At 45.0% G+C, this 115,343-nt stretch carries 87 protein-coding genes, 3 tRNA genes and 1 pseudogene (2 of these 91 running past the window's edge); 66 read left to right on the top strand and 25 right to left on the bottom strand.

Going from position 1 to position 115,343, the window contains the following annotated elements:
- From K6V26_RS15925 to K6V26_RS15905, 5 genes are all read left to right on the top strand, one after another.
- Window positions 1-2,109: the 3' portion of a TonB-dependent receptor gene (locus K6V26_RS15925; RefSeq protein WP_224263268.1), read on the top strand. It extends 102 nt beyond the left edge of the window; 2,109 of the gene's 2,211 nt are visible here — the last part of the coding sequence; its start codon lies off the left edge, out of view; it ends in the stop codon at window positions 2,107-2,109.
- A 37-nt stretch (window positions 2,110-2,146) separates the two neighbouring features.
- Complete coding sequence (locus tag K6V26_RS15920) at window positions 2,147-2,479, top strand: cation transporter (protein WP_224263267.1); 333 nt, start codon at window positions 2,147-2,149, stop codon at window positions 2,477-2,479.
- A 187-nt stretch (window positions 2,480-2,666) separates the two neighbouring features.
- Complete coding sequence (locus tag K6V26_RS15915; RefSeq protein ID WP_007657421.1) at window positions 2,667-3,194, top strand: RNA polymerase sigma factor; 528 nt, start codon at window positions 2,667-2,669, stop codon at window positions 3,192-3,194.
- Between the two features lie 9 nt (window positions 3,195-3,203).
- Window positions 3,204-4,460, top strand: a complete 1,257-nt coding sequence (locus tag K6V26_RS15910; protein WP_224263266.1) for a porin family protein — start codon at window positions 3,204-3,206, stop codon at window positions 4,458-4,460.
- 41 nt (window positions 4,461-4,501) lie between these two features.
- Window positions 4,502-5,269 (top strand): BFO_2992 family lipoprotein, encoded by a 768-nt coding sequence (locus K6V26_RS15905; RefSeq protein WP_224263265.1) that lies wholly within the window; start codon window positions 4,502-4,504, stop codon window positions 5,267-5,269.
- 62 nt (window positions 5,270-5,331) lie between these two features.
- On the opposite strand, the gene K6V26_RS15900 is transcribed toward K6V26_RS15905, so the two are convergent.
- The 4 genes from K6V26_RS15900 to K6V26_RS15885 all read right to left on the bottom strand — a co-directional run bounded on the left by K6V26_RS15900 (window position 5,332) and on the right by K6V26_RS15885 (window position 8,311).
- Window positions 5,332-6,072: a hypothetical protein gene (locus K6V26_RS15900; protein WP_224263264.1), complete on the bottom strand. Its 741-nt coding sequence runs from the start codon at window positions 6,070-6,072 to the stop codon at window positions 5,332-5,334.
- Window positions 6,073-6,411: 339 nt separating this feature from the next.
- Window positions 6,412-7,071, bottom strand: a complete 660-nt coding sequence (locus K6V26_RS15895; RefSeq protein WP_224263263.1) for a suppressor of fused domain protein — start codon at window positions 7,069-7,071, stop codon at window positions 6,412-6,414.
- 55 nt (window positions 7,072-7,126) lie between these two features.
- Window positions 7,127-7,426, bottom strand: coding sequence for a thioredoxin (gene trxA, locus K6V26_RS15890; protein ID WP_046145158.1), 300 nt, complete (start codon window positions 7,424-7,426; stop codon window positions 7,127-7,129).
- A gap of 591 nt (window positions 7,427-8,017) precedes the next feature.
- Window positions 8,018-8,311: a hypothetical protein gene (locus K6V26_RS15885; protein ID WP_007657427.1), complete on the bottom strand. Its 294-nt coding sequence runs from the start codon at window positions 8,309-8,311 to the stop codon at window positions 8,018-8,020.
- A gap of 40 nt (window positions 8,312-8,351) precedes the next feature.
- Here K6V26_RS15885 and K6V26_RS15880 point away from each other — a divergent pair, with 40 nt between their 5' ends.
- The 23 genes from K6V26_RS15880 (at window position 8,352) to K6V26_RS15770 (ending at window position 36,938) form a co-directional block, all read left to right on the top strand.
- The gene (locus K6V26_RS15880; RefSeq protein WP_224263262.1) at window positions 8,352-9,104 is read left to right on the top strand and encodes a GNAT family N-acetyltransferase; all 753 of its coding nucleotides are present in this window, start codon (window positions 8,352-8,354) and stop codon (window positions 9,102-9,104) included.
- Between the two features lie 114 nt (window positions 9,105-9,218).
- Window positions 9,219-11,297, top strand: a complete 2,079-nt coding sequence (locus tag K6V26_RS15875; RefSeq protein ID WP_224263261.1) for a YncE family protein — start codon at window positions 9,219-9,221, stop codon at window positions 11,295-11,297.
- 27 nt (window positions 11,298-11,324) lie between these two features.
- Window positions 11,325-12,362 (top strand): NHL repeat-containing protein, encoded by a 1,038-nt coding sequence (locus K6V26_RS15870; protein ID WP_129698336.1) that lies wholly within the window; start codon window positions 11,325-11,327, stop codon window positions 12,360-12,362.
- Window positions 12,363-12,543: 181 nt separating this feature from the next.
- Window positions 12,544-12,617, top strand: a tRNA-Asp gene (locus K6V26_RS15865).
- A 37-nt stretch (window positions 12,618-12,654) separates the two neighbouring features.
- A tRNA-Asp gene (locus tag K6V26_RS15860) sits at window positions 12,655-12,731 on the top strand.
- 213 nt (window positions 12,732-12,944) lie between these two features.
- Window positions 12,945-13,535, top strand: coding sequence for an imidazole glycerol phosphate synthase subunit HisH (gene hisH, locus K6V26_RS15855; RefSeq protein WP_007657442.1), 591 nt, complete (start codon window positions 12,945-12,947; stop codon window positions 13,533-13,535).
- A 6-nt stretch (window positions 13,536-13,541) separates the two neighbouring features.
- Window positions 13,542-14,261 (top strand): 1-(5-phosphoribosyl)-5-[(5-phosphoribosylamino)methylideneamino]imidazole-4-carboxamide isomerase, encoded by a 720-nt coding sequence (gene hisA / locus K6V26_RS15850; protein WP_007657444.1) that lies wholly within the window; start codon window positions 13,542-13,544, stop codon window positions 14,259-14,261.
- Between the two features lie 20 nt (window positions 14,262-14,281).
- A complete protein-coding gene (gene hisF, locus K6V26_RS15845; RefSeq protein WP_010802324.1) occupies window positions 14,282-15,037 on the top strand; it encodes an imidazole glycerol phosphate synthase subunit HisF in 756 nt (251 codons plus the stop codon).
- A 13-nt stretch (window positions 15,038-15,050) separates the two neighbouring features.
- Complete coding sequence (hisIE, locus tag K6V26_RS15840) at window positions 15,051-15,647, top strand: bifunctional phosphoribosyl-AMP cyclohydrolase/phosphoribosyl-ATP diphosphatase HisIE (protein WP_007657448.1); 597 nt, start codon at window positions 15,051-15,053, stop codon at window positions 15,645-15,647.
- Between the two features lie 6 nt (window positions 15,648-15,653).
- Window positions 15,654-16,331, top strand: a complete 678-nt coding sequence (locus K6V26_RS15835; protein ID WP_007657449.1) for a cell division ATP-binding protein FtsE — start codon at window positions 15,654-15,656, stop codon at window positions 16,329-16,331.
- A gap of 66 nt (window positions 16,332-16,397) precedes the next feature.
- Window positions 16,398-17,714, top strand: a complete 1,317-nt coding sequence (locus K6V26_RS15830; RefSeq protein ID WP_007657450.1) for an aspartate kinase — start codon at window positions 16,398-16,400, stop codon at window positions 17,712-17,714.
- Window positions 17,715-17,775: 61 nt separating this feature from the next.
- Window positions 17,776-18,933 carry a diaminopimelate decarboxylase gene (gene lysA, locus K6V26_RS15825; RefSeq protein WP_007657451.1) on the top strand — a complete coding sequence of 386 codons (1,158 nt, stop codon included), beginning with the start codon at window positions 17,776-17,778 and terminating at the stop codon, window positions 18,931-18,933.
- A gap of 152 nt (window positions 18,934-19,085) precedes the next feature.
- Complete coding sequence (locus K6V26_RS15820; RefSeq protein WP_224263260.1) at window positions 19,086-19,850, top strand: hypothetical protein; 765 nt, start codon at window positions 19,086-19,088, stop codon at window positions 19,848-19,850.
- A gap of 58 nt (window positions 19,851-19,908) precedes the next feature.
- Entirely contained in the window at window positions 19,909-20,475 is a 567-nt protein-coding gene (locus K6V26_RS15815; RefSeq protein ID WP_007657454.1) for a YIP1 family protein, read from the top strand.
- A gap of 13 nt (window positions 20,476-20,488) precedes the next feature.
- Window positions 20,489-20,950, top strand: coding sequence for an SsrA-binding protein (smpB, locus tag K6V26_RS15810; RefSeq protein WP_007657455.1), 462 nt, complete (start codon window positions 20,489-20,491; stop codon window positions 20,948-20,950).
- Between the two features lie 45 nt (window positions 20,951-20,995).
- Complete coding sequence (gene metH / locus K6V26_RS15805; RefSeq protein WP_224263259.1) at window positions 20,996-24,688, top strand: methionine synthase; 3,693 nt, start codon at window positions 20,996-20,998, stop codon at window positions 24,686-24,688.
- Window positions 24,689-25,310: 622 nt separating this feature from the next.
- On the top strand, window positions 25,311-26,063 hold the full coding sequence (locus K6V26_RS15800; protein ID WP_007657457.1) for a DNA-binding domain-containing protein: 753 nt from the start codon (window positions 25,311-25,313) through the stop codon (window positions 26,061-26,063).
- Window positions 26,064-26,217: 154 nt separating this feature from the next.
- Entirely contained in the window at window positions 26,218-28,041 is a 1,824-nt protein-coding gene (locus K6V26_RS15795; RefSeq protein ID WP_224263258.1) for an Mfa1 family fimbria major subunit, read from the top strand.
- Between the two features lie 12 nt (window positions 28,042-28,053).
- On the top strand, window positions 28,054-29,070 hold the full coding sequence (locus tag K6V26_RS15790) for a FimB/Mfa2 family fimbrial subunit (protein WP_224263257.1): 1,017 nt from the start codon (window positions 28,054-28,056) through the stop codon (window positions 29,068-29,070).
- Window positions 29,071-29,073: 3 nt separating this feature from the next.
- On the top strand, window positions 29,074-30,237 hold the full coding sequence (locus tag K6V26_RS15785) for a fimbrial protein (protein ID WP_224263256.1): 1,164 nt from the start codon (window positions 29,074-29,076) through the stop codon (window positions 30,235-30,237).
- Window positions 30,238-30,244: 7 nt separating this feature from the next.
- A complete protein-coding gene (locus K6V26_RS15780) occupies window positions 30,245-31,453 on the top strand; it encodes a hypothetical protein (protein ID WP_224263255.1) in 1,209 nt (402 codons plus the stop codon).
- 21 nt (window positions 31,454-31,474) lie between these two features.
- Entirely contained in the window at window positions 31,475-34,783 is a 3,309-nt protein-coding gene (locus K6V26_RS15775; protein WP_224263254.1) for a hypothetical protein, read from the top strand.
- A 163-nt stretch (window positions 34,784-34,946) separates the two neighbouring features.
- A complete protein-coding gene (locus tag K6V26_RS15770; RefSeq protein ID WP_224263253.1) occupies window positions 34,947-36,938 on the top strand; it encodes a tetratricopeptide repeat-containing sensor histidine kinase in 1,992 nt (663 codons plus the stop codon).
- Here the strand turns inward: K6V26_RS15770 and K6V26_RS15765 are convergent.
- Window positions 36,931-37,338 carry a type II toxin-antitoxin system VapC family toxin gene (locus K6V26_RS15765; protein WP_010802334.1) on the bottom strand — a complete coding sequence of 136 codons (408 nt, stop codon included), beginning with the start codon at window positions 37,336-37,338 and terminating at the stop codon, window positions 36,931-36,933. The genes K6V26_RS15770 and K6V26_RS15765 overlap by 8 nt on opposite strands.
- Window positions 37,338-37,601 carry a hypothetical protein gene (locus K6V26_RS15760; RefSeq protein WP_007657482.1) on the bottom strand — a complete coding sequence of 88 codons (264 nt, stop codon included), beginning with the start codon at window positions 37,599-37,601 and terminating at the stop codon, window positions 37,338-37,340. The genes K6V26_RS15765 and K6V26_RS15760 overlap by 1 nt, the downstream gene beginning before the upstream one ends.
- 161 nt (window positions 37,602-37,762) lie before the next feature.
- Between K6V26_RS15760 and K6V26_RS15755 the strand changes: the two genes are divergently transcribed.
- The gene (locus K6V26_RS15755) at window positions 37,763-38,827 is read left to right on the top strand and encodes a DUF3810 domain-containing protein (RefSeq protein ID WP_224263252.1); all 1,065 of its coding nucleotides are present in this window, start codon (window positions 37,763-37,765) and stop codon (window positions 38,825-38,827) included.
- A 107-nt stretch (window positions 38,828-38,934) separates the two neighbouring features.
- A complete protein-coding gene (locus K6V26_RS15750; protein ID WP_224263251.1) occupies window positions 38,935-40,377 on the top strand; it encodes a TlpA disulfide reductase family protein in 1,443 nt (480 codons plus the stop codon).
- 33 nt (window positions 40,378-40,410) lie between these two features.
- Here K6V26_RS15750 and K6V26_RS15745 read toward each other — a convergent pair whose 3' ends face one another.
- A complete protein-coding gene (locus K6V26_RS15745) occupies window positions 40,411-41,001 on the bottom strand; it encodes an RNA polymerase sigma-70 factor (RefSeq protein WP_129698893.1) in 591 nt (196 codons plus the stop codon).
- 129 nt (window positions 41,002-41,130) lie between these two features.
- Between K6V26_RS15745 and K6V26_RS15740 the strand changes: the two genes are divergently transcribed.
- From K6V26_RS15740 to K6V26_RS15725, 4 genes are all read left to right on the top strand, one after another.
- Window positions 41,131-42,147 carry a FecR family protein gene (locus K6V26_RS15740; RefSeq protein WP_224263250.1) on the top strand — a complete coding sequence of 339 codons (1,017 nt, stop codon included), beginning with the start codon at window positions 41,131-41,133 and terminating at the stop codon, window positions 42,145-42,147.
- Window positions 42,148-42,380: 233 nt separating this feature from the next.
- Window positions 42,381-45,677 carry a TonB-dependent receptor gene (locus tag K6V26_RS15735; protein ID WP_224263249.1) on the top strand — a complete coding sequence of 1,099 codons (3,297 nt, stop codon included), beginning with the start codon at window positions 42,381-42,383 and terminating at the stop codon, window positions 45,675-45,677.
- A 14-nt stretch (window positions 45,678-45,691) separates the two neighbouring features.
- Window positions 45,692-47,383 carry a RagB/SusD family nutrient uptake outer membrane protein gene (locus tag K6V26_RS15730; RefSeq protein WP_195585243.1) on the top strand — a complete coding sequence of 564 codons (1,692 nt, stop codon included), beginning with the start codon at window positions 45,692-45,694 and terminating at the stop codon, window positions 47,381-47,383.
- Window positions 47,384-47,484: 101 nt separating this feature from the next.
- A complete protein-coding gene (locus K6V26_RS15725; protein WP_224263248.1) occupies window positions 47,485-48,927 on the top strand; it encodes a family 43 glycosylhydrolase in 1,443 nt (480 codons plus the stop codon).
- Between the two features lie 163 nt (window positions 48,928-49,090).
- Here K6V26_RS15725 and K6V26_RS15720 read toward each other — a convergent pair whose 3' ends face one another.
- Window positions 49,091-49,696 (bottom strand): HU family DNA-binding protein, encoded by a 606-nt coding sequence (locus K6V26_RS15720; RefSeq protein WP_224263247.1) that lies wholly within the window; start codon window positions 49,694-49,696, stop codon window positions 49,091-49,093.
- Between the two features lie 254 nt (window positions 49,697-49,950).
- Here K6V26_RS15720 and K6V26_RS15715 point away from each other — a divergent pair, with 254 nt between their 5' ends.
- The 3 genes from K6V26_RS15715 to K6V26_RS15705 all read left to right on the top strand — a co-directional run bounded on the left by K6V26_RS15715 (window position 49,951) and on the right by K6V26_RS15705 (window position 51,514).
- A complete protein-coding gene (locus K6V26_RS15715; RefSeq protein WP_224263246.1) occupies window positions 49,951-50,235 on the top strand; it encodes a BT4734/BF3469 family protein in 285 nt (94 codons plus the stop codon).
- An 8-nt stretch (window positions 50,236-50,243) separates the two neighbouring features.
- Complete coding sequence (locus tag K6V26_RS28740) at window positions 50,244-50,384, top strand: DUF3874 domain-containing protein (protein WP_081615940.1); 141 nt, start codon at window positions 50,244-50,246, stop codon at window positions 50,382-50,384.
- A gap of 236 nt (window positions 50,385-50,620) precedes the next feature.
- Window positions 50,621-51,514, top strand: a complete 894-nt coding sequence (locus tag K6V26_RS15705) for a HEPN domain-containing protein (RefSeq protein WP_010802343.1) — start codon at window positions 50,621-50,623, stop codon at window positions 51,512-51,514.
- Between the two features lie 211 nt (window positions 51,515-51,725).
- On the opposite strand, the gene K6V26_RS15700 is transcribed toward K6V26_RS15705, so the two are convergent.
- Window positions 51,726-51,884 carry a hypothetical protein gene (locus K6V26_RS15700; protein ID WP_007657504.1) on the bottom strand — a complete coding sequence of 53 codons (159 nt, stop codon included), beginning with the start codon at window positions 51,882-51,884 and terminating at the stop codon, window positions 51,726-51,728.
- Window positions 51,885-52,005: 121 nt separating this feature from the next.
- Window positions 52,006-52,299: a nucleotidyltransferase family protein gene (locus K6V26_RS15695; RefSeq protein WP_224263245.1), complete on the bottom strand. Its 294-nt coding sequence runs from the start codon at window positions 52,297-52,299 to the stop codon at window positions 52,006-52,008.
- Window positions 52,300-52,463: 164 nt separating this feature from the next.
- Between K6V26_RS15695 and ileS the strand changes: the two genes are divergently transcribed.
- The 5 genes from ileS (at window position 52,464) to K6V26_RS15670 (ending at window position 58,169) form a co-directional block, all read left to right on the top strand.
- Complete coding sequence (gene ileS / locus K6V26_RS15690; protein ID WP_048316473.1) at window positions 52,464-55,892, top strand: isoleucine--tRNA ligase; 3,429 nt, start codon at window positions 52,464-52,466, stop codon at window positions 55,890-55,892.
- A gap of 118 nt (window positions 55,893-56,010) precedes the next feature.
- Complete coding sequence (locus tag K6V26_RS15685) at window positions 56,011-56,391, top strand: TraR/DksA family transcriptional regulator (protein ID WP_007657507.1); 381 nt, start codon at window positions 56,011-56,013, stop codon at window positions 56,389-56,391.
- The gene (locus K6V26_RS15680; protein WP_007657509.1) at window positions 56,392-57,018 is read left to right on the top strand and encodes a lipoprotein signal peptidase; all 627 of its coding nucleotides are present in this window, start codon (window positions 56,392-56,394) and stop codon (window positions 57,016-57,018) included.
- Window positions 57,019-57,828: a DUF4296 domain-containing protein gene (locus K6V26_RS15675; RefSeq protein WP_007657511.1), complete on the top strand. Its 810-nt coding sequence runs from the start codon at window positions 57,019-57,021 to the stop codon at window positions 57,826-57,828. It abuts the gene before it with no gap.
- An 8-nt stretch (window positions 57,829-57,836) separates the two neighbouring features.
- Window positions 57,837-58,169 carry a hypothetical protein gene (locus tag K6V26_RS15670; RefSeq protein WP_082150433.1) on the top strand — a complete coding sequence of 111 codons (333 nt, stop codon included), beginning with the start codon at window positions 57,837-57,839 and terminating at the stop codon, window positions 58,167-58,169.
- Here K6V26_RS15670 and K6V26_RS15665 read toward each other — a convergent pair.
- A complete protein-coding gene (locus K6V26_RS15665) occupies window positions 58,092-58,859 on the bottom strand; it encodes a TrmH family RNA methyltransferase (protein ID WP_224263244.1) in 768 nt (255 codons plus the stop codon). The genes K6V26_RS15670 and K6V26_RS15665 overlap by 78 nt on opposite strands.
- A 332-nt stretch (window positions 58,860-59,191) precedes the next feature.
- Window positions 59,192-60,853 (bottom strand): IS1182 family transposase, encoded by a 1,662-nt coding sequence (locus K6V26_RS15660; protein ID WP_224263243.1) that lies wholly within the window; start codon window positions 60,851-60,853, stop codon window positions 59,192-59,194.
- A 279-nt stretch (window positions 60,854-61,132) separates the two neighbouring features.
- Here K6V26_RS15660 and K6V26_RS15655 point away from each other — a divergent pair, with 279 nt between their 5' ends.
- From K6V26_RS15655 to K6V26_RS15620, 8 genes are all read left to right on the top strand, one after another.
- On the top strand, window positions 61,133-61,726 hold the full coding sequence (locus K6V26_RS15655) for a DUF3575 domain-containing protein (RefSeq protein WP_046145131.1): 594 nt from the start codon (window positions 61,133-61,135) through the stop codon (window positions 61,724-61,726).
- 13 nt (window positions 61,727-61,739) lie between these two features.
- Window positions 61,740-63,170 carry a DUF3868 domain-containing protein gene (locus tag K6V26_RS15650; RefSeq protein WP_224263242.1) on the top strand — a complete coding sequence of 477 codons (1,431 nt, stop codon included), beginning with the start codon at window positions 61,740-61,742 and terminating at the stop codon, window positions 63,168-63,170.
- 23 nt (window positions 63,171-63,193) lie between these two features.
- Window positions 63,194-65,161 (top strand): Mfa1 family fimbria major subunit, encoded by a 1,968-nt coding sequence (locus K6V26_RS15645; RefSeq protein WP_224263241.1) that lies wholly within the window; start codon window positions 63,194-63,196, stop codon window positions 65,159-65,161.
- Between the two features lie 19 nt (window positions 65,162-65,180).
- Window positions 65,181-66,203, top strand: a complete 1,023-nt coding sequence (locus K6V26_RS15640; protein WP_224263240.1) for a FimB/Mfa2 family fimbrial subunit — start codon at window positions 65,181-65,183, stop codon at window positions 66,201-66,203.
- Window positions 66,200-67,564, top strand: a complete 1,365-nt coding sequence (locus K6V26_RS15635; protein WP_224263239.1) for a hypothetical protein — start codon at window positions 66,200-66,202, stop codon at window positions 67,562-67,564. Before K6V26_RS15640 ends, K6V26_RS15635 begins: the two co-directional genes overlap by 4 nt.
- A 160-nt stretch (window positions 67,565-67,724) precedes the next feature.
- On the top strand, window positions 67,725-73,430 hold the full coding sequence (locus K6V26_RS15630; RefSeq protein WP_224263238.1) for a T9SS type A sorting domain-containing protein: 5,706 nt from the start codon (window positions 67,725-67,727) through the stop codon (window positions 73,428-73,430).
- Window positions 73,431-73,599: 169 nt separating this feature from the next.
- Window positions 73,600-75,951, top strand: coding sequence for a translocation and assembly module lipoprotein TamL (tamL, locus tag K6V26_RS15625; RefSeq protein ID WP_224263237.1), 2,352 nt, complete (start codon window positions 73,600-73,602; stop codon window positions 75,949-75,951).
- 67 nt (window positions 75,952-76,018) lie between these two features.
- Window positions 76,019-76,092, top strand: a tRNA-Arg gene (locus tag K6V26_RS15620).
- A gap of 47 nt (window positions 76,093-76,139) precedes the next feature.
- Here K6V26_RS15620 and K6V26_RS15615 read toward each other — a convergent pair.
- The 10 genes and pseudogenes from K6V26_RS15615 to K6V26_RS15565 all read right to left on the bottom strand — a co-directional run bounded on the left by K6V26_RS15615 (window position 76,140) and on the right by K6V26_RS15565 (window position 88,559).
- Complete coding sequence (locus K6V26_RS15615; RefSeq protein ID WP_224263236.1) at window positions 76,140-77,021, bottom strand: beta-propeller domain-containing protein; 882 nt, start codon at window positions 77,019-77,021, stop codon at window positions 76,140-76,142.
- Window positions 77,022-77,034: 13 nt separating this feature from the next.
- The gene (locus K6V26_RS15610; RefSeq protein WP_317197490.1) at window positions 77,035-78,837 is read right to left on the bottom strand and encodes a c-type cytochrome; all 1,803 of its coding nucleotides are present in this window, start codon (window positions 78,835-78,837) and stop codon (window positions 77,035-77,037) included.
- A pseudogene (locus tag K6V26_RS15600) lies at window positions 78,837-81,326 on the bottom strand (HzsA-related protein). The gene K6V26_RS15610 and the pseudogene K6V26_RS15600 overlap by 1 nt, the downstream one beginning before the upstream one ends.
- A 157-nt stretch (window positions 81,327-81,483) precedes the next feature.
- Entirely contained in the window at window positions 81,484-82,179 is a 696-nt protein-coding gene (deoC, locus tag K6V26_RS15595; protein WP_224263232.1) for a deoxyribose-phosphate aldolase, read from the bottom strand.
- A 12-nt stretch (window positions 82,180-82,191) separates the two neighbouring features.
- Complete coding sequence (locus K6V26_RS15590) at window positions 82,192-83,226, bottom strand: zinc-dependent alcohol dehydrogenase (RefSeq protein ID WP_087880785.1); 1,035 nt, start codon at window positions 83,224-83,226, stop codon at window positions 82,192-82,194.
- A gap of 20 nt (window positions 83,227-83,246) precedes the next feature.
- Window positions 83,247-84,770: a xylulokinase gene (gene xylB, locus K6V26_RS15585; protein ID WP_010802357.1), complete on the bottom strand. Its 1,524-nt coding sequence runs from the start codon at window positions 84,768-84,770 to the stop codon at window positions 83,247-83,249.
- 16 nt (window positions 84,771-84,786) lie between these two features.
- On the bottom strand, window positions 84,787-85,266 hold the full coding sequence (locus K6V26_RS15580) for a Lin0368 family putative glycerol transporter subunit (RefSeq protein ID WP_007657547.1): 480 nt from the start codon (window positions 85,264-85,266) through the stop codon (window positions 84,787-84,789).
- Entirely contained in the window at window positions 85,263-85,646 is a 384-nt protein-coding gene (locus K6V26_RS15575; protein WP_007657549.1) for a Lin0368 family putative glycerol transporter subunit, read from the bottom strand. Before K6V26_RS15575 ends, K6V26_RS15580 begins: the two co-directional genes overlap by 4 nt.
- Window positions 85,647-85,667: 21 nt before the next feature.
- Complete coding sequence (locus K6V26_RS15570; protein WP_224263230.1) at window positions 85,668-86,717, bottom strand: SMP-30/gluconolactonase/LRE family protein; 1,050 nt, start codon at window positions 86,715-86,717, stop codon at window positions 85,668-85,670.
- A gap of 195 nt (window positions 86,718-86,912) precedes the next feature.
- The gene (locus tag K6V26_RS15565) at window positions 86,913-88,559 is read right to left on the bottom strand and encodes an alpha-L-rhamnosidase-related protein (RefSeq protein ID WP_224263229.1); all 1,647 of its coding nucleotides are present in this window, start codon (window positions 88,557-88,559) and stop codon (window positions 86,913-86,915) included.
- Between the two features lie 200 nt (window positions 88,560-88,759).
- On the opposite strand from K6V26_RS15565, the gene K6V26_RS15560 reads away from it, so the two are divergent.
- Window positions 88,760-89,317, top strand: a complete 558-nt coding sequence (locus K6V26_RS15560; RefSeq protein ID WP_224263228.1) for a glycosyl hydrolase — start codon at window positions 88,760-88,762, stop codon at window positions 89,315-89,317.
- Window positions 89,283-89,960, top strand: coding sequence for a hypothetical protein (locus K6V26_RS15555; protein WP_224263227.1), 678 nt, complete (start codon window positions 89,283-89,285; stop codon window positions 89,958-89,960). Before K6V26_RS15560 ends, K6V26_RS15555 begins: the two co-directional genes overlap by 35 nt.
- 242 nt (window positions 89,961-90,202) lie before the next feature.
- Here the strand turns inward: K6V26_RS15555 and K6V26_RS15550 are convergent, their stop codons facing one another.
- Window positions 90,203-90,433: an HU family DNA-binding protein gene (locus K6V26_RS15550; protein WP_229102479.1), complete on the bottom strand. Its 231-nt coding sequence runs from the start codon at window positions 90,431-90,433 to the stop codon at window positions 90,203-90,205.
- Window positions 90,434-91,226: 793 nt separating this feature from the next.
- On the opposite strand from K6V26_RS15550, the gene K6V26_RS15545 reads away from it, so the two are divergent.
- The 14 genes from K6V26_RS15545 to K6V26_RS15480 all read left to right on the top strand — a co-directional run bounded on the left by K6V26_RS15545 (window position 91,227) and on the right by K6V26_RS15480 (window position 111,846).
- Entirely contained in the window at window positions 91,227-92,711 is a 1,485-nt protein-coding gene (locus K6V26_RS15545) for a TolC family protein (protein WP_224263226.1), read from the top strand.
- A 43-nt stretch (window positions 92,712-92,754) separates the two neighbouring features.
- Window positions 92,755-94,134: a sigma-54-dependent transcriptional regulator gene (locus tag K6V26_RS15540; RefSeq protein ID WP_046145120.1), complete on the top strand. Its 1,380-nt coding sequence runs from the start codon at window positions 92,755-92,757 to the stop codon at window positions 94,132-94,134.
- Window positions 94,135-94,145: 11 nt separating this feature from the next.
- Window positions 94,146-95,447: a sensor histidine kinase gene (locus K6V26_RS15535; RefSeq protein ID WP_046145119.1), complete on the top strand. Its 1,302-nt coding sequence runs from the start codon at window positions 94,146-94,148 to the stop codon at window positions 95,445-95,447.
- A 132-nt stretch (window positions 95,448-95,579) separates the two neighbouring features.
- Window positions 95,580-96,749 carry a site-specific integrase gene (locus K6V26_RS15530; RefSeq protein WP_224263225.1) on the top strand — a complete coding sequence of 390 codons (1,170 nt, stop codon included), beginning with the start codon at window positions 95,580-95,582 and terminating at the stop codon, window positions 96,747-96,749.
- Window positions 96,750-97,332: 583 nt separating this feature from the next.
- Window positions 97,333-97,839, top strand: a complete 507-nt coding sequence (locus tag K6V26_RS15525; RefSeq protein ID WP_262905141.1) for a DUF3575 domain-containing protein — start codon at window positions 97,333-97,335, stop codon at window positions 97,837-97,839.
- 13 nt (window positions 97,840-97,852) lie between these two features.
- Window positions 97,853-99,463, top strand: coding sequence for a DUF3868 domain-containing protein (locus K6V26_RS15520; protein ID WP_224263223.1), 1,611 nt, complete (start codon window positions 97,853-97,855; stop codon window positions 99,461-99,463).
- Between the two features lie 37 nt (window positions 99,464-99,500).
- Window positions 99,501-100,415 carry a FimB/Mfa2 family fimbrial subunit gene (locus K6V26_RS15515; protein ID WP_224263222.1) on the top strand — a complete coding sequence of 305 codons (915 nt, stop codon included), beginning with the start codon at window positions 99,501-99,503 and terminating at the stop codon, window positions 100,413-100,415.
- Window positions 100,416-100,582: 167 nt separating this feature from the next.
- Window positions 100,583-101,431: a KilA-N domain-containing protein gene (locus tag K6V26_RS15510; RefSeq protein ID WP_010802370.1), complete on the top strand. Its 849-nt coding sequence runs from the start codon at window positions 100,583-100,585 to the stop codon at window positions 101,429-101,431.
- 159 nt (window positions 101,432-101,590) lie between these two features.
- Window positions 101,591-104,389, top strand: coding sequence for a hypothetical protein (locus tag K6V26_RS15505; protein WP_224263221.1), 2,799 nt, complete (start codon window positions 101,591-101,593; stop codon window positions 104,387-104,389).
- A 25-nt stretch (window positions 104,390-104,414) separates the two neighbouring features.
- Window positions 104,415-106,298 (top strand): hypothetical protein, encoded by a 1,884-nt coding sequence (locus K6V26_RS15500; RefSeq protein ID WP_224263220.1) that lies wholly within the window; start codon window positions 104,415-104,417, stop codon window positions 106,296-106,298.
- The gene (locus K6V26_RS15495; RefSeq protein ID WP_007659123.1) at window positions 106,298-106,621 is read left to right on the top strand and encodes an HU family DNA-binding protein; all 324 of its coding nucleotides are present in this window, start codon (window positions 106,298-106,300) and stop codon (window positions 106,619-106,621) included. Before K6V26_RS15500 ends, K6V26_RS15495 begins: the two co-directional genes overlap by 1 nt.
- Window positions 106,608-109,520: a fimbrial protein gene (locus tag K6V26_RS15490; RefSeq protein WP_224263219.1), complete on the top strand. Its 2,913-nt coding sequence runs from the start codon at window positions 106,608-106,610 to the stop codon at window positions 109,518-109,520. The genes K6V26_RS15495 and K6V26_RS15490 overlap by 14 nt, the downstream gene beginning before the upstream one ends.
- A 49-nt stretch (window positions 109,521-109,569) precedes the next feature.
- Window positions 109,570-110,343, top strand: a complete 774-nt coding sequence (locus K6V26_RS15485; RefSeq protein ID WP_007659121.1) for a DNA-binding domain-containing protein — start codon at window positions 109,570-109,572, stop codon at window positions 110,341-110,343.
- Window positions 110,344-110,529: 186 nt separating this feature from the next.
- Window positions 110,530-111,846, top strand: a complete 1,317-nt coding sequence (locus K6V26_RS15480; RefSeq protein WP_224265848.1) for an ATP-binding protein — start codon at window positions 110,530-110,532, stop codon at window positions 111,844-111,846.
- 16 nt (window positions 111,847-111,862) lie between these two features.
- Here K6V26_RS15480 and K6V26_RS15475 read toward each other — a convergent pair whose 3' ends face one another.
- Together K6V26_RS15475 and K6V26_RS15470 are read right to left on the bottom strand one after the other, a co-directional pair.
- Window positions 111,863-112,750, bottom strand: coding sequence for a beta-propeller domain-containing protein (locus K6V26_RS15475; protein ID WP_129698205.1), 888 nt, complete (start codon window positions 112,748-112,750; stop codon window positions 111,863-111,865).
- Window positions 112,747-115,343, bottom strand: the 3' portion of a protein-coding gene (locus K6V26_RS15470; protein WP_224265792.1) for an SUMF1/EgtB/PvdO family nonheme iron enzyme. The gene runs 730 nt beyond the window's last position; only the last 2,597 of its 3,327 coding nucleotides appear in the window; its start codon lies beyond the right edge, outside the window — the gene reads right to left on this strand; its stop codon occupies window positions 112,747-112,749. Before K6V26_RS15470 ends, K6V26_RS15475 begins: the two co-directional genes overlap by 4 nt.

Genomic DNA, 115,343 nt, shown 5'->3' with positions numbered 1-115,343 from the left:
ATCATCGGGGCGAATGTTTATTGGGAAGGGACCCAACAAGGCACGACTACCGATGTAGACGGCGCATTTGAACTGAAAACAAGAAAAAGTACAAACAAACTGGTTGTAAGTTATATCGGTTATGAAACGTTTGTCATGCCGGTAACGAATACTGATGAATCTCTTACTATAAAACTGAAAGGCGAAGTAACCCTGGAGGAAGTCGTGATCAGCGAGCGTAAAATAGGAACAATCGCTTCGCGTACCAGTGTGTTGCAAACTCAGAAGATCACCTATGATGAACTTTGCCGTGCTGCCTGTTGTAATCTGGCGGAAAGTTTTGAGACAAATCCTTCTGTGGATGTGTCTTATGCCGATGCAGCAACCGGAGCTCGCCAGATTAAGCTGTTGGGATTGGCCGGAACATATGTGCAGATGCTGACGGAAAACTATCCGAATTTCCGTGGAGCAGCTTCCTTATACGGCTTGGATTATGTTCCGGGTGCCTGGATGGAAAGTATCCAGGTCTCCAAAGGAACCTCTTCCGTAAAGAACGGATATGAGGCATTAGCCGGGCAGATCAATGTTGAATTTAAGAAACCGCCTACGGCTGATATTTTTTCTGTAAACCTGTTCGGTAGTGATGCCGGACGGTACGAAGGAAATGCGGATGCTTCCTGGCATATCAATGATAAGGTTTCGACCGGTTTACTGGTGCATTATTCGAATGATAAGAAACAGCATGACGGTAATGATGACGGTTTTCTGGATACACCTTTAAGAGAACAGGTCAACCTGATGAACCGCTGGTATCACAAACTGGATAATTATGTAGCCCAGTATGGAGTTCGTTATCTGCACGAAAGCCGTACGGGAGGGCAGGCCACCAAACATCATGATTTTACGGATCCGTATCGTGTGCAGTTGAATACGAACCGGGCGGAGTTATATACCAAACAGGCTTATATCATCGATAAGGAAAAGGTGGAGAGCGTAGCCTTGATCCTGTCCGGTTCTTATCATGAACAAAAGTCCATGTATGACCGTACTCCTTATAATGTATATCAGAACAATGTCTATGCGAGCCTGCTCTATGAAAAGGAATTTTCTCCGGCCCATAGCCTGAGTACCGGTTTGAGCATGAACTACGATGGTTTTAACGAGAACCTGTTGCAGAATGATGTGCGTAAAGTGTTCGACCGTACGGAAGTTGTTCCGGGTGCCTATGTACAATATACTTACAACCTGAATGATAAGCTTATACTATTAGGCGGCATCAGGGCAGATTACAGTTCTTTGTACGATTTCTTTGTTACGCCTCGCGTACATATTAAATATAATCCGTTCGACTGGTTTCATGTCCGTGCTTCTGTCGGTAAGGGGTTCCGTACGGCTAATATTCTTGCAGAAAACAATTTCCTGTTATCCAGTAGCCGTAAAATGAATATTGCGGATAATCTGGATCAGGAAGAAGCCTGGAACACTGGCGTTAATTTGTCATTCTACATTCCTCTGTTTGGAAAAGAACTGACGCTGACCGGCGAATGGTATTATACCAACTTCCTGAAGCAGGTAGTTGTCGATATGGATAGCGATGCCCATGCCGTCAGTTTTTATAACCTGGACGGTAAATCCTATTCAAACAGTTTCCAGGTGGAAGCGACTTATCCTTTCTTCCGTGGGTTTACACTGACTGCCGCCTACCGTTATACGGATGCTAAAACCGATTACCGGAATGCAGAGGGTGTGACACAGCGCTTGAAGAAACCGTTGGTAAGCGATTATAAAGCATTGGCAACCGCATCTTATCAAACCCCGCTGAAGAAATGGCAGTTCGATTTGACCGGACAGTTCAACGGAGGAGGCCGGATGCCGACACCGGATGCGACAAATCCGCTGTGGAAGCCTAATTTTAATGCTTATACAGTTGTGAATGCGCAAATTACAAAGTATTTTCGCAGATGGTCCGTCTATGTCGGCGCGGAGAACTTGTTTGACTATAAGCAATCTCATCCGATCATAGATGCGGAAAATCCGCGGGGAGACAATTTTGACGGTTCGATGGTCTGGGGACCGGTTCACGGACGGAAGATATATGCCGGCCTGCGTTTCAACATCAGCCGTGATTAAATAACAGAAAATATTTACCAATTAATACAGATACATTATGAAACAGTTAGTAGTAGCATTGATTTGTGCCGTTTTTACTCTTTCTACGGTTTATGCACAGGATGCAAAAAAGAAAAAAGACACCGTTACTTTCTTCGTTGAAGGGATGGAATGTGCCAATTGCCAGAAAAAAGTAGAAAAGAATATCTCATTCGAAAAAGGAGTGACCGATATGAAATGTGACCTGACTACCCGTACGGTAGTTGTCACTTACAAACCGGATAAAACCTCGAAAACCAAACTGGCATCAGCCTTTAAAAAGATCGGTATGGAGGCTGTGCCTGTAGACGATGGAGCCGGATGTCCTGTCAATCCTGCGAAAAAAAAGTAAGCAGTCTATATCCGTTAACACGGAAATTCGGTAGAACATCTTATCTTTGCAAAGCATACCTGTAGGGGGCGGATCTATGTGTCCGCCTCTTTTATGAAAAAAAGTTCGTAAAACATGCAGCGTTTTGCACGAGAATAACATCATAATATTTGTACGGCCTCGTAAGAGGTGAGAAGGCACACACTGAATGGATGAGACACAACTGATAAATGGTTGTAGGAAGGGAGACAGGCTGGCTCAGAAAGAGCTTTACGAGAGGTATTCCCGCAAAATGATGGGAGTTTGTCTGCGTTATGTGAACGACAGGGAGACTGCTCGTGATTTGCTGCAGGATGGATTCGTTAAAGTTTTTACCAGTATGGACTCCTATTCGGGAATTGGCTCATTCGAGGGGTGGATGCGAAAGATCTTTGTAAATTGTGCATTGGAATATTTGCGTAAATCAGATGTGCTGCGCGAATCGACTGATCTGGATAATACGGCGGAGCTGATCCAACCGGATGCTTCGGCTATCTCCAATATGTCGGCGGCTGAACTGATGCAGCTGGTACAGGAGTTACCTGCCGGTTTCCGTACGGTATTCAACCTGTTCGCAATTGAAGGGTATTCGCATAAGGAGATCAGCGACATGTTGAATATAACGGAGAGTACGTCACGTTCACAGTTTACGCGCGCCAAACAGATGTTACAAAAGAGGATTAACGCATTGTATTAAGAGGAAAGAATGGAAAAGGAAAGAGATACATTTGATGATTTGTTCCGCTCGAAATTGCAGGATTTTGAGGTGGATACAATGCCGGGGGACTGGGAGGCCATAGCCGATCGTTTGCCGGTAAAAGCGCCGGTACCTTTCCGCCGGACATTACGCTACTGGGCTGCGGCTGCCGTAGTTTCGCTGTTGATGATAACAAGTGGCGTTTATTTATTCAAGTCAGAGAAGGAAGCGACTCCTTTGGCTGAAAAGATCGAACAGGAAACAAAGAAAATAGAGACGGAACTGGCAAAAGAGACAGAAGCGTCTGTTACTCAGGTACAGCCTGTCGAGGAAAGAATTACTGCATCACCGGTGGCAGTTGTGCAACAGTCGGTTATGCAGGCAACATATAAGGCGACTGTAAAGGTTGCTGAAAATGAACCTGCCGTTATTTCTTCAGATGATGATATGGAGGAGAATGCAGAAGTTATAACACTGCCGGATAATACTGCTGTTGTTGAAACAGAAGAAGTTGCGCAGGATTATCCGGAAGTGGGTTCTGCTGATGATACCCGTTCGTTGATAGCGGATGCAGCTCCTGTCGGCAAGAAAAAGAAAGAAGTATCTCCACGCAGATGGGGATTTGGCATGGGAGGCGGAAGTGTGACTGCCGGAACAAGTAATTCGCTGAATACATATGCTTTGAAGAATACATCGCTTACGGATCAGGAGTTATTGTTTTTGAATTCTGCTAATTTTGAGAATTCAGCGCGAAAGACAAATGTAAAACATAAGACACCGGTTTCTTTGGGGATGTCAGTGAGTTATTCTTTAAATAACCGGTTTGCTTTAGTAACCGGTTTGAATTATTCCTTATTATCTTCTTCCTGGGAAACATCCGATGCCTACCACAATAAAACGAGTCAGAAACTTCATTTTATAGGTATTCCGTTGTCTTTGACATATAGAATAGCTGAATGGAAACGTTTCCAGGTCTATGCGGCAGCGGGAGTCATGACAGAAGTGAATGTGGCGGGTAAATTGGTGACAAAAAAATACATGCATAATGAATTATATGAAAAGGAAGCTGATCATATTCGTATGAAAGAATGGTTCTGGTCTGTGAATGCCCGTGCCGGTGTAAGCTATCCATTGTTTCGTTTTGTAAGTCTTTATGCAGAAGTAGGGGCTGATTATTATTTCGATAATGGCAGTTCGATCGAAACTGTCCGTTCTGAAAAACCATTTAATGTAAATCTGCAGGCCGGTTTCCGGTTTGGCTTTTAATAAGAAACAAATACTAATAACATAAAAATTAAAAACAGAAAATGAAGAAGCTAAAATCTTTAGGGGTGGTTGCCGCAGCAACTATTTTGTTGACCTCTTGTTTGGATGGTAATAATGAGAGTAGTTTAAACGGTTTTGGAGTTATAGACTATTCGGATGATTTTAGGACTGTGGCTTATATAGATGATTATACTCCTGTATATTCTCCTGTGTTCAAAGATTATCAACCGGGTGATTGTATTTATTTTACTAGTACTTACAGTTCTGATGATCCAGCGAATAATGGTTCGAATAAATATGCAACGGTTTCTAATGCTGTAGTCACAAATAAATTGGATAATAAAGGATATTTTTCAAGTAGTGTTGATACTGCAAATATAATGCCTAATGAGATAGCTGCTTTGGATGCAACTCTCATGTTCATGACTCCATATTCATTTACTCTTAAAAACTTTATGTTTTTGGGTTCAAGTCATGAAAAAGCAGCAGCAGATCAGGATAATCAATATATTTTACAATATAATCCAAGTCTAGAGCCTCAGACCGTAGATGGAAAACGTGTTTATGATTTCTTTTTGCGTGTTGTGAAGAATGCTGATGGTAAAGGTGTCGTAGGTAATAACGCTTTTTATTATGCGTTTAAAACAAATGGTCATTTTAAAACTTTACAGTCAAGAGAAACAGCAGCAGGAAATGAGACGTTGAATATCCGTATTAACTATATCAAAGAGTTTAATAAAGATACAACCGCTGCAACATGGGGTAAGTCTCAGATTTTCCAAACTCAGATACTGAAAGAGTCTAATTAATAAAATGAAAAGCGAACTAACTTCTTGTTCATTAGTTAGTTCGCTTTTGTTTATGTGTGACTTTAATTGGGTGGGAAATAATTATATACTTTTACGCTAAATTTAACACTGCTTATTCTATCATTCCAAGTTCCTTTTTGGCAAGGTATTATATTTAAGTCATATAAAACCTGTATATATCCTGATACTATTAGACAATTGCCTTTCCATGATGTTTGGTCATAGCATTCTAATACGGACTTTACCCCTGGTACATCAGAATTACAGTAAACCCCAATCGAAGATATTTTTTGAAAAAGGCTGTGATCAATGGTGAATTTTTGAGGAACTCTATTATATAAATTTACAGCATCTTGCATTATTCCTTGTAAGCCTATATTTTCATACATCTGTGCATATCCATCAAATTGATCATAGTAATTGGATTTTGTTTTTATAGTATCCATTTTATTTATAGAATCTAGCTCAACTTCTTCTAATGGATATTTGGCTTGAAATTTTTCTTTATTATCGAAATATTCAATTGTTCCATCTGGATGTATATAAGTTTGTACTTCTTTGTTTTTTTTAAATATACTATCGATTAATGAATTAAGCTCCTGATTTTCTATAACAAGAGAATCGCTTAATAATTTTCCTTGAGAATGGTAATCTTTTCCTTCATAAATAATATGAATAGAAAAAGATTTACTTTTTGTTTTCAATTCACTTTGACCATTTTCTTGGATTAGGTCACTTTGGCATGATACTAGATTTAAGAGTATCATTAATAAAAATGTGCTAGAAGAAATTAGATTTTTCATGACTTTGTTTTTTAGTTAATAAATATTACTGTAAAATTGCATATTTGATTTTATATAAAAGTGGATTTATGGTAGTATAATTGTGTTAATTGTGTATGAATTAATATTTATAATCGATAGGCTTTGATTCTTTTTAGGGTGAATTTATTTCAATTATTTGTAGAGTAAATCCATATTTATGATAATGTAATTTGCATAGAATCTGTATTGTTTTTTTAATCAGGGTTTTATGCTTGATTTAGAGTGGCTTTAAATCCATATTTGCGTTTTGCTTGTGTTTGGTTATTTTAAGTTAATGAAAAAGGTGCGTTTTAAAAAGTGGATTCACTGTCAAGATTACTATAAATAATTCTTTGTACGGAATAAATCTGTTACCAACATTAGATTATCCTTTCTCATTAACTCTATTAATACCGATGCTTTTGACGGATCGGCTTTTATTGTTTGTAATTCCTGTTCTGTGATACCAACCAGCTGCATAAAGTCCAGTTTTCCGTGGATTGTATTTACGCCGGGGACTTCTGTGTCATTTACAATCAGTAAGGCTGTGATGGCTGATTCGACATCCCAATTAATGGATTGTCCGTTACCTGCTATGAATTGCAGTGGCTCGAACCAGCGTTCCTGGGTAAAAGTGTAGCGAGCCAGGTTGCTCATCATGCTGATGGTCCATTGACATTCTTCACTCGTTTTGACCGGTAGTTTTATGGTCATCTCGTATCCCCATTTGCTAAATTCGTTTTCCTGTGCTTCTTCGTTGGCATATAATTCGCTCATGCCATAGGTAACAAGATGTTTGTAGCCGTTGGGGGAGGTGTAGATGCTGTATCCGTCAAGATACTCGTCACCACCCATCATCGCTCTGGAAATGATGTTGGTGCCGAAATGTTCCGGCTCTTGTCCGGGATAAAGTTTTTCGAAACATTCGTCGATAGCATCCCATCCGGGAGCCCAGTCTTCATGTTCCTCTGCATATTTTTTATATTCTTCTTTGTTCATAACCGTATGTGTTTGTTATGAACAAAGATAGAAAGAGTTTCCGGGAATAAAGATTTTAGTCAATAAACTTCTTGATTTGTTCCAGAAGGGCCCCTTTTTCCATTACTCCGGAAGTACGCCAGACTATTTCACCCTTTTTGAAAATGATTAAAGTCGGAACGGACTGGATCCGGTACAGGTTGGCGACAGCTTCGTTTTTATCGACATCGATTTTCAGAATACGTGCCTGGCCAACCAGTTCCTTGCCTAACGCTTCCACTGTCGGACTCATTACTTTACAGGGACCACACCAAGTGGCAAAGAAGTCAACCAAAACCGGTTTATCTCCATGTATGATATCTTTGAAAGTTTCCATATTGCTAGTATTTATGATTGCAACAAACAATTATTTATCTTCATTTATAACAGTTACTTTGTAGTGGTTGTTCATTAGCCAGTGTGGTAGAGCTATGACGAAAGACATCGGTAGGTAGAGAGTGTTTAATAGGTGAGTTTTATTAACTTTGTATGAATAAACTGCGTTATAGGCAAATGTCGGGTGAAAGTTTATACATTAGGTTTAATTCATTAAATGTACTATCATACTATCATTTTCTAGTGTATGATATTGTTTTCCAGTTGATTAATGTATGATAGTAGATGCTTTTAACTATCACTTATCTATCATTTAACTGTCATTTTAACAGGGTTTTAACTAACGGTTAGTCTTTTTTTGACTATAAAAGCTGTTCATTACTGCTGTATACGGTACCTTATCATTCGTCGGCCTACCAGCTTTTTATACCAAAACTATGATTTAACTTCACTCGGATAAAGACTTTTTGTTGCCAGGATGCCCGTCTCACCTGATTTTACACCCCCATCCTGACGATGCTTACACCCGGGTGTCGATGATATCAAGACCCGGGTGTCAAGCAATAGTTTTTACTATCTTGCTGAAAATTAGTTATATATTTACTGAAAATAGCAAACTGTCTTCCCTGCTTTTTAAGCAGGGTAAGCTGGTTACTCCCTCCAAGGTTTCATTATTGACATCTGTCACTTTACTGGAAACTTTGATTTCTGTTTGCTGTGCATATAAAGGATAAGCTAGTAATCCTAAAAGCAGTATCTGAATGATCTTTTTCGTCTTCATATTTTTGTCGTTTAATAATTTATCAGCAAAGCTATGGGGTGGGGAAGCGGGTTTCAAATAAGATTGACGAATTGCTTGTTTTTTGAGGTGAATTGCAGAATTCATATAAGTTCACTACATTTACACTATTGAAACGAAGATACACATGGATACTGATTTTATAAACATAACAACAGCAAATCTTGCCGATGAGCATTTATGCTGCATTATCCGCACTAAAAAGCTACATCCGGGTGTTGAGGCAAAGCGTCAATGGCTTTCTGACCGGCTGAATGAAGGTCATGTCTTTAGAAAGTTAAATGCGAAGGCAACGGTTTTTATCGAATATGCTCCTTTGGAAACAGCTTGGGTTCCCATAATCGGGGATAACTATTATTACCTCTATTGTTTATGGACTTTGGGCAGTTACAAAGGGAAGGGATATGGAAAATCATTGATGGAGTATTGTATTGCCGATGCCAAAGAAAAAGGTAAATCCGGTATTTGTATGCTCGGGGCAGAAAAACAAAAATCCTGGCTTTCCGACCAGTCATTTGCGAAAAAGTTTGGTTTTGAGGTGGTCGATACTACCGATAACGGATATGAATTGCTTGCACTTTCTTTTGACGGAACAATGCCGAAGTTTGCACAAAATGCCAAAAAGCTGGAAATAGAAAGCAAAGAGCTGACAATTTATTATGATATGCAGTGTCCTTATATCGATCAAAAAATTGGGATTGTTAAACAATATTGTGAAATGAATGATATCCCTCTATCATTGATTCAGGTGGATACATTACAAAAAGCGAAGGATTTGCCTTGTGTTTTCAATAACTGGGCTGTGTTTTATAAAGGAAAATTTGAAACGGTGAATTTAATACAAGACGTTACCCACCTGAAGAGAATACTTAAGAAATGAAAGTATAATTTTGACTTCCTTGCAATAAGAATACTGGTAAAACACATCGAAAATAATTAATTTTGCACCCTTTTTCGGAAGAGTATTATATTTAATTCTAAACAAAGACAGACGATGAAAAGATTATTTCCCGCTAGCCTGTTTGTGTTGGCTGGTATGCTTTTGCAGCTGGTTGGCTGTAAAGATGATGAAGTATCCCTACCCGATGAAGGTGGTTTTGTAATTGAAGAATTGCCCGTCAGGATGACGGAAGCTGCCTATAATGAGGATAATACGTATTATTTGTTGAACGATGAAGAATCGCCGGATATTTATTTCGATTCGAGCCAGCGCAGTTTCTATGTCACTCAGCCGTTGCAGATTCAATTGGACGACGATCATAATTTCCAACTCCGTTTTTATAGTCCCAGAGCGTTGAAAAACGTAACTATCTGGGCGACTATTGATGGATATGATGAAGAGTTCATGTTTATGTCGCTCGAAAAGGTGCTGCCGTTTCAGCAACTTCGGGTATGTATTCCGTTTGCCACTCAAGACTTGACGGCTTATACCCGTAGCGGAAAAAAGATCCGTATCATGGCAAACCCGTATCTGACGGGAGAAAACATTTCTTTCACGGTAGAGTCTGACGATCCTTATTGGGACAGGTTGCAATCTATTCGTTGCAAATGGCGCATCGCTTTTGGCAGATATAGTGATACTCAGGCTAGCTGGAAATATAAAATGAAGGCTTCGCATACACGTGAAGCTGTAGCTATTGCGCTGAACATGAGTTATATGTTCTCGTCGCAAAAGTTCGAGAAAGCATTGTATGAGTTTGGACCGTTGCATAGTAACAATGACAGGGTGGAGATCGACAAAAGCGCCCTGTTGACGAGAGTACTCAATCATGCTGGACTGGTTTTCGGATATACGACAGGAGTCATGGGGCTGGGGGGAGGAACTACCTTCGGTATGCATGAGGTGTGTTATTTGGAACATTATGCCGACGATAAAAGTATTACGGAGACTATCTTTCACGAATTTGCACACTGTCTCGGATATGGCCATGCCGGAAATATGACATACGAACAAACCGGACCAGGCTGGCCTACTTTGTGTAATAATGTATATGTGGATTTATCGCTGGAGAAAGAACTGCCGGTTTATTCTCGCCGTTTCTTACATACCCGCCGGAGTAAAAACAGGTATTTTGACGATATCTATGTAGCTTCTAAGTATATTATTGAAGATCCGGAACTGGATGCCCTCGATGGTGGGTTGTCACCGCTACGCGAAGAGAATACTTCTGAGGGAAACGATGGAGAACCTGTTACTTTCAAGTTGGATTATTCAGATGTGCCGGGAGCAACGGCAGCTACTTTCCGTCCGAAAGATGTGTTTGCATATGGTGATACGTTGTATGTCGTGAATGATGCCGATAATAACTATAGCCTGGAAGTATTCAGTATAGCGAACGGTGGTAAGAAGTATTTGGAAAGTATCAAGGAATGGACCTGGGAGGATGCCCAGGAAAAATTTGCAGGTCGACCGAATGGGGTTACACGTGCTAACGGAAAGATTTACGTTACTCATGAGGGTAGCCGAACGGAGATTTTTGATGCGACAGACCATCAGTTTATCACTTGTATCGGTACCGGTAGTTGGGGAACAGGGCCTTCGCAGACTGTTCATGCTTTTGATGTGCTATGTTATAAGGGACTGATTATGATTCATGATAAACGTTATATCGATATTGTGGAAGAACGAATTTTGGAACCGGGGAAAAAGGCTCCGCGTATCTATATCCGTTCCGAACATTTGGGTGAAACCGCCGGTACTTATGGTATGGCAGTAGATGAACAGAGCGGACTATTGTATTCTACTCATCCGTCCAAACGTATAGATATCTTTACCCCTGATGCTATCCGTGAAGGAGTAACATTTAAACGTGTCGATCAGCTGACGTATGCAAATATTCCTTATGCCTTGGATTTTTATGAAGGTCGGTTGTTTGTTAGTTCAAACGGCAAGGAGAAGTTTTGCGAAGTCGATCCGGTGACAGGCGAAATCTTGAAAGATTACACGGTTGTTGGAGATGTCACCTTGCAGGTTCCGGAAAAATTCTGTATTCGCCGTAATACCTTGTTTATGATAGACCGTACAAAGAGCGGAGCGTGTATCTATGCAATCCCTATGAATGAATTAAACTAAGTTGATCCCATAAAAATGAAAGTGAATATGAAAATGTATGTTTATATCTGGTTGGTATTGTTGGGTATACTGACCATTCGGTGCAGCAGTGATGATATAGGGAACCCGGAGGAGGATTCGCCCGAATATGATAGTTATTGGTATTATTCTTATGAGGCTGCACAGTTAGTTAATGCGGAAACTTTAGGAATGGAAGCCTTGGAGGACTTCTCGCCTTATACTGTAGCACATCTGGGAGATACTCTTTTTATTGCTAACATAGGAAAGGAAGGAAACAGTTTGTTGGTATTCAATACAAAGGAGGGGCGATTGCTGGATGTGGTGAAATCATGGCAATTCGACAATGAGGAAAAGAATTTCGGGAGTTCGATCGAAGCTATTGTTCCGGCAGGAAATCGATTATATGTTGCTGAGCGGCAGTCGCGCATTCATGTGTTCGAACTACCGGATCTGACTTATGTCACTTGCATTGGAAATGGACAATGGAGTGGTCCGGTATTTCAGGCACAAGCGCTTGCGGTGAAAGATGGCCTTATCTTTGCACGCGACAAGAACGGAAAGGTCAGTATTTATAAAGAGTCGGATGTTACTCAAGAAAATTATCAGAAGATAAACCGTCATTGGCAAGTTTCCGGAAATAACAGTCCGGGTAATAATGGTTTTGCTCCTCACTATATGCAGTTCAATGCAGAAGGGAATATTCTGCTTACAGATTATGAGGGAAAGAAAATACGTGTACTCGATCCGACATTGGTAAATGATGATTTGGTAAACGGAACTTCCATCGATATGGACGAACTGTCTCTTTCTCTCGAATTTAAACCTAAGACGTTTGCTTTGTGTAACGAACGTTGGTATGCAACCGGTGATAACGATGCTATCAATATATATGATAGCCAACAAGGTGAATGGGTGAAAAAAATAAAGACCATCAAAGGATACTCTTTTTTACTGCCTGTTCGTATTTATGCGCAGAACGATTCGGTGTTATGGGTTTCGGATACACATAAATCGATGCAGACATTGGTAAAAATGATTGTGCATAAAGGAGAGATACGCGAGTAAGTATCTAAGCGTGGCAAGCATGTGTTTAGTGGATATTTTCTTAAAAATATATGCTTTCTAATTTGTTGTCTATCAGGTATGGTTGAAATATTGGTGTATTTTTTTTGCTTAAAGTATTGCAGAATTAAAAATAATATCTACCTTTGCACCGCAATCGAGAGAGATTGATTATCCAAGAAGAGGTTCGGTAGTTCAGTTGGTTAGAATACATGCCTGTCACGCATGGGGTCGCGGGTTCGAGTCCCGTCCGGACCGCCTCTTTTGAATAATGTTTTGTCTTTTTATTTTATTTGGTTCGGTAGTTCAGTTGGTTAGAATACATGCCTGTCACGCATGGGGTCGCGGGTTCGAGTCCCGTCCGGACCGCCAAAAAAGTCTGTTAGTCGTTAGATTAGCAGACTTTTTTTATGTTTGGGCGTTTCGTGTGTTATGGCTTTTTTCATTTTCCAATTACCTATTTAGAAAACAGGTTTGTTACAAATCTATACTGTTTGGCAACTTTTCATAAACCATACGGTGATATGTTATGATAATTTGTTACTTTTGCAACTCAATATAAAAAAAGAAAACGGAGAAAGAAAAATGGACGTCGCCATTATTAAGTATAATGCCGGAAATATCTACTCAGTGAATTATGCACTGAAACGATTGGGCGTAAGTCCTGTGATAACAGCGGACCCGGAAGTATTAAGTAAAGCAGATAAAGTGATCTTCCCAGGTGTAGGGGAGGCACAAACGACAATGGCTCATCTGCAGGAACATAAACTGGATGCTGTTATTAAGGATCTGAAACAACCCGTATTGGGTATTTGTCTGGGTATGCAATTAATGTGTCGTCATTCTGAGGAAGGAGATGCAGAGTGCCTGGGGATTTTTGACACGGAAGTAAAGCGGTTCATTCCCCACCGTCATGAGGATAAGGTGCCCCATATGGGATGGAATACCATCACTCAGGTTAAAGACGGTTTATTTACCGCACAATTGGAGAATAAATTTGTTTACTTCGTACATAGTTATTATGTACCCGTAAATGAATATACGGCTGCTACCACTAATTATATATTACCGTTCAGTGCTTCGCTGCATAAGGATAACTTCTACGCAACGCAGTTCCATCCGGAGAAAAGTGGTTCGGTCGGTGAAGTAATTCTGAGGAACTTTCTAAAACTGTAAGAGAATATGATCGAGCTTATCCCTGCAATAGATTTGATAGATGGCAAATGTGTCCGCCTGACGCAAGGCGATTATGATACCAAGAAGGTGTACAACGAAGATCCGCTGGAAGTGGCGAAGATGTTCGAAGCGCATGGCATCCGTCGTTTGCATGTAGTGGATCTGGACGGTGCCCGTCAGGGACGGATCATCAATTACCGTGTGTTGGAAAGACTGGCAACACGGACCGCTTTGGTGATAGACTTCGGTGGCGGACTGAAGCAGGAAGACGACCTGGAGATCGCTTTTGAAAGCGGTGCGCAGATGGTGACCGGCGGAAGTATCGCAGTGAAGAACCCGGAAGTTTTTACTTCCTGGATTACCAAGTTCGGAAGCGAAAAGATTATATTAGGCGCTGATGCGAAAGATAAAAAGATCGCTATCAGCGGGTGGGAAGAAACTACTGATAAGGAACTGATCCCTTTCATCGAGGGGTATTACGACAAAGGAATCACAAAAGTGATCTGTACGGATATCAGCCGGGATGGAATGCTGCAGGGACCGGCTATCGGATTATATAAGGAAATACGGGAAGCATTACCTTTTATATATATCATAGCCAGCGGCGGCGTCAGTTCGATAGAAGATATAGAAAAACTGGCTGAGGCGGGAATACCGGCGGTAATTTTCGGCAAAGCCATCTACGAAGGAAAGATCGATTTGAAAGATCTGCTTCGTTTTACGTGAAACAAAGGAGAAATCAACGTATGCTAGCCAAGAGAATAGTGCCCTGTCTGGATATTAAAGATGGAAAAACAGTAAAAGGTATTAATTTTGTAAATTTCCGCGATGCAGGAGACCCTGTGGAGTTGGGAACTCAATATAGCCGGGAAGGAGCTGACGAACTCGTCTACCTGGACATAACCGCTTCGCATGAAGGACGTAAGACCTTCACCGAACTGGTCAAAAAAGTAGCTGCAAATATCAGCATCCCTTTTACTGTGGGCGGCGGTATTAACGAATTGAAAGATGTAGACCGTCTGTTGAGTGCCGGTGCCGATAAGGTATCCATCAACTCGGCGGCACTGCGCAACCCTTCGTTGATCGAAGAGATCGCGAAGAACTTCGGAAGCCAGGTCTGTGTCGTGGCTATCGATGCAAATTATGAGAATGGCGACTGGATCTGTTATCTGAACGGCGGACGTATCCCGACAGAGAAACATCTTTTCCAGTGGGCGGCCGAAGCTGAAAACCTGGGAGCCGGAGAGATCCTGTTTACCAGTATGACACACGATGGTGTGAAAGACGGCTATGCAAACGAGGCGTTGTCGACCCTGGCGGACAACCTGCATATCCCGGTCATTGCATCGGGTGGTGCCGGAAAGATGGAACATTTCCGTGATACATTCGCGGCAGGTAAGGCTGATGCGGCATTGGCTGCCAGCGTATTTCACTTCGGTGAAATCGGCATAGCCGACCTGAAGCAGTATCTGAACAGGGAAGGAATCAATGTAAGAATATAATTACAAGAATAAGATGAAATTAGATTTTGAAAAAATGGGCGGACTTATCCCGGCAATCGTTCAGGATAACAATACCAACAAAGTATTGATGCTGGGTTTTATGAATGAAGAAGCCTATGAAGAAACAAAGGAAACCGGTAAGGTGACCTTCTTTAGCCGTACAAAGAACCGTTTATGGATGAAAGGCGAAACCAGCGGCAACACCCTGCAGGTGGTTAGCATGATGGTGGATTGCGACAATGATACGATCCTGATCAAAGCCAATCCCGCCGGTCCGGTTTGCCATACAGGTGCTGATACCTGCTTCGGCGAAAAGAATGTGGAAGATATCATGTTCCTGAAATATTTGCAGGACTTTATCGAACAGCGCCGTCAGGAAATGCCGGAAGGCTCCTATACGACCTCCCTGTTTTTGAAAGGTGTGAACCGTATGGCCCAGAAAGTGGGAGAGGAAGCGGTTGAAACTGTGATCGAAGCGACCAACGGAACGGAAGACGGCTTTATCTACGAAGCATCCGACCTGATCTATCATCTGATCGTATTACTCACCAGCAAAGGACTTCGTCTGGAAGACCTGGCACGCGAATTAAAGAAAAGACATAAAGGATAAATTACTATGGAAGATACAACACTGCTCAGACTGGATGGCGTAGAAATCTGCCGCGATGAAAATGTCATTTTACACGATGCCTCTTTTACCTTGTGTAACGGGGAGTTTGTGTACGTCATTGGAAAAGTAGGCTCCGGAAAGAGCAGTCTGTTGAAATCCTTGTATTGCGAAATCCCCATCAGTCAAGGCGATGCCTGGCTGTTGGATTACAATCTCTGTAAGATGAAACGGAAAGATATCCCGTATCTTCGCCGTAAGCTGGGGATTGTGTTTCAGGATTTTCAGCTGCTTACCGACCGTTCGGTGATCAAAAACCTGGAGTTCGTCTTGCGGGCGACAGGCTGGAAGAAAAAGAGCGAGATTAAGGAGCGCATAGACGATGTGCTTCACCAGGTGGGTATGCATAATAAAGGGTACAAGATGCCGCACGAACTATCGGGTGGCGAGCAGCAACGTATCGTCATAGCAAGAGCACTCCTGAATGATCCTAAACTGATATTAGCCGATGAGCCGACCGGCAATCTGGACCCTGAAACAAGCGGCCAGATCGTACAGCTTCTGCACGACATCTGTGAGAAGGGTACGGCGGTGATAATGACTACACATAACTACACACTGGTGCATAATTATCCGGCCCGTATAGTTAAATGTGAGAATGCACGCCTGGGTGATGTCGGTGAATAATTTTTTATGTAACTTTGCACACGCAAAAGAAGCAAGGAACGAACAATTTAATTATAGGAAAAGAAAATGAAAATTTTAAAGTTTGGCGGTACTTCTGTGGGATCTGCACAGAGAATGAAAGATGTAGCAAAATTGATTTGCACGGGCGACCGTAACATTGTCGTATTGTCTGCCATGTCAGGTACAACCAACTCGTTGGTTGAAATATCCGACTACCTGTACAAGAAAAATCCGGATGGTGCAAATGAAATCATCAATAAGCTTGCACAGAAATATTACGGACATATCGAAGAACTGTACAGTACCGACGAATATAAGCAGAAAGCCAAAGAACTTGTAAAATCTCATTTCGATTATATCCGCACTTTTACTAAAGACCTGTTCACCCTGTTCGAAGAAAAGGTCGTGCTGGCACAAGGCGAGTTGATCTCTACCGGCATGATGAACCTGTATCTGAATGAAACAGGTGTGAAGTCTGTCCTGCTTCCGGCATTGGAATATATGCGGACGGACAAGAATGCAGAACCGGACCCTGTATATATCAAAGAGCGTCTGGTTAAACTGCTGAATGAACATAAGGATGCCGAGTTGTATATCACTCAGGGTTACATTTGCCGTAATGCTTACGGTGAAATTGATAACTTGCAGCGTGGTGGTAGCGACTATAGCGCTTCTTTGATCGGTGCAGCCCTCAATGCTGATGAAATCCAGATCTGGACAGATATCGACGGAATGCACAACAACGATCCGCGCATCGTAGATAAAACATCTCCTGTCCGTAACCTGCATTTCGAGGAAGCAGCTGAACTGGCTTACTTCGGTGCGAAGATCCTGCACCCGACTTGTATCCTGCCGGCCAAGTTGAACAATATACCGGTTCGCCTGCTGAATACTATGCAGCCGGATGCTCCGGGTACATTGATCTCCAACAACACCGAAAAAGGAAAGATCAAAGCCGTTGCAGCGAAAGACAATATCACTTCCATTAAGATAAAGAGCGGCCGTATGCTGCTGGCTACCGGTTTCCTGCGTAAGGTATTCGAAACTTTCGAAAACTACCAGACTCCGATCGACATGGTTACTACTTCTGAGGTAGGCGTATCGGTAACGATCGACAACCGCAAACATCTGGAAGAAATTGTAGACGACCTGAAGAAATACGGAACCGTTACCGTAGATGAAGATATGGTAATTGTTTGCGTAGTCGGTGACCTGGAATGGGATAACGTCGGTTTTGAAGCCCGCATCGTTCAGGCGATGAAAGATGTTCCGGTACGTATGATATCATATGGCGGTAGCAACTACAACGTTTCGCTTCTGGTGAAAGCCACTGATAAAGTGAAAGCGCTGCAAGCGTTAAGCGATCATTTATTTAACAACTAAATATATGAGGGCAGCCTTTTCCGGACTGCCCTTTTTTTTAATTTATATATAATAAAGTAATATGCTCAAAGGAACATTCCCGATAGATAAATTGAAGGCACTTCCTACGCCCTTCTATTATTATGATGTAAAGTTATTACAGGATACACTGGATATGGTGAAGAACGAAGCCGGCAAATACGGCTATCATGCACATTATGCCGTAAAGGCAAATGCCAATCCGCGAATCCTTTCTATCATAGCTGAAAACGGACTGGGTGCCGATTGTGTAAGCGGCGGTGAGGTTAAAGCGGCATTGGATGCAGGTTTTCCGGCAGATAAGATCGTTTTTGCCGGTGTGGGCAAAGCCGACTGGGAGATCAACCTGGGACTGGATAACGATATTTTTTGTTTCAATGTGGAATCGGCGGTAGAGTTGGAGATAATCGACGAACTGGCTGCCGCAAAGAATAAAGTAGCCTCGGTCGCTCTCCGTATCAACCCGGAAGTGGATGCCCATACACATGCCAAGATCACGACCGGTATGAAGGAGAACAAGTTCGGTATCAACCTGAGCCAGTTAGGACAGGTGCTGGATAACCTGGCGAATCTGAAAAATGTGAAACTGATCGGTATCCATTTCCATATCGGTTCGCAGATTACGGACATGTCGGCTTTCCGTAACCTGGTGATTCGTGTAAACGAAATACAGGAAGACCTGGAAGCACGTGGTATCCGGATCGAAAATGTGAATTTCGGAGGTGGCCTCGGTATCGATTATTATCACCCGAATCATTTGCCGATCCCGGCTTTCGATAATTACTTTGCCGTATTCAACAAATTGCTGAAAGTGCGTCCCGGCCAGCAGGTACATTTCGAACCGGGCCGCTCGGTAGTAGCCCAGTGCGGTACGCTGATCTCAAAGGTACTGTATGTAAAGGAAGGCGAGACAAAGAAATTCGCTATCCTGGATGCCGGTTTCACCGAACTGATCCGTCCGGCCATGTACGATGCTTATCACCGGATCGAGAATATCTCCAGTGATGAAGAGGTTGAATTGTATGATGTAGTTGGCCCTATCTGCGAATCATCCGACGTGTTCGGCAAAGATGTAGAATTGAATAAAGCACATCGCGGGGACCTGATCGCCTTGCGTTCGGCCGGTGCTTACGGCGAGGTGATGGCTTCCCAGTACAACTGCCGCCAGCTTCCGAAAGCCTACTATTCCGATACGATTTAATTGTTAATTAATTATATAGAGAAAGCCGGGTTTCTTTGTTTTTGCAAAGGTTCCCGGTTTTCTTGTTTGTTGTGTTTCCTTTTTTACTACCTTTGTACGATCCCGTCATGTGGGGTGTGGTTTAACTTGAATGTTCGTAAAGATAGAATGTGATGAAAAATAAAGAGTTATATAGCATATTCATAGTTTGCTTGTTGATGATGTCCTCTTGTCTGGGGGATACGAATACACGGATCACCGTAGGGGAGCAGGAAGCAGTGTATCAGACCCGTCCGACCCAGGGTTTCTTTGTTGAGGGCGGGCGTTTCCTTTATGGTACCAATTTAGGCGTAAGCGGGAATAATGGCGATTGTTTTCTGATAAAATATTCATTTGATTCGGCTACTCCTGAGTTACAGAATTCGGATAGTTTGTCTATCGAGTTGATAGAAAATCCTGTTCCTGTGGATTTGTGGCCTGTGGATAAAAACTGGACGGATACAACGGTCGTATTGAAAGACGAGATGCTGACGAAGGCTATCACTGGAAGGGACTTTTATATCAGAGGCCGGTTGTTTTTATGGAGTACCCATACGGTTGTGGAGAATCAGAAGGATAGTTTCATGATAAGCTATAATCCTGAAAACCTGTATACCCAGGAAGACGGCAAACGTATTTACAATTTATATCTGAGAGCGATAGCGAGAATTGAAGTCGGGGAAGGAGAGGAGCTGCCTAAAGGCCAGCAACTGAACCTGGTGAATGCCTTTAGTGTGGAAGAGTTCTATAATATGGTGAGTGCTTTGGAGGAAGAAAAAGGCAGTAACACATTTTCTATAGCGATCAATTATGCTTCTGCTTTTAATAAGGATACGACGGCCTGTATCTGGGACAGGACGGAACCGATAGAATATAAAATTAACAGCAGGACTGAATAAGGAAAAACAGATAAATAGAGGGGATAGGGAGAATACATTCAAATAGAAAAACAGAGAGATGTACAAGGAGATAATTAAATGGGTTATAGCCATCATATCCCAACCGGGGAAGGCCTGGGATATGCTGTCGAGGAAAGAAGAGAAGGGCGACGAGTTCTTGTCGCGCTTTATATATCCGTTAATCGGGCTGGTAACTGTGGCAGCTTTTCTGGGCGTATTGTTTACACGGAAGGAATTTGATGTCGAACTGGCGTTGAAGTCGTCGATCAAGACGCTGGTCGCTTCGTTCGGAGGTTTCTATCTCGGGGCGTATTTGCTGAATGAAGCCTGGCAGGGGTTGTTTAAAAGAGAGAAAGATATGAAACTTTGCCAGCGTTTTGTCGGTTATTCATCCTCCCTGATGTTTGCGTTGAACGTCGTACTGATGCTGTTGCCGGAGTTTTTCTTCCTACGCATCTTTATACTTTATACATTTTATATTGTATGGGAAGGTGCCGGTCCTTACATGCAGGTGGAAGAGAAAGAACGCCTGAAGTTTGCCGGTATAACGACCGTTATCATTTTGCTGACACCGGCGGTGATCGAGTTTGTTTTATTCATGCTGATGCCGGGGTTACGTTATTGACAGTTAGAAAAAGATGAAAGAAAAGATTAGTAATAATATACAGATAAAGAATAAGCGGGCAACCTTCGATTACGAATTGCTCGACACTTTTACTGCCGGGATTGTGCTGACAGGGACGGAGATCAAATCCATCCGCCTGGGAAAAGCCAGCCTGGTGGATACGTTCTGTATCATGGAGAAGGGCGAGTTGTGGGTAAAGAACATGTATATCGCCGAGTATTTCTATGGTACCTATAATAATCACGTCGCACGCCGCGACCGCAAACTGCTGCTTACCAAAAAGGAACTGCGCAAGATAGACAGTGCCGCCCGCAACAGTGGTTTTACCATTATCCCGACCCGTATGTTCATTAATGAAAAAGGGCTGGCGAAAGTGGTTGTCGCTATTGCCAAAGGTAAGAAGGAATACGATAAGCGCGATTCCATCAAAGCCCGTGACGATAAGCGGGAGATGGACAGGGCATTCAAACGGTAAGAGATATTCTTGCCGTTTCTCTTTTCATAAAGAAACAACATATCTATGACTAAAGAACAATTTATACGATCTCTGCAGGAGCGTATCCTGATACTGGATGGTGGTATGGGTACCATGATCCAGGGTTTCAAACTCAATGAACAGGATTATCGCGGCGACCGTTTTGCCGATTTCCCCGGACAACTGAAAGGGAACAACGACCTGTTGTGTATCACCCGTCCGGACGTGATCAAATCCATTCACCGGCAATACCTGGATGCCGGGGCCGATATTTTTGCCACCAACACATTCAATGCCAACGCGATCTCGATGGAAGATTACGCCATGCAGGAATATGTGCGCGAAATAAACCTGGCTGCCGGAAAGTTGGGACGCGAAGTGGCCGATGAGTTCATGGCGGAGCATCCCGGCAGGACTATTTTTGTTGCCGGCTCGATCGGTCCGACTAACAAGACCGCCTCCATGAGCCCAGATGTAAGCAACCCAGCTTACCGTGCCGTTACCTATAAAGATGTATATAAAGCATATAAGGAACAGGTGGAGGCCTTGATTGACGGTGGTGTCGATCTTATCCTTTTCGAGACGACCTTCGATACGCTGAATGTGAAAGCCGGACTCGAGGCAGCCGAAACAGTTTTGAAGGAAAAAGGCAAAGACCTGCCTATCATGTTGTCCCTGACGTTGTCGGCTCAGGGCGGACGCACGTTGTCCGGCCAGACGCTGGGTGCTTTCCTGGCATCGGTCCAGCATATCAACCTGGTCAGCATCGGCCTGAACTGCTCGTTCGGTGCGGCCGATATGAAGCCTTATCTGGCGGAACTGGCCAAACATGCCCCTTACTTTATCAGTGCCTATCCGAATGCCGGGTTGCCTAACAGTTTCGGTACATACGATGAGACACCCGAAAAGATGGCTGTCCATGTCAAACCGTTTATCGAAGAAGGGCTGGTAAATATTATCGGTGGCTGTTGCGGTACGACTCCGGCCCATATCGCCCAGTATCCGGCATTGGTAAAAGGAGCGATGCCGCATGTGCCGGCTTCGAAACCGGATTGCCTGTGGCTGTCGGGCCTCGAACTGCTGGAAGTAAAGAAAGAAAATAACTTTATCAATATCGGCGAACGTTGTAACGTGGCCGGCTCGCGCAAGTTCCTGCGTCTGATCAAAGAAGGAAACTATGAAGAGGCGCTGACTATTGCCCGCAAACAGGTGGAAGACGGTGCCCAGGTGATCGATATCAATATGGACGATGGAATGCTCGACGCGGTGAAGGAGATGACTACTTTCCTGAACCTGGTCGCTTCCGAGCCTGATATCGCCCGTGTCCCCGTCATGATCGATTCCTCCAAATGGGAAGTGATCGAAGAGGGACTGATGTGTGTGCAGGGAAAGAGTATTGTCAACTCGATCTCGTTGAAAGAAGGGGAGGAAGTCTTCCTGGCTCATGCCGCCCGTATCAAACAGTTGGGAGCTGCCGCCGTGGTGATGGCTTTCGATGAAAAAGGGCAGGCGGATACTTTCGAACGGAAAGCCGAAGTTTGCGGACGCGCTTACCGTCTCCTCCGGGAGAAAATAGATTTCGATCCGAATGGAATTATATTCGACCCGAATGTACTGGCAATCGCAACTGGGATGGAAGAACATAACGGATACGGACTCGATTTTATCCGTGCCGTCGAATGGATCAAACAGAACCTGCCGGGAGCGAAGGTGAGTGGCGGTATCAGTAACCTGTCGTTCTCATTCCGTGGAAATAATTATGTACGTGAGGCGATGCACTCCGTGTTCCTTTACCATGCTATCGGCAAGGGACTGGATATGGGGATCGTCAACCCGTCGTCTGCCGTACTGTATGAAGATATAGAACCTGAATTCCGCAATTTGCTGGAAGATGTGATCCTGTACCGTCGTCCCGAAGCGGCAGAGGAACTGATCACCTATGCCCAGAACCTGGTCGTTGAGAAACAGGGCGGAACGGAAGAAAAGCATGAAGCCTGGCGTGAACAACCGTTGAAGGAACGTCTTGAATATGCCCTGATAAAAGGTATCGGCGACCATCTGGAAGAAGACTTGCAGGAGGCGTTGAAGGAATATCCGCGTGCCGTGGATATTATCGACGGTCCGTTGATGAGCGGCATGAATAAGGTCGGCGAACTGTTCGGGGCCGGAAAGATGTTTCTGCCGCAAGTGGTGAAGACTGCCCGCACGATGAAAAAGGCAGTTGCTATCCTGCAACCGGCCATCGAGGCGCAGAAGTCCGCTTCCGGCTCGGCAAAAGCCGGAAAGGTGGTTTTTGCTACCGTAAAAGGCGATGTGCATGATATCGGAAAGAATATCGTTTCGATTGTCCTGGCCTGCAACAACTACGAAGTGATCGACCTGGGTGTGATGGTTCCTGCCGAAGTGATCGTGCAGACTGCCATGAAGGAGCAGCCCGACTTGGTTTGCCTGTCCGGCCTGATCACCCCTTCGCTGGAAGAGATGGTGCATGTGACGGATGAAATGCAGAAAGCCGGTCTGACCATACCTATTATGGTGGGCGGTGCGACAACCTCCAAATTGCATACGGCTATCAAGATCGCTCCTCATTACGACTATCCGGTGATCCATGTGCTCGATGCGTCGCAGAATCCGTTGATCGCAGCCAAGTTGTTGAATCCGGATACCCGTGATGCGTATATCGAAAACCTGAATAATGAATATGAAGCCTTGCGTGCTTCCATGGAAAAGAAAAAGGAAGTGCTGGTTTCATTGAGCGAAGCTCGTGCTAATCCTCAGCAGATAGATTGGAAGGGGTATACGCCGGTGGTTCCGAATCAGATGGGTATCCATGTATTGCCTTATATCCCGTTGGAGGAAATTATTCCGTATATACACTGGACATTCTTCTTTACCGCCTGGAAACTAAACGGCCGCTTTGCCGGTATCACCCAGATACACGGTTGCGACGCTTGTCGTGCTTCCTGGCTGGCCGATTTTCCGGAAGAGGACCGTGCCAAGGCTGCCGAAGCCATGCAACTGTATAAAGACGCCGCCAAACTGCTGGACCGCCTGGTGGAGATGAAGGCTGAATATTGCAAGGCCATTTACGGTTTCTTCCCGGCTAACAGCGATGGCGATACGATCCGGATGGGAGAGATCGCGATCCCGGTATTGCGTCAGCAGTCGAAAAAGGAGGAGGGCGTTTATAAATCGCTGGCCGATTATATCATGCCGGTGTCGGAAGGCCGTACCGATTATGCGGGGGCGTTTGTCGTAACGGCCGGTGTTGGTGCCGAAGACTTGAAGAATAAGCTGGAAGAAGAAGGGGACACCTACAATTCCATGTTGCTTCAGACATTGACGGACCGTCTGGCGGAAGCCCTGGCGGAATATCTCCATGAAAAAGTCCGCAAGGAATACTGGGGGTATGCTCCGGACGAAGCCTTGTCGATCCCTGACCTGTACAAAGTGAAATATCAGGGTATCCGTCCGGCAATCGGTTATCCTTCATTGCCCGACCAGTTGTTGAATTATACGCTGGACAACCTGCTCGATATGTCGCAGATCCATGTGAAACTGACGGAAAACGGCGCCATGTACCCGACAGCAACGGTAAGCGGTATCTATATCGCCCATCCCGACTCACAATACTTTATGATCGGCTCGATCGACGAAGAACAAATGAAAGAGTATGCTGGTCGTCGCAACCTGTCGGAAGCGGAGGCTAAAAAATTGTTGAATAAGAATATATCCTGAATAAAGAATAAAATTATTCCCATAATTATCTCTTAAACGAGGCTCGCCTCGTGCCGCAGGCTCTCTTTTGCCGTCAGTTTCAACCAACGGCAAAAGAGAGCCTGCGGCATTCGTGTTTTCCGATTGCTTTTTGTTATGTGGGTTTGAGTTTGAGTTTGTGATGGTTGGATATGGTGGCTTAATTAGAGGGGGGATACAAGAGTTTTTTATTCTATTATTTTATACAATAACCGATGTTTTGAAAGTGTTATTTTTTACAGTAAGATATTATGAAAATCATTACATTTTAAATGTGGTTTAATCCTTCTTTTATAACAGGTAGTAATTGCTTGTTATGCTATTTGGATAGTATGGTCTTTGATAAACAAGGTTTGTTTTTGGTGTTTTTAAGATGCTTCTATTTCTCTGAAGTTATTCTTTAAAAGAAATCTGTTATCTGTGAATTGGTCTTTTATGATTGTTTTATAATATATAAAAATTACAATAATATTTGGCGAGATAATAAAAAAGGCATAGATTTGTCGGCGTGTTGAAACGAACGTTTGGTCCGGTTATGATTTGACGGCAGACAACGCCCGTAAAATGCGTAGTGAAGAATTATTAATCTTAAAAAGCTAGTATTATGCAAAACAAATTAAGAGGATGGTTGACTGATAACAGTGTTACGTCAGACCCGAATGACCAGATTTTAGTGCTCGACCCTGCCGGAAATGTCGGCCTTACCGAAATTTATGCGGAAATGCGTTCGGAAGATACCGGACTTCGCGAAGAAACCCTCGTTCATGTAGTAACCCTTTTCCAACGCATGGTGGCTCGCTTCCTGATGAACGGCTACAATGTGAATACCGGCCTGTTCTATGCCGTGCCCCGTTTTACCGGAATAGTCGAAAAAGGGCTTTGGAATCCTCTGAAGAATGGTATTTATGTCTCTTTCATTCAGGATAAAGTCCTTCGTGAAGAGATTGCAAAAACCGAAGTCGTCATTAAAGGTGAAAAACCGGGCATGATGTATGTGCTTGAAACCGAAGACCGCAGCAATGGCCTGACCGACGGAAGCATGACACCGGGGCGAAATTTCGCTATTCGTGGTTCTTATCTTCGTGTGCTTGGCAACGATCCTTCTGTCGGCATCACTTTGCGCAATACGACGACCGACTCCATTACCAAAATTGAAAGCGATATGTTCGGGATTAACGATCCGTCCAAAATTATGTTTGTCGTTCCTGCCGACTTGGCAAACGGAAGCTACGAACTGACTATCACCACTCAATATATGAAAGGAAAAACCGGCGTACGTAAAACACCTAACTCCGTATCTATTCCTGTATTTGTCGGGCAACAGGGCGGAGGAGGCGACCGTCCGGAGATCGAGTAAGTACTATTTCCGGGTTTCCTGTCGGCGACGCCTCTGTCTTCCCACTGGCGACAGAGGCGTCGCCGTTGCGGAGACAGGACGGTCTCCGGTAGAGAGACCCTCCCTGGTCACCACACCGGTGACCTTTTTCCGTCATTATTAAACTAACTGATATATGAAAAAGAATTACTTCTATTGGGCAGCTTTGCTGGCACCGCTTTTGGTGGGCTGTACGAATGACGAAGTGAAAGATGATAAGGGTGACCCGCAACCCGAAAAAGATACCTATACCTCGGTCTGCATCAAGTTGCCGACGGTGAGTTCTGAAACAAAGGCAGAACTGGGTTACGATGCCGGAGAGAAAGGCGAATATAAAGTGTCTGACCTGACGCTTCTTTTCTTTCGTGCTCCTGAAGGACAGGAGGAAAGTGCTACTGCTGAAGATGATTTTGTATTATCGGAAGTCGTTTCTACCAAAGCAGAACTGAGTACGGGAACTGTTTTGCCCGGAACGATTTTACCGGATAATAGTGCAGATGGTGATGCCGGAGCTACTACTAAAACGTTAAGTACCGGCCCTATTCCAATCAGCAGTAATTCCGTACGTGTATTGGCTTTGCTCAATGTGGGACCTACCGAAGGAATAGCGAAGGAACTTCTGAAGCTGGGAAGTCCTTTTAGTACCATTAATAATGCGCTTCCTATTCCCGGAGGCGATCTGGAAGGGCTTTTAGGTACGGCCCATGACTGTTTTCTGATGACTTCCGCTCCCGTTTATAGCGATTCGGATATGAAGACCTTAACGAAATGTGTTACAAGTAGCAATGAAGTAACAGCAGGAAGTAAACCTACGACTATTAGTGTAGAAAGAGTAGTTGCCAAGGTGAGCCTGAAAGCTGGTGATAATTATATGGCGGATGCTGATACCGGTACAAAGTATTTTACAGTGGGAAACGATCTCAGCCATGCAGGCGATAAGATAACCATCCTGGGGTGGACGCTCGGTAATACCAATACGAAGGCTTTCCCTTTTCGCAAGGTTGAAACGAATTGGTCGACTATCAGTCCTTTATGGGAGAATGCGATTTGTCCTTCTAAAGTGAATCCTGCACGTATCTATTGGGCAGTCGATCCCAATTATGACCGGACTGTTGCCGAATCTCAATTCTCGACTCCAACATCTGTAAAGGATGATGCCGGTTGGACTGATGCCGCTGAATATTGCCTGGAAAATACCTGTGATTATAATTGGATGTATAAATCCCAGGTAACCCGTCTGATTGTCAAGGCTAAGTATATTCCGGATAAGACGAAGGTGACAACGGGAGGTAATAATACGATGGATGATGATGAAACCTGGTGGTCGTTCACTACAGTGGCTGAACATTATTCGGCAAAGAATATGTATCTGAAAATTATAAAGTGGGCACATGATAATTTGAATAAAGATAATGATATGCCGGATGCTCCAACTAATGGAGATGGCATTACAACTGATGATTCCAAGGAAACTTCGACAGGAATATTAACAGGTACTTCTTCTGATAATAAATGGAAGATCACTTTGAAGTCCGATGGTCATTTACATTATAAATTGGATAAAGTATCTTATCAAAAAACAGACGATTTTGGTACAACCGATCTTTCCGGAGCCTCCCTGGACGCTTTCCATTCCAGCATGGGAAGAATCCAGAAATACGACAAAGGCGTCTGTTACTACGAAATCTTTGTCCGTCATTTTACGGATGAGGAGGGTGGTTATGCACCGGCTGACGGTACTCCCTGGGTAAAAGAAGGCGAGTATGCACAGGTCCAACTCGGCCGTTACGGCGTGGTAAGAAATAACTGGTACACCGTAACCATCAACTCGATCAAAGAACCGGGCGAACCGACAATCCCCGACGATCCGGAGGAACCCGTCGATACCGAAACTGCCTATATCAATTGCAGTATCGAAATCTCTGCATGGGCGAAAAGAGACCATAGTATCGACTTGTAAAGTCCGGATTGTATGACTGAACCTGTTCGTATATGGCGATTGCTGGTAGCCTGGCTGGTATGCCTGCCGGTCTTTACCTCCTGCATCCATGACGATCTGGCGGGATGCCCGCAGGCCTACTCCGTTTGTTTTCGTTACGATTACAACATGGGGTTCACCGACCGGTTTGCCGGTGAGGTCGACAGCCTTTCCGTTTATGTCTTCGATGCCGGCGGGAAGTACCTCCGCACGTTCAGCGACGGAGGAGAAGCCTTGCGCAAACCCGGTTACCGTCTGCCTCTACCGCTCGCCCCCGGTAAATACCGGTTGGTCGCGTGGGCTGGATTGAAAGAGGGATGCTTCGAACCTTCCGGCATGCAAGCGGGTGTTTCCGTACCGGAAGACCTGGTGGTCACCCTGCGATGCGATGGCGACGGCGAAGTTCCCCGCGACAAACCCCTTTCCCCGCTTTGGCAGGCGATGCAGGAAACGGTCACCGTCCCTCAGCCGGGTACGGAACAGACCGATACGCTCCGACTTATCAAGGATACGAATATTCTGCGTGTCATCCTTCAACGGCGTGACGGAGCGATCCTACATGCAGCCGATTACGATTTTAGCATACTATGCCCGCATGGCAACGGACGGCTGGCTTACGACAATACGTTGCTCGACTGCCACCCCCTGGTTTACCGCCCTTACCTGCAAACGGAAGGGACGGACGGCGAGGGGTCCGGCGGTGCGGAGGCGGTTTCGAATGTGATAGCCGAACTGTCCCTCTCGCGCCTGATGGAAAACGATGCCATGCGGTTGCATATTACCAATGCTTCCGGTGATATGACCTTGGTCGATATTCCGCTGGTGGAGTACCTTCTGATGACCGGCAGGGAACAGGACGGCAGGATAAAGTCTGACCAGGAATACCTCGACCGGCAGGATTTCTATACCATCACCCTTTACCTGAAAGGTGAACCGGGCGAGGAACAATGGTTTGACGGGTTGATCATTATTAACGGCTGGGCTTTACGCCCCGGCTCTGTGGATTTATAAGAAATGAAAGGAATATCCCGACATATGATTGCTGTTTTGTTGCTGGCAGGGTTGGCGTATCTCCTGTCCGGCTGCTCCAATGAGGTGCTTATCGGGGAGAAAGGCGGGAAAGACGATTCCGACGATGGTAAGGTGATGTTGGCCATGACGGTACGTGCCACCCCGCTTTCAGTCTCCGGCGATACCGATGCCGGATCGGAAGAGGAAAGGGCGATCCGTTCGCTTTATGTCTTTGTCTTCAACATCGGTGCCAGCCAGTATTGCGAAGCGGAAAGGTTCAGTGTGTACGATATGGCAGAGGCAGGAGGAAAATATACCTTTAAGATGGAAGTCACTCCCGGCTATAAACGTTTTTATCTGGTCGCCAATCCCGGGATCGATTTACGGACAAATCTTGCCAGCTATACTCAAGCGGAACTGCAGGATTTGCGTACGATGGTGCTGAATGACCATCAGGATGGTTATAGTTATCAACACTTGGAGGATGGCTTGAAATCGGACCAGATCATGACTGCCCTCAAAGATGGGAAAGGAATACCTATGTCGGTGAGTGTGACAGGACGGATAAGCCTGAATAAAACCAAAGCTGGTTCTGAGGGAATTGCGCAGGGCAATTTGGTATTGGATGACGGGTCTGATATTTTCAGCCTTGTCCGCGCTGTTGCTAAAGTCCGCCTGATCTGCCGGGTGAAGAATGAACTCCCAAGTAATAATTTAAATCTGGATGTGTTTGAGATAAAACAGGCAAACAAACAATCCTTTCTGTTCTCCAAATATGTCGTGACGGATGGCAGGTGGACGATCGATTATCCTTCCATGACGGAAGCGGCTGTTTTAACGAGGACTGTCGGATATGTGTGTGGCAAACAAGAAAATTTTTTGGAAGACTGGAAGGAGTTTGATCGGGGAACGCATTATTTGTATGAGAACTATTTTGGCCCTACTTTGCCGGGCGATACGAAGGAAGGGTTGATCGATGAGACGAAGTATAGCCGGATACATGTCGTTTTGAGTGACGGACGCGATAAAACTTTTGCTTTGCCCTATTTAAAACGGAATGACTATCTGACGGTTCGGATCAATATGAGTGCTTCCGACATTATCTGCGATATAAAGCCGTGGGAAAAAGAAGACATTTATCCTGATTATACTGATACGACAAACTGAGGTGAATATGAAATATCAGATACTGCATAGAACAATTTTTTGGCTGGCTGCTTTATCGCTGGTCATCGGATGTACAAAGGAGTTACCCGTTGATGAAGAACTCCCTGACGAGGGTAAATTTACGCGAATTGTGCTCAGTCCTTCCAGCTTTGCGAAGGCTGGCGATCCACATGCTCCGACAACAGGGAATGAGGATGGTATAAAATCGCTCGATGTTTACGGAATCGTCCGGGGAAGTAATTCTATTGTTAATATATTCCATGCTCCGGGTGTCGATCCGCTGGGAACCGGGCAAGTTTGGGGGGAGATCAAAGGAGATACAGCTGTTATCATGAGTTCACTCTTTGAGAGTAATATGAGAGGAGATGAAATTAAATATGTGAATATATATGCCATTGCAAATATAAAGCAGTTAGAATCTGCCTATACTGGTATTTTTAGCTCTTTTGATAAGTATAATAGCCAGATAGCTACTGCGGTACAAAAATATTTGCGGAACCGTCAACCGATCGGCCAGAACGTTGAAGATATATTAAAGAACCTGGTCGTAAAAGTCAATGGCCTTTCGACAGCCCTCGACTATCCGGTTATGGCGCAGTCGATGAAAGTGGAAGGCGGCGTATCCTTTCTTCATATGCCGTTGGAACGGCTTTATAGTCGCATCGGTTTTTCCTTCCTGTTTACCGGCAATTCCGGTGACAAGATTAAAATCGACCGGATTACCATCGATAAGACAAGTAGCCAGAGTTATTTGTTTCTGGAAGAGAATGAGGCGGGCAAAACACCTTCGGAGTCTCTTGTATGGTCTGCCGACACCAATGGTCCGGGAGCGTTTAAAGATGCTGAAGGCGGAAGTTATACGAATGGGGAACAACCTATAGGAGGTGCCCTCGTCACCTTTTATGCAGAATCATCCAGTGTGGCCCCTCTCTATTTCCGTACCTGCCAGTATCTTTGTGACGATGAAACGGAGGCGCCTTCCATCACCCTCGACATTACCGTAACCGGTAATGGAAGTACAAAAGCACGTACACTGACCGCGCCCCTGTACAGCTCAGGGGGGATAGGAGGTAAAAAGCATTATGGTTTCCTGCGGAACCATTCCTATCAGGTAATTTCTACGATCAACACCAGTGCGCTTCAACTGGAAGACGTGACGGTTGAGATGCGCGATTGGAACGACCGTCCCTCGGTCGATATTCCCGAATTCAAATGAGTATTACGTAAATATCAGGCTATGAAATACAAAGATATCCCAGTTTGGTCGATTATACTTTCCTTCTTTTTCATCTTTGCCTCGTGCCGTGATGAGATGGCCGGTAAAAGTGGTGTCCTGGAAGTGGAAGAAGGGATTCCCGGCACGCTGACCCTGTCGGTCACTTCCGGCAATCCCGCCCTGCATGTGGTTACACGGGCTTCGGAAGAGGAAGAGAAACATATCTCATCGCTCTATGTCTTTATTCTGGATATGACTTCGACAGGTGGTCCGGCGACTCATCCGGTCCTGTCGAGAAAATGGTTTCCTGATACGCAGAGTTTCCCGCGTGATGTTTCCGGGAATATACAGGTCGGTATTCCTGCTGTCTCCTGCAACTCTGTTCGGATATTCGCCGTTGCCAATCTGAATACGGCTAACCAGTTGTCGAACAACAAAGAGATGTTGGAGGCTTTTCACAATGCAGCCAATGAAGCTGAACTGGAAAGTATAACGGCTCGGTTGGATGTGTTTAAGACGGCAACGGATGCGGAGCCGGAGAGTGGGAGGAGCTTGGCGCTGGTCGATCGGTTGCAGGGCAGTTTGCTTTCTGCCGGACATTACTCTTCTTCGCCGGATTATTCTCCTTATGCGATTGCAGAACAGTTTGTACTGGATAGTGATGTCGCAACAGGCCGCTTAATAATGAAGAAAACTACGGGTGAGACTGTAAATGGGGCCATCCGGCTTCATCATCTGGATGCCCGGTTTAATTTCGTTGTGAAACTGGCGGACAGATTGCCGTCGGGCGCTTATTTCAAACTGAAATCATGGAAGGTGAAAAACCTACATATGCGGTCGTTTGTGCATTGGCAGCAGGATAGCCCCTGTTCTTCGGGAACAGAAGAGTTAGGAGGAACTACCGATATGAATGGTAATTATATCGACGAAACCTCTTCCGATGGCAAAGTAACAAGTAGCTTTACCTTTTATACGTTTGAAAACCGGCATGCTCCGGCTGCCCCTTTCACGAGTGTCGATAAGGTGAAAACAGCGATGGAGGCCGAAGGATTGTCGTGGAACGAAGATTCCGGCTTTACTTCCGATCAAGCATATATGTTACGTGAAAAGAAAAATCCGGACGGCAATTTTAAATATGCACCCGGTAATGCCGCCTATGTCGTTTTGAAGGGTGAATATTACAATCCGGCGGAAAAGGTGCTGGGAGGTATTACGCAGCAATGTTCGGCAACTGTAACCTATCTCATCCATCTGGGATATATCGGGGAAGGGAATATGGAAAAATCAATGGCAGGCAGTTCTTCGGAACAGCGGGAGTTGGATAAACTGAACGACTACCGTATTTTGCGTAATTCGAATTATACTTATACGGTTACAGTCGGCGGAGTGGATAATATCCGGGTCGAGGCGGAGGCTGGTGGCGTTGAGAACCAACCCGCTGCCGAAGGGAATGTAGTCGATTCGGACTTCGATTTCCAGGCGGATGCACATTATGAACAGCGGCTGGTTAAGCTGAATCTCAAGAGTGTGGTTGCGCGAATGAACCAGACCGGTGCCGGTTATTCTTATACAGTGAATACTCCTTTTACTTCCGGTCCGGTATCGGTGACGCTTCAGGATGACGGAGGCAGCGACCGGTCGATCATGCTGGATGACGGATGGGTACATTTTGCTTATCTGGGAAACGATATTTACGGAGGACTGTCGGAGACGCTGCACCGGCGGATAGAGGAAACCGGCGGGTACGGCTTGCCTTATACTTATACGTATGACCTGGAGCCGGGGGAAAGCTCGGTCAGTAATCCGGTACAGCTATGGGGACCTGTCGCTCTATTGCAACACCTGAAGTCGTGGATTAATATCTATAACGCGGAGTTAGCAAAAGGGAAAAAGATCGAGGGGCGTGAGGAAGATCCTTATATCGTGCTCGACGGAGGTGCTTATTTTTACCTCTACCGCTATTTCACAGTCTATGTCGATGAATATTATTATATCCAGGACCCGGTGACCGGAACGACTTCGAATACATTTTGGATGAGATTCTGTAATGCAGCCGACCGTACGATGAGTGTTTTTCAGGGAATGGATACGAGTGCCGATGGTCACAGTAGCTACACCCGTTCGGGCATGAATATCCGGCAACGTTCCATCCAGACCTTATATTCGCCGGGACAAAGCGGGCAACAACTGACCTACAAGGCTTTCGGTATCGAACATACGGACGAGTATGGAGGAAACTATAACATAACGTCTGACGCGCCTATGCTTTCCGCTTCTTCCACCTCTGCCGACGGGCTCGATAATACCTGTCGAGGACTTTGGGATAACAAAGTTCTAGTGATTGAAGCCCTTGGTGAGTTTACCTGGAAAGGCGGGAACGGAATCTTTCCGGTGACCGATCGGACGTCCGATAGTGGTGCAGGGTGGCCTATGGCGCGAAGCAGTCGCTATGTCAATGTCGCTGCACTTTCACGCAACAGAGACAACAATCGCAATGGCCTGATCGACCTGGATGAGATTGTATGGTATGTGCCGGCTAAAGAACAGATGATGCACCTCTATGTTGGTACTTTCCTGATGGATGACCCGCTTTATCAGGCCCGTTTGCAGAAGGGGGATAATCTGTGTTATGCAACCAGCACTTTCGACGCATCGAAGGGACTGGCTATCCTGGTAGCCAATAAGGGAGCTGCGATCGACTGGATGAAAGACGGCTCATTCAGTGAGACGGACAGGAAGAATTGCTATATCCGGTGCGCTCGCAATCTGGGTACTCCGCCGGTGATGCAGGCACATGCACCTTATACCGGCACCGGCTATGCACATGAAGGTTTGGCGTTCGTCTCTCCGGCACCGGGTAGTACGGGTGTAAATTATATAATTACATATAATAAGCTAAGTACTACGGCACTGCGTTCGTATATCGGTGTCGGTTCATTGGGAAGTCATACACAGTTCCAGGCGGCCGCCCGTCCGTATCGTAGTTTTATCACGGCAAAACAATTACTTTACGGGGCAGGTAACTCTCCTGTCACTTGGAACGAGGCCCGTAACTTATGTTACAATTATTCGGAACAGACCGATCGCTCGGACAAAGGGACCTGGCGTTTGCCTAATTCCTGTGAGGCGATGGCTATGTTGTTTAAGTTTACGGATAATTTGTGGGATAAGACTGTCGGTCGGGTCATGTGGTCGTGTACCCGGTATAGTGGAAGCGCATTGTCTGTCGAGTATATTGGAGTGGAGTATGATAAGCAGGAGATAGTATGTGCGCCGGGAACGGATGTCGTAGGTTATGCCAGATGTGTGCGTGATAATAATGATGAATAAAGTCTATTATTTTGTATAATATCGGACAGTGTCTCGCAAAAACATCTATCTTTGGAAATCAATAGCTATAGGTGGGTTTATGAGGAAGAAATGCATATATGTAAGAGGGTTTTTTATTATCGTTAATCTGATCTTGTTGAGTGGATTTGATTACTGTTTGGGTATGAATAGTTTTGAAAATCAAAAGAAATCAGGTCAGGATAGTTTGTTGTCCGTTCTTCGGAATACAACGGATGTGAAAGTGAAACTAAAGTCATTGCTCGGGTTGTCTCGGCTGAACTGGGAAACGCCGGAAGAAGTCGGTTATCTGCAACAACTCATGGAAACGGCGGCTCCGGTCGATTCTATGAATCATTATTATTATGCCCTTTCCGGATTGGGACGTTATTATTGCAACCTGAATAAACTGGATAGCCTGCTATATTGGGGAGGGATATTCGATTCGGTAACGAAGGTTCGCAAGGAAACTCCTCATGAGGCGTTTGATTTCCTGAATTATTATTGTCGTTATTACCTGAATAATGAAGAATACGAGTTGGCGATGAATGAAGCCGTGCGTCTTCAGATGCTGTCGGATGAGACCGGTAATTTGCAAGGAACTATCTCGAGTAATGAATACTTGGGATTGATTTATATCATGATCGGTCGCGACCGGGATGCTGCGACCGCTCTTGAAAAAGGGATGAGCTTGCTGAAAGAGTCCGGGGGGCAACCTGATTATGAAATGCAACTGACGCCCTTCCTCTTGATTGCTTACCTGAGGCTTAATGAATTGGAGAAAATGAGGTCGCTCCTTGTTTATTATGAGTCTGTAATACATATGATGGAGAGTGAACAACCAGCTAAATGGATGAATTATCCGTTCCGGCAGAAGTATTGTTTCTTGTATTCCTATTATACGAACTTATATATTGCAGAAGATAAACCGAAAGAGGCGAAGAAGGCTATGCAACAGGCGTCTTCTTATGTGGACGATACGAACAGGAATGACCCTTTTCTGATCTCGGTATACAACCTGGCGATGGCCCGGTATTATTTTTATGTGAAAAAGTATCCCGAGGCGATCCGTGAAATAGATAAAGTATTGTCTGTCGATTATTCTACCGAACCTCTTAAATTGAAGGCTGAGATACTGAAAGCGGCCGGAAAGAAAGAGGAGGCGCTGGTCTTTTACGATCAACTGCTGACGTTTGTAGAACAGATAAATGTTAAGGCTTTCACCCGCCAGCTAAACCAGCTCCGTACACTGCATGATCTGAATGAACAGAAAATACAGGAGCAACGCCTGGTTTACCAGAAGGAACAGTTATCTCAAAAGCAAACCCAACTGACTGTCTCGCTTGTCTTTTTCGGTGTGCTGTTGTTGCTGTTCTCTTTTTTACTTCGTTACGTTTACCATGTCCGCAAACTGAAGGATGACTTGCAAAAGGAACGCGGGGTATTGATCGATACGACCGATAAACTGCGTATAGCCAAAGAACAGGCGGAGGAATCCAACCGGCTGAAGTCTGCGTTTGTCGCCAACATCAGCCATGAGATACGGACGCCGTTGAATGCGATCGTCGGCTTTTCCGGTTTGCTGGAAGATGCGGACGAGGAAGAAAGGAAAGAGTTTATCCGGATCATCAATAATAATTCGGACTTGTTGCTCGACCTGGTAAATGACGTTCTCGACCTATCGCGTCTGGAATCGGGGTCTTATAATCTGAACCTCAAAGAGTGCAATATTTATGCATGTTGTAAGGATGTTGAAAAGAGTGTGCAGCAGAAAATACAGCCGGGTGTAAACTTGACTCTGACCTGTTCGGAAAAGGATTTTGTCATGAAGACCGACATACTTCGTTTGCAGCAATTATTGCTGAACCTGTTGACCAATGCCGCCAAATTCACCGCTCAGGGAGAGATCAACCTCGATTATCAGGTCGACAAAGAGAAGATGCAAGTTATTTTCTCTGTCACGGACACCGGTTGCGGTGTACCTCCCGACAAACAGGAAAGCATCTTCAATCGTTTCGAAAAGGTGGATGAATTCAAGCAGGGAGCCGGTCTGGGCCTGCCTATTTGTCGTACGATCGCCGGACTTTTCGGTGGCACGCTAACTGTCGATCCTGCTTATACCGGCGGGGCACGGTTTATATTTGTGCATCCTATCTAACTGTCCAGTTTTCGATGAAAATTCCAGGCAGTCTTTCCAGATGTTTTATGTTGTCTGTAACCAGGATTAAGTTGTTATGAATAGCTGCACATCCTATTAAGATATCAAAATCATCAATTAATGTTCCTTTTCTTTTCAAATTAGCTTTGATATCCCCAAATAAAGGTAATGTTCCTGAAACGGAAATTACTTTGAAACGGTCTACTATAAAGGCAACATCTTTTAAACGTTCTTTTTTATTGTCACTGAATGATGCACCAAAATAGAGTTCTCCTAAAGTTATTTCAGATACATAACAATTTTCAGCTTTGGCTTTTAATATCGCCTCGCGAACACCATATTTGTTCTTAAGCATAGATATGCAGATATTGGTGTCTAACAGATAACCTTTAGTTTTCATTAAAATTCGTCTATTATTCGAGTTTGGTTACTGGTTCTGCTTTCTCTGATTTTCCGGACTTCATCTTCAACAGAAGTATCATCTTCCCAAGCTCCTGATAATGCACTGAAGAAATCGGAAGATTTGGATGAGGTTTTTTTTGAATATGTATGCGTGTCTTTTAAAGATTCAGACAATTTGCTGATTAAGTCTAATTTTATATCCGGACTTAATGGAGCCAACAGTTTCATATACCAATCTACGGGATTTAATGCCTGTTCCATAAAGTTTCTCCTTTCTTTTTTACAAAGATAGCTCGTTTGTTTTAAAGTGGCGGTATATTTAAGTTGTTTTTTGTTTTAAAGTGATGGTAAATGGGGAAATCAACTCGGTATAAATTCATAATCCGTTTGGAGAGTGAATAGGATTATCTATCTTTGTTTGCATGATGAATGTAAAGAATGTGATTCAAAATATACGTTTGCGCTGGGTGGTACTGGCGGTCTTGCTGGTATTTATCCGGACGACTATGTCTTTTCCTGTGATGGGAGAGTGGTATGCCCGTACGGTCTATCCGGTATTTTCGGCGGTGTTGTCCCGTTTTTCTTCTCTTTTCCCCTTTTCAATCGGTGATTGCTTTATTTACGGCAGTATTGCCGGACTGGTAATATACCTGGTTTATGCGATTGTGAAACGGCGTCCGTGGCTGAGAACCATCGGACGGATGGCGGAATTTTTGCTTTGGGTATATGTCTGGTTCTATATGGCCTGGGGAATGAATTATTTCAGGATGAATTTCTATGCCCGGGCGGAAGTCCCTTATGCAGCCTATTCGGAGGATAACTTCCGTTCGTTTCTGACCGACTATACGGAGGCGTTGAATGCGTCTTTTGTTCCTGTCGGGAAGATCGACGAGGCTATCGTGGCGAAGGAAGTAGAGAAAAGCTACCGGGAAATAGCAGGACGTTTCGGCTTGGTCCCGCCTGCAACTTACCTGCATCCGAAACCGATGTTGGTCCCGGCCCTGATGAGCGGTGTAGGCGTACTGGGATATATGGGGCCGTTCTTTACTGAATACAATCTGAATCCGGATCTGCTTCCGGTTCAGTATCCTTTCACCTATGCGCATGAAATGGCGCACGTACTGGGTATTTCCAATGAGGCGGAGGCAAACCTGTACGGCTTTCTGGTATGTTCACGTTCCGAAGTCCCGGAAATACGTTTCTCTGCTTATTTCGGTTTGCTGCCTTATGTGCTGGGTAATGCGTACCAGTTGTTGCCGGAAGAGGAGTTTAACCGTTGGAAAGAAACGATCTCTCCGGATGTGAAAGATGCCTACAACCGTAAAGTGGCTTACTGGCAAACGTTGTATAGCCCGACAATCGGTGATATACAGGATACGGTCTACAACTGGTTCTTGAAAGGAAACAACATTCCTTCCGGCCGTCAGAATTATTCGGAAGTGGTCGCTCTTTTAATGGCTCTGGATGCTTCCTCACGAGAAAAATGATCGCGTAACAAGCCAACAGAAATAAATACCTAACGGTAGATATGGATTAAAATAATTCTCTACTTTTGCATATATCAATTATGTAGCAAATATCTAAAACTAATAAGATGAAAAATCAAAGACTGGGATGTGTATTGGCTGGTATAGCTATCTTTGGGTTAACGGGTTGTTCGCCGGAATCGATAACCCTTGAAGGTAAAGTTTCGAATCTTTCCGGTAATACGATTGTTTATCGGCCGACAATGGATGGTATATACAATGCGACACAAAGGGATACCTTGTTTCTGCAAGCCGACAGTACGTATCGTATCACTCTTCTGTCTAAAGGAAATGAGAAGATATCTTTCTATATTTATGGGCAAAAATACCTGGGAACGGTTTATGCTGAACCGGGAAAGAATGTACTCGATATCGACGCATCCCTCGAAAATAACCTGAGTATTGAAAATACGTTGGTAAAAGAAAATGAAATAGTAAAAGAACTTTCCCGTTTACAGGAAGAAGTCTTTAATTTGAGAGCACGAAGAGGCGATGCTTTCCAGGTAGCAAAGGATACAGTAGCCTCTTCCGTCTATCAGAAACTGACGGATTATGCGTCGGGAATAGAGCAAAAGATTACAGGGGTGGATGATGTATTCAAAAAGAGGGCGATACAAGACGTTCGTATGCAGATGTTGCTGGCCTTTATGAACCAATATTTTGGCATTAACTATCAGGGTACGGAAGAAACAAAGAAAGAGTGGGAGGCCGTCTATCCGGAAATGTTGGCATATGCGGATATCAGTCAGCCGGAGAATGTCTTTTCCGAAGCATTTGCTGATGTGATATCCAATGTAGCCGGTATAGAACTTTACATGAAAACAAAACAGCAGCCTAAAGACCGGAATGAAGGTAAACAGAAACTTTTCGACTGGTATAAAAGCAACCTGAAAGGGCGTGTACAGGAAGTCGCCATGGCTAACGTGATCCTTGAAGACGCATCGAACGAGAGTTATTCAACGGGGATACCGGCTTTATACGAACAGTTTAAAGAATTACATCCGGGTAGCACGCTGACTCCGGCATTGGAAAAAGCGATACAGAAAAATATCGCATTCAACAATCAGGAGCTTCCCGAAGACATTCATATACTGAACACCGATAGTGTGCGTTCCTTTAAAGAGATAACCGACCGATATGCCGGCAAAGTTATTTTTATCGATATCTGGGCTACCTGGTGCGGTCCTTGTCGTGAGTCTTTTGCCCATGTGAAACCTTTGCAACAATATGCGAAAGAGAATGACATCGTATTGTTGTATGTTTCTATCGACCGTCCGACCGATGCCGCTTTGTGGAAGAAGATGGCCGGGTATTATAATCTGAAGGGTGACCACGTTATTATTAATGAGTTTTTCAAGATGGATATCTACAATACATTCGGAAATAACGGTGCCTTATACATACCTCATTGCGCTATTATCAATAAGAAGGGAGAGTTGCAATTCAAGAAAGCAGCCAGCCCGGAAGATATGGATAAACTGGCGGAACAGTTACGGGAAGCCGGTGAATGATTCTGAAATCTAACCTTACAATTCAGTAAGCCTTTAAGAAAGCAGGTTTTTGGGGAGTAATAAGAAGATGATCGGTAGATAATCTTTTAAACTGACCCGTAACTGTTTTAAGGCTTGCTGGATACGGTAATTTACCGTCTGGGTGGAAACTTGCAGGATTTCGGCAATCTCTTTATAACTTTTATTTTCAAAGCGATGCATTACAAATGCCTCCCGGTAACTGGGCGGTAAGGCATGTATTGCCTCGATGATATGCTTTTTCAGTTCTTCCGTTTGATAGAAATCGGTATCCTGTAGCATTTCCAGCATATATTCGTAGAAACGCGTTTCTGCCCGCAGTTGTGACTGTTGGCGGGTAAGTTGATTGATGCATCTGTGGTAGACTGCCTTGTACAGGTATTGGCAGAAGGAGGTATTGAAGGTTTGTATTTCCCGATTTTCCCATAACCATAACATGACATCCTGCACGATCTCTTCGGCATCTTCCAGACTGACAAATCGATTTGCATACGTACATAACATCGGATAGTATCTTCTGAATAAGGTACCATAAGCCTTTTTATCCCCATGTTGCATGGCTGATAACAGAAATGAATCATCTATCGCTTGTGAGGTATTTTTCATATCACTTTCTCCCTGGTTGCAAAGGTAGGTTTTTTGTCGTAGAAAAAAAATATCAAAAAAAAGTGGATTCCCGTTTAGTAATCTGTCGTAGTTCTCTTGTCTAATATATAAACAGGGATAAAAGTGCAGATGGAAACATTCAATATAGATAAGATAGAAGAGATTCTTCCCCGGTATTGTTCCGGTGAGGCAACGATAGAAGAATGCCGGATGGTAGAGGAATGGATCGGGCAGTCGGAAGATAATTACCGGATTGTCAAACAAATGTATGCCATCGATCAGGCAATGGGCACGGTGCGGATGGAATCGCAGGTGAATACAGAGAGGGCTTTGGCCTCCGTCAACCGTAAAATGAGTAAGGAACGTTCGCTCGTAAATTGGTTTACCTGGGTACAGCGGGTGGCAGCTATTCTCTTTGTTCCCCTTCTTATTATCTGGGGCATCGAGCACATTACTCCCCGGACTGAGATTGCCCGGATGATCGAGATAAAAACAAATCCGGGAATGACGACGACTGTCGACCTTCCTGACGGTTCCAAAGTTTATCTTAATTCAGAATCTTCTTTGATCTATCCTTCTTCTTTCAGTGGAGAAAAGAGAAATGTTCAACTAAAAGGAGAGGCATTCTTTGAAGTACAGAAAGATCCTGAGCATCGTTTTATCGTATCCGGTCCTTGTCAAACGCAGATTGAAGTCCTGGGAACGTCTTTTAATGTGGAAGCATTCGAGAGAGATTCGTTTATCTCCACAACGTTGGTGGAAGGGAAAGTCCGCTTTGCTTATCAGAAGAATCAGAAACTTGCTACGGTAGAGATGAAACCCGGACAAAAACTGCTGTATGATACAACCTCTTCTCAGGTTAAGTTGCTCCGGACAAGCGGTGAAACAGAAACTGCCTGGAAAGACGGAAAGATTGTTTTCCTGGCAACTCCGTTACCGGAAGCATTGCGGATGTTGGAGAAGCGTTTTAATGTAAACTTTGTGTTATCCAATGATCGTCTTCGCAGTGAAGCCTTCAACGGTACTTTCACAAACCAGCGCCTGGAACGTATATTGGAAATATTTAAAATATCATCGAATATAAAATGGCGTTATCTGGATACCCAGAATACGACAAATGAGAGAGCGAGAATAGAAATTTATTAATCTAATTGAAAAGATCATGAAAAGCAAACCACCCTAAAGAAAAACATCCGGAGAAATATTGGCGTATTTCACCGGATGGAAAGAATTAATTTAAAACGCTTGTTTGGCGACAAGCAGTAGTAAATCACTTTTATTAATTAGATCAGTACAAAGTTATGCAAAAACATTTTAATACCCAACAGTTTTGGGTAGCAGAGTTTCTGCGGTTTATCTTAAATAAAATACCGAGAGTTATGAAGTTATCAGTCTTTTTACTATTATGTTCCATAGGTTTGGCGCAAGCAACAGATAGCTATGCACAGAAGGCTACAGTGAATCTGGAGATGCGGAACCAAACGGTAAAAGAAGTGTTGGATGAGATCGAGGAACAATCAGATTTCTCTTTCTTCTTCAATATCAAACATGTCGATCTGCATCGGAGAGTCTCTGTCGTAGCTAAGAAAAGCGATATATTTAAAGTGCTGGAAACAGTGTTTGCCGGTACGGATGTGCGTTATTCGGTAGTGGATAGAAAGATAATCCTGTCGACAGAGAAGCAGGAAATTCAGCAAATTAATCAAGATAAAAAAGTCACAGGTGTTATCAAAGACCAACATGGTGAACCTGTTATCGGTGCGAATGTGTCTGTAAAAGGTACGACTATAGGAACAATTACCGGTATCGATGGTGATTTTGCTTTAGAAGTGCCGGCAAATGCAGTCATACAGGTTTCTTATATCGGTTATGTCCCTCAGGAACTTCGTTTGGGCGGTAAGAATCATCTGGATGTTGTGTTGAAAGAGGATTCGCAAGCATTGGATGAAATAGTTGTCGTAGGTTATGGCGTACAAAAGAAAATAAATCTTACCGGTTCGGTATCATCTGTTAAGAGTGAAGAGCTGGAACGTCAACCGATCGTAACCATGAAGGATGCTTTGGCAGGTTTGGTTCCCGGTCTGACGGTCGTGAAGTCGTCGGGACAACCCGGATCGAGTAATCCGACCATCACAGTACGTGGGGTAGGAACGTGGAAAAACGCTGGTCCTCTTGTATTGGTAGACGGTATGTCGATGAGTATTGCTGATGTTTTACCTAACGATATCGAAAGTATATCAGTCCTGAAGGATGCGGCCTCGGCTGCTATCTACGGTTCACGTGCTGCCAACGGGGTAATTCTGATTACAACGAAAAAAGGAAAAGAAGGTAAAGTGCAAGTGAATTATAACGGAAATGTCGGTTGGCAACAAGCTACGCGTCAGCCTAAATCGGCTACAGGTTGGCAGTATGCGGAGTTGTACAACCGTGCAATGTTGGCCGACGGCAAAGCATTGCCTAACGGAACGACATTACTATTCCCGCAGGATAAGATCGATCGTATGAAGAATGGTACAGGAGATATCGATCATAATGAAGCGAATACCGATTGGTTCGATGAACTGTTACATACAGCTTTACAACATACTCATGATATTTCTATTACGGGAGGTAACGACCGCGTGCAGTATGTCGGAACTGTAGGATATGCAAAACAGGACGGTATTATCGAGTCGTCATACGAACGTTATAATACTCGTTTGAATACGACGGCTAATCTGGCAGACTGGCTTACCGTTCAATCTAATATTGCTTATATCAATGACGTCAGCAAAGAGAGTCCGGGACTTGGTTATGCCTATTATTACGCACCACGTTCATTCCCCAATATGCCGGTTAAATATTCGGATGGTACCTGGTCGTTCCACTCTACACCGAAGAATCCGGTGCGTATGACGACTGATGAATATGGTTACCAACGATATGAAACGGATAAGCTGTCGTTGTTGCTTTCGCCTGAAATCAAACTGTTCGAGAACTCATTGTTCCTGAAGGGCGTATTAGGCTACGAAAGTAAAACATCTTATGTGGACAAGTTTGAAAAGAAAGTTATTTACGATGCTTTCGAACCGGCGGGACAGAGCGAGAATATATTTGTGGCCCGTAATACCAAGACGGATACCTGGTATCGCAATCGTAACCTGACCTTAAGTGCTACGGCCAATTATATGAAAAAATTCGGCGACCATGATATCAATGTATTGTTGGGAGCATCACGCGAACAGTTCAGATATAATACGACTGCTGCTTCACGAAAAGATTTCCCGACCGATGATTTCGAAGTGATCGATCCGGGTGATGCCGCCACAGCTACGGCCACAGGAAATAAGACCTATAGTGCCTTGACTTCTGTATTCGGTAGATTGAATTACTCTTACAAAGATCGCTACCTGTTTGAAGCGAATGTTCGTCGTGACGGTTCTTCCAAATTTGCCCGCGGACATCGTTGGGGTACGTTTCCTTCTTTTTCTGCCGCTTGGAGAATATCTGAAGAATCTTTTTTCAGTCCGCTTAAGAGTGCTGTGCAGAACCTTAAACTGCGTGCATCGTGGGGTAAGTTGGGGAACCAAAGTATCGATAATTATCTGAGCATGTCTACGTATGCTGTTGTAGGTGGCGGTACCCGTTTTTATTTATTCGATGGTACTGTACAATCATTAATGACGGAAAGTGTTATGGGGAATAACATTATCACATGGGAAACGAGTACGAACCTGAACTTCGGTCTCGATGTCAATGTGCTCGATAATCGCTTAGGTCTTACGTTCGACTGGTATAACCGGGATACGGATGATATTCTATTAAGCCTCGAAGCTCCCAGCCTGTTAGGTATCACACCGCCTATTTCGAACGCAGGTAAGGTGAGAAACCGCGGATGGGAATTGACTGTCAACTGGCAGGATCAGATAAACAGTGACTTCAGTTACAACGTTAACTTCATGTTGTCTGACGTAAGGAATAAAATTCTGGATATGCACGGATACAAGTCACCGACATCCAGCCTGACTACCCGTATCGAAGGCGAACCGATCGATGCGCTGTTCGGTTGGCAAACGCTGGGACTTGCCGACACGCAGGAAAAATATGAACAATACAAAGATGTGATGTTGACATACAACTCAAATTTCTCAATGGGTGATATTATTATCGCGGATTTGGATAAAGACGGAAAGATTACGGAAGCCGACAAAAAGATTATCGGTAACCAGATACCCCGTTATACCTTCAGCCTGAACCTGGGATTCAATTATAAGGCATTGGATTTCTCTGCCATGTTCCAGGGGGTAGGTAAAGTCGATGGTTTCCTCGGACGCGACATTATCGAACCGCTGGGTTCTCAAACGGCTATGGAAGAACATTATTATGATTCTTTCGACCCGTCGAACCCTACTACCGGTAAATATTATCCGCGTATGACAATGGCCAACCGCCTCAATTATGCCAATATGTCGCATTGGGTACAGGATGCCTCTTATCTGCGTTTGAAGAACTTACAGGTAGGGTATACATTTAAGTTCGGCGAAAAGTCACCGGTAGAGAGGACCCGGATTTATTTCTCTGGCTCCAACCTGTTCACGTTGACAAAATATAGAGTCTTTGACCCGGAAAACGGCTTGAATACCACTTCTTTTCCGAACTCACGAGTATATAGCATAGGTGCTAATGTTACATTTTAAAAATTGAAATCATCATGAAGAATAAATTATTATCGATAGTCTTTTTAGTAGGATGTGCACTCTGTTCTTGTGACGACGTGCTGGATGCACTTCCTGAAGATAAATTGCCGGAAGAAACTTTTTGGCAGACACCCGGTAATGTCCGTGCATTTGTTGCAGACGTATATTCCCGCTCTTTCCCGTTGGAATATGAAATGCATCCTTGTTTCGATGAAGCGATGTCTGATAATTCCCATATGGCATGGGAGGGATGGTATACCAATATTAAATTGATTGCTAACGGTTCATATCTTACGACCACTTCTGTTGTAAATAATAATTGGGCTTATGCCTATACCAATATCCGTATGACCTGTCAGTTTCTGCAAAACATAGAGAAATGTACAGAGTTGGATACAGCGGAAAAAGAGGCGCTTACCGGACAAATACGCTTTTTTCTGGCTTACAGTTATATCCGTTTAGTCGCCCTGTACGGGGATGTACCTTTGATTGAAAAAGTGTTGACTGAAGAAGAGTCCAAAATTCAGACCAGAACGCCCAAGGCTGAAGTGCTGGCGTTTGCCCACGGTCAACTCGACCAGGCTATTAAGGAGTTGGATGGTAAAGCACTCGGAAAAGGACGTGTTACGGCCGGAGCATGTAAGGCCCTGAAAGCACGTGCTTATTTATGGGAAAATGATTATAGTAACCTGCTGGCTGTTACATCGGAATTGATTGGTAAATATTCGCTCAACACTGCCGGTGAGACGCCTTATGCCGACCTGTTTAACGGGAATGCCGAAGATGCGGACGAAATTATTCTGGCACGTGAACATGCTCATACGAGTGGAAGTATCACAACCGGTAACCGGTTGAATCAAGCATTTTTCCTGAAAGAAATGTCTGGCGGAGATGCTCTTCGTGCACTTACCCCTACCGGAAGTTTGATCGATGCTTACCCGATGGCTGATGGACGGTTGATACATGAAAATGGTTCTACTTATAATCCGAAAGATCCTTATAAAGATAGAGACCCTCGTCTGGCACAATCTATTATCTATCCCACTTCTACGATTCGTGAATCGAAAACAATGACATGGGTACTTTATGACCCGGAATCAGAAGAAAGTATCCCGGGACAACGTTATGATGCGAAAGAGCCTTCATCTACCGGATATGTCTGGAAGAAGTATTGCGACTGGAGCGATCATGCCATGGTCCAAATCCTGGACGGTGGTGTAGATGTTATCTATTTCCGCTATGCAGATGTATTGTTGATGCATGCCGAAGCATTGCTCGAAACGAAAGGGGTTGCCGCTTCTTCTGAAATTTTCGGTATTATCAACCAATTGCGTGATCGTTGTGGCGGCGGACGTGTAACGGCGGCCAACTATACATCGGAAGATGCACTGCGGACATTGGTTCGTAACGAACGCCGTGTGGAATTGGCTAATGAAGGTCTGCGTTTCTTCGACCTTCGCCGTTGGAAGGTTGCTGAAAAGACTGTGGCAGTCTCCGGTGAGGGAATGAATGGCGAAGTATATGGTGCTTTTATGCGTTTGGACGGTGTCGGTGCTACCGACAGGACAGTAACCGTGGATGGTGTTCCCCGTCGCTATGTGGAAACGTATAAATTCGATCCATCCAAGCATTACCTGTTCCCGGTACCGTCTAAAGACATCGACCTGACCAACGGTTCGTTGACGCAAAATCCGGGATGGAACTAAGCTGGATCTTTCCATCGTAATAAACATTGAAGGGCTGTGTCAAAATGGGGTTTTGATACAGCTTCTTCTTAAATCATAATTAGAAAAACAGTTGATTTTATATGAATTACTATTCTTTGGCAGGTTGTCTGCTTATGGTGGGACTACTGGCCGGATGTCAACCAGGAGAAAAGAAGACATTGTCCGATAAAGGTGAAAATGTCTTTCCTGTCTCCACCCATCGGGCATTGAATCCGATAGCACCTCCGGGCGTATTTATAGCCGATCCGGAAGTAAGGCAAATGCCCGACGGACGTGTCTATATTTATGGTTCGCGCGACGAACCCGGTAACAGCTGGTGTTCGCATTCTTATAACGTGCTTTCTTCTTCCGATCTGGTGAACTGGCATGTGGAGCAATTCTCCTTTGCCACCGAAGGGGTGGGGAAGCAGGTCGACTATACCGACAGGCTTTTGTTTGCACCCGACTGTATCTACCGGGATGGAAAATACTATCTCTATTATTGCCTGGCCGGAGGTGGGGAAGATGAAGGTGTTGCCGTTTCTTCTTCTCCTTATGGTCCGTTCAGGGATGGGAAGGTAATGGAAGGGATAAGCGGTATCGACCCGTCCGTATTCATCGATGATGACGGGCAGGCCTATCTGTTTTGGGGACAATGGCATGCCAGGGGGGCAAAGCTGAGTAAGGATATGCTTTCCATAGAAGGAGCTGTTCATGACAGCTTGCTGACCTATAAAACGCATTTTTTCAATGAAGGCAGCTCGGTCCGCAAAAGAAACGGCATCTATTATTTGGTATATGGAAGCCATTCCCGGCATGGAGAGTCCAACTGCGCTACGTTGGATTATGCGACAGCGACTTCTCCGTTAGGTCCTTATACATACAGAGGAGTCATTATCGATAATTGGGGTAGTGACAGGAATCTGGTGAACAATCATGGTTGCATCACCGAAATCGACGGACAATGGTATATCGCTTATCATCGTCCTACCCATGCAACTGCAACAGGTACTATGCGGAAAGCCTGTCTGGAGCCTATCACTTTTAATCCGGACGGCACGATACCTGAAGTAGAAATGACTACACAGGGAATCGGCGGTCCCATCTCTCCGTTCTATCGGATGGATGCAGCCAGGGCTTGTCTGCTGTCAGGCAATGTGATGGTATCCGTACGCAGGCCGGAGAACGATATTCCGGTAGAGTATTTGGCAGGTATTCGTGACGGGGATCATGCTTATTGGAAGTATTATGACTTTACCGCTACCGATGCCGACCGTTTTATTTGTAAGACATGGGGCAAGAACAGGGCCGCAAAGATAGAAATTCGTTTGGATGATCCGGAAGGTGAGTTACTCGGAGTCTGTGATCTGGCTCCTATGGAGGGTGAAGTGGCTTATGCCGTTCATGAAACAAAAATTAAACCGGTTACAGGCAAACATGCGTTGGTATTGGTCTTTAAAGCTGTTGAACCGGCGGATACGGAGGATGAAGACTTAATGAATTTAGAATGGTTTACTTTTTCTACTTCCCATACTCCTCGGTGAAGTGGTATTTTTTGGAAAAAGGACTATAGTTTTGCTTGGTTGGGCATTATACTATAGTCCTGAATTCATCTCAAAATAGAATGATTTCTACTTCTTCTATTCAAAATAAGTTTTCCGGAATAATTCCTTCATTTGTTCATCTACGAGTAATATCTGCTTATTATCAACCCTCTACAGATGAAGGCAATGAATAAACCCTAGTGCTCCTATACCCGTTTTTCTCCAATTTACCTTCATCGATCAGTTTTTTCAGGTCTTCTAAAGCACGATACTTGGAGCAACCCGTCAGTTCCCGGTAATCGCCGCAAGTGATATAGTGATGCTTTTCCAAGTATTCCATCAGCCTGCGGACCCGTTCCCCGAAAGGGGGCAACACACCTTTTCCTTCCGGCATGCGTTCCAGATCCATTGTCTTTAGTTTGCTTTTCAGGTATTTGCCACAGCGGAAATTCACATTCTTGAAGTGGATCGACTCGCTTCGGATCTCCTTCTTATCCATGACCGGACGCGAAGAAAGCGAGACACTGAAAAAGCCCAATTCCTCCAGTTCGACATTATATCCCTGATCCAGACGGCTGGCCATCACATCGGCAATGACCCGCAACGCCCCTTTTAGATCGGCTCCCGACATTCCGGAGCGAGCTTCCGCCTCTTCTATCAGATCGTTCGTACGGATTGTTCCGTAAGGTACTACACGCGGATGCAACGCTTGTTTTTTCTTATCTCCCGTTGGGTTCGGATTGCGAACCATTCGATATCTTGCACACATATCAGTTGTTTTTTAAGGTGTAACCAGGCATCCGGTAATGCCGGAGTGCTTTCTTATATCTTATTTGTTAGTTATCATACGCTTGTTCGACTGCTGTAGGACGCTTGTAAGACTACTGTTGAATAAGCGTATGACAATTGAAAAACAAGAAAGAATAACGCACTAAAGATATAAATAATAATCGACAGAAGCCTTGTTATCCATAGTTTTTTTTCTTATCTTTAAGCAGAAAATACACCTTGGATCACAAGCAAATGAATGTAACACAGTATAAAGACGGAAGTAAGTCCGTTAAAACCTTTTCACTTAGTGAATTAGTCGATACGATGAAGGACCGTGCGTCCGGTCGTGCAGTAGAAGAATTCCGGGAAAAACTGGAGGAGTGTCCTCCGGGTTGTCCTTGTCCGGCGGCAAGTAAACTGCCCCGGATTGTTTTTGGTGCCGAATACCGGAAGAAGAACGGAGATATGAAAATGGCAGCCTACAATGGTCTTGTCCTTCTCGAAGTCGGTAAGATGGAGGCGATTGGTTATCAGTAGCTGAGATCATGCAACATATCCGTAAGCGTAGCCGCCTTAGTTTCAGTAGCACAACGATCAATGGCTTTGGTCGTTTACTGCGCCGAAATAACTATCCTTCTCGCCACGCTTTGCGTGGAAATTTGTATCATGTAGAAGAGATCGGATGATATTCTTCATTTTGTTCATCTGCAAGGCGTTTATTTTTAACGTTATAGCTTTGCAGATGAATAAATGAAGGAAAAAATGGGAAAACATTTATTCGGCATATATGGCATAGAGCAAGCAGATGGTTTATAACTGTATTGCAGTTTCAGAAAAAATGAATGTATGTAAGTTTGATTAGTTACGGCAGTAAACTTTTTGTACTTTTGTAGACATTATCGTACATAATAATACAGGCATAATGAAAGACTCGATAGCTTATTTACCCAAAGACAAGCAGGAAGATTTAAACTTTCTGGTTAATGAGATACAGAAAAGATTACCTCAGACGGAGTTTATTATTCTGTATGGTAGCTATGCAAGAGGAAATTATGTACGCCGTAGCATACGGATTGAAGATGGCGGTATTCCTACCGTCAAAATATCCGATTATGATATCTATGTGATAACCAGTGGCATCAATAGTAAAAAGGCTGATACTATTCTGGATAACGTGGAAGATATATTTTTTGCCGGAAAGGATTTTGACCGGGATACTCCTGTTCAGTTTATCAATGATGATATTAAGATAGTAAATAAGTACCTGGAGGAGGGGCGATATTTCTATACACAGATTAAACAGGAAGGTATTGTTCTGTATAATAGCGGTAAATACAAACTGGCTCGCCGCCGGAAATTAAATTATGCAGAGATAAAGGAACAGGCGCAGGAATATTTTGATGAGAAGTTTAGTTACGCAAATGATTTTCTTGGAGTTACCAAGCTTATCTACGAGAATATGAATAATTATAAACTTTGTTCATTTAATCTTCATCAAGCCTGTGAGAATTATTACTATGCAATTCGATTGACATATACTTTACGAAATAATAAGCAACATAATCTTTCCAAACTATCATCTTCCACTAAAAGGTATTCAGAGGATTTGGCAACAGTTTTTCCACAAGATACACTTGAAGAAAAACGGCTTTTTACTTTATTAAAGGCTGCTTATGTGGATGCCCGGTACAATCCGCATTTTGTTGTGACCAAAGAGGATATCGATCAACTAACTCCGAAAGTAGAATTGTTAAGGGATATAACAAAACGGATTTGTGAATCGAAGATTAAGGAGTATGCGGAGAAAGTTTTGTGAAACTTTGTCAGGTTTGTTGTTGCTGCAATTCGATTATGTAATATAGGCATCACTCATCGTTATTAAAGGATATTTTTAAATCAGTTCTTTCAAATCATAGTACATTGGAATTGTATCGTCTTCGACATCGTTAACTAATTGTTTAAATCCGCGTCGCCGCAATCAAACGGTTTTATCTTTTCTAATTCTTCTAACTTTGCTAATTTCATGTTCACATCATAAAGGTTGCTATTTTCTTTATATTCTCGTAAGCTTCCTTTATACGTCTTTTTTCATCGTCAGAAGCTGGTTTCACATCCTTAATGGATTGATTAAAACGCTTTGCGTCTTCTCCAAATATGATTGGAGTCTCTTTTATCGGTTTGGCCATCGTAATAATTGTTTATAGTTTATAAATCCGATACAAAGATAAATATTATTCTTGATCTTTCTCCTATTTAGTCAAGGAAAGATCAAGAATACACGAATGAATTAATACTATCCTGTTTTTGTCAAACATATAAAGCTTCCTTTTCGATATTTCGTTTCAGATACTCATCCATACGATCACGCAATCTTACCAGGTCGACTCGGGGTCCTAGCAAAGCTTCAAGATCAAATTTGATACGGGCTAATGTGAGTAGATTAGGAGCGGGGGCTTCAAAACAAATACCCACATCGCTATTTTCTGTTTGCTCACCACGGGCAACACTGCCGAAAATCCCCATACGGACAATACCATATTTACCGGCATGGGAATCCATATATTGCCGTAATAGTGTCAAGTATTCATTTGTCGATTTCATAGCAGTTACCTTTTATGAGGTCAAAGATAGTTATATTTTTTTTGAAAGGGAGATTACTTAGCTTTGTAAAATCCAATCAGGTTCTACGAATTTCTTTATTGCCTAATTAGAATTAAATCACTAACTTTGCGGCATTTTTAGAAGAAAGATAAATATAACGCGAAATGAGTAAGAAATTTGCCGAATATTCTAAGTTTGACTTATCGAATGTCAATAAAGAGGTGCTGAAGAAGTGGCAGGATGGAGACATCTTCCACAAGAGTCTTGAAATCCGCGAAGGATACCCCTCATTTGTATTTTACGAAGGACCGCCTTCTGCAAATGGTATGCCGGGTATTCACCACGTTATTGCCCGTTCGATTAAGGACATTTTCTGCCGTTACAAGACCATGAAAGGATTCCTGGTCAACCGTAAGGCGGGATGGGATACGCACGGCCTGCCGGTTGAGTTGGGCGTGGAGAAATCCATGGGTATAACCAAGGAAGATATCGGCAAGAAGATTTCTGTCGCTGACTATAACGCAGCTTGCCGCCGCGATGTGATGAAGTTTACCAAAGAATGGGAAGACCTCACCGATAAGATGGGCTACTGGGTGGATATGGAAAATCCGTATATCACCTACGATAACCGTTACATCGAAACGCTGTGGTATCTGCTGAAAGAATTATATAAGAAAGGTTTGCTGTACAAAGGATATACGATCCAACCGTATTCGCCGGCAGCCGGAACAGGTCTTAGCTCGCATGAGTTGAACCAGCCGGGTTGCTATCGCGATGTGAAGGATACGACCTGTACGGCTCAATTCCATATCCTCGATCCGAAGCCCGAAATGGCACAGTTCGGTGATGCATTCTTCCTGGCATGGACGACTACTCCGTGGACATTGCCTTCAAATACGGCTCTTTGCGTAGGTCCGAATATCACTTACGTGGCTGTTCAGACGTACAATCCGTATACCGGTATGCCGATGACTGTCGTGTTGGCAAAGGATTTGATGGATGCACATTTCAATCCGAAAGCTGCCGGTCTGGAACTGTCTGATTATAAGATAGGAGATAAGCTGATTCCGTTTAAGGTGGTTGGCGAATGGAAAGGACCGGAATTGGCTGGCATGCATTATGAACAGCTGATTCCCTGGGTAAATCCGGGCGAAGGTGCTTTCCGTGTAATTACGGGTGATTATGTAACAACCGAAGACGGTACGGGTATCGTACATATCGCTCCGACTTTCGGTGCGGATGACGACCGTGTGGCTAAGGCAGCTGGCGTTCCTCCGTTGATGATGATCGACAAGGATGGCAACAGACGTCCGATGGTGGATATGACCGGTAAGTTCTATCTGCTGGAAGATCTGGATCCGGAATTCGTACAGACCCGTATGAATGCAGCCGACTATGATCCGTTCCAGGGTAAGTTCGTAAAGAATGCGTACGATCCGGAGAAAACCGATAAAGACGAAACATTGGATATCGAAATATGTATGATGCTGAAAGTGCAGAACCGCGTGTTCCGCATCGAAAAGCATGTACACAATTACCCGCACTGCTGGCGTACCGACAAACCGGTATTATACTATCCGCTGGATAGCTGGTTTATCCGCACTACTGCTTGCCGCGACCGTATGATCGAACTGAATAATACGATCAACTGGAAGCCGCAGAGCACCGGTACGGGACGTTTCGGTAAATGGTTGGAAAACCTTCAGGACTGGAACCTGAGCCGTAGCCGTTATTGGGGTACCCCGTTACCAATCTGGCGTACGGAAGACGGAACGGAAGAAAAATGTATCGGTTCGGTTGAAGAACTGTACAACGAAATAGAAAAGGCTGTTAAAGCCGGATTCATGGAAAGCAATCCTTATAAGGATAAAGGATTCAATCCGGGTGAATACAATAAGGATAATTACGAAAAGATCGACTTGCACCGTCCGTATGTGGATGAGGTGATCCTGGTTTCTGAAAGCGGTAAGCCGATGAAACGTGAGACAGACCTGATCGACGTTTGGTTCGATTCGGGTGCGATGCCGTATGCTCAGATCCATTATCCGTTCGAGAATAAGGAAATACTGGATAACCGTACGGTTTATCCGGCCGACTTTATCGCGGAAGGTGTCGATCAGACACGCGGTTGGTTCTTTACCCTGCATGCGCTGGCTACGATGGTATTCGACAGCGTGGCTTACAAAGCGGTTGTTTCCAACGGTCTGGTACTGGACAAAAATGGAAATAAGATGTCCAAACGATTGGGAAATGCGGTCGATCCGTTCTCTACGATCGAACAATATGGTTCCGACCCGTTGCGTTGGTATATGATTACGAATGCATCTCCGTGGGATAACATCAAGTTCGATATCGACGGAATGGATGAAGTGCGCCGTAAGTTCTTCGGTACATTATATAATACCTATTCATTCTTCTCACTCTATGCAAATGTGGACGGCTTCGATTATTCGGAACCGGATGTTCCTCTGAACGAACGCCCGGAGATCGACCGCTGGATTCTTTCTTTGCTGAATACATTGGTGAAAGATGTGGACGGTTTCTATGATACCTACGAACCGACCCGTGCGGGACGTGCTATCTCTGAATTTGTAAACGATAACCTGAGTAACTGGTATGTACGTCTGAACCGCCGCCGTTTCTGGGGTGGTGGTATGACAACCGATAAGTTGTCGGCTTACCAGACTTTATATACTTGTCTGGAAACGATAGCCAAGTTGATGGCTCCGATTGCTCCGTTCTATGCCGATCAGTTGTTCTGCGACCTGATTGCCGTAACCGGACGTGAGACGGTTGAGTCTGTCCACTTATCCGATTTCCCGAAATATGATGAAGCATTGATCGATAAGGATCTGGAAGAACGTATGAAGATGGCGCAGGATGTTTCGTCCATGGTGCTGGCTTTGCGTCGTAAAGTGAATATCAAAGTTCGTCAGCCGCTCCAGACCATTATGGTGCCGGTTATGGATGCCCATCAGCAGGAAAGTATCGAAGCAGTGAAGAACCTGATCCTGAACGAAGTGAATGTGAAGGAACTGAAGTTTGTCGATAACGCTGCCGGAATCCTGGTAAAACGTATCAAGCCGGACTTTAAGAAGTTAGGCCCGCGTTACGGTAAGATCATGAAGAGCCTGGCTGCCGCTATCCAAAGCATGAGCCAGGAGGATATCCTTGCTTTCGAAGCTGCCGGAACATTCACGTTGAATGTGGAAGGACAGGATGCAACTATCGAACGTACGGATGTTGAAATTATCTCGGAAGATATCCCGGGCTGGTTGGTTGCCAATGAAGGCCGTCTGACTGTAGCTCTTGATATTACAGTCACTGAAAGCCTGCGTAAGGAAGGTTTGGCACGCGAATTGGTGAACCGTATCCAGAACTTGCGTAAGAGCAACGGTTATGATATAACGGATAAAATCAATGTGACTATTCTTTCGACCGATGAAATGGATGACGCAATTAAGGAATTTAATGAGTACATTGCGAACCAAGTGCTGGCTGTATCTGTTGAAATAACAGAACATGCCATAAGCGATGCGACCGTCCTTGATTTCGAAGATTTCAATCTGTCGGTACGAATCGAAAAAGAGTGATTTTTTCTATAAAAAAGAAAGGCGTCCCTTGCCGCATATAAATATTATCGTATATTTGGACTGCGACTTGGTCGCCTGATATATATTATGAATTGTGGAACCTAAAATTAAATGAACCATGGCAGAAAAGACAAGATATTCGGATGCTGAACTCGAGGAGTTCCGCGCCATTATTTTAGAGAAGTTGGAGGTAGCCAAGAAGGATTACGAGTTGTTGAGATCGGGTGTAACCAATTCTGATGGGAACGATGTGGCTGATACATCACCAACATTTAAGGTGTTGGAAGAAGGTGCCGCAACTTTGTCGAAGGAAGAGGCCGGACGTTTGGCACAACGCCAGATGAAGTTCATACAGAACTTACAGGCTGCTTTGATCCGTATAGAAAATAAAACGTATGGCATTTGTCGTGAAACGGGTAAACTGATCCCGAAAGAAAGACTGCGTGCCGTTCCTCATGCTACTTTGAGTATCGAAGCAAAACAAGGAGGTAAGAGATAAATGAAATTTTCTAAAGGTTGGGGAGCAGTGTTGATTATAATGCTGCTCCTTATTCTTGACCAGGCTCTCAAAATTTGGATCAAGACACACATGCAGTTGCATGAGAGTATAGAGATTACCCCGTGGTTTTATCTCTATTTTACCGAGAATCCGGGAATGGCTTTCGGTATAGAAGTAATAGGTAAGTTGTTTTTGTCGATATTCCGTATTGTGGCGGTCGGCTTTATCGGTTATTACCTGTATAAGCTTGTAAAGGACAAATATAACTTCGGTTTTATTGCTTGTGTCTCGTTGATATTTGCAGGAGCAATCGGTAATATTATCGATTCCGTATTTTATGGAGTGGTATTTGATCATAGTTTCGGTCAGATCGCGTCTTTTATGCCTGCGGGCGGAGGGTATGCGGGATGGCTGCACGGGAAAGTAGTGGATATGTTTTATTTCCCGTTGATTCAGACGGTATTGCCTGACTGGCTTCCTATTTGGGGAGGGGAGGAGTTCGTCTTTTTCCGTCCTATCTTCAACCTGGCGGATTCAGCAATCTGCGTAGGTGTTTTCTTATTATTGATATTTTACCGGCATACCTTGTCGGCCAGTCTCTCTAAAGAAAAAGAAAGTAATAAATAAATGCGGAATAAATTGCGCAGATATGGTGTCGCATTGTTGACGGCAGCTTTGTTGGTTTCCTGTAGTAAGGTGCCTGATGGCATTTTGTCGGAAAAGGAAATGAAGGCTGTCCTGATTGATATGCAACTGGCTGAAGCTATGATCAGCACGGATTATAAAAAGTATAGCGACGATGCTGAGAAAGAAGCGCTTTACCAGTCTGTATTCCGCAAGCATAAAATAGAACAGGCTGTTTATGACAGTTCGCTGGTTTGGTATGGGCGTAACCTGGATGTGTACATGCAGGTCTACGACTTAGTACTGGCCGAACTGAATGAACGGCAAAAGGCGCTGGGAGATGTGCAGGCAAATGCCGCCCCTGTATCTAAACAGGATTCGGTAGATATCTGGCCGCGTCTTACTTATCTTACCTTAGAACCGAATGCCCTGTTTAACGGGATAGCGGTCGATATTAAACCGGAAACCAACTATCCGTCCGGCAGTACGTTTGTATTGGGAATGCGTGTCTGGGGATTGAACGATGCGATGAAGAATCGTCCGGAGATCCGTCTGAGTGCCAATCAGGGAGATACGATTATTACCGTAAACGACAAAATTCTTCGCGACGGTTATCATGAAACTACGTTAAGGACTTTGCCTACCAAACAGGTAAAGAGCGTGTATGGTTTTATCCGCCTGAACGGAAAGGATGATTCCACCTCTTATTTCAAAATTTATGTGGATAGTTTGAGCCTGATGCGGTATAACTACGGTCGGTTACCGGAAAAGGACTCCATACAAGTTGCACGTAAGGACTCTATAAAGAATTAGATCAAAATATGCGCAGAATTGCTTCGCATTATATATATTGGCGTAAATGGTACCGTATGCATTATCTTGAGTTGGATGCGAAGGGACGTTTGACCGGTGTGTATCCTCTGGTACAGGAGATTGCGAATACAGAATTTTATGACGGTACTTTATTGCCGGTACCGTCAGATATTACTTTTCCTCCGGTTGGAGTTTCTTCTTTAGCGGAATGGCTGGCTGTTACGGATTCAGTAACCATAGACTCTCTGGTACAAGTCTGTCATTTACCCCGCATTTCCCCGACGACGCCTGAACTCGGCGCAGACTACAGCAGTGGCGATTGCTACGTTCAGCGACTCTGATGTTTCCCTGTCCTGTGGATAGTTAGGTATGTATAATTTTTCATTGACAAGCGTTTCTATCTCGGGGCGGATACCGTTTCCTTCATTTCCCATGATGATGATTCCTGTTTCCGATAATTCTTTCGCGTACATATTTTCTCCGTCAAGAAACGTTCCGTATAACGGGATTTGTTGTTCTGCCTGTTTTTTCAGGTAGTCGTGCAAATCCGTATAATGTACTTTTACATGAACGAGAGCCCCCATAGTGGCTTGTACCGTTTTGGGACTGAATACGTCGGCGGTGTCCTGGCTACAAATAATATGTTCGATGCCGAACCAGTCGGCCAGCCGTATGATCGTACCGAGATTGCCTGGGTCTTGTATCCCGTCGAGGGCAAGGATTAACTGTTTTTTGGGGTCGGCATCATCCAATGACCAGGTCGGACGTTTGAAGACGGCCAGTACATCCTGCGGGTTTTTCAGGAAACTGGCTTTCCGTATATCGTCATCATCAGCTTCCAGCAACTCCTTGGCGGGAATGTCGCCTTGTGTTGCCATCCATGACGGTTTGGCTATCAGCAGGTCGCATTCGAATGCATGTAACATGTCTGCCACCAACTTATTTCCTTCGGCAACAAATGCATTTAACTCGTTGCGAAACTTCTTTAATTCCAGTGAACGGATCTGTTTTATTTTAGACTTACTCAGCATCTTTACTTTTTTTACAAAGCAAAAGTACAGGAATTTATTTAATTTCAGTTACATTTCATTGAAAAGTGGATATAAGGTAAATACATTATAATTCTTCTTTTATGAGGATTGTGTCTATTGCCTTTGTGAACTAATGAAGGAACAAATTTCCCTATTATAATACCATATGTCTTGAAATTGATGGTATTTGGAATAATTGCTTTTTATAATTTATAATTTTAAGGCGAAGTTTTCGAAAAATTAGTATTGATGGATAAATCCAGTAGTAAATGTGTCAAAACTAAGGCACATCTCCTTTTTTATCTTAAAAATAGTCGTTCCTCTTTTTTTGTCTATGCGACTATTTTTTCAGTAATTAGGTAATAAGGCTTAATATTCGTCGTATGTTGAGCCACACGTGGTCTGATAAAGATAAATATAGTGTGTGTACTCCTTCTCTTTCCTGCTTTTAGTAGTTTTGTACACATCTTTTTGATATTAAAAGCTATAGCAAAGAAGGCAAAGTCCATTGTAACCTTGTCTTCTCCCACATGCCGGAACCTTTTGTATGCCATGTTGTGTTTCATTTGTCCAAAAACTGCTTCCGGTTCTATACATCGCCTTCCCCTATGCCTGATGCCTTCTTTCGAGAGTAACCTTTCCCGTGCCTGCCGTTTGTATTGGTTTAACCGGTGGTTGACTTCTATAATACGGTTCCCCCGGGCTTTAAAGCAACTGCCACGTAAAGGACACCCTTCACATCTTTGTGCTTTATACCGGGCACTTTCGGTGATGTATCCGCTAGCTGTTTTGTCACGCCTGGTTCCTATACGGTTCATGTGCTGCCCCATAGGACAAACGTAATAATCCTCTTCCGCATTGTAATAGAGACTCTCCGCATGGAATGGATTGGGGGTATAACGGGGACGCTGTTCTTTATGGAAGTAGTTGTACTTAACAAAGGCTCCTATCCCATTATCTTGCATGAACCGGTAATTTTCTTCCGAGCCGTAACCGGAGTCTGCCACACCGACAGTCGGTAAGCGGTTATAGCGTTGCTCAAAGGAGTGGAAGAAAGGTATGAGGGTCAGTGTATCGGTTGGGTTGGGAAACAGTCGGAAGTCTATGAGGAATTGGTTCTGGGTACCTATTTGCAGATTATATCCGGGCTTGGTCTGTCCGTTTCTCATGGCGTCCTCTTTCATGCGCATGAAGGTGGCATCAGGATCGGTCTTGGAATAGGAGTTGCGTTCTCCAAGAGTGTCAAGATGGTTGTCGTATTCCATCAACTTGTCACGGTACTCCTCAAGTTCCCGGACCTGTTTCTTCTTTTCCCGGATGACTTTCTTTTGTTCCTTGTCCTTTGTTACAGGCTGGTGTTCCAGCACCTCTTTAAGTTCATTCACTATATCTGAGAGCATGGCGGGAGTGAACTCTACGGGTGTGTCTTTGGCGGAGTTCTCTTGGGCTATGGCTTCATCCACCTGCTCCAGGAGAATGCGGATCTTATCCATCAGCTTTGTACGGTTCTTTTCGACTGTCTTGCGCCAGACAAAAGTATATTTGTTGGCTCTGGACTCAATCTTGGTACCGTCAATATACTCTACGTCAAGGCTGATGAAACCTTTGTCGACAAGGACAAGAACCAACTGCGTGAATACATTATTTATCTCTTCTTTTACACGATTACGGAAACGGTTGATGGTTATAAAATCCGGATGTTCATTACCGGAAAGCCAGATATAATGAATGTCACGTAGGAGAAGCTTCTCTATTTTGCGGCACGAATAGATATTGTTCATGTAGGCGTAGATAATCACCTTAAGCATCATTTTAGGATGATAAGGACAACGACCGGTTGCTTTATAAAGCTTCTTGAAATTGTCAAGATTGAGATTATCAACAACAGTATTAACTATGCGAACCGGATCGTTCGCTGCTATGTTTTCATCAATTCTTCCGGGAAAAAGAACTGTTTGGTTGGGAATGTAAGGACGAAAATGTAACTTTGCCATAATGAAAAACTTTATGCCTAAAGATACAAAAACTTTGGGTAATAACAAAGCCCGGGCTTGTGAAAGTCTGGGCTTTGTGCATAAAAAAAGGTTGTGCCAGCGTTTTGACACAACCTCTTTTTGCTGTATGCACAGCAAAAAATTATATATATTTTATTTACTTAATTTACATGTAACCCTAATGCATGTAGTTTGGATATGAATGAAATGAATAGATTGATAGCGATGTGAAGAGGATAATAAACGAATAAAACAAAATAACTAAAAACAAAAAGTATGATGAGAAAACTTGTTATCATGATCTTCCTGTTTGTGATTCCATTGTCGTTTTATGCACAGGATAGATTGAGTGGTCAGAAAGGATCAGTCGTCGGTCTGAAAACGAATATTCCGTATTGGGGAGCGATGGCAACTTTCAATGCCGGAATTGAATTCCGTCTGGCACGTCATTGGTCATTGGATATAGAAACCGGTCTGAATCCGTTCGACGGAAAGAAAGAGGATGGTAGCTATGGTAAATCTCTTAAGCATTGGCGACTCCATCCGGAGTTGCGTTATTGGTTTTGTGAAACTTCCTACAAACATTTCATCGGTCTGCATGTCCCTTACATATTATATAATGTATCGGACATCAAAATACTGGGTACCGAGAATGAACGCCATCAAGGTTGGGGAGCAGGAGTAGGAGTTAGCTACGGTTATTCATGGTTGCTTTCCAAGCATTGGAATTTGGAAGCGACGGTCGGTGTGGGATATCTCTATCTCGAATCGGAGAAATACCCCTGTACAAACTGCGGTCGTCGTCAGGAATACGTCAAGAAACATTATTTCGGTCCAACACAGGCTGCAATTAACCTGATTTATCAATTTTAATTTTCGCCGCCTTATGAAAATGAACAAACATATACTTATAGTAACGAGTCTGCTGGCGGCAGCTGCTTTGCAGGCACAGGAGATTAAAGTAAAGGATAAGATTGTAGAGAAATCGGACAATGCGTTGATTATTGGTATGACGTTCGATTTTGGTAAAGTGAAGGTTCCTGCTGACCGTAGTCTGGTATGCACACCGGTGGTTGTTTCGGGGGATAGTATCCGCCCTTTGACACCGGTTATTCTCAATGGTCGCGATCGTCATATTTTGTACGACCGCACAGGGCGTACTTATTCGACACACGGGGAATATGAACTGCGTCGTAATAATGGTGAGGAACAATTCTTCGAATACACCACTCGCACACCAATGGCGCCTTGGATGAAGAAGTCGGAAGTGGCTCTCGTAACCGACCTCTGCGGTTGTGGTTGGGAAGCGTTGCAGAACGACCGTTCTCCACTCTTTCCGATCAATTTGTCAGAGCCGGTTGTTTTGAGACCGTTGCTCGCCTATCGTACGCCTGAAGCCGAGGCGGTCAAGGCGCGTTCGATCGAGGGAAAAGCATTTTTGGATTTCCCGGTTAACAAAATAACGATTTATCCCGACTACCGAAACAATCCGCGTGAGCTGGCAGCTATCCGTGCGACGGTCGAGTCCGTGAAAGACGATCCGTATGCTACCATCACGGAAGTGTGGATCAAAGGTTTTGCTTCTCCCGAAGGCTCATACGCCAATAATACATATTTAGCAGAAAATCGTGCCAAGGCCTTACGCGATTATGTGAAAAGTCTTTATCGTTTCGAGCATGCTACATTCAGCGTAGATTTCGAACCGGAAGACTGGGAAGGATTGGAAAAGCGTCTGGAAGAAATGAATTTACCGGACAAAGCTGAGTTGCTGGCTATTATTCGTGATCAGGAACCACGCGACCTCGATAAGAAGGAACAGAAGTTGAAAGTCTTGAATGGTGGTAACTCTTATAAAATTTTGCTCAGGGATGTTTATCCTGCGTTACGCCATTCGGACTATGTGGTGAAGTATAACATCCGCAATTTCACAGCCGAAGAAGCCCGGTCGCTTATCTATACTGATCCGAAGCAGTTGAGTCTGAATGAAATGTTTATGGTGGCTCAAAGTTATGAGGCTGGAAGTGAGAAATATAACGAAGTGTTCGAAATTGCTGTCCGCATGTTCCCGGAAGATCCGGTATCGAACCTGAATGCTGCCAACACTGCTATTCAAAGAGGCCAGTTGGATCAAGCCGAACGTTACCTTCAGAAAGCAGCCGAAGGAGATGAGAAACAGTTGGCACGTGCATCTATTCTGATGCTTCGCGATGATTTGGACGGTGCGGAAAAGATCTTGAATACGTTGCAGAATAGTCCGGTGACAGGAAAAGCAGCCCAGGCAAACCTCGAACAGATCAAAGCAAAACGTGAAGAATGAAAAACGTCAAAAAATGATTGATTATGAACATAGCCTATAAATATCTTTTATACGTCTGTATGGCAACCTGTTTTATGCAGGTTGGCTGTACTGACGAAGTTCATTTGAACCGTGATGACGGAGAGGAGGATGTGGTGGTGGAAAACTACCTTCGTCTGACTATCAGTAGTCCGGAAGCCAAACACTTAACCCGTTCAAACCCCACCGGTGGCGAGAATGGTGACGGCTATGAGCCGGGACAGGACTACGAGACGCGCATCGACGATTTGATGCTGCTCTTTTATCAAGGGACAGATGGTGTGAATTCTCCTGCCTCGACCCCGATAGATAAAATTATGTATCTGGATCGTGACGCCATGGAGGGTGACAATCGTACTGAACCGGTACTTGTGGGGCTTCCGGGTGGTTGGTATGACTTGTTGGTCATTACCAACACTGGCAACATACGTTCGCAGCTTCAGGGAATGACGCTCGGCGGTGTGCGTGACTATTTGCAAAAGCGTGCCTGGACGGAGAATGGAGGAAAATATTCTCGTTTTGTGATGGCTTCGGATGGTCATTTGGACACACAAGTGTATATCTGTGGTGAGAATACGATCGATAATCCGGCTTCGGCCACAGTTGAGGTGGAACGTCATGCGGCACGCATCGATTATCAATTGGTACACAAATATTATGATGTGACGGACAAGACAGCCGGCGAGGCCCAGGTTTCCATTACCGGGGCTTTGATCGTGAACAAACTGGATGCCGGATCCTATATGCTCAAACGAGTGATAGGTGCGGCATCGGACGGTTCGTACGGTGCGGAAAGTACGCTTAAATACCTCGGCTTGGAATTACCTGAATGGGGCGATCACCAGACCAACTACGTGCTGGATCCGTGGAGTCGCAAGAAGACGCTGGCCAATGTGAATCGTCGCGTTTTTAATCCGGAACAGCCTTCCGGTTCCGGACAACCGCTTGCTTCGCTTTATGAAAACTATTTTACGAGCTACGGTACATCGGTATCCAACTGGAAATTTGCTCCCGGTTTGGGTGAACGTGTGGGAGACTGGTACCGTGTGGGTTACACGAAAGAAAATACGGTGGCTAAGGCGGAACAATCGCCTTACATCAATACGGGAGTCGTATTTAAAGCTTCTTATGGACCTAAGAAATGCATTGTTTATGATCCGGTTTCCGGTAAAGCGATCGAACGGACGGGCTTGGATGGTGCACCGTTCACGTTCTTTGCATACAAAGGCGTTATATACAACTCGGCGGAAGCTGTTATGGCCGCATTTACAGGTAACGGCACGAATGTGGTCGGCTATGATTTTGCCGGTAAGACTTGGGGCGATGTCGAGAAGTTGACGAAGGTGTTAAAGGAAAACGATCCGGTGGGTTACCGTCGTTTTCTTACTCAGAAGGCAAAAGGCAAGACGGCAACCGACCGTTTGACCGAAGCAGAAGCCTACCAGTTGTCCTGGAATAATTATATGTATGTCACCTTTGGGTACTCGTTGGGTTCGAACGGTACATCCATTATTAATCTGAATGGCAAGGATACTCGCCGATTGTTGGCACGTTACGGACTACATACGTATGCTGACGGAGTTTGCTATTATACTCACTGGATTCGTCATTCTAACAACAATGATCCATCAAAAGGGATTATGGAATATGCGATTGTGCGTAATAATGTTTACAAATTGCGTCTTAGTGACATTTATGGCCTGGGACGTGATATCCCATACGAACCGCCGTTCGATCCGGAACCTGTCGATCCGACACCTCCCGGTCCGGATGACCCGGACAATCCTCCTACACCTCCCGGCCCGGACGATCCGGATAACCCACCGACGCCTCCAGGGCCTGATGATCCGGATAATCCACCAACGCCACCCGGACCGGATGATCCTGATGACCCGGATATCGATCCGCTTATCCAGATCGAGGTGGTTGTGAAACCTTGGTTGATAATCGACCCTGAAACGTTTTATTTCTAACCGTTAAAATAAAAAAACGATGAAATCAATAACAACAAAATATATCTTTTTCCCGGTACTGGTACTGTTGTGCCTGGCCGGGTTGGCTTCATGCGATTATATCCATGACGAACTACCTCTTTGCCGGCATACACTCCGTTTTGTTTACCGGCATAATATCAAACATGCCGATGCATTTGCCTATGAAATGGAGAATCAGGAGGCAGCAAAAAATGTTCGTTTGTATATTTATAGTGCTGATGGCAAGTTTCTTTCATCTCGCCTGATCGAGGGAGAAGAGTTAAAAAAGAACGAAGTGGATCTGAGCGAACTTGCCCCGGGCGATTACCGCCTGTTGGCTTGGGCCGGTTTGAACGCTCAGGATTATACGTGGACGAAACCGGCCCCCGGTTCTTCTATCGATGACTTCCGTATGTCGGTACAAATGGTGGAAAATCGTGTCGATCGCGAATTGTCCGGTCTTTTTCAAGGGGAACTGGAATATACGATACCTATCGGAGGTACTACCGATACCGAGTTCCCATTGGTAAAGAATACCAATAAGATACGTTTCATACTGATCGATGCCAACCGGGGAACGAAACTGACGTCGGATGCATTCGACTTTGCTGTTACTACCACAAACGGCGATCTTGATGCGCACAATGAACCGGTCTCTCCTACACGAATCACCTGGTTGCCTTATTTGCAACAGGTAGAGGAAGTGAAAGCCTCCGGTAACGAAACGATTAAGTATGAGGCTGTTTGTACGGAATTGAATACACTTCGTTTGATCGACAACACTACCGGTACGCTTCGTATCCGTTATGCGAGTGAGAAGACGCCGTTTATCAACGTCAGTCTCACGGAACTCCTGAAATTGACACAGATAGCATCTCATAAACTACCGGGGCAGGAGTATTTGGATCGGCAAGACGAATATGTGATCACCGCATACGTCGACATCGTCGGCGGACGGGCACACTGTCTTGAAGTGATCGTTGATGACTGGATTGTTCGTTTGGAAGACTTGACACTTGGAAATGAGGAGATGACATTATGAAAGGTCGATTGAATCCATATAGGAACCTGTCAGCGGTTGTCTGCCTGCTTGCTTTTCTCGCCTTCGGTTGTGTGAGTGGCGAGAAGGGTGGCTCCGGCGACCTGGATCTTCCCGAAATGGTGGAGGTGGATTTGCAAGTGGGCATAGCGGATGTTGCGCCCTCGTTGCAAACGAAAGCTGACGAAGGTGAGGAGGTAGAAAGAGAAGACAAGAATGCTTTGCCGGGTGAACAGATTCATTCACTGGTCGTGCTGATTGTCAATAATTCTACCCAAAAGATTGAGAAGAAGTTTTTGCCCGATTTAACGAATGATGAGAAGGCTTTGAAGGGTGAACTGACAAGTTGGAGTTCCGAAGAGTTCCGACTGCCCAAAGGAACGAAACGAATTTATGCATTTGCCAATTGGGAGTCGCTGAAGAATGAGACGCTGAAAGCTGCTATCGAGGCAAAAGAGGGTGACGAGATGCCGAAGCTACCGGAAGATGTCTCCTGGCCTGAAGGTGGTTTTAACCCGGGGAATGGAGTTTATCTTCCGATGAGTTACGCTGAAACGTGGGAGGTTTCTTCTTCGGTAAAGAAAAGAATCGAACTTACCCGTTTAGTGAGTCGTTTGCAGGTGAAGGTGGCTAATGCCACAAGTCATAAGTTGCAGTTGGATGGTCTTACATTTGGTTCTTTTAATAATAGAACGCTTTTGTTTGGTGGGGCTATTAAGGATTGGTATGAAAAAGGTGATGTGAGTTTTTTACCTGCGGAGACAAAAACGCTGCAACCGATGGGGAATAAGCCGGAAGAATATACCTCCGACTGGATGTATGTTTTTGAGACAGCTCAGGCAAAAGGTTTCCGGCTTGATTTTAATACGATAAGTGAGGGGGAGATATTTCATGATGCCAAGATGCATAGTGGAATAAGATATACTAAAAACACGGAAGTCGAACGCAATCATATTTGGAGTCTGAACTTGTGGGTTTGTGGTTACACGTTGACTTTGAAGTTGAAAGGAGAAAATCCGCCGATCGGTGGTTATCCAGTGATGACGTCGGAGGTGATGGAAGGTTTGAACGGTACGCTGTATGGTGGTGGTCCGTTTACTCTTGAAATCGGAATGTTGAAATCGCCGGAAAATCAATTGACTGTACCGAATGATATCCAATGGTCAATCATAGATGTTGAAAATTCTGATTTGTTAATAGATAAACAGTTAGAATTGGCAGGTAAGACGATAAAGGGTTGTATGGTTGGATATGCTGATAATGGAAAGAGCCTTAGCTTTAAGTTGAAAGCAACAAGTAACGGTCAGGTGGTATCTGTTTTTCCAGTTAGGCTGTATTTTGCGGAAATATTCAGCATGAAATAGGAGTCCGTCTGCTCGTTGAACAGGCGGGCGTCTGCTTATCGAACAGATGGGCTCCTGTTCATCGAACAGACGTACGTCTGCTTGTCGAGTAAATGAAGGGTTACTCGATAAGCAGTTCGAAAGATAAAAATAACTGATGTTATAACTAAATTAGAATACGATGAAACGAAATAAAATAAAATATGACAGGTGGCTTCGGATGCTGTTTTTGTCGTTTACCTTGTTGATGACGGGGGGAATGGCTGTGTGGGGGCAGACGGGTCCGGTGACAGAAGAGTCTAAAAGACCAAAGATTACTTTATTGGACTGTAATAGTCAAGTGGAATTAGACGATGGTTCATTTATGCATATAGGGCATGATAGTGTGTTCCATGAAGAAAAAGTGGTTTATGTTGTGTCAGGTAAAGAGCGAGAATTGTTTATTCCTGAGTTAAGAAATAATATACGTGGTGGGGATGATGAACGATATAATTGGTTTGTGCATTGGTATGTGGTAGATAAAAATGGTAAGCCAATAACAAATCATAATGTTCAGTTAAAACATAAACAAGTAACAATAGATAGATCTATCGCTACGTTACAAGGTGGAGACTGGTCAGGGGTTGCTAGTGAAAAAATATCTCATGTAACCCAAGATTATTTTGTGAAAGAACAAAACGGTGGATTAGTTTGGTCAAAAAGGATTAGAGATAATATTTGGAAGGGAAATAATACTTCCGGATTAGGTGGATACGGTATGGATGTATCTACGATTGAGTTTACATGTCAGGAGACGGATTTTCAAAATGTGAAAATTTATTGTGACGTAAGTTTCTACTTGGATGGCAAGTGGGAAGCAAGGAGTGATAGTGATATTGCTGCTGAATACACTGAGCCAACATTGACTAAACGATACGTCTTCCAACTTCATAATGCAAAAGAAATTCGGGATAAAATTCAGGATGCTATTCCTGAGGAGTTTAAATTTGAATATGATTATCCGTATTCGAAGAAGGAAGAACTTCAAACTATAAATTTCACGATGCCTTATGCGCCTGATAATTATTTTTGGCATGTTAACGGTAAGTTTGTTCAAGGTAAAAAATTCTTATATAAATATGAAGATGATGACGCTTTACTGGCTTTCCGATTATCAACACGTAGAAATAGGAGGATTCCTTTTCAACAGGTTCAAAGAATCGTAAAAAAAAGTGTATATCAAGAGAGCAAGCCTATTGTTATAACTGTATTAGTTTCGGATGCTGAAATAGAAGAAAATGAAACAGATGACCAAAAATCAAATGAAGATACTGATGAAAACAATGGCAACACGAAAGAGGTAGCTAAATTCATCTTTAAACCGAAGACAAATTCAGGTTTTATGCTGGATGATCAAACATTGAAAGATATGTCAGAGAGATGGCCAAGGAAAAATACAGGGAAATACAGTATGATTGGTCATGTTGATTTTGACAATAATAATGTAATAAACAAGGATCCCCAAAAGGGAGATAACATGTCTGCCAAGCCATTTGGTGCATTTGCAGATAATTGGACAACTTATGGATTTTTGAATAAAAATGCTTATACATTGGATTATACAAGAATATATGATCCTAAGGGTACTCATTTGTCTAGCACAAGTAACCAGAATGTATATGGACTGTTTAGGAGTGCCAATAAACCAGGTGTATCCGTTGGGTTGGATTTGAGTTCTGTTATCGAAGGATCTTTTCAGAAAATTGACTGGAAGAGACTTTATTTATGGCCTGCTACTAATACAAATTATGCTAAATTGCCAGATGTTAGTAATAGGGTATTGTATGATCGTACTGCTGAAGTTTCTAGAGATAATAATGAAAAAGGTTTACCTACGGAATTTGGTTATTTTTATTATATTGATGCCAGTAACGATGCAGGAACATTGGTAGAGGTTCCTGTAGATAAAATTTGTCAGAATACAGAATTGACAGTAACTGCTTGGGTGGCAGATATGACGCGACCGAGTTATGTAGATGATAAACAAGAAGCAAGGAGGGATTTGCCTTTGGCTCCTAATATCAATTTGTTTTTTAAGGGAGTTAGAGCAGACGGAACGGAAAAGGTACTTCATCGGTTCACTTCGTGTGATGGGTTGACTGATTATCAAAATAAAGGAGAAAATGGTAAATATGTTAACCTTAATCTCGTAAAATGGCAGCAACTCTGCTATTCGTTTGTAGTTACAGAAAATTTGGATGAATATACGAACTTTCATCTTGCTGTCCAGAATAATGAACCCCACACTGATGGTGCCGATTATGCTATTGACGACATTCGTATCTTTAAAACGAAGCCGCAGGTAAGGCTTGTTCAAGCAGGGAATTTGTGTGATACGGAAATAAAAAGCGTAAGGTTCGTTACGGACTATAATGTGACACTTGCAAATTTGGGGTTATTAAATCGACTTCCACAATATCCTGTAACTGAAGAAGAAGTTAATAATTTGCCGGAGAAGCATCCTTTTAAAGAATGGATAAATAAACAGAGCAATAAAACAGAGGTCCTTTCTACATTTAAAAAAATGTATTATTCACTTTATAAATCTGATGAAAAAGGGAATATTGGTGAGTTAGTTAAAATAGATTATTCAGGAGATGGAGAAGGTGAAATTTATCGTACTTCTTATGTCTCTACCAAACCGGAATATATGGTATGGACTGGTACAGGAGTAACTGATGAAGGATTGGTGTCTTCTGCTCCAATTGAGATTAAAGAAGGTGAACTTGTTCCCAATCAATATTACAAGGCCAGATTATCTATAGACCCTCCAACTGAGACAGATAATGTTTCTTCTCCTTGTATTTTGGTTGGTGATCCGTTTGTCCTGATTGTTGCTGATAAAATTTATGACATTTTGGATGGAAAGAATAGTTCTATAGAATTAGAAAATATTCGAAAAGGAAATGTTTATACATTGAAGGGACAACTTAGTTATAAAGAGAGTCAGGCTTCAACAGAATTTAAACCTATTGAAAATCCGAAATTTGATTGGTTTATAGGTGACTTAGATGAATTTACAGCTTCTGATGCTATTACATTAGGGGATGGAGCTTCATATTCAATTAGAGATGCTTTAATTGAGATGAATATTCCTAGTAGTGATAAAAGTACAGAAATTAAAAAATTATTAACGGAAAAATTTAAAGTTTATAATAAAGCAGAAGTATCAACAGAAGAAGGACCAACAGGACGATTGGTTTTTGGAGCTTCTTCTTTTGAATATCAGACGATTCAAAAATATCAAACTGTTATTTCTTGTGCTTCTCAGTATCAAGAAGATGACATATCGCTGGAAAAAGGGAAACTGTTTTGTACAGATCCAGTTGTAATTCCTTTAGGTGGAACACCTCCGACTATTACACCAGGTGACCCTGATGTTCCAGAACCTGATCCGACTGATCCGGAAGATCCGGATAATCCTCAACCGGATAAAGATCCGGAGACCGGTTCGCATGTTCGTTCTGTGCGTGTGGGTCTGATTCAGATTCAGGATATGGCTAAGGGTGGTACATTGCGTATTCCTATTCATGCTCGAAAATCGCAAGAAAATGAGATGTTTTATGCAGATAAGGAGAATGTGGATATAATTTTGCGTGAAACATCAGACAAACAGGCAAAATCAGAAAAAGGTAAATCTATTGCAACTTTGTCTAAAATTGTAGATGAGGATTGGGAAAAAGCAACTTGGTCTCAAAATTATTTTGAGATTAAATTTAGTTTGGATCATGTTTCCAAAATGCGTGAAGGATTTTGGTATATGGTTGAAATTCCGTATGGAGTTTGTGATAGAGAAGATGCAACTGTGGGGACACTTCATTCTGGTTCTTTCAAACTCACCCTTAAAATTGTACCTGAATACGTGACTTGGGTAGGTAGTAAAGAGAAAATGCACAACTGGAACAACGACGATCTGAACCATTGGAGGCGTTCTAAAAATGCAGAACTTTATATGTCAGGCAAGAATATAGGAGCCGAGGCCAATGGCACACATCCGGAAGCCTACACCCCGATGCGTTTCACAAAAGTGACAATTTATGGTAAAGCAAAAGACAAGGATGGCAATTATGCTATTGATGGCAATGCTTATGCCGCCTATCCACATTTGTACAAATTGAGTAAACGGGGAACAGATCCGACTGTCTTGTTGGATATGGCTCCGGCAAACATGGATGCAACTATCGGTACCGCCACCAAGAACATCGAATATGACTTGTTGGCTGATCCTGAGTTTGAAGTGGAATTAAACGGAAAACTTTTCAATCCATTGGGAGAACATTCTTACGCCTGTGTCCGCTTCTACGGCAACACTTGCGACGAAATCTATATCAAACCCGAGTCGGAAATCCTGCATACGGAATACCTGACCTACAACAAAGCTCATGTAGACTACGAAATGGATCCGAACCGTTGGTATATGCTTGCTTCACCTTTGAAAGGTGTTGTTTCGGGAGATATGTATTTGCCGACAGAAGAGAGCAATATCGGTAAATATGCACGGCAAGAGACTCCGGCGTTTGGAGAGATTTATTATAACAATATAGATTATACCCGTTGGACTCCAGCTGTTTATATGCGTGGTTGGAATAATAGTTCTGTGAATGTTATTTATCCGAACAATGTAGCTCAATATGGAGTATCAGCCAATTGGTCAAATTTGTATAATGATGTGGATGTATCGTTTGCTCCGGGAATCGGATTTTCTATCGGGACAAAGACAACAACAGATGATAAAGTGTTATTCCGTCTGCCCAAAGCAGATACAAAGTATAGTTATTATAACGGTGCAGGGGGCAGCGAAGACAGTAAGACTCTAATTACAAAGAATCGACAGGGTAATGGTCGTTTCTATTTTAGTCCGAATGAGAAAGGAGAAGGAGAGGTTACTTCTTTGGAAACTAATACAACTGGTATGGTAGGAAATCCGTTTATGTCGCATTTAGATATGAAAGAGTTTTTCGATATCAATCCTCGGAGTAATGATACCTATTATATTTTGGATGGCAATACCACGATTACAAATATCGCAGGTGAAAAGTATGAGTTATCTACAGATAGTGATTACGATCCAAACTATGTAGCTCCTCTTCAATCATTTATTAAAAATGATTTGGATAATAAAGTTGTATTTACTACTGCTATGATAGCCAAGGCCCCCACTTCAGGAAAGAAAGTCGGCTTGCGTTCCGCTACTGCTGCGGCATCAGAAAAGACATTGCCTCAATTGCGTATCACTGCCAGCCGTGGTGGTGTACATAACACTGCGCTTGTGGCAGGTCTTGTTACAGCATCAGACAGCTATATAGAAGGTGAAGATGCAGCCTTGCTGATCAATGAGGAAGTCGCCGCTCCGCAAGTGTATACACTTGCCGGTAATCAGATGACGGCTATCAACGTGACGCCGGAACTGAAAGATATTCCGGTCGGTATCTATGGTAAAGATGCTTCTCCGGTAGAACTGAGTTTCAAGCTGTCGGGAGATATGCAGAATGTTACATTAGTAGACAAGCAGAGTGGCAAGGTTTATCCGGTGACTGACGGTTTGACCCTGACTGTCTCCGGCAATACTTCCGGACGCTACTTCCTGAATGGCTCGATCGCTACGTCGAACGAGGTGATCGCTCGCAACGAGATTGTATGTTATGCCAATGGAAACGGTCAGATTGTGGTTTCATCGGTTGATCCGCTTACCCGGATCTCCGTCTATAGCGTCTCCGGACAGCGTTTGCGCTATTTGGATAATCTGAATATGCAGACGGTCTATGTCAAAGACTTGGCTCCCGGTATTTATATCGTTAAAGCTGAAAGTGTAACACAGGTATGTTCGGAAAAAATGGAGGTTAAGTAATTGTGGATACAATATAAATCTTCATAGATATTTGTAACTGAATGGCGGTCATATTATTAATGGCCGCCATTTTTTTATTCAAAAAGGCATTCCCTTTATTGTATCTTGTATCGACTAGTTGCCTTTCTGAATAATTTCAGCTACATTTGCGTGCGTAAAAGCTCGAATAATGAAGGGAATCCTCCATATACTATATTTCATATGCCTTGTTTGGATGCTGGCCGCCTGTAGTACGACGAAATATGTCGGTGACGGTGAATATCTGCTGGATAAAGTAGAGATTGTCTCCGATAATAAATCTTATAAAACAAATGAGCTGAAGCCATATCTTAGACAGCAACCGAACTTTAAAGTGTTCGGATTGATGAAATGGCAACTTTTTGTTTATGACTGGTCGGGCCGGAATGAAAAACGTTGGCTCAGTAAGCAGCTTCGCCGGATCGGGGAGCCGCCTGTCATTCTGGATACTACATTGGTAGAGCAATCGACGGATGAGTTGAGGCGGTTCTTTATCAATAAAGGATACGTGAATGCGGAGGTCTCGGCCGAGATAGATACTTCGCGGCAGAAGAAGGCGGTTGTCATTTATAAGATTAATTCGAATGAGCCTTACCGGATACATAATTATACGATGGAACTGGATGATTCGAAGATTGACAGTATTGCCCATTTGAAAGCCCCCAAGCGTTCGGCTGCCTCTTCGGCTTTTCGGGTATATCCGGAAGACTATACCTCTTTGGTGAAAGACAGTTCCCTGTTTGACAGGGATATACTGGATAAGGAGCGGCAACGCATCACGACATTGCTCCGTAGAAGAGGATATTATGCATTTAACCGTGATTACCTGGCTTATCTGGCAGATAGTTCCTACAATAGGAATATTGTGGATTTGGATATGGTTCTTAAACCTTACCGTAAATTAAAGCCGGACGGTTCTGTTGTCGATACCCTGCATCGCCAATATTACATCAAAGATGTAACGATTGTGACAGATTATGATCCGCTGAATCAGACGCAGAGTGACTTATCGTTTGCTTCTGCCGATACGGTGAAAGCAGGAGATTTACAGATTCTCTACGGAGAGAATGGTAGAACTATCCGCCCAAATGTTTTACGTAGAAGTACTTATATAACTCCCGGCAGGTTATTTAACGAACGGGCTGTTGAACAAACTTACTCTTCGTTTGCCGCTCTCCGCGCATTGAGGAATGTAAATATACGTTTTACGGAAGTGGAAGAACGCGACACGATGATGTTGAATTGTACCATCCTGACTTCTCCGGCAAAGTTACAAGGTTTTGGTGTTGACCTGGAAGGAACGAACTCGGCTGGTGATTTCGGTTTTGCTTCCAGTGTGAGTTACCAACACAGGAATCTGTTCAGAGGCTCGGAGATTTTATCAACGAAAGTGCGTGGAGCCTATGAGGCTTTATCCAAGAGTTCGGCGGGCGGCAGTTATTGGGAAGTTGGAGCGGAAGTGTCTGTTTTGTTTCCCCGTTTTCTGTTTCCCTTTGTCAATGAAAGTTTCAAACGAAGGGTGCGTGCTTCTACGGAGTTGAAGGTCAGTTACGGTATTCAGACACGTCCGGAGTACAGACGTGCGATCCTTTCCGGCGGATGGAGTTATATCTGGCAGGAACGCTCGAATACACAAGCACGGCATGTTTTTAAATTGCTGGATATCGATTATGTGCATTTGCCGAAGATCGATCATGATTTTGAAGAGAGTTTGCCAAACTCTACCCGGATATATAATTTTACGGACCAGTTTGTTGTTGGTTCCGGTTATACCTATTCATTTACGAATTATAATCCTCAGAACCGTTTGAGGAATACACATTCTTTGCGTGTATCCTTTGAGATGGCCGGAAATCTGTTGTATGCGTTTTCCAAGATAACGAATGCAAAGAAAGATAAAGACGGATTGTATAATCTGTTTGGAATTAACTACTCACAGTTTGTAAAGGGGGATGTTGATTTCAGTAAAAGTTATGTATTGGATAGCCGTAATAAGATCGCATTTCATGTGGGAGTAGGTGTCGGTTATCCTTATGGAAATGCGAAGATGCTGCCTTTTGAGCGGCGTTATTTTTCCGGTGGGGCGAACAGCGTCCGCGGATGGTCTGTCCGGTCATTGGGACCGGGAGGAATGCTGGCAGACTCTGTTACATCGTTTGCCGACCAGGTCGGGGATATCCGTTTGGACTTGAATCTGGAATACCGGACCAAGATGTTCTGGAAATTTGAACTGGCGGCTTATGTCGATGCAGGAAATGTCTGGATGATGAAGCCGGATAAGGATCATAAAGATGGCAACTTCGATTTCTCCCGTTTTTATAAAGAAATAGCCGTATCTTATGGTTTGGGATTGCGTCTGGATTTCGATTTCTTCCTGATCCGTTTTGATACAGGTATGAAAGCTTATAATCCACAGGTACGTGGAAAAGATCGGTGGGCTATTCTGAATCCCAATTTAAAGAATAATTTTGCCTGGCATTTTGCAGTAGGATATCCCTTCTGATGAAAAAAAAGACTTTCCTGTTTGCAAATATAAATATTAATGCTACCTTTGCACCGCAAATAAGGATGGTCAGGTAGCTCAGCTGGATAGAGCAACAGCCTTCTAAGCTGTGGGTCCTGGGTTCGAATCCCAGCCCGATCACATAAAAACAGGCGGTTATCAGTGATTGATGACCGCCTGTTTTGGTGTTAATGGTACGATTTCCCGTTCTCATCGAGGCTGAATACAGATGACATGGTTTGTATTCCTTCCCGGTTCTCTACTGTACAAAGAATATTTTTCTCCCTGTCTACCAGAAACAGATGGTTCCGTTGTTCTGGGTTGACATGTCCTACCCAGTTGGTAAACAACAGACGCCCGTCCAGGAAATATTGCATGCCTCCCAGAAACTTCAACGGTTTACCGGGAATATCCTTGTTGGATATTTCCCAAACGGTTTTACCTTGTTTGTCTAGCTCCACGATGCGGGGGTTTTGTGTCTTATCAGCAACAGCGACCAATGTGTGTCCATCCGGCAGCCGGATTACGGAATGAGGGCCACCGGGTATCTGTACCTGCCAGACAACTTTACCTGCCTGGTCATATTCTTTAACACATTCATCGCCGTAATGAGCAACCAGATAATGTCCGTTATCCAGTTTCCGGGCATTGCGCATAAAAGCAAATGTCCCGTCTGAAACGCCTTCCGGTAAAATGCATATATCACTGACGATATTCCCTTCGGGAGATACTTCCAGCAGACGTCCGGCATTACATTCTCCGATAAACGTATTTCCATTCTTCAACCGCTGGCAGGCAAAGATCGGACTTTCGGAAGTATAATGAAAAATGGTATCGTTCTGACGGGTGATTTCCAGTACCCCTTTGCCGGTTGAAAATAACAGGTTACCGTTGGGTAATACCCAGATGTCATTCGATTCCGGAGCTTTATGCTGCCAGACGATCCAGTTGTTTTCCATAATGAACACTATCCCTTGCGAATAGTCTGCTCCAACAAAATTCCCGCACTGGGCCACGGTTGCCAGGCAACAGATACAAGAAAGAATGAGTGTATAAATAATGGTTCTCATGATCTTTTATTGATTATAAAGATAATACGTATTCTGCCAGGTCATTCAGTTCGTTTTCAGATAATGCTTCTGCCGGAGCATGTATTTTCAGCATTTCCTGCATTGTGTAAGCACGTCCGTCGTATAAATAGGGGGCTGTTCTCCATACTTCGTTCAGTGCGGGAACATCCATTTTGACATGCTCGTCCGGTCCGTTGGTCCAGCTCACTTTATATTGTTTCATATCTGTGTAGTAAGTTCCGGAATGGCAGGAAGAACAATCTTTCTCAAAATGAGCTTTGCCTCTCTTTGCCGCTTCCGACAGGTTGCCGTTCACCAGTCGGGGACTGGGAACCGGGGATAACGATTTCAGATAGGCATCGATAGCCGGAGCTACTTCTTCGGTTGAAGCTGAGAATAAAATATATTTGATTCCCGAAACAACTGCGGTCTCTGCATCTTTACGGATTCCGGTGACCATACAGGGCGGTGTCTGATGGGAGAGGACTAACGTCTTGGTGTTCTTAGGATTCCCCATTCCATCATTCAGCAAGTCCCAGTTCAGTCCGTCCATCCGGGCATCATTCGGATGACAACTGGCGCAACTCTGCCATCCCTGGAAACCGATCGATGCGTCATGGAAATACATGTCGCCTTTGCCTGTTTGAGTGGAAGCGAGAGGAGTACCCAATGAAGAAGAAGTCATCTCTTTTCCACTCTGATTGAAGGCTACAAGTTCACCGGTGTAGTAATTTGCCGTATATACTTTATCCGAAGTGACGTGTAAGGCCCGGGGACCTTTCCCCTGTGTTTTGTAAAAATCGCGGATACCGTATAAGAAGCCGGCGTCATCCCGGATATGTGCATAATCTTTTGTCGAGGGAGTTGCTTTTCCCCCTTCTTTTACCTGTGCCAGACGGTTATGCAGCATCGCTCTGTCTATACAGGCCAGTTCGTGGGTACCGGAAATTGCCACCCATATTTTGCTGTCGTCCGGTGAAACAACGACATTCCAGGGATTTGAGGCTCCTTTCTGGGGAGTATCCAGCAGAACAGTGTTTTCCACTTCCTGTGAATGCAGGTTGATGATAGATAAAACGTTGGTACTCATCCATCCCCGGTCCACCTGATTGGTCGGGAGTTGGTAGCGTGCCAGCAAATGGACGGCATATGCATAGTCGCCTTTACTGTCTGTAGCCAGGGTTTTTACATCAGTCGAACCGTTCGGGAGTTGTAATCGTTTCACTACCTTTTTGTGGTTCACATCCACAATATCCAACTGACAGGCAACCGGATAAGCAAGCGACGACATTTCCGGCAGGTTATTGGCTACCAGCAGCATGCTGTCGTTTGCAAATGAGATGAGGTCTACCGGTTCACGTCCAACGGGAATTCGGTTCAGTACTTCTTTTGTTTTCGGAGAGACTTCCCAAAGTTCATTATTGAAACGTTGCGTAGTCCACAAGGATGCGGTTTGTTTATTGAATAACAGGGCGGAGGGCGTATGTCCCAATCGGGTATCCGATATGACGGACAAATCTTTTCCGTTCAATTCGCACAGGGAACCGTCTGCACCGTCACACACCACCCAGATATGTTGGTCGGGTGTTTCCGCCAGATCGTTTACTGGTGCAGGCAGTACCGCTTTTGTCCCGGTTTTATTGAAATTGGCGTCGATGAGGCGTATTTCTTTTTTATCCCGGTTTGTCACCAGGAGTCCGCCTTGCTTTCCGGCACTCCAGATATGGTCCGGAGCAAAAATATCATCTCCGCTGCATCCGGTCAGGATGGTCAGGGAGAGACAGGCTATATAGGTCCAGTTTATTTTCATGATCATTACTTCTTTGCTTTTAACGATTGAAGATACTGGCGGATATTTTCTTTTTCCGCAGCACGGGATGTTTCCCGTTTCTTCTCATAATAAGTATAATACTCTTTTTCTTCCTGTGTCCAGTTATTCGCTTCCCGGTAATCGCCGATGAACGGAACACACAGGTCGATCCATAAAGCGATCGTTTCCATTTCTTCTTTGCTCAGTTTGCAGCCGCCATGCCCGTTTTCAAGTCGCTTGATCAGATTACTTGTATTGGAACCTGCAAAATAAGGGGCAAGTAAAGTCGGCTCGGATAAATTGCTGATCCAGTTCACTTCCGGATGATGGGCGTCTCCCTGCCAGGAGTCGTTATCTCTGGTCATTTGACGGGCATGAGTCAGGTTCAGGTAAGAATCTGAGAATTTACGCTTCGTCTGCTGGTCTACTACCTTTAATTCACCTTTCAGGCTTAGCTTGCTTTTTACTCCGTCGTGGCAGGAAATGCAATGAGCGTCCTAGATGGGTTGCACTTCTTTGATATAACTGAAACAGCGGTCGCCGATACCTTCCGGCTCGATCTTTTGGATACCGGTGTTCATCGCCATAGATACCGGATGCGAGGCTATCGGAACGGTGTTTTTATGTTCATGGCAGCCTACGCAACTCTGCGTTTCTCCCGGTTGCAGCGTCGACCAGCTGCGCATGGTTTGCACAACCCGGTTGTTTTCGTCTAATGCCTGAAAATAAAGCGGAGTACGGCAAGGAACTTTAAAGAAAGCCGAACCGTCGGGATTTACATCGACAGTTCCCAATATCCGTTTTACATCCCAGCTGGCGTTGCCGACACCTACCGGAGAGAAGGCATGTCCGGCACCACCCGCATCAAAACCGAAAGCAGCACCGATACTGGCTACCCGGTAGATGGGTTCTACAATTCTCAGTTTTTTGATCGTTCCGGGCTGAACACCTTTCAAGCCGTTGCCTTCGTAGATATTTTGCATATAATAGACACCTTCATCTTTTGTATAGTCCACATTGTCTACGCGCTGGAAAGGACGTTCACGTTCGGACAACAAGACCGGTTGGTTGCAAGATATGCTGGCGTCTGAAACCAGCAGTTCCCATTCACCGGACGGTGTCATCCAGTAAATACCGAATTCCATCGGATGACCTACATGGTAACCTAATGGGGTATAGGATATTAAAAACTCCTTTTCATTCAATGGGTAAGGATGCTGGAACTGGTCGGCGAACTGCCCGTAGGCGTCGATTTTTACGGCTTCCGGTTTCCGGAGCGGAGCAACCAGCATGACGCCTTCATTCTCGTCACGTCCGGCTTCCGGGTCGATAATACATAGTTTGCCATGCTGGGGAGTGTGATGTCCCAGGATTGTCGCCATCACTTTCCGTGTTCCGGGGATTTGTCGGGTGTGGGTGAGTGTGGTTGGGAAAAAACTGTTCCCGCCATAGTATTCCGCTTGTCCGGTACCGTCCGGGTTCATCTGGCAGAGCGGTTGCATGAATACCTGGCCACGGTCATTGTATTCCCAGCGGGTATAGACCACCCGTCCGTCATCGAGCAGTGTCGGGTTTGATGTATGTACCTGGTCGAAACCAACCTGGCGCATATAACGTCCTTCACGGTCGCAGAGATAGAGGTTGCTGACTTCGACAGTCCAGCAATCCACTGCACTTCCGTTGCGGGTCGAATTGAACAGAATGTTTTCGTCGGGCAGATAGATCGGCTCTATGTCGGCAAATCCCAGACCTGAAGTGATTTGTTTCAGTTTCCGCGACGGCATCTCCATTTCATAGAGATGAAAATCATCCTCCTTTTGTGATTTCTTCCAGGCAAAGAGAATATGTTTACCGTCGAAATGAACATCCGGATCCCGGAAGACACCGGCTGTATCTTTTAATAAAGTTTCTTCCTTTGCCCAGATCCCGTCCATTTTGAAATAAGCCAGCTCGCCACCAGCAAAGAAGTTGCATTCTGCGCGGGCATCCGACAGACCTTCCGTATAAGCGAAAAAGGAAGGGCGAAGTGTGCGGAATTTGGTAAACACGACTTCGGGAGTGTTTTTTATAAAGGATGCCAGTCGCTGTTCCCTTCTTGCTTTACAGGCATCCAGATAGGCGGATAAAGCCTGTGTTATGCTTTCCGGCGTGTTGGTTACTTTGGTTTCCTGCTGTAATTTTTGCAAACGCTCTGAAATTTGTTCGGGCAATGTTTTGTCAAACCATTTTACATCGCTTCCATCCTGTAGCCACCAGTCGTAGTAAACCGGATAGTGGTGATAGAAATGCAGATGTGCCTCCCGGATCAGGGTGGCAGTACTGTCTTTTGAAACAAGACCTTCGGTTGCCTTTATTTTATTAAACCGGTCTTGTATGTCTGTTATAAATTCCTGTTTGTCGGCGGGATAGTGGTCCTTATATACTTTTTCCTTGTTCTGGCAAGCTGCCAGAATGAGGAGCATAAGTCCTAATCCTATTTTGTGTAAGTTATTCATATATATTACTCCCTTCTTTGTTGTTATTGGTTTGCCGGAATTGGCAAACGGAAGTCATTTTTCCCCACTTATTTTTTCTTTGTGGGGAAAAAGTCCCACTAGCGTGGGGAATAATCCCCTTTGCAATGGGGAATTATCCCCATTGCAAAGGGGATTTTTACTTAATAGCACTTTTATAAGCCTCCACAATAGTAACTCCACTGGATGTGCCGATGCGGGTTGCTCCTGCCTTGATCATGGCTAAAGCAGTATCGAGGTCGCGGATACCGCCAGCCGCTTTTACTCCGATTTCCGGACCAACTACACGGCGCATCAGGGCTACATCTTCTACAGTCGCACCGGCTGTTCCAAAACCAGTCGAGGTCTTAACAAAGTCAACTCCAGCCTCTTTGGCTATCCGGCAGACTGTTTCCTTTTCGGCATCCGACAGATAGCAGGTTTCCAGAATCACTTTGCAGATAACGCCCGTCGGTCTACAGATAGCAACCATCTCTTCGATTTCTTTCTTTACAATATCCAGGCGGCCTTTTTGTAATGCGCGTACATTTATTACTGTATCTATTTCCGTCGCGCCTTTAGCGATGGCGTCGCGTGTTTCGAAAGCCTTGCATTCGGTCGTGGTCTGTCCTAACGGAAAGCCGATGGCTGCACCGACACGGACGGGCGAACCTTCCAGCAGTTTGACGCAGGTTTCTACTTCCGCCGGATTGATGGCAACCATGGCGAATTCGTATTTGCGTGCTTCGTCACATAGTTTCTCAATGTTTTCTGCTGTGCCGAAAGGTTTCAGGAAAGTATGGTCGATCATTCCTGCCAATTGTTTTACTGATAAGTTCGCTATTATTTCGTTCATGATAAATGATGTTTAGAATGTCAAAACTGTTTTTATAACTTCGTTACGTTTTACGGCTTCCAGGGCCTCGTTGATTTGTTCTATTTTAAAGCGGTGGGAGATGAAGTCGGATGCGGACAGCCGGCCTTCGCGTATCCATTCGGTCAGCGCTATCATTGCTCGTTTCTCTTCCGAACGGGTCGGCCAGCGGTGGATGAACAGGTTGAAATTGTAAGGAGCCTGGTCCAGGTCGATCGTCGGATTCTTTGTCATTACGCCATATACACAAATATCTCCGGCCATTTTTATAAGGGGTAGGGCCGAATGAACGATGGAAGGCAGGCCGACAGCGTCGATGACCGTATCGTATGAACGATTTGCGGCAGCGATAAATTCGGGTGTCGCAATCTCAGCCGGCGTATAGCCATTATCAGCACCCATTTGTCTGGCTAGTTCCAGTTTGGCAGGTAGCATGTCGACAATATCCACTTGTCCGAGACCGAATAGTTTGCCGAGTTTCACAAAACTCAACCCGACAGGACCGGCACCGAATACCATCACTTTCTTTCCCGGTTCCAGGCGGAAGTCTTTGAATGCACCCACTATTTCACGCCAGGTACAGGCAATGACCGCTTCTTCCGGCTGTATATCGGCTGGTATTGCATTCTGTATTTCGAAGCTGTCCCAGCAGCCTTGTTCCGGAGTGGCAAGGCCTTCTTCCTGCAAAACTTCGAAATCGTTTACTACGACATATTCACAGAAACCGCCCCAGGCACTGTTCAGCCCCGGTGTCGTAAAGGAGGCATTCAATCCGCCGATTACCCTGTCGCCTACCTTGAAATTTCGAACTTTACTTCCGACTTCTATTACAATGCCAACATTTTCATGGCCTAAAGCCATCGGGAACTGATCTGCCCCCGGAAAATGTCCGGCTATCAATTTGCTGTCGGTGGCATTGCACAAAGCGACCATTTCTGTTTTTACGAGGGCCTGGTACGGAGTGATAACAGGCATATCTATTTCCCGGATTTCTACTACGCCGGGAGCTGTTGCGATTACGCTTTTCATTTTTCCTTTCATATTCATTCTTATAGATTTAAATCCGACAGGTCTGTATAAACATCTTTCAAATGCTCGTACGTCCGGTCGAAAACAGCTATTAATTCTTTGTATTTCTCTACATTGGCGGGGATAGGGCTGATCTTTTTGTCGATATGGATAAACCGGTCGGTTACACTGAAATCTTTGAATAAGCCGGCTCCGATTCCTGCCAGGATGGCGGCGCCCATGGAGGTCGCTTCTTCCAGATAGTTCGGGATTTTTATTTCAGTCTGATAAATATCGGCCATCATCTGCTGCCAGATCGGATTTTTAGCACAGCCTCCTATTACCGTCATATTTTCTACGGGGACGTGGTTGCGGAATATATTGACGATAAGTCCCAGGTTCAGGGTGATGCCTTCCATGACGGAACGAAGCATATCGCCATGCGTGTGTCCTACCGTCAGTCCGATAAAAGCGCCTTTGGCATTTACGTTCCAGCGGGGAGAACGTTCGCCCATCAGGTAAGGCAGGAACAATAGTTTGTTGGAGCCTACCGGAGATTTCCGTATCTGTTCGTCAATCAGTTCGTACACATTCCCTTTCCTGATTCTGGCTTCTTCCTGTTCAAACAGGCAGAGTTGCTGCACCATCCAGTTATAGGAAGCGCCTGCCGTCTGCATAGTTCCCGACGGATGCAGCATGCCCGGTACGACATGCGCCCAGTTCATGGTACGGCGTTGTTCGTCTACAACCGGCTTTTCTACTGTCAGGGCAACCCATGAGGAGGAGCCCAGATAATTGTAGGATGTTCCCGGGGCTACACAACCTACGCCGACTCCGGCACAACTGCCGTCGCCTCCTCCGCAGATAACCGGTGTACCTTTACGGAGTCCGGTGGCTTTGGCTGCTTCCTCCGTTACTTCTCCTATAACATCAATAGAAGAACGGACTTCCGGGAAGAGGGAGATATCCAGTCCTGCTGCTTCTATGATCTCTTCGCTCCATGACCATCTGTTCAGGTCGTAGGCGTTTGTTCCGGAAGCATCTGACGGGTCGGTGGCGATCGTACCGCAAAGGCGGAAATTGATGTAGTCTTTTGCATTAAGCATTTTGTACGTTTTTGCAAAAACTTCCGGCATATGTTTTCGTATCCACATTAATTTTTCTATTGAATAGGAAGCACTGATACGGTGTCCTGTTATTTCATAGAAATGAAGCGGGTCCATTTTTTCATACAGGAAAGCTTCTTCCTCCTGTGAACGCTGGTCGCAGTACAGCAGGTGTGGAGAAAGCGGATTCCCTTTTTTATCGATACATAAGCATCCCATCATCTGGCCGCTCAGGGCAACTCCGGCGATCTCTTCGGGTGATACGAGTTGAAGTAATGCATTTGTTGTTTCTGTTATGGCTTTCCACCAGTCGGACGGATCCTGTTCCGCGCGGTTACCGGCGGCATAAACAGTCTGGTAGGAGGCGACACGGGATGCAACCAGCATGCCTTCTTCATTGAATAAAGTGGCTTTGTTGCCACTTGTTCCTAAATCGTGTGCAATGACGTATTTTGCCATGGTCTTTGAATTTTATTTATAATGCAGCATTCGTATATCCGGTCAGTCCGACCAGGATGCCTCCTGCTATCCCCCCGGCAATAATGACGGCCCAACGTGGAAATGCCTCTTTCAATAATCCCAAACGTGTCCCTCTGGGAGCACAGAGTGTATCACATACGACAAATCCCATAGCGATGGCCCAGCCCATATCCACCCAGGGAGCACTTCCGCGGGCTCCCTGATGGATGAGGCTGAATTGCATGGGTAATCCGTTTACATCGGTAGCTAAACCGGTGGAGAAACCGAAACCGGGCAATTTGTGATTCACCAGCCAGAATGTTCCTATAATTAAGGCGGCCGCAATAAATCCTCCTTTTGCTCCAAAATCTTTCACCAGTTTGGGCCAGCAGAATATAACTGTAAAAGTGACGGCGAAAGAACCGAATATACTGGTTATGATACCGGCATTGTACATGCCGAACAATTCATTGTAAGTTTGTAACCATTCGCTCATACTGCATCCTCCTCTTTTGACAGGCGATTACCGCATGAACGCATCATCCAGATGGTTATTCCGGCTAAAGCACCTCCGATCAGACAACAAAACAAAGTGGGGGCAGCCAGGAAAAACTGAGTGAAATCACCCTGGAAACGAACGATTCCCCAGGCTATGCCGGCAGAGCCGATACACCATCCCTGATCCAGCCATATTTTTCCTTCCGGATTTAATATGGCTCCGTTATAATGGTTCATGTACCACATGATCCCGATAATAAGGGTAGCAGCCAGCCATCCTCCCATTAAACCGTATGTTTTCCAAAGTTCCGGCCAGATGCCGAAAGCAAATCCTCCGCATATTGCCGAACCGGCAAATGTAGATAAGTAGTGTTTCATGATATTTAGGTTTATGATCTGTTAGTTCAATTGTAATTTAGCTAGTGTAAAAGGCTTGTCGTGTTTGGTATTTACTTTGTCGGGACCTGTCACGATGTCGAAGCAGGATACAATCACCTGGCCGTTCCAGACGATCGGTTCTCCTGGCTGGTCCAGACCACCGTCGCTACCGTCGCAATCCGGACTTTGGGCGATACACTGAATGCGGCCGTTCTTGTCTATACGGGCCACTGCATTTTCAGAAAAGTCGGCTACCCAGATATTTCCGTCGTCATCCATGCACATTCCGTCGGTGGTGCGTAGTTGTGACGGGTCTTGTGCCCATATCTCATTTCCGATAACGTTGCCATTGGGATCCATGGTTATTCGGTGAATGGTGCCGTCTCCAAAATTTCCTACATATAAATTGTCTTCTTTATCGAATACGATTCCGTCAAGTCCGTACTGAACTGCTTTGTTTTTCGTAATGACGGTTGTGAGCAGGTTCTTATCTGCTTTTGTATTGGTTACTTTTATATTCTTATCGTTCTTGTCGAAGCAATAGACTCCGCTTACCAGTAGTCCGGACGGATCCTGGATGGAGGAGAGGGAGCTTTGTGTTACATATAATTTCCCATTTCTGAAGCGGATGCCGTTGGGGTGTTCCATACCGGTGGCTACTTCGATAACTTCTTTCAGTTCGTAGCCATCTAATTTTAAGCATAAGATTCGGCCTTTGTTCCTGGCCTTTTCAGCTCCGCTCCATCCCTGGTTGTCACAAATAAATAAGTTTCCTTCATCATCGAAGGTGATTCCCATGGGAGCAGCCCAACCTGTTTCTTCTAATATGGGTACATTCATCCATTTGCTGATTTTCCCGTCTTTAGTAATCCGCATCAGGCAGGCTGGTTTCGACAAATCGGCAAAGTTCGGACAAGCCAGGATCAGGTCGCCATTTGGGGCAATTGCCATTCCGTCGGGTGTCGGACAATCATCCGGCAATTCCATGAATAGTTCACTTTTTTGCATTGCCGGTGTACAAGCTCCCAGGAATGCAGATAATAAAACTGATATTAAAAACACGTTCTTCATGATATATAGATTTTTCATAGGCAAAGAAATATAATTCTGCCCTGAAAGAGTTTCATCTATCGGTCAAAAGCTTTCAATATTCGGTCAGTGAATGATTTGTGTTGTTGTAAGGTGTTGATCTTTAGTAGCCTGATTGTATGAGGCTTTTATATGCCGGAATAAATCTAGATGAACTTTTTCAACGTGTATTTGAACTTATTCCTGAAATATTTCCGGATATTTCCGGATGAAATACGTCGGTGTACAACTCCAGGCATGGCAATAGCTATTGACCGGGAAAAAGTTGTATGGAGATAAAAACTCATTTTTAGGATCATAAACTTCCCAGAATGTATCAGCACCTTTGTGGATCATTCCTCCCCAGTATTCTGCTACTTCATTTCGGGCTTCTTGCGGCATTCCGCTTTTGATCAGGGCTTCAATGTAATAATGGAACAGGTAAGGTGCTCCCGGAGTGCAGACATTCTCTGTTGTTTTCAAGGCTTTTAAAGATCGTTGGGCTTCTTTTTGTGTAGGTATTTCTCCCAGTATCATCCATATTTGGGAAGCATAAGAAACCTGATCATTCAATTTGCCTGTGAATAAACCCGTTTTTGGATTGTAGAAATGCTTTCGGGCAGCTTTTTTCATCTTTTTGATGAGTCCCGGAAGTTGGGTGACCTCATTTTCTTTGTTCAGTAATTTTGCCAGTTCATAGGTCTCTTTGAAAGCAAAAACAGTAACGCCATGAAAAGCTACTTCTCTATGTAATCCGTCTTTCCAGTCGAAGAATATCCACCATTCACGGGATGCCCGTTCGTAATTCATTGTTCCGTCATCCTGTAGGTATTGGTAAGCTGATTCCAATTGTTTTTTTACAACGGGCCAAAGATCCTCAGCCGTCTCTCTGTCTCCCGTTTCCTGCAAATAGTCTTTGAGGGTAACGCCAAACAGGAAAGAATAATCATATAAATGTTGTTTTGCCTGGGGCTTGGGCTCCTGGGTTTCAAAAACAGTTGCGTTTAGTTTTCCGTTATGCTCGCTTAGTCCGGCCAGCAGGTAGAGGCAGCGTTTGGTCAGATTGTATTGTTTGAAGGAATAGTTGTTAGCCAATGCTTCCAGATATAAGTCGCCCAACCACAGACGCTGATCCCTTTTGGGACCGTCTTCGTAAACGGTTTGCATACATTCTTTCAGAGTATTTAAACTAACCCGGTCTATGTCTTTAAATATCTGTGGCGTGGCAGCCGATAATTCTCCGGGCGTATTGACGGCAGAAGTAACAGCGTCGCATTTCATTCCGGAAATACAGAAGTCATATCCGGGAGGAGTCGCGATAAGTTCTATTTTTACATATCTGAAGGATACACGGCGTGGAATGGTGATCGTTGACGGCATTGTCATCATGGTGACTATTTCATCTTGTAACCACGCACGGCTGAGTCCTCCCTGATAAGGATCGAAAGGTGTTACCAGTTCAGAAGGAACTTCTCCGAATGTCAGTTTGAAGCGTGCCGGTGCGTCTGCCTCGGCTTTTAGTAACTCCGTGCTGAAACTGAAACTACCTGTTATGTGCTCTCCGAAATCGACAATGACGGCTTTTGTCTCTTTAAAAGAGTTATCGTAGAGTGTATTTATAGGTGCTGTTTGCTCTGCTTTGTATTGCTGGAAAGCATTTTCATCTTTTATTATATGTACTAAACCGACCGGCTTTTTTTCTGTAACGGTCAGTTGAGGAATGCTTTCTTTTGCTTTTTGTAACCAGGATGCCCGCTGGCTGGCATAAAAATCTTGTCCGTGGACTGTTATAAAACAACTGGCAAGTAAACAGTTTAATATAAGTGTTTTTAAGGTCGTTTTCATGTTTCTATAAAATATGAATAAGTGTTTTATCAAAAGTATTCTTTCTTATAAATAGTTGATAAAATTACTATTTACCGGGTGGATGTATGTTGTATTATTGATATTAAATGTTACAAAAATGACACAATAGTAAGGGTTGAATTATTTTATCTTTTTCGTGTTGGGAATTCCTTTTATGCAAGGATGCCGGTTTATTGACAGTGGAGAAAATAAAGATGACGGGCGACCAGAGTAACCTTTCCGGTGTGACCCATTCGATCCTGCACGGTTTTAATTATAGTCCGCTGGAAGTGCCGTTCCCCGGTTGGATCATGTACGGCGCATTTCTGAACGAACGGAATAGCTGGTGGCCTTATTTCAATTTGTGGGCGACCTATAAAAGCCGGGTGTCGACTGTCCTTCAGGAATCCGATTTCTTTGCTGATATTGCCGTGATGCATCCGCTGGCTGATATGTGGACGATACACGGACCACAGCGTGATCCGTTCCCCAGCCTGCATTATCCGTCTTATCAATATCATGTGTGGGAAGCAATCCATCAGAACGGAAATAGTTGTGACTATATAAGTGAGAATATCATTCAGCAAAGCAGTTTCAAGAAAGGCAATCTTGTTTTCAATAACGGGAAATATAATACATTGATGCTGCTGGAAGTTGAGTCGATGATGCCGACGACAGCAGAAACACTGGTTGAATTCGTTAAAGCCGGAGGTAAACTGATCTTTGTCGGTAAAGAACCATTTTATTACGAATTGTAATCCGGAGGATGAAATACGGATACAGGCAACATTTGAGGCGAATGGCAGAACACCTTGGTTATGGAATCCGGAAACAGGCGAACGGACACCTTATCCGGTCTCTTCCGGTTCCACTTTACAGATCGACCTGGGGCCGGCCGCATCCAAACTGATTGTTTTTGAGGAAACGAAAGGCGCGAAGATCTCCATTCCGGCTTTGCCGCTTCAGAGTTCGTCTCCGCTCGAACTGAACGGATGGACGGTCAGAATGGCGCATGTCAATGGCGAGTCGGCCAAACGTGAGCTGGATACGTTGGTGGACTTCTCTGCAAACCCGGAAACACAATCGTTTTCCGGCGACCTGTATTATGAAAAGACGGTCGATAATGCAGCCGGATTCAATTACCTGGATTTAGGGAAAGTATATGGCGTTTCGGAAGTAACCCTGAATGGGGAAAAACTGGGATGCAAATGGTATGAAAACCTTGTGTATCAACTGCCGGAACATTTAGCTAAGGCACCGGTCAAATCATTGCAGATAAAGATCACGACAACTGTCGGTAATTATCTGAAGGGTACGCCTGAAAACAAAATAGGGCAGGCATGGACCCATCATCAGAAATGGGCACCGACAGGTATGCTGGGCCCCGTTAAATTAATGTAACATCAGGAATAAACGGATAATGTCTTTTTGTCAACTGAAAAATGTTTCTCTTTTATTTTCTTGGCATTCTCTCATCCCTCATTGCTGCATTATAGGCAGACCAGGCTACGATCACTGCATTATGACGTATATCGTCTAACACCAGACGGTCGGAGATATTCTGTTCGCAGGGGACGGGACCGGCTTCTTCCAGTTTATGGAAATTCAGTCCCGGAACGCTGTAACTACCGGAATGTGCAAAATTATTTGTTCAGCGCCTTTATCAGGTCTGAGCCGGCGCGGAACTTGACGGAGGTACGCGGCTTGATCATCACCGGCTCTCCGGTTTGTGGATTCCGGGCGGGGCGTTCGGTTTGCTCCCAGGGCAGGAAGGTGCCGAATCCCTGGAATACGACCGTATCTCCCTCTTGCAGGGCTTCGGTGGTATTGTCAATGAAGGAGTTGAGTACCGCCTTTATCGCTGCTCTCGTCATGCCGGTGTCTGCGGCTATTTGTCCGATCAATTTACTTTTATTCATATACTACAGGTTTAAATCGTTTTTAGAACAAGTGTTCGGGATACTTGGCCGGAGACGTAGTTCTGCGGTAGAAGCAGGGTATAACTTTTCAGCATAATATCCTTTAAATCGGTATAAATACTCCGTTTTCAGGAGTATGGTTTACTTCTTTTTGTTCTCTGATATTAGTTAATATAAATTGTTCACTTTCTGTTCTTCGCCCTCAATCAGTGGATTAACTACCGTATTACCGGAAATACAGCGTATTCGATAATTTGTAGTAGGCCATTTTCTCTGATTTAATGGAGTTTGTTAAGAACTCAGGAAATTAGGGGGGGCGCTATAGAAATAATGGAGTTATCCATAAACAGAAAGATTTAATTGTTGCAAATAAACCTGTAACAGCCAAGCCACTTGATTAAAAACTGCTTATTTCCGGCAAGATTTCTCCTTGTTTCCTCCCCTGCCAATTCCCTTGTGGTACTTTTACAGAACCCGGCTTTATCGCATTATCCTTGGTGGAAGAGGAGAAAAAGAAGAGAAAAGATGAATTTTATCGCATGTTTGATTGCTTATCCTCTGTATTTATTATCTTTGTCTCCATTAATAACAAAGTTCTTAACGAACTCTGTCCATTTTCCCTTCATAACTCCATTATCGGACATACTGTTCATTATCGGACACTATTCTTTTGTGTTATACTCAGAAAATCAATGATATATGTTTTTGGCATACCTTTTGCTTGTAGCATGGCAAAACATATATTACGATGAAAAAGATCTATATAGCCATTACTTATTTATTGCTGACATGCTTTGGTTTACAGGCCGAAGAACAAGATAATGTAGTCCGTCTGACTTTGAAAGATGCCATTACGCTGGCACAACACCAGTCTGTCGATGCGGCTGTGGCCCTGAACGAATTAAAGACGTCTTACTGGGAATACCGTACCCATGTCGCCGACCAGTTACCGGAGGTTAATTTTAAAGGAACGCTCCCCAGTTACAGCAAGCAATATTCACGTTACCAACAATCGGACGGAACCTATGCTTTTGTGCAGGACAATAACCTGTCGATGGACGGAGCGATCTCTATCGACCAGAATATCGCTCTGACAGGCGGTAAGATCTCATTGAACTCTTCTCTTAATTTCTCCCGCCAGTTAGGGCATGGTGCCTTCAATGAATATATGAGTGTCCCGGTCGGTCTGACCCTGACGCAACCAATCTTCGGCGTGAACGACCAGAAATGGAACCGCCGGATCGAACCTGTTCGCTACCAGGAAGCAAAAGCCGCTTATATTGAAAGCGTAGAGGGAGTAACCATCTCGACGATCGCTTACTTCTTCAATCTTCTGCTGGCAAAAGAAAACCTGGCAACGTCTGTGCAGAATCTGGATAACGCAAATAAACTGTATGATATCGCTATCGCGAAACGCAAGATCGGTCATATCTCTGAAAGTGAACTGATGCAATTGAAATTATCCGCTTTACAGGCGAAAGGTAAGTTGACGGAAGCGCAGTCGAACCTGAACGCCAAAATGTTCCAGTTACGTTCTTTCCTGGGATTGAGCGAGGAAGATGTGATAGAACCGGTCATCCCCGAATCTGTCCCCGACATGCGGCTGGTCTATCAAGAAGTATTGGAGAAAGCCCTGGAAAACAACTCGTTTGCCAAACGCATATTGCGCGAACAACTCGAGGCTGATTATGCAGTAGCGACGGCCAAAGGGAAACGCCGCGATATCAACCTGTTTGCTTCCGTGGGATATACAGGGAAAGACCGTGATTTCAGTGGCGCTTACAATCCGCTGAAAGATAACCAGGTGGTGGAAGTCGGTTTCAGCATCCCTTTGCTGGACTGGGGAAAACGGAAGGGAAAGGTTAAGGTTGCCGAATCCAACCGCGAAGTGGTTCTCTCCAAAAACCGTCAGGACCAGATGACATTCAACCAGAATATCTTCTTGCTGGTGGAGAACTTCAACAACCAGGCTGCCCAGTTGGAAATTGCGGAAGAAGCCGATGAGATCGCCCAGAAACGCTACCAGACATCTATCGAAACATTTATGATCGGCAAGATCAATATTCTCGACCTGAATGATGCCCAGCAATCGAAAGATGATGCCAAACAGAAGCACATACAGGAATTATACGGTTTCTGGAGTTATTTCTATAATGTCCGCAGCGTGACACTTTACGATTTTCTGAACGACCGTAATCTGGATGCCGATTTTGAGGAAATTGTCAGAAAGTAGGTAACTTATTCGTATCTTTACAACCCCAATTAAAGAAACCTATATGATATTAATTATTGATGATGATGCGGCTGTCCGTTCTTCGCTTACTTTTTTGTTGAAGCGGGCAGGCTTTGAACCGGAAGCTGTTCCGGGGCCTGAAGAAGCGTTGGTTATTGTGCGCCGGGAAGCGCCCCAACTGATTCTGATGGATATGAACTTTACCTTGACTACGACGGGAGAAGAAGGGATACAGCTATTAAAACAAGTAAAGATATTTCAGCCGGATGTCCCAGTGATCTTAATGACCGCCTGGGGCTCCATTTCGCTGGCTGTGCAGGGTATGCAGGCCGGCGCTTTCGATTTTGTGACCAAGCCCTGGAACAACCTGGTGTTGCTGAAGTCGATCCGTACGGCTCTGGAACTGAATGAGCAGAAGAAGATGCAGAAATCGCCGTTGAACCGGAACGATGCGGACAGTAAATTCCATTTTGAGAAGATTGTCGGACAGAGTGATGCGCTGATGGATGTGTTGGGAACCGTTTCCCGCATAGCACCGACCAATGCTTCGGTGCTGATTACCGGTGAAAGCGGGACAGGCAAGGAACTGATTGCGGAAGCGATCCACGCCAATAGTCCCCGTATGAAAGAGGCTTTCGTCAAGGTCAACCTGGGAGGATTGTCGCAGAGCCTTTTTGAGAGCGAGATGTTCGGTCATAAGAAAGGTGCGTTTACGGATGCCTATATAGACCGTACCGGACGTTTCGAAATGGCAAACAAAGGGACCATTTTCCTGGATGAGATAGGTGACCTGGAGTTATCCTGCCAGGTAAAACTATTGCGTGTATTGCAGGACCAGACATTTGAAGTGTTGGGCGACAGCCGTCCCCGGAAAGTGGATATCCGGGTGGTGAGTGCTACCAACTGCAACCTTCCGGAAATGGTTGCCGCACGTACGTTCCGTGAAGACCTGTTCTACCGTATCAATTTGATCACGATCCATCTGCCCGCCCTTCGCGAGCGGAAAGACGATATTCCTTTGTTGGCCCGTTATTTTGCCGATAAGCAGTCGGAAGTCAACGGTTTGCCTAAAGTCACTTTCTCTTCGGATGCCGTCAGTTTCCTGCAACGTCTTCCGTATCCCGGAAATATCCGTGAATTGAAGAACCTTGTGGAAAGAACGATGCTGGTATCCGGTAAATCCTTGTTGGATGTGTCCGATTTTGAAGGGCAATGCCTGAATCTGGGGAACAAACAATCCGTGAGAAAAGGCGGAGCCGTCAGTTTCGAGGGTATGACGCTGGACGAGATTGAAAGGCGGACTATCCTTCAGGCTTTGGATACACATGAGGGAAATCTCTCGCATGTCGCATCCGCATTGGGAATCAGCCGGGCAGCCTTATACCGCCGGTTAGAGAAATACGGAATACCTACCGATAAATAAATGATATTCGAATGAGGATAAAAGGATTGTTCTGGATCTTGACCGGGTTGCTGCTGACTATTCTGGCAGTTATCACTTACCATGTCTTCTATAATTATTCTTCCTTTATGTTCTTTATTGTGGAAGGTGTTGTCCTGGTTACGATCTTGTACCTTTTCCTTTTTTACCGTCGTATCATCAAGCCGTTGGATATTATCGGCAATGGTATGGAACTGCTGAAAGAGCAGGACTTCAGTTCCCGCCTGAGCCGTGTCGGGCAGAAGGAGGCCGACCGCATCGTGGACATTTTCAATAAGATGATGGAACAGTTGAAAAACGAACGTTTGCACCTGCGGGAACAGAATCATTTCCTGGATTTGCTGATCAATGCTTCTCCTATGGGAGTGATTATGCTGAATCTGGATAACGAGATCATATCGCTGAATCCCGCTGCCCGCAAGATGTTCGGACAACCTTTGTCGGTCGATTTCGCCGGAAAATCCTTTACAGAGATAGATTCCCCGTTGGCGGTGGAGTTGGCGCGTATTCCCTTGTATGAATCGCAGACTGTTCGCCTGAACGATGCCAATATATATAAATGTACGCATTCCTCTTTTGTCGACCGGGGATTCCATCACTCGTTCTATCTGGTGGAAATACTGACGCAGGAAGTCTTTAAGGCTGAAAAGAAAGCCTATGAAAAGGTGATCCGCATGATTGCCCATGAGGTAAATAATACAACTGCCGGTATTACATCTACATTGGATACGTTGGAATCCACTTTCAGCGAGATGGAAAATACGGAAGATATATGCGACGTGTTGCGTGTTTCCATCGAACGCTGTTACAGCATGAGTCATTTCATTACAAACTTTGCCGATGTGGTGCGCATCCCGGAACCGCAAATACGTAACCATGAATTGAATATGGTGGTGACTTCCTGCAAGCGGTTTATGGAGACGGTTTGCCAGAACCGCAACATTCAAATCATTATGGAGCTGGATGAAGTGTCTCCTGTTGTGCGGCTGGATAGTTCGCTTTTTGAACAGGTGCTTGTCAATATTATAAAGAACGCCGCCGAGTCGATCGAGCGCGACGGCAAGATTTATATACGTACTTCACGTAACCCTGTCTGCCTGGAAATAGCAGATACCGGTAAAGGAATAGACAAAGAAACTGAAAAGAAATTATTCAGTCCTTTTTTCTCCACCAAACCGAACGGGCAGGGGATCGGACTGATCTTTATACGCGAAGTATTGCAGAAACAGAACTGCTCTTTTTCCCTGCGTACTTATACGGACGGTTTGACAAGGTTCCGTATATTGTTTGAATAAGTCTGAAATACAGTAGGCTATAGTTGTTTTCATTTTGTTATATTAGGTAACAAAATGAAACCAGTATGTATAACGTATCAGTAAAAGTAAAAAGGCGTAAGTCGATAGAGGCTGGGAAGCGGATGCCGCTCTATGTGCAGATTATTTATCGCCGCGAGGTCCGGAAGATGGCTTTGCCGTACGTTATCCGAAGAAGAGTGGGACGGAGGCAGGGAGGAAATCAATATCCCGGGTGAAAGCACTTCCGAACGGTCAAAAGAATTGTATGCCATTCGTGAGCAGTTTTCCCGCGATTGCCGGACAGTCCGGTCCGTAATCTATTTGAAGGAGAAAAAGGGTTCCTTTACTCCGGATGAAATAGTGGAGGCGTGTAAGGAACGTTTTGCGGTAGCCAACCTGACAAAATATGTGGAGAAACAGATCTGTGTGCTGCAAGGGGAGGGCAAGGATGAAACGGCCAGGCATTACCAGAGTACGCTGAATGCCTTTATGCATTTCCGGGGTGGCTGCGAACTCAGGCTGGACGAGATCGACGCGCCGCTTTTGAAAGAGTTTGAGACCTACCTGTTCAGTTCCGGAGTTTGTGCCAATACCGTTTCTTTCTATCTTCGCGTGCTCCGGGCTATCCGTAACCGGGCGGTAAGGGATAACCTTGTCGAAGCCATCCCGCAGCTTTTCAGTAATGTCCATACCGGTATTGAAAAGACGCGCAAACGTGCGGTTCAGGAAAATGTGATCCTGGGTCTTGTCGCTTTGCAGCTTCTGTCGCCTGCGTTGCAGCTGGCACGCGACCTGTTCCTGTTCTCTTATTATGCCTGTGGAATGGCCTTTGTGGATCTGGCTCAGCTGACGCGGAAGAATATCGTGGGGGATAAGATCGTCTATATCCGGCGCAAGACCGGGCAGGAGTTGCAGATACGTCTGCTACCCGAAATGAGGAGACTGATTGCCCGTTACCAATATGTATCCGGTCCTTTCCTGTTTCCAGTCCTTACGGGTTCCCGCCCGGACTATATCGGTTATCAGAGTGCGCTTCGTGTTCAGAACAAGCGTTTGAAGAAACTGGGAAAGCTGGTCGGGGCCGACCTTTCGACTTATATTGCCCGTCATATCTGGGCCAGCGTTGCCGCACAGAAAGGGATACCGGAAGAACTTATCTCACAGGGTATGGGACATGAGTCTGTTAAAACGACCCGTATCTATATGGCGCTCCTGGATACCTCGCGGGTGGATCGTGCCAATGAAATCGTGATACATAAGAGGAATTGTAAATCAAAGCCTGTTTATAAAGTCGTATTGTGAGGTGTGTTCTGTCTCTTAGGAAGAGACGGTCCGTCGGTGACAGTCAGTGTTAAAACTTTGCAAATGTACTAACTCTTTTTTATACTTGCACCATTTAGTACGGTGTTTTTCCATATGACTAGCCTTAATATTCATGTATTTACTGAATATTGTTACATCTTTTAAGAAAGAAGGCCTGTTGTTCATGCCTCTCTCCGGTCTTTCTATGTCTGTCTTTTTGCTTCTTTTTCTGTTTGTTATCTATTGATTATCTGTTGTTTACTGTTTGTTTTCCTGTTGTATCTCTTTTTTTCGGCAGGGATGCTAAATGATAAAACTTGAAAAACAAGCACTTTTCTACTTTTCCTTTTTTTCATCTTCCCGTTTTGTTTTCCGGATGTTGTCCCTGAGTGTTCTGCTCTTGCAGTATGGCACCATAAAACAGTTTGAAATCCCTGATTCTTGTGCCTTTTGTGTATCCCTGTTCCGTCTCTTCCTAAGAGACAGAATCCCTCTGACGGTTACCAAATCTAGTATTAATATAATGTATAGGGTTCTTTACTTATCGCTGCTGTATACCGGTTGTTTGTTGCTAACGACAAATATGTATGGACAACAAACCGCACTGAAAACGAATCTCCTGTTCTGGGCGACCACCACTCCGAATACCGGTGTGGAGTTCGGGATGGGACGTCAATTCACCATGGATATCTGGGGTGCCTATAACGCCTGGAAGTTTCCGGATGATATGCGTCTGAACCTGTACCTGATACAGCCGGAAGTCCGCTTCTGGCCGTGTCGCAAGTTTGAAGGGCATTTTTTCGGGGTGCACGGTCATTACGGTCATTTCAATGTCGGCATGATTCCGTTTATCTCCGGCCTGAAAGACCATGTGTTGAGAGGTGACCTTTACGGCGGCGGCGTAACCTATGGCTATCACTGGGCGGTCGGTAACCGCTGGGGATTGGAGGCGATGATCGGCGGCGGTTATGTTTCGATGAAATATACCAAATATAAATGTGCCGAATGTGCGGAGGCATCCGGTTCTTACAGCCGTAGCTATTTCGGCCCGACACGTATCGGTTTTTCAGTCATCTATTTTCTGCGCTAAAATAACTTGTCCGATGAAACATACCTTCTTCTATAATATATATGTATGGGCCGTTTGCCTGGTGCTTTTTGCGTTGCCTGCCGGCGCGCAGCATATCCGTGTCGTGCCGCAGCAGGTCTCTGTGCGTAACGACAGCCTGCAACTGCTGCTCGATATGGACCTGGAGGCAGTGAATGTGTCCGCAAGCACAGCCGTTATTTTTACCCCTCAATTGCTTGGACCGTCCAAACAACTTCTTTCTTTGCCCCCTGTCATTATCAGCGGCCGTATCCGTGAGCGTCAGGACCGCCGCGAACGGTACCTGTCTGCCGGCAAAGAATCTTCCGTCCCATATCTCCGCATCCGCGATACCCGGCATACGGGATCAAAGAAAATAACTTACCGGATGTCCGTCCCTTACACCTCGTGGATGCAGCAGGCTTCTTTATTACTCTGCCAGGAGGTGAAAGATTGCTGTGACCTCCAACTGCTGGGAGTGGATACGCTGGTACGTAAACTCAGCTTAAACCATGTGCCGCAACCGATTGGTGAGGCTCCCGTTCCCGTGCCTGACACGGGATCGCAGAAGAAGCGTCCTCTTTCCCGGGCGAATATGACAAAAAATACGAAGGATCGGGCCGTTGCCCCTGCGATCCCGCATCGGGTGCGGGAACAGTCCGTCGATGTGACCGCTTACGAGTCGATGGTATCCTATCTGCATCCTGAAACCGGTCGGTCCGGCAAACGCCATACCGAGAGTGCCGTGCTCTATTTCGATTACCCGATCGGCAAGGACGATATTTATCCTGATTATAAAAACAACCGTGAAGAGATCGATAAGATCGACCGTATCATGGTGCCTTTGCAGGATAACCGCTTTACCTCGGTGGAGCGTATCCGTATCTGCGGCTATTCTTCCCCCGACGGTCCTTACGGCGACAATGAACGGCTGGCAAAAGCGCGTTCGGGGCTTTTTGCCTATTACCTGCGGAATGCATACGGCATTCCCCGCAACCTGGTGGAAGTTTCTTCGGTGGCAGAGGACTGGGAAGGACTGTCCGATCTTATGAGGCAGGAAAAACCTTCGTGGCAGGATGCCGTGCTCCGGGTGATCCGCCGTTACGGCATTTTCAACGGGCGTGAAAAGCAATTGATGGATTTAGAGGGCGGGACGCCCTACAGGGAGATGATGCGCCATTACTTTCCGAAGCTGCGGCGTATAGAGGTTGTCGTTCAATACGATGTCCGCAAAGTGGAGGGCGACGAAGCGGCAGAACTGATCTATACGCATCCCGACCTGCTGAGCCTGGAGGAGATATATGCCGTGGCACGCTATTACCGTCCCGGGACGGAACAATACCGTGAAGTCTACGAGATAGCCGCCTTTCATTTTCCGGATGATGTGGTGGCGAATGTGAATGCGGCCTCGGCTGTCATGCTGACGGGCGACCTTACATCGGGCTGGGATTATCTGCGCAAGGTGGAGGCGGACCCGCGTGCCTGGAACAACCTGGGCGTGCTGACGCTGATGGAAGGCGACCTGTCCGGTGCGGCGGTGTGGTTCCGTAAGGCGGTGGGTGTGGAACCCCGCAAGGCGCGGAAGAATCTGGAGATAGCTGAAAGTTATTTGGAAAGCGATGAATAGGAAACGGTCCCGGACATATTTCAAGCATTTGATTTTTATGATACTGACAGTACTGCAATCAAGCTGCACTTTCGGAGATGAACCCGGCGTTTGTCCCTACAATACCCGCCTGGACTATTGGTATGCAGGCAGCGGTAGCGAGAACCAGCTGCCGGTCTACGTCGATAACCTCCGGCAGTACCTGTTCGACAGCGAGGGTGAACTGCTGGGCGTCGAACCTCTCCGTGGCGACAGTATCCGCGGCTGGCAGGGCAACCTGGCGGCGGGTGAATATACGGTCGTCCTCTGGGGCAACCTGGCGGACGACGGCAGTGACGGCCTGGCTATAGAGCCGGAATCCGGACAGAAGCTGGCCGATATGGAGCTGAGCGCCGTCACATCCGGTGCCCCTGCGGGATACCGGACGAACACCGGTCGGCTGTATTACGGCAACCTGACGTTTCGCGTGGAGGAAGGCCGGAGCTTCCGGCGCCGTGTTTACCTCTCGCATGCCCATGCCTCGCTGCATGTCACGGTGCAATGGATGGCGGATGCGCCGGCGGAAGGCGGTACCTACCGGATGCGGATGAAGGGGATCGCCTCGGAATACGGCTTTGTGAAAGGCTGGGAGAGTGAGGAACAGCCGGAGGGCGGTTCGTATGCGGTTCCATACATCGGCACCTCGCGTACCAATCACGAGACACGTGCCTCGATGAATTACGACGGCGAAGTGACAGGCGAGTTCGTCACTTTCCGCTATACCTCAGGCACGCACCAGTTATGGAGCCTGTGGCGTAACGACGAACGTATCGTCGGCGATCTGGACCTGTACCGCTTTTTTGCCAAAAAACCGATGGATATGGACCGTAATATCGAGCAGGAGTTCGAAATCCTGGTCACGGTCTATGCCGATAAGATCATCGTCACGGAAGTTACGGAATCGGATTGGGACGAAGGCGGTGCGATCGGCTAACAGATAATTAATCCGGTACGGGAGCGTAGCGGATAGATATAAGCGTTCTTTGACATGGTGTAATTAATGGGAATTTTTAGGTAAGACTTGAAATATATTCTTTCATGGTTTGTGAAGAATATATATTTCCTTATATTTGCGCATTATCAATCAAAACAATTTAGTCTATGAAAAAAGAAAAATGTGTAAAAGCGGAAATCAATGCTGATGGCAGACAAGTTTCAATCTTATCATTAGGAAGAAATAATGATTACATTTCTTTGACGGATATTGCCCGTTATAAAAGTGATGATCCCAACGATGTAATAAAAAACTGGATGAGAGGAAAAGATGTTATCCAGTTTCTTGGCCTTTGGGAGAAATTGAATAATCCGGATTTTAAACCCGTCGAATTTGACGGGTTTAAAATGGAAGCAGGAACAAATGCTTTTACTCTTTCTCCCCAAAAATGGATTACAGCAACAAATGCAATCGGTATTATTTCAAAGGCAGGTCGTTATGGAGGGACTTTTGCCCATACTGATATTGCTTTTGAATTTGCATCCTGGATTTCAGCCGAATTTAAGTTGTATATTATTAAAGATTATCAGCGGCTGAAAAATGACGAAAATAGTAACTCCTCTTTAGGATGGAACTTAAATCGTGAACTGGTAAAAATTAATTACCGTATACATACCGATGCGATAAAGGAAAATCTTATTCCGGAATCTATGGCTAACAAATTACAGGGTATTGTTTATGCCAATGAAGCAGATATATTAAATGTGTCTCTTTTTGGAAAGACAGCCAGACAATGGAGAGATGAAAATCCCGGATTGACAGGTAATATCAGGGATTACGCTACATATCATCAATTGATCGTTCTTATAAATCTGGAGAGTATGAATGCTGAACTGATCAAGATGGGACTATCTCAAAATGAACGAGTATTGCGATTAAATAAAATGGCAATAGAACAAATGTCTTTATTGCTTCGTGATATATCTATAGAGCCAATCAAAGGGCTGAATAAGTAACCTTTCTTTTCCTATTAATTACATCCGTGTTTGAAAATGCACGGATGTACAATCGTTACATAATACTGGGTCCGGTATCATGCTGCTTTTTGTGCATCCATATGATTTTGAATTGAAAGAGATTTTTAAACATATAGTATTCACTTTAAAAGAGTAGTTATGAAAAAGACGTATTTAATGTTGCTTCTGGCCCTGTCCGGCCTGGGAAGCGGTTGTACAAACGATGACGGCACGACGGAGAGTCCGTCCGGTGCCGGCGGTGAGATCCAGCTGGTGTTCAGCGGGAGCGGTGAGAGCGAGGAATATACGAAGGCCATCGCTTCCAACAGTGAGAATGAGATAAAGAACCTGAAGGTTTATCTTTTTGCCTCGTCGTCGGCAGAAGCGGGTGATGACGAGTATTATTACATGGAAACCTGGTCGAAGACGGAGGCAACCCCTACCGGAAACCAGTTCCTCCTTCAATCGTCGGGCTCTTCGTATAAGGCCTCTATCAAACCCGGAGAGTTGAAAGGCCTTCCGTATCTGACACTGGTCTGTGTGGCGAACCAGGACGACCTTTTTAAAGGTGACGGCAATGCTTTTGGCGGCCTGACCGCCGTAACGGTCGATGCCAACGGTGCGCCCCAGAATGCCGCTGCGGCAACCGACCTGGCCGATTTCAAAGCCGCCTATACGGCCAGTCTGGCAGCGGACGGTATCATCAAAACTCCCCTGGTCATGACGGGAATGGAGAAAACGAAGATCAGCGGGAGCGTCTCTAAAGTCGCCATTACGCTGAAACGTGTCGTTGCCCGTTTCGACATCGACAATACGACGGCGACCTCCCGTTTGACCATCACGCATATCGCTTTGGGACAGGGCCGTCCGAACGCCTCCCTGTTTGGTGCGGCACTGGCGGAGGTAACGCCTCCTGCGGGTGTGATGACCTATGCCGACGTCGAATACAAAGGAGAGAACGCCAACCAGGGAACCCTTGAAAGTGCCCTTTACGTTTATCCGAACCTGGCCACGGATAAGAGCTTTTTGATCATTAAGGGTACCTACAGCAGCCCGTCTACAGGCCAGCCGATAGATGTGACCTATAACATCCCTATCGTCAAAACCCCTGAAGACGCCACCCCTACAGAGCCTGCCAATTACATCGCCATCAACGCCAACAGTCGTTACAAGCTGCACATCACGGACGTGACCGAATCAAACATCTTCTCCACCTTCGAAGTGGAAGACTGGACTTCGGGCGGTGGTGTGATAGTCAAACCGGGTAACGATGCACCTGTATTCGATGTCGCCACCGGATTTACCGCTGCCGACGGAGGCAATATCGCGGATATCCCGGTCGCAGTAACCTATGCCGGGGGAACAACTTCCACCACTGAATTTAAGGTAGTGGATGGAAAATCCTTTAAGACAACCCTCGCTGCCACCGGTAAAATCCGTGCAGAGAAAGCCCCGGCAACCAAAGCCGATGTGGCACCCGATGCGTGGCTGACCTTCGATGCCCCGACTTACGAAGAGAAGGACGGCATATGGTATACGACATTCGTATTCAAATCTACCGACGCAACGGGAAAACAACCTGTAAACGTTACCTTCATCAACGAAGCTGCCTCTTACGATCCCGACCTGTGGACTACCCTGACTTTCTACGGTCCGCTGGCTGCCCCGTCCCTGAAAGAGGTAGTAAACGGACACAGTACCGGAAACGCAGTGGATATCGCAGCATCTACCGCCACGATGTATAAGCTCAATAACAGCCTTATCAAAGTGGAAGCCATGTGTATCGAAGGGGTAACGGTGGAAGTCCCTGCCGGATTTGTTGCAGAAGCAGGTGAAACGAATGGTTATACGACTGTTTATACGGTAAAGATCAATAAAGTATCAGAACTGGTAGGTAACGAACAGAAAATCACGTTCAAGAACAAGGAAGCGGGTGACGTTAAAACCGAATTGACCGTAACCCTGGCCGAACCGGGCATGACCATGGAAGAAGGAACCGATACGAACAATGCCGCTGATGTGACCGACAATACGATCAAGGTCGACCTGGACGTTCTGGCCACCGGAAACTTCACCTTCAAGGTAAATGCCCCGCAAGGCCTTACAGCGGGAAGCCTGGAGTGTCCGTGGCTGACAATCACCGAAAGCCATGCCTGGGCGGATACCGACGGTAACCGTTATGCCGAATATACGGTTGCAGCCAAAGGCGGCACTCCAGCCAACTTCGATGACTTCGACATCCTCTTTACCAATGCCCTGGCGGGAGCAGCCAACCTGACCGTCACGCTGAACAAGGCCGCCAGCAAACCCAAACTGGAAGCCGCCACAGCAGGAACAGCCAGCGACTTCAACGGAACGGTCTCATTCCCTGACGCAAGCACAGCAACAGTCGACATGTATAAAGCTGACGGCAGTAAGGTGTATGTAAAAATGACCTGTGATGAAGCAGCCGCCTTTGCCAGTGTCACCGGTCTGAGTATGACTAAAGAATCTGACGATAATTACGAGGTCAAAGTAACGGATGCCACCCAGTTTACAGCCGGAGCCACAACGGTTATCACCGCTAAAAACAGCAGTGATGAAACCCGTACGGCAACACTGACTATAACCTGGTTGGATCCGGCGATAACATTTGAGAAAACGTTGGATACAGCCAGTGCAGGAACGATAGTGGGTGATGATATTAATGTAAATGGGACAACCTTTAAAGATTCATACGGAACAATCAAAGTAAAAATCAAAGGTTATAAAGGTTCCGTTATTGCTGTCTCGGATGTCAGCAGTACTTGGGCCGGCATTGCGAATCCTCCTTCTGTTATAGCGGAAGATGGTACGGCAGAAATTACGATTTCTGCAGCAACGGCTGTAAATGCAGATGCTACAAATGATATAACAATCACTGTAACGAATGCGATTACCGGCGGAGGTGATAAAACGATTACGTTGAAGAAACAATAAACTGTAAATAACAAAAAAAAGAATCATGAACATAAAATATAAACTATCCAGCATCGCCGCCAGCTTCCTGCTGGCCGCCTGCACCAGTGAAAACACACTGGAACCCCCGACGCCTCCCGACGAAGGCACGGCATCGGCAAACAACACCCGTGAAGTCCTGTTATCCCTTAAAAACAAGCTGAAAGTCAGCCCTGTCGGAACGAAAGCCGGCGATGTGATCGCCACGGTGGAGGAAAACCATATCTACAGTCTCGACGTCTACGTTTTCGGTTCCAAGACGGAGGGAGGCGACTACACCTTCCTGCAACAGTTTTATTACCGTGAAGACGCCCGCCAGATTGTCGACGGCGAATACGCCACCAGCTTCACCCTGAATACGGGAGCCGATAACTCGACCGCCCTGCTGAAAATGCAGAAAGGTCTCTTCGTCAAAGTCTACTGTATTGCCAACAGCACCAAACTGATCGACGCTGCCGGTGCAGAGTTCGCCGGCTTCCAGCCATTGGTACAGACGAAACCCGGCCAGCCGGATAACGTTGTCACTCCCGGTGTGCCTACCGAGACAGCCTTCAAGGCGCTCCATACCGCAGTCCTGAAAGCCGACGAGCCGACCGATATCCTGAAAACCCCGCTGCCTATGACCGGCGCCTACACCACGCCGCTCGACCTGACCGACTTCTCCGTCTCCGCCCGTACGCAACTGGGCTTCAAGCTGACCCGTATGGTCGCCCGTTTCGATGTGGAGAACGATGCGTCGAAATCGAAGTTCACCGTCGAATCGGTGAGTATGGGCAACGGACGTACCGGCGCCACCTATTTCCCGGTGAAGGTCCTGGGAACCGAGCCGGCTGCCGACGGTGACCTGATCACCTATCCGGTCCGCGACTATGTAGCCGACCAGACAACCGCGAGTCCCAAAGGAACAGGTGTTTTCTATTCCTATCCGAGTCCGGTGGGCGACGGCGGTTACCTGATCCTGAGCGGTACTTATGCCGCCAACAAAACCGACAATATCCCGGTCACCTACAGGGTCCCCTTCAAACCCGCAGGCAACGAGACGGGTAACTATATCGAAGTAGCGCATAACCACCGTTACATGGTCAAGATCACCGATGCCGACGAATACCATCTGGACTTCACGCTGAATGTGGCTGACTGGGCGGACGAGGGCACAGTCGACAATTACAAGCCGGATAACGACTTTTCCAAAGATGCGTTGGCCCTGGCCGATGCAGGCAATAGCCCGGAAGTGAAACTGCTCGCGGACGGCAGGGTGATGATGACTACCGAAGCCTCGAAAACACTGGCCTTTACCATCGCATCGAACAATGTGAAGGTGGAGGGCATCACCGAAAAACTGGATTATGCCGGTGGTGACGAATGGCTGGTCGTAGATGGTGAGAGGACGAACACGACGAAAGCCTCCATGCTTACCACATTTACGTATAAGACGGCGGACGGTATCGGCAGCATGAGCAATTTCCGCCCGGTAACCATCCAGCTTACCAATGTAGCCAGCGGCAAGACATTGGATGTAATCGTTGTACCGAAAGACCAGACAGGTCCGGAGATCAGCCTGGTGGAAGAAGAAAGTAACAACAATACCTACAATGCGGCCACCCGGACGGTGACGCTCCTGAATGAGGACGGACAGGCCATCCAGCTGAAAGCGACTGCCGTTGCCATACCGGGCGAATCGCCCGAGACCGGAAGCAGTACTGTTTCGGCGGACAACTGGATTCAGGTATCTCCCGCCAGCTCTGCGGAAGCCGAAGGTGTCTATACGATAACGTTGCCGACGGCAAAGGATAATGCGACGTACACGACTACGCTGACGTTTACCTCTACGGCAACAGGTGCGAAAACAACAGTGAATGTGAAACTAAAAGAAGCCTCCCCATCCATCTGATGAATAAGCGCGATTTAGTAGTATCCCTATCCGAACGCCTCTCCCTGACCCAATCCCAATCCGTTGAGATTGTGAACGCCTGGGAGGGCGTTCTCACGGACGCATTGCAGTCCGGTGAACGGCTCACGCTGCAAGGTTTCGGTACTTTTTTTGCCTGGAGCCAGACCGAGCGGACAGGACGTAATCCCCGAACGGGTGAGACCTGCCGCATCGAAGCGCGTGTCAGTGTGAAGTTCAAGCCCGGCAAATTCCTGCTGGCCGCATTGAACGAGAAAAAGAATGATTGTCAATCAACAAATGAAAATAAAGATGAGACTATTTAATAAGTTATATGGAATCAGCCTGTTTACCCTGCTTCTCTCTGTGGCGTCCTGCACCAGCGAGACGGAGGAACAGCACCGGACGTCTGCTCCGGACCCCTCCGGAAGCGAGGCCCGCCGTGAAGTGATGCTGACGCTTAAAAACAAATTGTCGGTCGTAAAGACCAAGGCCGGTGATGCGATCGCCACAGCCGATGAGAACAAAATCTCGTCGCTCGACATCTACGTCTTCGGCAGTACGACCGAGAATGGAACCTACACCTATCAGGAACGTTTCAGCTATCGCGAAAGCGGTGCGGAGATGCCGTCGGGCAATGATGTGACGCCTCTCGATCTGACGGCAGTCGGTAGCGACGGCAAACAGACGAATGCCCTTTTATCCCTGAAGAAAGGCTTGTTTGTCAAACTCTACTGCATCGCCAACCAAAGCAAGCTGATCGATCCGGCCACTGATACCGTGTTTAATGGCTTTATTCCGCTCGTGCAATCGAATCCGGGACAACCGGGTAACACCGTCACGGAAGGAACTCCGACCGAGTCCGATTTCCTGCTCTTCAAAAGTATCCAACTCGACCCCGCATCGGCAACCGACATACTAAAAACCCCGCTGCCCATGACCGGGGCCTATGCTACGCCGCTCGACCTGACCGATTTCTCAGTCTCGGCACGTTTGCAACTGGGTTTCCGCCTGACCCGTTCGGTGGCGCGTTTCGATATCGTGAATGATGCTGCCACCTCTAAGTTTACGATCCAATCGGTCAGTATGGCGAATGGCCGTCGGGGAGTAAGTTTCTTTCCTTTAAAAGTTACGGGTACTTTGCCGACAGCCGCTGCCGGCGATCTGATCACCTATCCCGCCCGCCCGTTCGATGGAGAGAAAGCAAATGCAGGTAACTGCCTTGGCGCTTTCTATACCTGGCCCAGTCCAATGGGAGATGGTGGTTACCTGATCTTATCGGGGACTTATGCCACTAACCAGACCGAAAATGTCCCGGTCACTTATAAAGTGCCTTTCAAACCCGAAGGAGATGGCAACTATATAGAAGTATCCCAGAATCACCGCTACACGGTCAATATTACTAAAGCCGACGAATATCATCTTGACTTCACGATCAACGTGGAAGACTGGACGGACGAAGGTAATATAGATGATTATGAGCCGGGTGGGGAAGCGGATGAGAATGGTATGGTTGTAAATATCACAGATGCAAATGGGACGTATGATACAGATACCCGTACGGTAACAATGGCAATTACCAATGATGTTCAGTTTACGATAGAAGGAAACTCAACGTCCGGTTACTTTACTACGTTATACTATGAAAATGGAGATGTCGATCATCAATGGCTAACCATCAATCCGGAGGCTGACTATATGCCAACGAAAACGGAAGCTGCGCCAACAATATATACTGTAAGCAAGAAAAATGAATATATAGGTACAAAATTCCCTGTAGCCTTCATCCGTTTTACCGATAAGATTTCAGCCAAAGAAACGGTTGTCATAGTGCAGCCGATAGCCGATCCGGTGGTCAAGGAAAAGACTATATCCAGTGGTAGTACGATTGATGTTGATGCCGGAGAAATAGTGCTTTATCAATCCTCATCAGTGACTTCTCCTGCTGTAGAGTTTAGCGTTTTTTCTTCCGGCGGAAGTAAACTGGAATTCCCGGACGGTGATACTCCCGGTAATTGGCTAACCATATCTCCGGCAACAGAACAAGACTTGTCGCAAAGCAATTATACTTTGACTTTAAACTCATCTGCTGCAGATTTCCCTGATCCATATCCTCTTGATGGAAAAACAATACATATAATAAACAAAGGGGATGAAACGAAAAAGACGATTTTTAAATTGAAGTTGAAATCGGATATAACAGCCACTTCTGCTATTGCTGGAAATGCGGAGTTCGATGCAAGTAAAGATATTTTGCGCTTATATAATAACCCGAATGATAAAATAACGTTGAATGTAAATGCCGTCGGAGGTGTTGAGTTGGATGCAACTGTTGATTGGTTAACAGTGGATAAAACAATTACGGATAAAAATACGAACACATATGTTTTTTCTGTAGGTGCTGGTGCTTCTACAGGAGTAAGTCAGAAACTGACATTCCGTAGTAAAGCTGATAATTCAATAACTAAAGTATATACGGTCTATTCTATAAAAAAGGAATTAGTCTTTAGCAACTATACAGATAACTCCGATTATTCGTCCATTAATAATATAAGCAATGCAACGCCTGAAATCACTTATTTCCCATGTGCAGATTCTTATTGTGAATTTACAGTCGTTTCGCCAAAAGGAATTACCGTTGGTGGCTCTTCCTGGGCTAAAGCAATAGAATATTCCAAAACAATATTGTCTTCTGGAGCCATACAAAGTGTGATTAGGGTTCAAAGAGTATATGCAGACAATTATTTTGCAAGCTTTAAATCTAGGTTTACGATAACTGTTTCTAATAATTATCCTTCACAAAGTTCTAAAAGTTTTGGTATTTCGCAATATCAAGCAGGTATTGTTTATCCGGGAAGTAAGTATCCTGCAAATCCTGTAAATAGTTATTGGGTAGCTCCTGTTAATTCTGCAAATTCGATTTCATATTATGATATGCGTAATAGAGTTACAAACGGAACAGCTTGTCCTTCGGGTTGGTGGATTCCTTCTCATGGAGAAAATCTGACAATTATGGGTATTTCTGAAGGTAACACTCTTGCCTATAATTTGAACTCGTATCCTCAAGTAAAGAAGGCTTATGGAAATAATCCTGGAGATGTTTATTATTGGGCTTCGAATAATGATCCAATAGGTTGGGGACTTAGATTTTTTAATGGATGGTTCTCAACATGGACTTTAGGAGAAAAAAATATCTGTAATCTCCGTTGTGTAAAAAGAAAATAGAAAATTTCTTCGAAAATAGAAGAAACTTAGTAATATAAAATTATTAATCATGGCAAATTACACTAAATTCTGGAAGGTCTGGCTCCGCCTGAACCTCCTGACAAAAGATGTGGATAACGACTACACAGCCGAAGTATCCACCATGAAAAACTCCCTGCGTAACGAAGATATCGCGCAGCGGATAGTAAATGAAGGTTCGGAATATAAGTACGATACCTTGTTATCGATCATCAACCAGCATGACCGCATCATCCGTGAAGCGGTTATGGACGGTTACAGTGTATTAACGAAAACCTGCCAGTACACCCCGCGTGTGCTAGGTCCATGGATCGGCTCGAGTGCCAAATTTGATCCTGAGAAACATAAGGTGACGCTCGATATCACGCTCTCTTCTGAAATGCGTGAAGCCTTGAGCCATGTCGGAGTGGAAGTTCTGACGGTGAAGGATAGCGGTGCTAATATTGGCCTGGTTATCGATACGGTCACCGGCCTCTCCAATGATACCATCACTCCCGGCGACGATATCCGTATTGAAGGCGAAAAGATCCGTGTATCCGGTGAAGCCGCAGGTGTCGGTGTCTTCTTCATCGCCAGCGACGGTACGGAGCATCCCGTCACTCGCCGCCTGACAACGAACGATCCGAAATGCCTCCTGGCCCGTGTCCCATCAGACTTGGCAGACGGTCAGTACACCTTACGTATCGTCACCCAGTTCTCCAACACAACCACCCTGTTGAAAGAGCCCCGTACCATCGAGTACGAACGCCCTCTCACCGTAGGCACGGGTGGAAGTGGCGATGGTGACCGCCCCGAAATCGAATAACCTCCCCGCGTCGCATCGAGGCGCCGCCTTACGTCTCTCCGCGACGCACCCCATCGTCTCCCCTAAACGCAACGTTACGTCTCATCGAGACGCCGCACGGCGTTTAAGGGAGACGGTAATTTTACATCTCTAATTAATCTATTACGTGATATAATATCTTATATTTGTATGAGAAAAAATAAAGTTATGAATGCAGCCGTAAGAAAATTACCGATAGGCATACAAAGTTTTGAAGATATAAGGAACCAGGGTTTTTTATATGTTGATAAAACAGCCTTGATTTATAAAATGGCAACTATGGGAAAGCCTTATTTCCTGAGCCGTCCCCGCCGTTTTGGTAAAAGTCTGTTGTTGTCTACCATTGAAGCCTATTTTCAGGGGAAAAGAGAGTTGTTTAAAGGACTGGCTATCGAGAAACTGGAAACGGATTGGCTGGAATATCCTGTGTTGCATCTGGATCTGAATGCAGAAAAATATACTTCTATTGAAGCATTAACATATATACTGGAACGTCATATCAACGGATGGGAAGATACTTGGGGTAAAGATACGCGAGAGAATAGTTTGTCTGACCGTTTTATAGGTGTGATAACACGTGCTTACGAAAAGACAGGGCGTCAGGTCGTTGTTTTGATAGATGAATATGATAAGCCTTTGTTACAGGTATTTAATGATGAAAAGCTGCAAACGGAATACCTAAAGACTCTGAAAGCGTTTTATGGCGTATTGAAAAGTGCGGACCGTTATTTGCGGTTTGTTTTTAATCCGTTTAGTTTATTAAATACGTTGAGTTTTAGCCGGTTTGGAAGTTACTGGTTTCAAACCGGTACACCGACATTTTTGGTGGAATTATTAAAGCAGAGCGAATACGATTTGCGGACGTTAATCGATGGTGTGGAGATGAAAGAGTCTGCTTTCTCTGAATATAGGGTAGCCGAAAATAATCCGATCCCATTGATTTATCAAAGCGGTTATCTGACGATAAAGGATTATGATGAGCGTTTCCATCTTTATACTTTGCGATTTCCCAATGATGAGGTAAAATATGGTTTTCTTGATTTCATAACTCCGTTTTACACATCCGTCGGCGATGAAGACAATGGTTTTTATATCGGTAAATTTGTTCGTGAGTTGGAAAGTGGCGATGTGGACTCTTTCCTGACACGTTTGAAAGCATTCTTTGCTGATTTTTCGTATGAGTTGAATGATAAGACTGAACGTCATTATCAAGTTGTTTTTTATCTGGTATTTAAACAGATGGGGCAGTTTTGTGATGCGGAAGTCCGGAGTGCCCGGGGGCGTGCGGATGCTGTAGTTAAAACACAAGATTCTATCTATATTTTTGAATTTAAACTGAATGGTTCTGCTGAAGCGGCTTTAAAACAAATCAATGATAAAGGATACCTGATACCCTATATGGCTGATAACCGTAAACAGATAAAAGTCGGCGTTATGTTCGACGCCTCCGAACGTAATATCGGACAATGGCTTATTGAAGAATAAAAAAGGAATAGCCGTCTTATTCCCTGAATGAATAGACGGCTGAGATATTGATAATGTCCTGATGTAGCGGAAGCGCCCAGACAACTGTATTATCCGGAGTTATTTCTACCAGTAGTGGTTGCGATTTATCTTTACTATGTCCGTTCCAGTTACTTATCAGCGTGTTTCCGTTGTCATACCGGACCAGTTCGGCAACAAACAACAAAGAGATGTTCTGTAAGTCGTCGCTTCCGACTTTTCTGACAATCTGTTTGCCGGCGGGGGCTATCTCCACGAAATTATGCGCATCGCCGCAGGATACCAGCCAGTTTCCGTTTTTCAGTATCTGGATGGCGAAGGGGTTGCCACCGCATTCGACCCTGTTGATAATTTCCTTTTCTTTAGTCATTTCAACTACTTCCCCTTTTCCCATCAGTGGTATCAGGTAAGTGTTTTGCGGTGTCTTTACAATCTGGCGGAACTGGTCGTGCACACCTGTGATGCTGGTGTCAAACTTAATCTCTTCGACAGGATGGCCTTGCGGGTCGAGTTCGATGATGCGGGAAGGGGTGCCGCAGATTGCCAGCATGTAATGGCCGGAAGACAGCTGGGTTGCAGTGAATAATTCTTCCCCTTTCTTTGCTTTGAAGTCCCACACTGTCTGCTGATCACGGGTAATCATCCGGGCACCGGAAGTGTAGGCATACAGGATATTTCCTTCCCTGGTTATTTCAACATCGTTGCAGTCTTCCCCTTTGTTAAGTGGGTGACTCCATTCTATCTCTCCTGTTTTTTTGTCGAGAATTGCTACCTGTTTCCAGCCACAGCCGGAAACAAGCAACTTTTCTCTGGTATTGCTGCACGAGCAACAAGTGCTAATTACTACTACAATGCAAAACAGATATTTAAAATAGCGTTCTATCATTCTTCAGTCATTACTACACGGAATCCAACATTATATACTTTCTGATATTCACGGTACGGCAGGCGGAAAGAAGATGTCGAACGGTAAGGACGGTCGTACCAGGAACCTCCGCGTACAACCCGTTTGCCGTTTTCCGAAGACAATTCGTTTCGTCCGTCATTTTCGTTGTACGGGTAAGGCAGATAGGAAGACAAGGTCCATTCCCATACATTTCCGTGCATATCGAACAAGTCCCATGGATTGCGGACGTAACGTCCTACCGGTTCGGAGATGAAACCTCCGTCGTTGTAAGTCGTGTCGCGCGGAATCCAGTCGTCGTATTTATTGGGATTCTCTATCACCATGGCGCTTTCGTAGAATTTATAAGCGGTACAGGCGGCAAATTCTTTCAGCTTGATGTCTCCCAGGTTGGCACAGCGTGAGAAATCGGCCGACATGTCACCATACCAGAAAGGCGTATCGCTTCCGGCACGGCAAGCCCATTCCCATTGCGCTTCGGTAGGAAGCGAGAACCTCATGCCTGTCTTTTCGGATAACCATTTACAGTAATCCATCGCTTCCTGCCAGGAGATGCGTACGGCCGGCTGGTCGGGATGGTTCATGGAATAGCCTTTGCGTCCGAACTGGTAGCCGTGGCGGTGTTCGTCGCGACTATCGTGTGCCGGGTTATAGGCCCTGAACTGTGCGTTAGTGATTTCGAAACGCCCCATCCAGAAAGGTTTGTCTACCTGTACGATTGTTTGGGGCAATTCGTCCGGATGCCGGTCGCTACCCATGATGAAGGAACCTGCCGGAATTTTCACCAATTCCAAAGTAATACCGTTACCCAGCGGGATGCTTTTCTGGAAGTTGCCTAATGCCAATTGTTTCCATTGCGTGTTGTCCCATTGTGCGTATGATTTTTCGGTCGGGTCATAAAGAGGCCATTTAGCCAGCAGGGTATCGCCTAACGGTTTCTGTTCCTTTTCAAATCTGACGGGTTCTATATTCTGCGGGATTTCCGGTAACCATTCGGCTGTCGATTCCGGGGCACCGAACATTTCGCGGTATAGCTCACGAAGTTCATTACTCTTTTCTGCATCTTCAAACTTCGGAATGTCAGAACGGCGTCCGTGGAAAGGTGCATTGAAGTCTATCCAGCAGGCTAGCTTCTCCATAGACTCTTTATCCAGTTTAACGCCGTAATGCCCTTTCTGGAGAATCTGCATCAGTTCGGTCTGATCGGCATGTACGTCCATCGGAACCAGCATGTGCATATCGCTTTCGATACCCGGCCTACGCACGTAACGGTGCAGGTTGGCATACGAAAGTGTAAAATGTCCGCCGTTTTTCCAGGCTCTTCCCGATATGTTTGAAGTCCAGTCATTAATCCATTTGTCCCCTTTCAGGTACGGTTTTCCAAGTTTGTCCTGATTGTGGCAGGAGATACAATATTTATCCAAAACGGGTTGTACTTCGTGACGGTAGCTGAATCCTCTCTCTTTCCCGTACCATTCTTTGATGGCTTGCGGTTTTTGCAGGGATGCTTTTGTCCGCTTCGGAATGGCTATTGTTGATTTTTCTTCATGGCAACCTATACAAGAGACCGTTTCGCCCGGCATTCCGGTAAACCAGCTTCTCATAACCTGTAATGCTTTTCCCTCTGCATCCAGCGGTTGTACGAATACGGCCGTATTGGCAGGGATTGTGAACATGGCCGAGCCGTCTTCTTCGACATCCACTTCGCCCAGGATTCGCTTGATGTCCCACGGTCCGTCCATACCGATGGTGCCCAGCAATCCGCCTTGACCCCACGGGCTGAAGCTGAAAGAGCCGATGCGTAGTTTCTTTACTGTGCCACGTGGAATACCTTTTAGTCCTTCACCTTCATAAATATCTTGCAGAAAAACAGTGGAAGTTGAAGATGCCAGATTGATACGGTCGGGGATTACATTCGGTGATTTACGACTGTCCATTAGTACCGGTTCAAGGTAGGCAACGTTTTCCTCTTCGGCAATCAGAGTACGGTTATCGAACGTGTCGACCAGATAAAGTCCCCACAAGCTTTCCGGGTTTTCCTTCATGGAAACCAAATAGTATGTATCGTTCAATGGATACGGTTGCAGGAACTGCGGCCATATACCGTCGGGCAGGCGGTCGCGAACGACAGCTTCCACTTTTCTGCCGGCATACGGGATTTCGGCAACAACTCCGTCCGCTTCGTGGCGGCCTTTATTGGTATCGATGATCAGCATGCGTCCGCTGCGCGAAACGCTGTGATGACCGGAGGCTATGCCAACCACGGCTGATGGTCGTCCCGGTATGGGGCGAGCATTGAAGAATGAAGTCGGGAAGTAGGAGTTGGAACCATAGAAAGCCGATTGTGTGGTGCCGTCCGGATTCATGGTAAACAGCAGGCGCGAATTGGAATGGGGCAGGTCGGCATACTCCCAACGCTGGTAGAGCACAGTACCGTTGTCCATCATGACCGGTCCCCAATTGCTGTCCTGGTCGTATGTCAACTGACGGGTTTGTTTTGTTTTTGGATCATACAGGAATAATCCGCACATTTTATTTCCTCCATCTGTACAAGGCAGTCCGAGGAAGGTACCTG

It is taken from the genome of Parabacteroides goldsteinii, assembly GCF_020091425.1.
Classification (GTDB): domain Bacteria; phylum Bacteroidota; class Bacteroidia; order Bacteroidales; family Tannerellaceae; genus Parabacteroides; species Parabacteroides goldsteinii.
This window is presented reverse-complemented; position numbering and strand designations above follow the sequence as displayed.

Excerpts from the sequence above, each read along its gene's own strand:
- K6V26_RS15920 (WP_224263267.1), top strand. The coding sequence starts at position 2,147 with ATGAAACAGTTAGTAGTAGCATTGATTTGTGCCGTTTTTACTCTTTCT.
- K6V26_RS15915 (WP_007657421.1), top strand. The coding sequence starts at position 2,667 with ATGGATGAGACACAACTGATAAATGGTTGTAGGAAGGGAGACAGGCTG.
- K6V26_RS15910 (WP_224263266.1), top strand. The coding sequence starts at position 3,204 with ATGGAAAAGGAAAGAGATACATTTGATGATTTGTTCCGCTCGAAATTG.
- K6V26_RS15905 (WP_224263265.1), top strand. The coding sequence starts at position 4,502 with ATGAAGAAGCTAAAATCTTTAGGGGTGGTTGCCGCAGCAACTATTTTG.
- K6V26_RS15900 (WP_224263264.1), bottom strand. The coding sequence starts at position 6,072 with ATGAAAAATCTAATTTCTTCTAGCACATTTTTATTAATGATACTCTTA.
- K6V26_RS15895 (WP_224263263.1), bottom strand. The coding sequence starts at position 7,071 with ATGAACAAAGAAGAATATAAAAAATATGCAGAGGAACATGAAGACTGG.
- trxA (WP_046145158.1), bottom strand. The coding sequence starts at position 7,426 with ATGGAAACTTTCAAAGATATCATACATGGAGATAAACCGGTTTTGGTT.
- K6V26_RS15885 (WP_007657427.1), bottom strand. The coding sequence starts at position 8,311 with ATGAATTCTGCAATTCACCTCAAAAAACAAGCAATTCGTCAATCTTAT.
- K6V26_RS15880 (WP_224263262.1), top strand. The coding sequence starts at position 8,352 with ATGGATACTGATTTTATAAACATAACAACAGCAAATCTTGCCGATGAG.
- K6V26_RS15875 (WP_224263261.1), top strand. The coding sequence starts at position 9,219 with ATGAAAAGATTATTTCCCGCTAGCCTGTTTGTGTTGGCTGGTATGCTT.
- K6V26_RS15870 (WP_129698336.1), top strand. The coding sequence starts at position 11,325 with ATGAAAATGTATGTTTATATCTGGTTGGTATTGTTGGGTATACTGACC.
- hisH (WP_007657442.1), top strand. The coding sequence starts at position 12,945 with ATGGACGTCGCCATTATTAAGTATAATGCCGGAAATATCTACTCAGTG.
- hisA (WP_007657444.1), top strand. The coding sequence starts at position 13,542 with ATGATCGAGCTTATCCCTGCAATAGATTTGATAGATGGCAAATGTGTC.
- hisF (WP_010802324.1), top strand. The coding sequence starts at position 14,282 with ATGCTAGCCAAGAGAATAGTGCCCTGTCTGGATATTAAAGATGGAAAA.
- hisIE (WP_007657448.1), top strand. The coding sequence starts at position 15,051 with ATGAAATTAGATTTTGAAAAAATGGGCGGACTTATCCCGGCAATCGTT.
- K6V26_RS15835 (WP_007657449.1), top strand. The coding sequence starts at position 15,654 with ATGGAAGATACAACACTGCTCAGACTGGATGGCGTAGAAATCTGCCGC.
- K6V26_RS15830 (WP_007657450.1), top strand. The coding sequence starts at position 16,398 with ATGAAAATTTTAAAGTTTGGCGGTACTTCTGTGGGATCTGCACAGAGA.
- lysA (WP_007657451.1), top strand. The coding sequence starts at position 17,776 with ATGCTCAAAGGAACATTCCCGATAGATAAATTGAAGGCACTTCCTACG.
- K6V26_RS15820 (WP_224263260.1), top strand. The coding sequence starts at position 19,086 with ATGAAAAATAAAGAGTTATATAGCATATTCATAGTTTGCTTGTTGATG.
- K6V26_RS15815 (WP_007657454.1), top strand. The coding sequence starts at position 19,909 with ATGTACAAGGAGATAATTAAATGGGTTATAGCCATCATATCCCAACCG.
- smpB (WP_007657455.1), top strand. The coding sequence starts at position 20,489 with ATGAAAGAAAAGATTAGTAATAATATACAGATAAAGAATAAGCGGGCA.
- metH (WP_224263259.1), top strand. The coding sequence starts at position 20,996 with ATGACTAAAGAACAATTTATACGATCTCTGCAGGAGCGTATCCTGATA.
- K6V26_RS15800 (WP_007657457.1), top strand. The coding sequence starts at position 25,311 with ATGCAAAACAAATTAAGAGGATGGTTGACTGATAACAGTGTTACGTCA.
- K6V26_RS15795 (WP_224263258.1), top strand. The coding sequence starts at position 26,218 with ATGAAAAAGAATTACTTCTATTGGGCAGCTTTGCTGGCACCGCTTTTG.
- K6V26_RS15790 (WP_224263257.1), top strand. The coding sequence starts at position 28,054 with ATGACTGAACCTGTTCGTATATGGCGATTGCTGGTAGCCTGGCTGGTA.
- K6V26_RS15785 (WP_224263256.1), top strand. The coding sequence starts at position 29,074 with ATGAAAGGAATATCCCGACATATGATTGCTGTTTTGTTGCTGGCAGGG.
- K6V26_RS15780 (WP_224263255.1), top strand. The coding sequence starts at position 30,245 with ATGAAATATCAGATACTGCATAGAACAATTTTTTGGCTGGCTGCTTTA.
- K6V26_RS15775 (WP_224263254.1), top strand. The coding sequence starts at position 31,475 with ATGAAATACAAAGATATCCCAGTTTGGTCGATTATACTTTCCTTCTTT.
- K6V26_RS15770 (WP_224263253.1), top strand. The coding sequence starts at position 34,947 with ATGAATAGTTTTGAAAATCAAAAGAAATCAGGTCAGGATAGTTTGTTG.
- K6V26_RS15765 (WP_010802334.1), bottom strand. The coding sequence starts at position 37,338 with ATGAAAACTAAAGGTTATCTGTTAGACACCAATATCTGCATATCTATG.
- K6V26_RS15760 (WP_007657482.1), bottom strand. The coding sequence starts at position 37,601 with ATGGAACAGGCATTAAATCCCGTAGATTGGTATATGAAACTGTTGGCT.
- K6V26_RS15755 (WP_224263252.1), top strand. The coding sequence starts at position 37,763 with ATGATGAATGTAAAGAATGTGATTCAAAATATACGTTTGCGCTGGGTG.
- K6V26_RS15750 (WP_224263251.1), top strand. The coding sequence starts at position 38,935 with ATGAAAAATCAAAGACTGGGATGTGTATTGGCTGGTATAGCTATCTTT.
- K6V26_RS15745 (WP_129698893.1), bottom strand. The coding sequence starts at position 41,001 with ATGAAAAATACCTCACAAGCGATAGATGATTCATTTCTGTTATCAGCC.
- K6V26_RS15740 (WP_224263250.1), top strand. The coding sequence starts at position 41,131 with ATGGAAACATTCAATATAGATAAGATAGAAGAGATTCTTCCCCGGTAT.
- K6V26_RS15735 (WP_224263249.1), top strand. The coding sequence starts at position 42,381 with ATGAAGTTATCAGTCTTTTTACTATTATGTTCCATAGGTTTGGCGCAA.
- K6V26_RS15730 (WP_195585243.1), top strand. The coding sequence starts at position 45,692 with ATGAAGAATAAATTATTATCGATAGTCTTTTTAGTAGGATGTGCACTC.
- K6V26_RS15725 (WP_224263248.1), top strand. The coding sequence starts at position 47,485 with ATGAATTACTATTCTTTGGCAGGTTGTCTGCTTATGGTGGGACTACTG.
- K6V26_RS15720 (WP_224263247.1), bottom strand. The coding sequence starts at position 49,696 with ATGTGTGCAAGATATCGAATGGTTCGCAATCCGAACCCAACGGGAGAT.
- K6V26_RS15715 (WP_224263246.1), top strand. The coding sequence starts at position 49,951 with ATGAATGTAACACAGTATAAAGACGGAAGTAAGTCCGTTAAAACCTTT.
- K6V26_RS28740 (WP_081615940.1), top strand. The coding sequence starts at position 50,244 with ATGCAACATATCCGTAAGCGTAGCCGCCTTAGTTTCAGTAGCACAACG.
- K6V26_RS15705 (WP_010802343.1), top strand. The coding sequence starts at position 50,621 with ATGAAAGACTCGATAGCTTATTTACCCAAAGACAAGCAGGAAGATTTA.
- K6V26_RS15700 (WP_007657504.1), bottom strand. The coding sequence starts at position 51,884 with ATGGCCAAACCGATAAAAGAGACTCCAATCATATTTGGAGAAGACGCA.
- K6V26_RS15695 (WP_224263245.1), bottom strand. The coding sequence starts at position 52,299 with ATGAAATCGACAAATGAATACTTGACACTATTACGGCAATATATGGAT.
- ileS (WP_048316473.1), top strand. The coding sequence starts at position 52,464 with ATGAGTAAGAAATTTGCCGAATATTCTAAGTTTGACTTATCGAATGTC.
- K6V26_RS15685 (WP_007657507.1), top strand. The coding sequence starts at position 56,011 with ATGGCAGAAAAGACAAGATATTCGGATGCTGAACTCGAGGAGTTCCGC.
- K6V26_RS15680 (WP_007657509.1), top strand. The coding sequence starts at position 56,392 with ATGAAATTTTCTAAAGGTTGGGGAGCAGTGTTGATTATAATGCTGCTC.
- K6V26_RS15675 (WP_007657511.1), top strand. The coding sequence starts at position 57,019 with ATGCGGAATAAATTGCGCAGATATGGTGTCGCATTGTTGACGGCAGCT.
- K6V26_RS15670 (WP_082150433.1), top strand. The coding sequence starts at position 57,837 with ATGCGCAGAATTGCTTCGCATTATATATATTGGCGTAAATGGTACCGT.
- K6V26_RS15665 (WP_224263244.1), bottom strand. The coding sequence starts at position 58,859 with ATGCTGAGTAAGTCTAAAATAAAACAGATCCGTTCACTGGAATTAAAG.
- K6V26_RS15660 (WP_224263243.1), bottom strand. The coding sequence starts at position 60,853 with ATGGCAAAGTTACATTTTCGTCCTTACATTCCCAACCAAACAGTTCTT.
- K6V26_RS15655 (WP_046145131.1), top strand. The coding sequence starts at position 61,133 with ATGAGAAAACTTGTTATCATGATCTTCCTGTTTGTGATTCCATTGTCG.
- K6V26_RS15650 (WP_224263242.1), top strand. The coding sequence starts at position 61,740 with ATGAAAATGAACAAACATATACTTATAGTAACGAGTCTGCTGGCGGCA.
- K6V26_RS15645 (WP_224263241.1), top strand. The coding sequence starts at position 63,194 with ATGAACATAGCCTATAAATATCTTTTATACGTCTGTATGGCAACCTGT.
- K6V26_RS15640 (WP_224263240.1), top strand. The coding sequence starts at position 65,181 with ATGAAATCAATAACAACAAAATATATCTTTTTCCCGGTACTGGTACTG.
- K6V26_RS15635 (WP_224263239.1), top strand. The coding sequence starts at position 66,200 with ATGAAAGGTCGATTGAATCCATATAGGAACCTGTCAGCGGTTGTCTGC.
- K6V26_RS15630 (WP_224263238.1), top strand. The coding sequence starts at position 67,725 with ATGAAACGAAATAAAATAAAATATGACAGGTGGCTTCGGATGCTGTTT.
- tamL (WP_224263237.1), top strand. The coding sequence starts at position 73,600 with ATGAAGGGAATCCTCCATATACTATATTTCATATGCCTTGTTTGGATG.
- K6V26_RS15615 (WP_224263236.1), bottom strand. The coding sequence starts at position 77,021 with ATGAGAACCATTATTTATACACTCATTCTTTCTTGTATCTGTTGCCTG.
- K6V26_RS15610 (WP_317197490.1), bottom strand. The coding sequence starts at position 78,837 with ATGATCATGAAAATAAACTGGACCTATATAGCCTGTCTCTCCCTGACC.
- deoC (WP_224263232.1), bottom strand. The coding sequence starts at position 82,179 with ATGAACGAAATAATAGCGAACTTATCAGTAAAACAATTGGCAGGAATG.
- K6V26_RS15590 (WP_087880785.1), bottom strand. The coding sequence starts at position 83,226 with ATGAAAAGCGTAATCGCAACAGCTCCCGGCGTAGTAGAAATCCGGGAA.
- xylB (WP_010802357.1), bottom strand. The coding sequence starts at position 84,770 with ATGGCAAAATACGTCATTGCACACGATTTAGGAACAAGTGGCAACAAA.
- K6V26_RS15580 (WP_007657547.1), bottom strand. The coding sequence starts at position 85,266 with ATGAGCGAATGGTTACAAACTTACAATGAATTGTTCGGCATGTACAAT.
- K6V26_RS15575 (WP_007657549.1), bottom strand. The coding sequence starts at position 85,646 with ATGAAACACTACTTATCTACATTTGCCGGTTCGGCAATATGCGGAGGA.
- K6V26_RS15570 (WP_224263230.1), bottom strand. The coding sequence starts at position 86,717 with ATGAAGAACGTGTTTTTAATATCAGTTTTATTATCTGCATTCCTGGGA.
- K6V26_RS15565 (WP_224263229.1), bottom strand. The coding sequence starts at position 88,559 with ATGAAAACGACCTTAAAAACACTTATATTAAACTGTTTACTTGCCAGT.
- K6V26_RS15550 (WP_229102479.1), bottom strand. The coding sequence starts at position 90,433 with ATGACGAGAGCAGCGATAAAGGCGGTACTCAACTCCTTCATTGACAAT.
- K6V26_RS15545 (WP_224263226.1), top strand. The coding sequence starts at position 91,227 with ATGAAAAAGATCTATATAGCCATTACTTATTTATTGCTGACATGCTTT.
- K6V26_RS15540 (WP_046145120.1), top strand. The coding sequence starts at position 92,755 with ATGATATTAATTATTGATGATGATGCGGCTGTCCGTTCTTCGCTTACT.
- K6V26_RS15535 (WP_046145119.1), top strand. The coding sequence starts at position 94,146 with ATGAGGATAAAAGGATTGTTCTGGATCTTGACCGGGTTGCTGCTGACT.
- K6V26_RS15530 (WP_224263225.1), top strand. The coding sequence starts at position 95,580 with ATGTGCAGATTATTTATCGCCGCGAGGTCCGGAAGATGGCTTTGCCGT.
- K6V26_RS15525 (WP_262905141.1), top strand. The coding sequence starts at position 97,333 with ATGTATGGACAACAAACCGCACTGAAAACGAATCTCCTGTTCTGGGCG.
- K6V26_RS15520 (WP_224263223.1), top strand. The coding sequence starts at position 97,853 with ATGAAACATACCTTCTTCTATAATATATATGTATGGGCCGTTTGCCTG.
- K6V26_RS15515 (WP_224263222.1), top strand. The coding sequence starts at position 99,501 with ATGATACTGACAGTACTGCAATCAAGCTGCACTTTCGGAGATGAACCC.
- K6V26_RS15510 (WP_010802370.1), top strand. The coding sequence starts at position 100,583 with ATGAAAAAAGAAAAATGTGTAAAAGCGGAAATCAATGCTGATGGCAGA.
- K6V26_RS15505 (WP_224263221.1), top strand. The coding sequence starts at position 101,591 with ATGAAAAAGACGTATTTAATGTTGCTTCTGGCCCTGTCCGGCCTGGGA.
- K6V26_RS15500 (WP_224263220.1), top strand. The coding sequence starts at position 104,415 with ATGAACATAAAATATAAACTATCCAGCATCGCCGCCAGCTTCCTGCTG.
- K6V26_RS15495 (WP_007659123.1), top strand. The coding sequence starts at position 106,298 with ATGAATAAGCGCGATTTAGTAGTATCCCTATCCGAACGCCTCTCCCTG.
- K6V26_RS15490 (WP_224263219.1), top strand. The coding sequence starts at position 106,608 with ATGAGACTATTTAATAAGTTATATGGAATCAGCCTGTTTACCCTGCTT.
- K6V26_RS15485 (WP_007659121.1), top strand. The coding sequence starts at position 109,570 with ATGGCAAATTACACTAAATTCTGGAAGGTCTGGCTCCGCCTGAACCTC.
- K6V26_RS15480 (WP_224265848.1), top strand. The coding sequence starts at position 110,530 with ATGAATGCAGCCGTAAGAAAATTACCGATAGGCATACAAAGTTTTGAA.
- K6V26_RS15475 (WP_129698205.1), bottom strand. The coding sequence starts at position 112,750 with ATGATAGAACGCTATTTTAAATATCTGTTTTGCATTGTAGTAGTAATT.